Below are 115343 nucleotides of genomic sequence, written 5' to 3'. Positions count from 1 at the left end.
AGCAAAATGAATGGGTAATTCGGGGTTCTGAAAGTTGCCAACCCAGTCGGGTACGCCAAAGTGCATCAGGTCGAGAATGGGAGTGATGCCCTGCCTTTTGATTTCGGCCATAGCCAGATCAGCGAACTCCCAGTTGAACTTACCCGGCCCTTCATGAATGCTGTAGTAAGGCAGGCCATAGCGCAACACTTTCAAGCCCAGCTCTTTTACCAGGCCAATATCTTCTTTATACCGGTCATAATGCCCGCATTCCCGCAACTGATCTCGCCGAACCTTACCTTGATTAATGGTTGGGTAGGAGCATTCAATGCCCGTGGCAAACATAAAGTTGGAAGGGGACCCATCGGGAAGGCCATTACCGGTAGAGGCCGATGAGCCACCGTATTGATCGCCCTCGTACGCGCCCGTACCGAAATGTTTTTCAATGTGTTTTAAGAAATCCATACTGTTGTTATGAGCAACCTGATACATAGCCAGACAAAGGCGCTGCTCAGTTGGTCCCTTTAAGAAAGTTATCTGCTGTTCGTAAGGATAACGCCATGATTGTCAGGGCGGGGTTAACGCTAAGGGCCGATGGGAAGGTGGAATTGTCGCTGATATAGAGGTTGGGCACATCGAACGATCTGCCGAAGGGGTCAACAACGGCTTCGTCGGGTGAATGCCCCATACGGCATGTACCGATCACATGGGCCGAACGGGGGAAGGCCCACACATTTTTTGCCCCGGCCGCCGCCCAGATACCGCGCATGACCTGGTCGGCATGGGCATTCATTTTCTGTTCATTTTCGCCGTTTGAGAAATAGACTCGCGGTTTGGGCAGACCACGACTGTCTGTTTCATCCGATAATTCGAGGTAGTTATGCCTGTAGGGCAGGCAATCGCCCAGAATGTTGATGCCCGCTACGTGGTTATACTGGCTCATGGCCCGTTGCAATGCCGGTCCCCAAAGGCCAGGTCCTCTGGCCATCTGCTTCACATAGGTGACCGGCATGACGCCAATAGACTGTAGCAGATAGCCCCCCGCGAAATCAGCCGATCTGTTGGCGAAGGGCCGGTGGGTATCTTCCGAAATCAGACCGCCGGGAATGCCTTTGTAGGGGCGAACATCCTCGTCGAACTCGCCCCATATCTGCAAACCTGTATGCGCCATCAGGTTGCGGCCAACCTGCCCGCTGCTGTTGGCTAACTCATTTAGCAGCAATAGCCGGGGCGTTTCAACCGCCCCGGCGCATAGAAAGACCGCCTGGCAACGTTGCCGATACGTTTGTCCGTTCAGGCTATATACCACCGCTGTGATGCGTCCCAGGGTGTCCCGATCGAAAGCTGTTACGTAAGCGCCTGGCCTGATTTCGGCCCCGTATGTCCGGGCCAGCGCCAGGTACGTTACATCCATGCTGGCTTTGGCCCCCACGCTACACCCCGCCTGGCAGAATCCCCGGTTGGTGCAGGCATCACGCCAGCCAACACCAGGTTGATAATACCGGCCCGATAAGGCGGCGTTGGCAGCCGGTGACGTGCGAATGCCCAACGCCGCACAACCACGCTGCATAAGTTGGGCCGCGCCGTTTAAGGGTAGGGGAGGTAACGGATATGCCTGGGTACGTGCCGGCCCCCAGGGGTAATTTGCCGGACCAGAGACGCCTAGGAATTGCTCAACCTCGTTGTAGTACGGTACCAGATCGGCCTGGAAGTCAATGGGCCAATCGGCAGCTACACCGAACTCCGTCTGCATGCGCAGGTCATCGGGCTGGGCGCGGGGCGTATAGGCCGTGAAATGAAGCGTAGAGCCCCCCACACCCGTTCCCGAATTATTTGACCCAAAAGCGAGGGGATCCTGGCCTGCACTCAGTCGTTCATCGTTCCAGAAGAGAAAGTTCTGCGCCCGCTCATCGGTGGCATAATCTGTTTGAGGATTCTTTTCAGGCCCGGCTTCCAGGGCTACTACGCGTCTGCCCGCCTGGGCAAGCCGGGCGAGGAGGGGTGCGCCTCCCGCACCGGTGCCGATGATAACAGCATCAACAGCGTCATTTGTGTTGTAGGTACGTCCCCATGAAGACGTCTCAGCGCTCGATAAAGTCGGCATAGATATAGATGCACTGAAGCTCCAGCTTCGGTAGGCATTAGAACATACAATACTGGTATACTACCGAAGCTGGAGCTTCAGTGCTACTTCTTTATGGTTCTTTCGGTTCGCGTGTTTCCAGCTGATCCAGGCCAATCAGCTCCCAACCGGGCTTGTCGGCCATGCCAACGTACCCGAAAGCTTCCTGCACCAGCGGATGACTGTAATAGATCCCTACTAGCTCAGCCAGCACCTCTTCAAAAAAACGGTCAGCCGCCAGCCGTTGCCACGAGTCGCCAGGGGCAGTTCCCTGTTGAATCTGACCCAGTAACTCGTCCTGCTGCGTTGTCGTCAGCTGGTCGAACGGTTGGCCGAACAGGGTCTGGGCCGATTCGTGAAGCCCCTGAATGCCCTGCCGGTAGGCGTCGGTATCGGCAGGCATCGTATCGTATCGCCAGCCGTCGGTTTCACCTGCCGCCAGCCGTTCATCCACCGGCCCAACCAGATCGACAACGTACCCAGTCTGAGGAATGAGCCGATCGGCCATCTGCTGTAATGTTGTGGCTTCTTCGGGGCTAAAAAAACGGTACGGACCACGCTGGTAGGTAAGCCGTTCGAGTAGCACCTCTCGGGTTTTGGCACTGACGTGTTCGGTTGTCAGTAGTGCTCTAACCGTGCCGACTGGATATGGTGGAGACTGGTTCATCCTAATTTGCCACCTGTTACTTCAACCAAACTGCCTGTCATAAAGCTGCCATCGGTCGAGGCCAGCATGACATAGGCCGGGGCCAGTTCTTCTGGTTGTCCAGGCCGCGCCAGGGCAACTTCATGGCCGAAATGCTCGACCTCCGACATGGGCATCGTGCCCGGTATGTTGGGCGTCCAGACGGGACCGGGTACCACCGCATTGACCCGAATGCCCCGCTCGCCGAGTTGAATGGCCAGCGATTTGGTGAAAGCGTGAATAGCCCCTTTGGTAGCGGTGTAATCGATCAGCAACGGATTGCCTACAATGCCCACGATACTGCCCGTGTTCACGATGGCATCGCCTTCGTGGAGGTGCGGCAGGGCTGCCTGGGCCATGAAGAAGTACCCGAAAATATTGGTCTCGAAGGTGCGCCGAAGCTGCTCCTCCGTAATGTCTTCAAACTTCTCCTGTGCCATCTGGTAGGCCGCATTGTTGACCAGAATATTCAGCTTACCGTACTCATCTACGGTTTGCTGGACGGCGTCCCGGCAGGCGTTCGATTCACGCACGTCGGCCTGAATGACCAGGCAACGGCCACCTTTAGCTTCAACCATCCGCTTTGTCTCAGCGGCATCGTCGGTGTTTTCATTGTACAGAATGGCCACGTGAGCGCCCTCCATACCGAATGCCACCGCCACGGCCCGCCCAATCCCTGAGTCGGCACCGGTGATCAGCGCTACCTTTCCCGTGAGTTTACCAGCCGCTTTATAATTCGACAAATCGCTGTCGGGCTGTTGTTGCATGGCAGCCTGTTGGGCCGGATAAGGCAATTTTTCACCTTTTATTTCGTCTGATGAGGGACGAGACTCCTGCATGTGCATACCGTTAATAAAATAAGTTCAGGCAATTTATAGCGTTAAACAGGTTCAGAAGAAGCTTGGTTATAAATAGGCCTGAACGGCCTTTTATGCACTTAACATCATTTTAACGGCGGTTTGGGGGCATTTTAATGTACTACAGGGAGCTTCGTGACCGGCTCAGCTGGAGACCGAACCATATATTGACAGGGTTCATTAAATAAGTCGTATTTTTCACTCTTTCAACTATTGATGGATACTATGTATGTTTCGGATATGAAAGTCCTGGTGGTAGAAGATGAGCCCAAGCTGGCCTCGTTCGTGAAGAAAGGGTTAGAAGAGCAAAAGTGTGAAGTTGATCTGGCCTATGATGGGCAGATTGGGCGAACAATGGCCCTCAGCAACAGCTATGACGTAATTGTCCTCGATGTAAATCTGCCCAAGATAAATGGGTTCGATCTGGCCCAGACAATCCGGCATGAGCAGGTTCAGACACCTATACTGATGCTGACAGCCATGGGGTCGGTAGATGATAAGGTGGCCGGGTTTGAGGCTGGTGCCGACGATTACCTGGTGAAGCCGTTCGAGTTCCGTGAGCTGATGGCCCGGATCCGTGCGCTGCATAAGCGTGGCGCCGAAGGCGGCAGTGCGGTAAGCGTTCTGCGTGTGGCTGATCTTGAACTTGATCTGAACGAGAAGATTGCGCGCCGCGGTGGTAAACGAATCGAGCTGACTGCCAAAGAGTTTGGCTTGCTCGAGTACCTCATGCGCAACAGGGGCCGGGTGGTTTCCCGCGTCGATATTGCCGAAAAAGTATGGGATATTCATTTCGACACGGGCACGAACGTGATCGACGTGTACGTGAATTTCCTGCGGAAGAAGGTCGATAAAGAATTTCCGACCAAGCTCATTCATACCGTCATCGGCATGGGCTATATCATGAAAGAAGAGTGACGATCCGTGCCCGCCTGACACTCCTGTTCTCCCTGCTGGTTGGTTCTATTCTGTTGCTGTTTTCGGTATCTATCTATCTGCTCTATAGTCAGTATAGGGAGGTTGATTTCTATGCCCGCCTGCATGAGAAAGCCGTAACTACGGTTCGTTTGCGCGAAGATGCCGGTGACGTAGCCAGTACCGATTTGCCTTTCATGGTCGGTGAGCGCGTAACGATCTATAATCCACTGAATCAGGTTATTTTTTCGTCGGGACATGGGTTTAACCCAACACTGTCGGCCAAACAGTTTCGTCAGATTCGTGACGGGCACGAAATCCGCTTGACGCACGGTGAGATTGAGACCATTGGCATTCGGTATCTCAGCAAGACCAGGCAGGCGCTGGTCGTTATGGCCACTGCGTATGATCAGTACGGATTCAATAAACTGCGTCGGCTGCGCGAAATCCTGATTTTTGGCTGGCTGGCCTGTTTCGTGATGGTTGGTGTGGCTGGCTGGCTTTTCTCGTCCGATGCCATACGGCCTGTTTCAGAGATCATTGATCAGGTGAACGACATCTCGGCAACCAATATTCACGAACGACTGCATGTGAGCCGGAAGCGCGACGAACTGGCTGAACTGGCCCGCACGTTCAACGACATGCTGAACCGGCTGGAAGAAGCTTTTGTCACGCAGCGTAGCTTCGTTTCACACGCATCCCATGAGTTACGTACCCCGTTGGCTATCATGCGGGGTAACATAGATGTCGCCCTGCTCCAACCCCGCGATGCCCCCTATTACCAGCAAACGCTCACCGATGTGCTGGACGAAGTACAAACGATGATCGATCTGGCCAACGGATTGCTTGATCTGGCACGGGCCAGTTCAGAATCTACCGCCATTTCATTCCGGCCCACCCGGCTCGACGAACTGCTCTGGCAGGCGCGCAGCAAACTGCTGTCGAAAAATCCCGCGTATAGCATCGATATTGATTTCGATAACCTGCCCGAGCAGGATGATGACCTGACCATTCAGGGTGAAGAAGCACTGTTGCGGACTGCTTTTCAAAACCTGATGGAGAACGGCTGTAAATATTCGGCCAACGGAGGTGTGATGGTCCGTATTTCGTTTGCGCCCCAACAAATTCAGCTTGCCTTTACCGATGCTGGCTATGGCATTGCCGCCGATGCGCTGCCCCACCTGTTCGAGCCATTTTACCGGTCGCCGTCAACAACGAGTGTCGCACCGGGACATGGCATTGGGCTAGCCTTAACACACCGGATTGTGCTTCTTCACAACGGGCAGATCCAGGTACGTTCAAAGGAAGGAGAAGGCACTACCGTAACGGTCCAGTTTCCGCTACCGGTTTCCCGGCTAGCGACGGTGACTTCCTGATTGCAGAAATTTCAGTCGGCAACACCTAAAAATGGGCGCTTTTTGCTTTGGTAAGTAGGTGAATAGTGGTGATTCGGTAAATGGATAATCGAGTTTCTTAAGTAAGCGATTCATTCATAGCTGGTTATCTCCCACTCATTTTCCGAGTTACTGTTTATTGGCTGCTTCCCAACCTTTTTTGCAACATCTATGCGTCAATGTCTTACCCTGCTGAGCGTGCTTTGGCTCTCGGCTTTTCTACAATTTGCACAGGCTCAGTCAACAGACGTGCCATCGGCTCCGGGCCGTTGGTCGGCGGCTAAAGCCAATGCCTGGTATGCCAAAGAGCCTTTTCTGTTCGGTGGCAATTATAATCCGGCCAACGCCATTAATGAATTGGAGTTCTGGCAAGCCGAAACGTTCGATCCGGCTACCATCGACAAGGAACTTGGCTGGGCCGAAAAAATGGGCATCAATACCATGCGGGTATTTTTGCACGACCTGCCGTACCAGCAGGATGCCAAAGGGTTCATTAAGCGCATCGACACCTTCCTGAGCCTCTGTCAGAAGCACAAGATCCGCCCCATGCTGGTGTTATTCGATTCGTGCTGGGATCCATACCCGAAGCTTGGCAAACAGCATGATCCCGTACCAGGCATTCATAATTCGGGCTGGGTGCAGTCGCCTGGTGCCGATGCGCTAACCGACGTGTCGCAGTATCCGCGGCTGGAAGCCTATGTGAAAGGCATTATCGGGGCGTTTAGAAATGACAACCGCGTACTAATGTGGGACATGTGGAATGAGCCCGATAATACGAATGATAACAGTTACGGCGAGCGGCATACGATTAAAACAGAGCTGCCTGTAGCCCGTAAGATCGACATCATCGGCAAACTGCTGCCGCAGGTATTTCAGTGGGGGCGATCGGTGAACCCGACCCAGCCACTGTCGTCTGGTATCTGGCGCAACTTTGTCGACAACTGGACGAATGCGTCCTCCATTCCGGCCTTTAACCGAATGCAGCTGGAAAACTCGGATGTGATCACGTTTCACCAGTATAGCGATGCCCCTTCACTGGAAAAACTCATTGCCGGATTGAAAAAACTGGGGCGGCCACTCATCTGCACCGAATTTATGGCGCGGGGCGTAAACAGCAAGTTTCAGACACACCTGCCCATTGCCAAACGTGAGAAAGTCGGTATGATCTGCTGGGGTTTTGTGGCGGGCAAATCGCAAACGTTTTTGCCCTGGGACAGCTGGCAGAAACCCTACGTGAATGGCCGGGAGCCCAGCGTCTGGTTCCACGAGATCCTGCGCGGCGACGGTACGTTTTATGATCCCGCTGAAGAAACAGCTATTAAGTCAGCAATGGGTAAGAAGTAATAATTAGTCTCGTATTCACATAAAAAGCCGCTCCAGGTCATCCAGAGCGGCTTTTTTATGTGGCTATTGAGCTGAAGGGCCTATGATTTTTTGCCTTTCTTCGCGCCACCTTTCTTCGCAGGTGTTCCATCGAGGGTGTTGATCCAGGAGGCCAGTTTCAGCGCATCTTCTTTAGGTACCTGTTTCATCGGGGCCATGGCGATAAAGCCTGGCCAGTTGGCTGGTTTAGGCGTGTAGATCAACTCTACGATCTGATCGTTTGTGTAGTTGCGTTTAGCCACATCTTTGTAAGCCGGTCCAACCAGTTTCACGTCAACCCGGTGACAGGCGATACAGGTGTATTTGGTCATAAGAGCTTTCATATCGTCAGGAATATTGTCCTGCGCCTGGGCTGAGAATGATGCCGACAGTAGACCGGCGGTAGCAAGAAGGAAGCCGAACGCTTTTTTCATCGTAAGAAATTGATTGGCAATTGGGTTGACTGGATTGTATTGTAGTATTCTGGAGAGACAAAGGTAAACGCTGGCCGTTGCTGAATCAATTCAACATTGCCCTCTTACCCATGTAACAGGTATATGACCGCTTTTTACCCTAAAAGTTTAGTCAACGTCGAAAATGTTAAACGAACTTGCCCAATCGAGCCTGGGTTTTAGCTACATGACAACCTACGATTTTAGAAGTTACCACACCCGGTCGACCAATGCAGCGACCGTGGAAGAGCGGGCGGCTATCAATCAGGAATTGAAAGACTTATACAACAGCCTGCCCGAAAACGAAAAGGAGGCGTTCAACCAGCAGCTTCAGACGTTTCTGGCCCGTGAGATGGGCCGGTTGAAATCAGACTACGAATCAGTGAAGGGCGGCATGTAACAGGTGCCAGCCGGATAGTAACTGAGTGATTCCAATTGGACGCACTGATCGGTCATAAACCTATCTGCAAAAAAAGCTGGGTACGTTCACAACGTCCCAGCTTTTCAAGAATTAGTGGCTACCGGCTTAGTCTTTCAGGCTGCTCAGGTACGTTTTGTTCCCATTCTTGTTGATATAGTATTTGCCACCACGCGGGCCCGTCATGACCTGTTCGCCATTCGGGCCTTTCATCGACCGGTCAACGGGCGCTTTATAATCGGCTGGAGTGGCTTTGGTTTCGGGCTTCGAAGCTACTTTGTCCGTCTTTTTCTCCGCTTTGGCCGCTTTCTTGTCGGCTTTGGTTACAGCAGATTCCGCATCGTTCTTATCAGCCTTGTCAGCAGCCTCTTTTTTATTGTCTTTGGCGGCTTTCTTATCGGCTTTGGCGGCGGCTTTGTCAGCCTTGGCGGCTTCTTTCTCGGCGTCGGTTTTGGCAGCTTTCTTATCGGCTTTCGCCTCCTTTTTGTCTTCTTTGGCGGCTTTCTTATCGGCTTTAGCGTCAGCCTTTTCTTTCTTGGCTTTCTCTTTTTTAGGCTTCGTATCCTGGGCAGGCGCTGTAAAAGCAACGAGAACGCCGAGCAACAGGGTTAGCCATACGGCAGACTTTTTCATGAGTACAAATTGATTAAGGTGAAACTTGCTACTTGGACGGAAAAGTGGCTGAAAAGTTGCCTAAAAGCAATGGCCTAATCAAAATTTAAGGGAGTTCGCCTAAGAAAAATAACGGATCAACCAGACAGGTAGCCCGTATTAATGCTGCGCTAATACGACCGCCGGTGCATTGATCGACTTCTTCAGGACGTACTCGGCCAGCACAGGAAAATGATCGGAGAACGAAACACCCGATAAGGTCTGGCAGGCTCTGATCTGCCAGTCCTGACTAACGAACTGCTGATCGATACGTACACAATAAGGATGGCGGTTCAGGGTAAATCCCAGCCCGTGCCCTGCTTCTTCGAACGCATTTCTGAAGTTCTGACTCAGCTTTCCGTACGAATAGCCCATTGGTGTTTCGTTGAAATCCCCGCAGATAATAACTGGGTATCGACTGCCCGCCACATACGACTCTACCTCCTGTAGCTGGGTGTTCCGGTGCTGGAAGCCCTCTTTCAGCCGCTGAAACGTATCGCCTAGCTCGACAAAAAAACGACGCAGGTCGCCCGTCGCCAGTGCGTCGATGGCTTTGCTGGTTCGCACACCCATCGACCAGAGATGCACGTTAACTACCCGAATGGTATCGGCACCGTAGGCAATATCGGCGCAGAGAAAACCATTAATGTCTGGCCCCTGCGCGCGCTCCCAGAGGTGGCCATACTGCTTCAGGATCGGGAACCGGGAGAAAAGCGCCAGGCCTACCTGCCGGTCATCGCCAAAGCAGGTCAGTTTTTCGATTTTAGCGGCGTACTGCCGGTCAAGCTGCGCGTTGGGGGAATATTCCTGGAAACAGGCAATGTCGGCTTTAAGCGACAGGGCTGTGCTGGCCGACGTACCTGCCGGAAATGTTTCGCTGTTGAAACTTAACACTGTCAATGCCTGCGCCTGTGGCCTGTCTGCTGTGCCTGAACTGGTGCCAACAACCCGCTTCACGAGCAGAAAGGAGAACAGTACCCAGACCAGACCAGCCATAGCAATCGTATGCTGCTGTCTGTAAAGCAGGTAAATACAGGCGGCAATACCGCTGGGAATAGCCAGTGGCAGACTCATCATGATAAAGCCCGTGGCCCAATGCCCGATGGTTGGCGAATAACAGAAAGCGACCGTAACGAATAAATAAATGAGGGTGCTGTAAGCCATCGGAAATTGCCGATAGCGTCTGAAGAACAGCTGGATAGCCTCGATCAATACGCCCCAAAAAAAGAAGAGAAACGATACCCGCCGGTTTATGTAGGTACGGATAATGGACATGATAAAAGGCCATCAGGTGATTGGCACGCCAGGGCTGGCGGCGTTATTTGACATCGAATCGGCCATCGCCGATCCGGGTGCCTTCTGCGTACAACTCCACTCTGTAGGTGCCTGGCTTATAGGCACTGTCACGGTGGAAAAAGATAGCTACTGCTTGGTCGTCTGGCTCAAGTACTACCGTCTGGCGGGTGCTATAGCCCAGTTCATGCCCGTCGACCCATAGCGTGCCAGCGCCCGTATTATCGCCAACTACGGCACCGTTCGTGTCCAGTACGCGAACGTAAATGTCGGTGCTACGTACCTGGGCCACCGGATTTGACGGGATGATGAAAGCGATTTTTAACCGATCAATACGCGACGCTTTGTAGGGGCCACCGCGTCGTTCTTTCCCATTGGCGGCCAGTGCCGATACGTCTACATCAACAGCCTTAATGGCAGAAGCAAGCGTCACTTTCTCTTGCAGGTCGGCGTTCTTGAGCGAGTAGTCATTCACCGTTTTGGCCAGCGCCGCCCGTTCTGATTTCAAGCCTTCATTTTCAGACAGGATGGTCAGCTTTTCCTGCTCCAATGTGCGGGTGCGGTTGAGGAGCGAACCATTCTCGTCCCTGAACTTGCGGATGTCGGCCTCGTTGGCAACCAGGAAATTTTGGTAATCCCTGATTTTCAGATCGTATCGCTGCAGCGAGAAGCTGAGGTCGAATTTGAGCTTTTTCTTATCGTTCTCAAGCTGCTGTTTAATGCGCTGTAATACCGTGACGTTACCACCAAGTTGACGCACCTCAACGATCTTCTGATTCAGAATGATGGCAATGGAATCGAGTTTTTGCTGTACAGTAGCAAACTGCTCTACTTTAGTGGTCAGCTGCTTCTGAACTTCCAGCGTTTCATTGCGCGAACCCATGAACAGATAAGCCAACAGCGACACGATGCCAACCAATGCCCCAATGGTCATGTTGATGGCTCCCTGCCGGGTGTTCATTGTGTCCGTATCCATTGGCTGCTTTTTTCGTATCAGCAAAAGAACGACCGCTAACTTAACCTCGACTTAAGCTGACTTTAAAACCACCTTAAAATGATCTTGGATCGAGGGTTATGGCCTCAGTTACAGTCGGAAACCCCCGGATCTGAAATCATGCCCGGAATAGGGTGAGCGTAAAAATGGTGCCTTTGTGGTCAGACTGTACAGTGATGGTACCCTTGTGTAACTGCGTAACCTGGGCCACAACAGCCAGGCCAACCCCATGCCCCCGACTCGACCGGGCCGTTGCGTTACCCCTGAAGAACGGTTGAAAAATATGAGCCAGATCAGCCTTGGCAATGGGTGGCCCCTCATTGGAAACGGCGATCTGGATAGTGCGTGCAACGGCTCGAAAAGCAACGTTGGCCGTGTGATCGGGTGAGAACTTGCAGGCGTTATCCATGAGATTCATCAACAGCACTTGCAGGGCGGCCCGGTTGCCGGACGTAATCAGCGCCTCTTCATCGTCGGGAAAATCAGGGAACGTAAGTTGAATGGTATAGTCGTTGTGCCAGGCCTGAAGCTGCGTTTTGGCCTCCCACAGCAGTTCATCCATCCGAACGGGCACGAAGGGCATGGTATCGGTCCGAATCGACGAATTGGCCAGATCGAGCAGGGCGTTGGTCAGTTGCACCAGGCTGCGGGTGTCTTCCTGCAACGATTGCAGCGTACGCTCGTAGGCTTCCGGTTCCCGTTGCTGGATCAGTGCCACGTCGATCTGGGAATTGATTTTTGTCAGCGGGTTTTTTAATTCATGCGACACGTTGGCGATAAACATTTTCTGCGTGTTCAGCGCCTGTTCAATCCGGTCGAGCAGTTGATTGAAGGTGGTGACCAGTAAACCAATCTCGTCAGATCGATTAGGGTGCAGCACACGCCTCTCAACATTCGACGGAAAGATGGCATTGACCTGCCTGATGATACCCGACATGGGGGCCAGCGCCCGGTCGGCAAAAAACCAGCCCGAGATACCCAGTAGTAGAATGGCCGCCAGGATCATAATCGACAGGATCTTCTTCAGGTCGATCAGTGCTTCCTGCCCCACTTCATCAATACCGCTGGCGATGACCCAGTTGCTGCTATTGCCGCCGGTTAACCGAATGGCTACAAGCTGATGATCACCCTGGTTCAGGTACAGTGTCTGCAGGGTCGAGTCGAGCCGGGGAATGAACTGCTCATGAAATTTCGTGTTCGCCGGATTGGTAGCGAACAAAATCTCGTGGGTACGTTCGTTATAGACCGAAATGCTTTCGTTGAGCAGCAGCCTTCGTTCGGCCGTTTCAATGAGCCGCAACACCGTGGTGTCGGTCTGCTGTAGGTCGAAGAGGAGGGTAGTGGTGGTGATAGCGCGATCTTGCAGGCGTTTGTAGAAGCGTTTTTCGAGGTAGAGTTTGCTGAAGAAGTAAACGCCCAGCGAGAAGACCAGTAGGATCAGCGTAACCAGAATGGCAAACTGGTAGGTCAGCCGGGTACGTATGTTCATCATTACACTGTCACTTTTACGACATACCCCATGCCAATCTGTGTGTGCAGTAGTTTCGGCTCAAAATCACGGTCGATTTTTTTGCGCAGGAAGTTGATGTATACCTCGATCACGTTGGTGCCGGTGTCGAAGGTAACATCCCAGAACCGCTCGGCCAGTTCCACTTTGGAAATAACCCGTCCCTGATGGCGCAGGAAATATTCGAGCAGTTGAAACTCTTTGGCCGTCAGCGTTATTTCTTTGCCCGCCCGCACCACGCTCTTGGTGTCGGGGTTCAGTTCCAGGTCCGCGATCCTGAGCAGGTTGGCGGTGGGCGGCATGCCCTGCGTGCGCCTTGTTAAGGCCCTGACCCGCGCCATCAGCTCGCGAAATTCAAATGGTTTTACCAGGTAATCATCGGCACCGGCGTCGAGGCCAACAATCTTGTCGTCGGTAGTACCCAGGGCCGTCAGCATCAGGATGGGAGTGGTAACGTTGGCATCCCGTAGCTTTCGACATAGGTCGAGCCCGTTCATACCGGGCAGGATAATATCCGAGATGATAAGGGCATACTCGGACTGGGTAGCTAGCCGAAAGCCCATTGTGCCATCGTAGGCAACATCGACCTCCCACTGGTGCTCTTCGAGTCCTTGTCTAATGCTTTGTACGGTTTTGACCTCATCTTCGATAATCAGAATTTTCATCATAGGGCGTGTTGTGGGAACACATGACCGGGGAAAGATAGCTATAACCAGTTAAGCGGCCGTTCTGGCAGACCAAATGGGGTAAATTTCGTATCTTTACTATACAAACAGTTTGCTTATCCACCGTATGCTAACAGACCAATCGACTCTCTCAACCGTACACGAACCCACTGGTCAGGAACCCGTCGTTTACCTAAAACGGTATTATGGGTATGACCGCTTCCGGCCCATGCAGGAGGCTATTATCCGGTCGATCGTGAGCGGTCGGGATACGGTAGTGCTAATGCCGACGGGCGGAGGCAAGTCAGTCTGTTTCCAGATTCCGGCGCTCATGATGCCTGGTCTGTGTATCGTGGTGTCGCCCTTGATCGCCCTGATGAAAGACCAGGTAGAAGCCCTGCACCTGAACGGTATTGCCGCGGCTTATATCAATAGTTCGCAGGGCGTAAAAGAGATTCGGGAAGTTGAAGCCAATTGCCTGAGCGGAAAGATCAAACTGCTATACGTATCGCCTGAGAAGCTCCTGTCAGAATCCTTTTATGTGTTTCTGAACCGGATAAAGCTGTCGATGTTTGCCATCGACGAAGCGCACTGTATTTCATCCTGGGGGCACGATTTCCGGCCTGAATATACCCAGTTGAATACCTTGAGGAAGTGGTTTCCGAACGTACCCATCATTGCCCTCACTGCCACCGCCGACCGCCTCACCCGGCAGGATATTGCCGAGCGGCTCGACATGCACGACCCGGCGGTGTTCATCGCCTCGTTCAACCGCACCAACCTGAGTCTCCAGGTAATGCCCGGCACCAACCGTATCGGGCAGATCACCAAACTGCTGAGCCTGAAACCCAACACGTCGGGTATCATTTACTGCCTGAGCCGCAAAGCCTGCGAACAACTGGCAACCAAATTGATGGAGAAAGGCTACTCAGCGGCCTTCTACCACGCCGGGATGGACTCGAATGAACGCGCCCGTATTCAGGAGGCATTCCTGCGCGATGATGTGCGGATCATGTGCGCGACCATTGCCTTCGGTATGGGTATCGACAAGAGCAACGTGCGCTGGGTGATGCACTACAACATGCCCAAAAACATTGAGGGCTATTACCAGGAAATTGGCCGCGCCGGGCGTGATGGCCTGCCTTCGCAGACGGTGCTTTTCTACAGTTTTGCGGATGTGGCCACCTACACGCAGATGCTCACCGAGAACAAGCCGGCTAACCTGGAACTGCAACTGGCCAAGCTGGAACGGATGAAGCAATATGCCGAAGCCAACACCTGCCGCCGCCAGATCCTGCTGTCCTATTTCTCGGAACAACTGCCCGAACCCTGTGGTAATTGTGATGTGTGCCGGAGCCCGCGCATCACGTTCGATGCCACCACGATTGCGCAGAAAGCCCTGTCGGCCATTATCCGCCTGGGCGAACGGGTACCCATGAACACATTGATTGATGTGCTGCGCGGCTCGCGAAACTACGCCATCATCTCCCAGGGGTTCGACAAGATCAAGACGTATGGCGCCGGGGCGGATCTGAAATTCGAGGAATGGCGGAGTTACCTGCACCAGCTCATCAACATCGGCGTGATTGAGGTAGCCTACGAAAACCACTATGCGCTGCGCAAAGGGCTACTGGCCGACGATGTGCTGTTCAACGGTAAAACGATTAGCCTGGTCCGCCCCGACGACGTACCCAAACCGGTGGTGGAGAAAGCGCCCCGTACCCGGAACGAAGGGGCCGCCAGCCGCGACGAACTGTTCGAGCGGTTGCGTGTACTTCGCAAGCGTATCGCCGATGCGCAGAATGTGCCGCCCTACGTGGTCTTTACCGACTCGACGCTGGAAGATATGGCTCGCCTGCGTCCCGGCACGCCCGATGCCTTCCGGAATGTATCAGGTGTTGGCGAGCGCAAGCTGGAAATGTTCGGTACTGCTTTCCTGACCGAAATTGCTGACTTTCTTGGCACAAAGGTGGGCGAAAGCGTTTCTCAGGTACGTAGTGAAGTGCCCACCAGACCCCGCGAAACGGCCAGGCCCAAAGGATCTACGCAGCAGATGACCCTGGAGCTTTATCAGCAGGGAATGACGATTCAGCAGATAGCGCAGGCCCGGGAGCTTGGGCCATCGAGCATTGCCAATCACCTGATTCAGCTGAATCAGGGCGGTTACGACGTTGACCTTGCCAGCCTGATCACGCCCGACGAACGCCGCGAGATCGAGGCCGCCATTGCGGTTGTGGGCATCGAAGAAAACCGAACTAAACCCGTTTTCGAGCACCTTGAAGGCCGCTACGATTACGGCAAGATAAACATCACTATCGCGTTGATGGGACGGTAGGGGAGGGCATTCGTTGAGTCTACTCACTCAGTAACGCTTCGATTCTACTCTTCAAAAGTGCATCGGCAAGAAAACAGTCAATTTCCACAATGGCGGTCAGAATATCATATAGCCATATCTGCAAAATCAACAATCAAATCAACATCGCTATCTGGGCTGAATTTGTCGGTCAAAAGGTACACAGGTGCTTGACTTTGTGCAATTTACACCGTCGTGTAATAACCGATGTGTAGTTCTTAGCAGATTCATCCGTCAATTGAACAAGGATCAGGTAGTGAAACTATTCTTACACACGAATGGCCGGATTCAGTGTTGAGTTTGGTTGTACTTGAACGAAGTCGCCATCATGTCTGTCAACACGGACCTGTCAACGTCGGCTAGCTTTTTAATGTAGATACAGCTTTTGCCGGTTTTGTGTTTGCCCAGGCGTTGCAGGAAATCAGCTTTGGCCTCCGCGTCCTGGGCTAGGTAAAGCACAATGGCATTTGAACGGGGCGAAAAGCCAACAAGCGGCATATCGCCTTCGCGACCACTGTCATATCGGTAGTGGTGAGTGCCAAAGCCAACGATCGCCGACCCCCACATTTTAGCGGGCAGGCCAGTTAGGGTTTCAAGTAAATCAACCAGTTGGAAACAGTCGGCTCGTTTGGTGTCGTCGGCTACCGAGTTGATAAAATCAGTAACGCTGGCTGTTGTTTCGACCGTCTTGTTTGCCGCCATGTCAGTACACGTTATACTAAGTGATTAGTGCTTGCTCAAATAATTGCCCGACTCGATCAGCGTTTGCTGACCATCCGACTTCAGGAAAACGTACATCTGACAAGGCAGCTGTTTTTTATCCAACTGCACAGTTACATCCCGGCGGGCATACTCATCATCGGGATGGTTTTCGATGCCTTCGTATTCATCCAGCTGCTTCAGAATTGATTCATTGGTGAGGGCAAATACGTCGCCCCAAACGCGGTAAGGGCTGTCTGGTTCATAGGTAGCGCCGGGGTACCAGCCCAGATCAAACAATCGGCCAGGTACGTAACCATGGCCCACGAACCGGGCGTTTTTCCGAAGTAGCTGAGCCATCGGGTTATCGTACGTATTTCGCAGCGTGCCGTATACAAATAAATTCATGCCTAAACGTTATAATTGGGCGTAGGCGAGTGAAGATAAGTAATAGAATTGAAACCTATAGAGCCTGGTTCGTCTTATCCGTTTATGAATGCTGAAGAAACGCAAACCCGTCATAGTCAACGGTTGCCAACATTACTATCGGCCTTGCACATGCTTTATGTAGGCAGGGCATTAGCTGGTTTTGTTGCGGATGAACAATCCCCGCGCCCGCCAGTCGATCTGGCCGTTGTTGACGCGACTATTGAAGCCTTTACCGACGAGATTTGCGCTACCGAACTGCTCCACGAAGCGGCCCTGCTGGTAGGTGACGTGGCGGCGTGATTTTATACTATCAGGGTTTAAGCGTGAAGGGCTCCGCCGATCACCTGTGTGGTAAATCAGCGGAGCCCTTCACGCTTGAACCCTGATGCTACAACTTACTTTACTGCCATCGCCAGCTTAACCGCTTCGTACGCGTTTACGATACCGCCTGATTTGCTCAGTGAACTGAATGGCACCATTGACCCACCCGCACGGCCAGGTTTACGTACCATTACGTCGGGCTTGTAGGCACTTTTCATCAGAATATCTTTCACCTGAACGGCCGTCAGATTGGGGAAATACGAGCGCAGCAACGCGGCCACACCCGCTACGCAGGGAGACGCCATACTCGTTCCCGTCAAGCTCTGATACCCATTATGGGGTGTCGTGGCGTCGATGTCGGTGCCGGGGGCAAACAGGTCAACGCGTGTGCCGTAGTTCGACGACGAAGCGGGCAGGGCCGAATTTAACCGACGGGTTGAATTGCCCACTGTCATGTAGTTTTTGGCAATCGTGCCATCTTCGTATTCGGGCCGTGGGTACGTTGGCAGTGAGTCTACATTCTCACCGTTGTTGCCTGCTGCATGTACCAGCAATACGTCTTTCGATTCGGCGTATTTAATGGCCGCATCTACGGCGTCTTTATACGGCGAAAACCGTTTGCCAAAGCTCATGTTGATCACCTTGGCCCCGTTGTCGACCGCATACCGGATACCATTGGCTACGTCTTTGTCGCGTTCGTCGCCACCGCTGGGCACCACGCCGACCATCATCAGCCGAACGTTATCAGCGATGCCATCCACGCCAATGCCGTTGCCCCGTTTGGCACCGATGATACCAGCCACGTGACTGCCGTGCATCGCCAACTCTTCCGACTTGCCGATGATCAGTTTCGGGCTGCCATAATACCGCTCGTTCGGATTGTTTGGATCGTCGCCAACGGCTTTGCGGGCGTTATCGGGTGGGGTGTCGCCTCCGATGTCTGATAAGACAAGTGGCTTCAGCCGGTCATACACCTGTTTCACGCGGGTAATCAGGTTGTCGAAGCTTTCTGCCTGTGGGGCGAAGATTTCGGTCAGCAGATTTTTAGCCCCCAGTGCGGCGGTGTCGTTCCCCGTTTCAACACGGGTAATGCTTTCGCGCTCAAACGGTTTACCGGCCAGCAACGTAGCCATGGCATCCATACCACGCTTGTAAGTAGCCTCGTCCCGTACCAGCGTCCGCAGTGAAGTAGTGCGGGCATTCGACTTGGCATACTGGCCTTTTGCTTTCTGATAAATGTCGTACTGTTTCTTCTCGGTAGCCGATAGCTTGGCGGGGTCAACCTGCTCGAATTTTGACTTCCAGTCGTTGGTGATCTGCCCTACTTCGTCCAGATCGGCTTCATAGGTGGTACCATCTTTAGCCCCCATGAAATTCCAGCCGTTTACATCATCGACGTACCCGTTCTTATCGTCGTCAGCATTGTTGCCGGGCGTTTCTTTCGGGTTTTTCCAGATTATATCGCGCAGGTCTTCATGGGCAATATCAATCCCCGAATCGACCACGCCCACTACCACCGGAACCGATTTGCGGCCCTTGAGCAACTGGTAGGCTTTATCGAGACTAATGCCTGGAATAGAGTCAGTAGCGGGGTCTTTGTATGACCATTGGTTGAACTTTGCGGGTGGATTAAGCGATTGCGCCGCGCCGCAGAGAGGCAGGCCAAGGCTGGCCATCAGGGCCAGAGCTAAAGGCCCGGAGAGTGATGTGTTTTTCATTACCCTAATTAACGTTTAAATACTCGTTTATGTGCGGCTGCCAACACCTTTAAGCATCACTAAATCTAATTTACTCCTAACTTGCGCGTAATTAATCATCGCGTGTTGCTGTCCGTATGAACATCCACGAATACCAGGGTAAAGAAATATTGAAACGCTACGGCGTTCGGATTCAGGAAGGCATCGTTGCCGAGTCGCCCGAAAAAGCGGTTGAGGCCGCCAAACAGATCATGGCACAGACAAACTCGAAGTTTGTCGTCGTGAAATCGCAGATCCATGCCGGTGGGCGCGGAAAAGGCCAGATAAAAGGCGGCACACAGCGCGGCGTAGCCCTTGCCAAATCGGTTGATGACGTGCGCGAAATCGCTAAAAACCTGATCGGCAATGTATTGGTGACCATCCAGACCGGAGCTGAAGGCAAAAAAGTGAATAAAGTGCTGGTAGCACAAGACGTATACTATCCGGGCGAGAGTGAACCCAAGGAAATGTATATCGGCATTTTGCTCGACCGTACCAAAGGCTGCAACGTCATTATGGCCAGCACCGAGGGTGGTATGGACATTGAAGAAGTGGCGGAACATTCGCCCGAAAAAATCGTAAAAGAGTGGATCGATCCAGCCGTGGGCCTGCAGCCCTTCCAGGCACGTAAAGTGGCGTTTGGACTGGGCATGAATGGCGAGGCATTTAAAGAGATGGTCAAATTCGTGACCAACCTCTACAAAGCCTACGTGGACACCGACGCGTCGATGTTCGAAATTAACCCGGTACTGAAAACGTCGGACAATAAAATTATGGCGGTCGATGCGAAAGTAAACATCGACGACAACGCCCTGTACCGCCACCCCGACCTGGCCAATTACCGCGACGTAACGGAAGAAGATCCGCTCGAAGTGGAAGCCTCGGCCAACGACCTGAACTACGTAAAACTCGACGGCAACGTGGGTTGCATGGTAAACGGTGCTGGGCTGGCCATGGCTACGATGGACATCATCAAACTGTCGGGTGGTGAGCCGGCCAACTTCCTGGACGTTGGGGGTGGAGCCAACGCCAAAACGGTGGAAGCCGGTTTCCGGATCATCCTGAAAGACCCGAACGTAAAGGCCATCCTGATCAACATCTTCGGCGGTATCGTTCGTTGTGACCGGGTGGCCACAGGTGTGGTAGAGGCTTACAAAGCTATCGGTGATATTCCGGTACCGATCATCGTTCGTTTGCAAGGCACCAACGCCGCCGAAGGAGCCCGTATCATCGACGAGTCGGGGCTGAAAGTGCAGTCGGCCGTTGCCCTCTCCGAAGCCGCCGAGAAAGTGCGGCAGGTGGTGGCCGCCCTGTAACGTACCTAAAGTTCACAAAAAAGGCTCTCCTGCGAACAGGAGGGCCTTTTTTGTATAGGCGAAATTGAGCTATCCTGCTGCTGCCAGAGGCGGGTTTATCACTCATCGCCAAGTCATAATACTAATTCAAATCGGACAAGACGTATTTTTGTGCCTGGATTATGCGGCCCTCATCATTGAACCAGAAGAGCAACTTAAAGCTCGACAACGCATCGCGGGTTTTCGAGGCCGCCTGCGCTTCATCCGCTTGCTCAAAACCAACCAGGTCAAGACCCAACAAGCAGCATAGCCATGGCGGATGGGCGTTTCCACAACGGAAAACGCCCATCCGCCGGTTCAGGTTTGTCAAAACAGGGTCCGCTGGGCTTTGATAATCGGTCGGCATGAGGCACGGATACCGAACAACTGTTCGTCGGAGAAACCGTTCATTTTGCCCAGCACCGTATGGGCAGCTAAGCAGTAGGCGCAGCCATTAACTTGGGAAACGGTTATGTAAATGGCTTCGCGCAGCCGGGCGTTGAAGGCCCCTTTGGCCTGTTCCTGCTGAAAGGTCAGGTAGTTGCTCAGCGCATTATCCGAGTGGACGAATATGGCGTACAGATTGGGCACCATACCCAGCTTTTGGGTCAGTACGTCGAATAGTTGTTGGTTGGAAGCGGAGATCTGTTCCCGAATTAGCACAGTGAAGGTTGCCATGAGCTGATTGGTTTATGAGATCGATATTGACCATACAAACGTAGTGTGCCGACCAGCCGCGAAACGAAGCGTTATTGCCGGCCTTTATGACACTTTTCCCCGAACTGTGTTTTTCGGAGTAAGTGCCTTCCAGAAAACGACCTTATCTTCCCCGGCCTGGTAGAAATCGCGAATCCGGGCTTCCTCGACGTAGCCGCATCGCCGGTAAAATGCTCGCTGATACTCATACTTGGGTAACCCGGACGTTTCGACCAGCAACAGCCGTTCACCGCGTTCCCGCAGCGCCTGCTCAACGTAGCGTATCAGAGCCGCGCCGCGCCCCTGGCCCTGACGGTCGGGATGAATAGCGATTAAGTACAGGTTCCAAGTCCCTTCAGTCAGCCGCTCTGGTGCGTAATAAGCTACACCTGCCAGACCAGTATCGGTCAGCCAGCAGTCGCTACTGGCTGGGTTCGTCAAATAATCAGTCATCATATCGTCGAGCATAGCTGACGGAAACAAATCAACGGTATCAATCAGGGCTTTCAGGGCAGGTACGTCGTCTGGCGTAACAGATCGAATGATGCCGGACTTCGGGTCGCCTGTTGCCCCGGTAGTAGACGAGTTGGAATCGCTTTGCATGGTAATTTTGAACTTATTAAACGATGGTGGACTGAATTTCAGGTTGTAGCGACATCAAAATAGCGGAAACCGCAGCCCCAGCTTTGCCGTCAGGTAACTGTTTGACCCAACCGCTACCGGCGAGCTGGCGGGTACTACATACGCATTCGCTTCCCCAAAGGCAGCTACGGGTTTGGAGAATTGCCAGTTGATGCCAAACCCGCCCGAAACAAATCCATTTAGTTTTGATGCCGATTCAAGGGACAGCAACTGCGTCTGTGCATCGTACACCAACTGAGGCACCGTAATGCTATTCAGACCGACCCCGCCCGTCAGGTAGGGTTTTAGCGGGCGATCTTTACCGTACCAGATAATATAGGCCCCAAACGCATTGGCCTGATAAACGCCTTTTAACTCGCTCACGATCCGCTGTAAGGCCGGGTCAACATTGGCAACGAGTCTGGCCGTCTGCACCGGCAGCAAATTAGCATCCCAGGCACCCGCCACCGATACCCGTGAATTAATCCGGTATTCAAGGGTAAACGACGTGCCACGTCCGTTTCCCGCCACCTTGCGCAGGGCCGAAACTGGGAAAGCTAAGCTAACGCCCGTCGTCGTGAAAAAGCGGCCAGCAGACGTCTCACCAGTTGGCCTTTCAACAGGAAACGTACCCACAGCCTGGGCCTGGGCCCTACAGGCTACTACAAGGCTAACCGTCAGCAACAGCACCCATCTCAGTCCGCTCACGTTCATTGCAAAGCTGCGTTACCGAACAGCACCGAAAATGCTTTGCACCAGATCAGCACATAGCGCTGTTTAGACGGGTCGGCGGTGGGGGGGAGTTCAATGGTAAAGTTGCCGGTCTGTTCCAGCCGGGTAACTTCCAGAAAATTGCGCAGGCTGGTGGTTTCGGCGATGTAAATCCGCAAATCCGGCCCGGCATCGGTGTTGAAATCCGTGAACACCAACGTTCGTTTGCCCGCTTTTTCGTAGAGTTGTACCGCCCCGCTCACGACATGGACGTTGTTCATGAACCGCCCCTGCGCCAGCAGGGTCCGCCCGGTGCTGTCGGTGGTGGCAACGGTAGTCAGGCTGCTGACGGTGCCAGTCGCCGGGCTGGTCGTGCTGCTTATCAGCACGGTCGTAGTCGGCAGAATGGGGTCTTCGTGCGACCCGCAGCCTGCCAGCAGCGCAAGTAGCAGCAAGGAAATGAAGTTGATTTTCATCGGTCCGTTATCGGTTACCATTTTAGAAAAATACCGGCGTTATAAGCGCGCGAGAACGGTACGTTTTGCCCGGCCAATGCCCCGATGACGCTGGCAGTCAGGCCGAGTTTGTCCGGCACAAAGTCGTAAGTGGCTTTAAGACCAGCTCCCAGGAATTGCTGATTGTTCAGGTACGTACCCGAAAACTGGTAGGCTTCGGTATTGACAAACGGGCCGCTTCTGGCCGACAATCGGAAGTCCAGCGTACCGGCCAGCCACACGCGGGAATGCAGTTTATACCCGAACTCGCCGTTCAGCTTTAAAAAGTTGCTGTAATTCTGGGTCATAAAGCCGTAACCTGCTTCGGCAAAGTAATACGTGCGGCTTCCGCCGGCGCCTACTGACAGATAAGGCAGCACCGTCCAGCCCTCGAAGCCCGACCGCAGCCCCAGCCGGTCATTGTTTACGAACGTGTTGGCCAGTGCATCGACACCCACACTTAGTTTGACCTGCCCATCAAGCAAAGCCCGTTTGAGGCCTAAGCCCACATTCCCCAAACCATATAGCGAGCCGGTCGGTGTGGAGTTTGGGGAGGGATTGCCCGGCCAGCGGGTGCGCAGCCGTTTGTAAGGCAGCACTCCCCGAATCGCCCAGCCGTTGGCAACGCCGTATTCGGCATAGAGTTGCCAGGTTACGTCGCTGGCATCTCGGTAAACGGGCTGCTCAGCACCGGTGGGGCCATACACGGCGTTGTAATACAGCCCCGAATAGCCGACCTGGACAAAGCCCTTCCGAAAACCCGGCACCCAGGGGCCACCGGCCAGGGCGAACGGTGCCGCAGCCAGCCATGCAAGAGAAAGTAGTAGTACCTGACGCATCATCGGGAATTTTTTGAGTTGGCGAATCATGAAGGAGTTTTCCATTAGAACGAATAGCTGATTTCGGGGGCAAACACTACGCTGCGCGTCAGGCCATCGGGGCGTACTGCCCGCACAGCCAGCGGCACACCAGCGGTGAACCCGGCGCGCATGGTAGGGCTCAGCATCCACCAGCCTGCCAGCGTTGCGTTCAGCGTCAGGCCCTTTGAGCCGGCAATCGGTACGTTGCGCCCGTTGGGGTCCGTGTAGGTGTCCTCCGCAACGTGATAAATGCCCAGCAGACCAGCGTTCAGGGTCAACCGGGAGCCGACCGGCAGGGTGTAGGCAATCCGCGCCAGCCCATCGGCCCGCCTGACAAACTGGTTCGAGGGAGGGTAAGGCCGGGCTTCCGTCCGGCGGTCGGTAGCGGCCAGAAAGGTGTTGGCGTTGGCGCCCGTCAGTGGCTGCTGCCACCCCACCGAAACCTGCCAGCGGGTGCTACTCACCGATAGCCCACCGATTACATCGAGCGTTCCCAGACTGCTTTGGTACTGCATCGGCAGTGGCTGGTTCTGGCTTGTCAGGTTGCCCCGGTTGAGCGGTAGCTTGGCGCCAATCGTCAGCGCGGTTTTCCAGCGGCCCTGGGTTGGCCATGAATACGTACCCGACAGGAACACATCCCCCGGCCCCGTGGCCCTGCCTAAGTTTCCCTGTGCGTAGTTGCCGGTCAGTTTCGCCTGAACCGCCCAGGCCGACGACAGTTTTCGGTCGTACTGAATCCCCGGCGTAAAGACAAACACGGATTCGTCGCCAATACCCACCGGCAGCAGCAGCGTCAGCGTCTGGTCGTAGGCATCATCCGCCGAACCGTGCTGTTTTAGTGTACCGATTGTGCAAAAACCAGCATCGCTGCATCCCTGCGCACGGGCCGGAAGCTGAACCAGACTAAGCTGGATCAGGAGAAGGGAAAAGGTCAGTCGGGGTTGCATAAACGGGAGAGTGGGGGATCAGTGAGCAGCTTTGTCTTTTAGCGCGGGCCAGTTTTTATCGGCTTTCTGGATGTAGCCGGTCCGGTCTTTGTCCCAGAGCGACTTTACCTTCGTGTTGTAGTTCAAATACAGCTTACCGTCCTGAACGGTCCAGGCATCGGGTTGCGTGGGCGCTTTGTGGCCATCGGCGGTGCCGTAGGCGCAGTAGCCGCCATACTGCGGGGCATACTGTGCCGGGTTGGCCTTGAAGGCATCGCGGTTCCGGTCACTGGCAAACCGCCAGTTGGCCCCCTGCCAGGCATACGAATAGGCCGAATCGCCCAAAACGGGTTTGCCTTCGGTGAAATAAGCCACCGCGTCGTAGCCCCGAATAGCGTTGCCGTCTTTGACGAATATGGGCGACGTTTGCGCCAGGGCGGTGGTAGCGGAAACCAGCAGAACGAGCAGTGGACGAATAATCGGTTTCATTGGCGATAATTGGTTATTGATTGTGTTTGTTGACGCATTTGTTGAAGAATGGCATCGTGAATTAAGTCGGGCCGTTTCCAGGGAATGAAATGATTCAGGCCCGAAATCATCTGGACGGTAACAGGGGCATTGATGAGCATTTTTTGGGTGAACAGGGCATTGGCGGGCGGCACCAGCGGATCATCGTCGCCCTGAATCACGATCACCGGCACCCGGATCGTTGTCCACAGGGGCACCATCTGCTGGAGTTCGCCTTTCAGCGGAAGTATCTCCTGGTTGCTGACCCGCAGCTCGACGGGCAACCAGTACCGAATCGGGAACGCATCGCCGACCACCCGGTACCACTCTTTTTGTTCCAGATCGGGCGAGACCGATGGAGCCACCAGCACTAATCCGCCTACGGCGTCGGGGTAATCCATCGCCAGCCGAACCGCCAGCGGACCGCCCAGCGAATGCCCCACCACAATCGGCTTTTGCCCCGCCCGGCTTTGCCGCAGTAACGGGGCGATGGCGGCAGCCTGCGCCCGGAGCGAGCGCTCCGTTTTGCCGAGGTCCGACTTGCCGAAGCCGGGCCGGTCAACTGATACAAGCCGGGCGTGGCGGTAGAGCGATGGATCCGTAAAGAACTGGATGAACGCATCCCACGAACCCGGCGAGCCATGAATGAACAGGACCATTGGCAGCGTGTCGGCTCCCATACTGGCATAGTGCATCGTGCGTTCACCAGCCCGATACTGGCCAAATGTGGGTTTGACGGGCTGATTGGCGAAATACTGCGCCACGTTCTCATCCGACATCCGAATGGAAACGCACTTGGGCAACATCGTGGCCAATACCAGACAAAACAGGCCCAGCCGCCGCCAACGCAGCAGAGACGTACCTACAGCGCGTACCGGAGAGAGCTTAGCATTTTCCATTGGCCTACAGCAGTATATGAATCAGTTGCCACAGGCCCATGCCTACAAAGACGGCTCCGGTCAGGCGGTTCAGCCACGCGCTGCCCAGCAGCGGCAGCACCCGATGCCGCAGCCGGTCGGCGAGCCAGACGACCCCGGCCAGCCACGCGAAAGCCCCCACCGCCGTACTCACCGCAAACACCCACTGACTGCCCTGCGTGTTGGTCAAGCCCAGCAGTTGCCCCCCAATCGGGCGGCCCCCCGCCGGGGCCCGGCTCAGATACAGCCACACCGCCGACCAGAAAGGCAGCAGTTGGGGGTTGGTACCGCCCAGCACAATCCCTTTCCAGAACAGGGAGAATGCTGGGACAGAGTGTGCCTCAACCACAGGGGCAACAGCCGCCCGCAGCGCAACCGGCTGTTGCCGGAACGCAACCAGCCCGGCAACCAGCAGCACCGCAACTGGTGCATAGGTCAGCACCACCGACCACCCCGGCCCCATCGGCAGCAGCATGGCCCCGCCAGCCGCCAGCGCGCTGTAGCCGATTTCGGGCAGACTGCCCCCAGCGGCCAGCCACAGCCCGGCGCGTCGGCTCTGGGCGAGCGTTGTTTGCAACACGGCGATGTTTACCGTACCGGGGTGCAGCGACCCGACAAAGCTGATGGCAGCGACGAGCAGGAAGAGTGTGAGCATGGGTGGTAAGGAATGGTGCGTTAGTGACTGACCGCCTGATGCTGAACTGTCGAGTACGCCACGCCGAAATGGTCGGGCAACTCGACAGCCGGGAATTCGTGCCGCACCGCCACCTGAATCAAGGCCATGTGATGAACCGCGTGCTCGACGTTGTAGAGTAGTTCGCGGGCCACCGTCGAGGGAATCTGAACCGGTTCGCTACCGGCCACAGACAGATCAGCTTCTAAGCATAAAGGCTGGTTCAGGTCAATTCGGCTAATGGCGCGGTCGATGCGGCTGATGCGCCGGAGCGTTTCGTCGGTGTCGGTTTCTAATTGCAAGTCGCGCTGTCGCCGGTCGTAGTTGAGTGGAGCCGGTACGCCGTGGTCCGGCATACCGGAGCGGGCCTCCCGCTGAGCGGTGGCAACAGAGCGAATTAGTAGTTCATAAAATTCAACGATGTGCCGAATGTGTTTGCCAATGGTGTTGCCCGACAAAACGGGCAATGGACGGGCGTAATCGGCATCGGACAACTGACCAATCAGGTCGGCGAGTTGCATCAGGCTATCAGTACTGGCGGATTTGAGCGACATAACGAATGAAGGGATTGGGTTGGTGGGGTTAGCCTTTCAGCCCGGCCCGTTTTAGTAAAGGCAACGCCGTCACGACGGGCAACCACTGTTGCCACGTAAGCAGCAGAATGGCGATACAGCTTGCGGCCACGACCACCGCCAGGAAGAACAGGTAGCCCCCGTCGCCGAGGATGTCGATACCCAATACCGTCAGGTGCGAGAGGATGGCCCCGGCCATGACGCCCAGACCCAGACCGGCCCCGATCCAACTGGTGCGCGGGTACAGAATCAGTCCGGCAGCGATCAGCTCAACCACGCCCGACCCGATGCGCCCCCAGGGTTCAACGCCCAGCTTTGAGAAGATATAGACGGATTCGGCCTGTGCCCCAAACTTGAAATAGAGCGTTTGCAGCAGAATGATGGCGGCTACCAGACGAGCGGCCCACAGCAGATAAACAGGAAGCTTTTCCATAAGTCAGGGGTGGTTTAGCGGAGTGCCCGCAACGGCGGACCGGCCCAACCGGTTTAGAGTGCCGACGAAATTGTTTTAGCCCAGTTGGCATCCGCTTTTTTGTGCAGGTTCACTTCGTCTTTGTTCCACTTGGTCAGGGTGTTGTTGATGAAGCTGTGGTAAAACAAGAACAGCTTGCCGCCCGCGATTTTAAAGGTTTCGGGGTCCACCTCGACTTTCTCGCCCGTGGCCCCCATCGCGTAGGCACACCAGCCACCGTATTGCGGTTCAAATTTGTCGGGACTATCCTGGAAGGCTTTCAGGTTGGCCGCCGAGGCAAAGCGGTACGTTACGCCTTTGTGGGTGTAGGCGCTGGCGGCTGACCCTTTCAGGGCTTTATTCTGCGTGAAGTAGGCCACTGGGTCGTAGCCCTGAATGGCCAGCCCGTTTTCTACGTTGAACTGTTGTTTACGGGCCGCTGGCGTTGATTGGGCCGATGCCATGAAGCCCAGCGTGAGGGCAAGGAGCAGCACTGTGAGTGTTTTCATTGGGTTGTGAGGCCGCCGGAGCAACCGGTTTAGCTTGATTGGCCTGTCCGCTTGGGTGTGGCCGGTTGGTTACCCATTGCCAAAACCCGTTCCAACTGTGCCAGACGTGAGCAAAAGCACGGCAATCAGCCTGTAAACAGCGATTAACAGCCGTTGACCCGTTGCTTTAGCCGCGCCATGCCAACGGATTTTTTACGATATGTCGTAACACTTCGGAAATGGCGTAGCTTTAATACGTTGTGATGGTGGCTAATCATCTCCGGCCGATGGCCAAAAGACAGCATATCCGAGCGGGAAGGGAGTTTAGTTGCCCTAAACACCCTTCAGGACTGAAAATTGCAGCTTTATAGCCAGAAACACTGCGTTTGCGCAGGCCCTGACGAATGGAACCGACTTTGCCTATCTCCGAGAAAATTCTGCGCCTGTCGCACTCAACTGTCGAGCAGGCGCTCGAGCCAATTCTGCTCTTCGACCGCCACGGCCACGTTAGCCGGGCCAATCCGATGGCTGCCCGGCAATTGGGTTACGAACGGGCCGAGCTGCTGGGTATATCATTCCAGACGCTGCACCCGGCCTTCGACCCACCCGCCTACCAGCGGCTTTGGCAGCAATTGCGGCAGGACCAGACCCTCACGCTCGACATCCGGCAGGTTCGGCGCGATGGCACGCACCGGCTGACCGAAATGGGCCTCAACTTCGTCCGGCTCGACGCGCAGGATTATCTGTGTACGTTTGTGCGCGACGTTACCGAGCGGGGGCAGTTGGACGAAACCCTCCGGCGCATCTCCGAAAACACGGCCGCTGACATCGGCACCGACTTTTTTCAGTCGCTGGTGCAGCAACTGACCCGAACCCTCGACGTGCAGTACGCGATGGTGACCGAGTGTACGAACGTGGAGAAAACCCGCGTCCGAACGCTGGCCTTCGGGCAGCGCGACGTCCTGCTGGAGAACGTGGAGTATGACCTGGCCGGTACGCCCTGCGACATCGTGATGCGGGGCCGCACGTTGTACAACCCCTCCGATTTTCCACTGAACTTCACGCCCTACGGCGATCTGGAATCGTATCTGGGCGTGCCGATACAGGACAAAACGGGCGACGTAATCGGGCATCTGGCCGTGATGGATTCGCGCCCCATGACCAATCATCACCGTTACGTGGGCATTCTGCGGGTGCTGGCCGCCCGGTCGGGGGCCGAGATTGGCCGACAGGTGGCGGAGGAAAAACTGCGGCAAATTCAGCAGCATCTGGAAGAAACCGTGGAAACGCGCACCGTCGAGCTGGCCCGCGCCAAAGAAGAAGCCGAGCGGGCCAACCGCGCCAAAAGTGAGTTTCTGGCCACGATGAGCCACGAACTACGTACCCCGCTCAACGGTATTCTGGGCTATACCCAATTATTCCGGCAGGACGAGCGGCTGACCAACGGACTAAGAAAAGGTGTGGACGTGATTCATACCTGCGCGGAAGACCTGCTCACGCTCATCAATGACGTGCTGGACCTGGCTAAGATTGAAGCCCGGCGCATGGACGTACTGACCGAACCGCTGCACTTGCCCACCCTGCTACAAAACCTGACCGGCCTGATGCGGGTGCGGGCCGAACAAAAAGGACTTCATTTTGCCCTCCACCCAGCGCCCGATCTGCCCGACTGGGTGCTGGGCGACGAGCGCAAGCTCCGGCAGGTGCTGCTGAACCTGTTGGGCAACGCCGTTAAATTTACCGAAACGGGCAGCGTCGCCCTACATGTTGACCGGTTGGCTGGTGCTGACACCCTGCGGTTTGTGGTGTCCGATACCGGTACGGGCATTTCGGGCGAACAGATTGACGCTATTTTTCAGCCCTTCGGCCAGATTCGCCAGCCGGGGCAGTATATCGAAGGTACCGGCCTGGGACTGTCCATTACCGATCAGTTGGTTGGTCTTATGAACGGCCAGCTTACGGTTTGTAGCGAACCGGGCGCAGGCAGCTGGTTTCGACTCCTGGTTGGGCTGCCCCCGGCCCCCGTCATTGGATCCGTTACAGCGACAGCGGCTCAGCCGACCCCCGCCGACGTACCCGCCGAGCTTCCGCCCCCCAACCAGATGCGAAACCTGCTTCGGCTGGCCGAAATGGGCGATGTGGGCGGCATCTTGACCGGCCTGGAAACCCTGGATGCAGACAACCCGGCCTTTGCCCACTTCACGGACGAACTGCGGCAGGCGGCTGAAAATTTCGACATGGCCCGGTTAAAAAAATACCTCAAGAAACAAATCAGTACGCGATGAACCCTTCATTTGAAGCCGGTGGCGATCTGGACGGGCGCGGGCGCACGATCCTACTCGTAGACGATATGCCCAACAACATCAGCGTGCTGTTCGAGACGCTGACCCGCTTCGACTACAAAGTGCTGGTGGCCCGCGACGGCAAAAGCGCCATTGAACAGGCCCGGCTGGCCCAGCCCGATCTGATCCTGCTGGACGTGATGATGCCCGGCATGGACGGGTTTGAGACCTGCCGTCGGCTCAAACACGACCCCGCCCTGCGTACCATCCCGGTCCTGTTCATGACCGCGCTCTCGGAAACGATTGACAAGGTCAACGGCTTCAACATGGGGGCCGTGGACTACATCACCAAGCCGTTCCAGTTGCAGGAGGTCGTCTCTCGCATCAATACCCACCTCGAACTACGCCGGTTACAGCGCGAACTGGAAGCCGCCAACGCCTCGCTCGAACGGCGCGTGGCCGAACGTACTGACTCGCTGGCGAAGGCGTTGGCCGAAGTTGAGCAGTTGAAAAACCAGCTGCAGGCCGAAAACACGTACCTGCGCGACGAAATCCGGCAGACGACTAATTTCGGAGAGATCATCAGCCAGAGCAAAGCTTTCGGGCGGGTGCTGCGGCAGGTCGAGCAGGTAGCCCCCACCAGCACCACCGTGCTGATTCTGGGCGAGTCGGGGACGGGGAAGGAACTGCTGGCGCGGGCCGTGCACAACCGCAGCGGGCGCAAAAACAAGGCGCTGGTCAAGATCAACTGCGCGGCCCTGCCCGCCACGCTCATCGAAAGTGAGCTGTTCGGCCACGAGAAGGGCGCGTTTACGGGAGCCATGACCCAGAAAATCGGGCGGTTTGAACTGGCCGACGGCGGCACGATCTTCTTAGACGAGATCGGCGAGCTGCCGCTGGAACTGCAACCCAAGCTACTACGGGTGTTGCAGGAAGGCGAACTGGAGCGGGTGGGCGGCAGCAAAACCCTGAAGATCGCCGTGCGGGTGATTGCCGCCACCAACCGCGATCTGGAGAAGGAAGTGGCCGAGGGTCGTTTCCGCGAAGACCTGTATTACCGGCTGGCCGTGTTCCCGATTCTGAGCCTACCCCTGCGCGAACGCAAAGACGACATTCCGCTGCTGGTGCGGCACTTCTGCCAAAAACACGGCCCCGGCATCGGCAAGAGCATCGACCTAGTTCCTGCTGAAGTCATTGACGCGCTCACCGACTATAACTGGCCGGGCAACATCCGCGAATTGGAAAACGTGGTGCAACGGGCGCTGATCCTCTCGCCCGGCCGCAAACTCGACCTCGGCGACTGGACCCGGCGCAAACCCGCTTCGCCCAAACCCGTCGGTTTCGTCACGATGGAAGAAGCCGAACGTACCTACATTCTGAGCGTGCTGGAACATACCCGTTGGAAAGTCAGCGGCAGAAACGGAGCCGCCGAACTCTTAGACATGATTCCTACCACGCTCGATTCGCGGATGAAAAAGCTGGGCATTCAGCGACCGTAATGGTTTATGGTTTTGTAGTTCGGGCGAAATTGACAACTAGGCGGGTGGAATCGGTATTCTCCGCCCGGATGCGGCCCGTGAACTTTGTCCCAACAAATAAGTGCAAAACAATTCACGTAAACGGACCAAAGTCATGTCACAATTCACAGTTCCGACCCGCGATCAGGTATCGCCCGCCACGCAAACGGCTTTTGATGGCCTCCAAAAAATGGCGGGCTTCGTGCCCAACCTTTTCGCTACGTTCGGCCACTCCGAACATGCGTTGCCTCGGTACCTGGCTTTCCAGGGGGCTAAAACGTCGCTGTCGAACAAAGAAAAAGAAGCGGTTAATTTGATCGTCAGCGAGGTCAATGGCTGCCGGTATTGCCAGAGTGCCCACACGGCTATCGGGAAGATGAACGGCTTCTCGGACGAGGAAATCCTCGACATCCGCGCCGGCCAGAGCGCCAATCCCAAACTGAACACGCTGGTCGTGCTGGCCAAAGACATTACTGAAAACAAAGGCCGCGCAGCAGCCCAAAACGTCGCTGCTTTTTACGAAGCCGGTTATACCAAAGGCAACTTGGTCGATCTGATTTTACAGGTGAGCGACAAAATCGCGGCTAATTACCTCCACAACCTGACCGGCGTAGAAATCGACTGGCCCTTAGTCGCCGAACTCGAAGCAACGGCTGCCTGATGGCTGCGTACAGGATTCATTGATTATTCCTTATGGGTACGTACCATAAGGAATAATCAATTTTTACCATCCAAACGATGCTGGCAATTTACCACGAACCCACTACCGACGGAACCATTCGGCTCATTGAACACGAAGTCGGTTTCTACCGTCAATTTTTCGATGAAACCATCCACCCGAATGAGGTACGGACGGGTCGGCAGCAGCGGTTGCTAACCGTCGCCTGGAACACTGGGGCCGACCAGACCGTGACGATTGACGGGCTGACGTACCTGTTTCCGGCCCAGTCGGTGCTGCCCTTAGTCGTCAATCAGACGTTTCGTTTTGAGCGGGCCGATACTGTCGTCGCCTGGCAGTTCGACCGCGAGTTTTATTGCATCATCGACCACGACAAAGAAGTGTCCTGCTCCGGGTTGCTCTTCTATGGTCGTCCCGAACCCCAGTTTCTGCGCCTGTCAACCGACGATCAGGTAAAACTAACGGCCCTGCTGGTGGTGTTCAGCGACGAATTTGCTACCCGCGATACCATTCAGGGCGAGATGCTCAGGATGCTGCTCAAACGCCTGATTATCACCCTGACCCGGCTCACCAAAGCGCAGTATCGGGCAGAAACAATGACCGACTCAGGGCTGGAATTGACCCGGCAGTTTCGGATGCTGGTCGAGCAGAACTACCGCCAACAACACCAGGTGGGCTTTTATGCGGATCAGCTCAACAAATCCCCCAAAACCCTGACCAACGTATTCGCCTTACACGAGCGGGAAAGTCCGCTGCAAGTCATCCACGAACGCATTGGTCTGGAAGCCAGGCGTCTGCTGTCGTTCACCGACAAATCGGCCAAAGAAATCAGTTACGAGCTGGGTTTCGACGAAGTGTCGAATTTTAGCCGGTTTTTCAAAAAAATAGTGGGCGTGCCGCCGTCCGAATTCAAGGAGCAGCTACACCAGGGACCTAAAGCGCCGACGTCAGTTGGGACCTAAATCGATCAGTATGCACCGTCACTTTCCCGCCTATTCCATTGGTCATTTCATCAACCAGCCCGCGAATCCAACTCAATTTGAGATTACCCGCTTTGAGACAATGGCCGAACCCGACGTTGACGACCTGCACCGCCACACGTTCTACGAAATCATCTGGGTTGACGCCGGGCGTAGTCGGCAAACAATTGATTATCAGCCTTACGAATTGGCCCCCACATCTTTATTTTTTATTTCGCCGGGGCAACTGCATGAGTTTGAAGAATGGGAACCCCTGCACGGGGGCAGTATTTTGTTTACCGAAGCGTTTTTTCTGCTCAACCAGTCGAATAAAGACAAACTCTTTGAACTTAGTTTTCTGGACAATTTTTACGCCAACCCACTTTTACAACCCACGCCTGCCGACTTTCAGGACATCCGCCAGACAATTGACCTGCTCATCCGCGAACGAGAGCGGCCCGACCATACGGCAGCCATTACCCAACCGCTGCTTCAGGTACTACTGGCGCAAATTCAGCGGTGCGTTACCCGGCAGCAGAATCGTCTGCTCAACCGGCGCTACATAATTCAGTTCAAAAAGCTTAAACACCTGCTCGACGAACACTACACCGAGAACCAACCCGTTCGGTATTACGCATCGACCCTGAACGTCACTCCGCACCACCTGAATTTGATTTGCCAGGAGGTAGCCGGGAAAACCGCCAGCGATGTTATTCGGGAGCGGGGTCTGCTGGAAGCCAAACGGCTGCTGACCTTTACAGACCAGACAATAACGGAGATAGCGGCTGAACTCAACTTCATGGACCCCTCGTATTTCGCCCGTGTCTTCCGGGCAGCCACGGGCCAATCACCAGCGGCTTTCCGACAGGTTATGTCCGAATCGTACCGGGTATAGTCGGTTGCCTGCTGACAGGCAACCTGTTCCGCCGGGTACTTTTGTGTCGTCACGTTTCAACCCAATACGATGATGACACAGCAAACAACCAGATGGGTTTTTGAACCCGCACATTGCAAAATTGGCTTCGCCGTTACGCACTTCGGCATTACCGAAGCCGAAGGCCACTTTACAAAATTCGACGGCACCATCGTGGCGGAGGCCAACGATTTTTCGGACGCTCAGGTCACCCTCCACGTCGATGTGAGCAGCATTGACACGCTCGATAAACAGCGCGATGGTCACCTGCTCTCGGCTGACTTTTTCAACGCTGAAAAGCATCCGGCAACCGTGAGAATCAGTTGTCAGATTGAGTTATTAAAACAGGCATAAGGCAGAACATGAACAAAATCTGGTTTATCACAGGCATCTCCAGCGGGCTGGGCAAAGCCCTCGCCGAAGCCGTTATGCAGCACGGCGACCACGTAATCGGCACGTTTCGTACTGAGCAGCAGGTAGCAGCCTTTAACAGACAAGAGGTGCCAAATGGCCTGGCGGTTCAATTGGACATTACCCAGCCCGACCAGATTCAACAGGCCGTACAGCTGGTACAGGAGCGTTACGGTCGGATTGACGTACTGGTCAATAATGCAGGCTACGGGTTTGCCGGGGCCGTTGAGGAAGCGTCGGCGACCGAAGTGAGAGCTGTCTTCGAGAGTAATTTCTTCGGCACACTGGCACTGACCCAGGCCTTTTTACCGCTTTTCAGGCAGCAGAAAAGCGGTTATATCGTTCAGATTTCTTCGCAGGCCGGGGTGAAAGCTACCCCCGGCTTTGGCATCTACAACGCCAGTAAATTTGCTCTTGAAGGTGTCAGCGAAGCCTTAGCCGCCGAGATAGCCCCGTTAGGCATTCGCCTGACGCTTGTGGAGCCGGGGCCGTTCCGCACTAACTTTGCGGGGCCGTCTTTCGGTCAGGCGCAACTGCACATAGCCGATTACAATGCCACTGCCGGGGTTTTTCGTCAGCGAATGCAGCAGGTAAACGGGAGTCAGGAAGGCGACCCGGTCAAAGCGGCTGAGGCTATCTGGCAACTCGCGCAACAGGATAATCCTCCACTACGGATGCCGCTGGGCAAGATTGCGCTGGCGTCTATCACCGCCAAAATAGACAGCCTGCGGCAGGATGTTGAAGCGGGCCGGACAGTGGCAGAAGGGGTTGTTTTTGGTTGATGACCGCTCATGCGCTGATCTACATTTGTTCGACAGCCTGTTCAAAATCTACGAATAGACGGAAATCTACGATATTTCGTAAAGTAATTGATCGGAAAAAGAAATCTTAAGGCTCATAACTATCTAACTATGAGATAGTTATGAGCTTTTTTTGCTTGGTACAGGCTTTGTCAACCTATTTCTATAGCCAACTGACCAAGCCATGTGTACTGCCACATACCTGCCCCGCCCGCACGGGGGATTTCTCTTCACCCACAGCCGCGACGAGAAAACCGTCCGGCCAGCTGCGCTCCTGCCCAGAACGTACCTGCGCAACGGTCAGGAGATCGTTTATCCGAAAGACCCGCAGGGGGGCGGCACCTGGATAGCCAGCAGTAGCTATACAACGGTTTGCCTGCTCAACGGTGCGTTCACGGCGCACCAGCCCCAACTGCCCTATGGCAGCGGTCCCGGCGGGGAACCGCAACCGCGCCATAGCCGGGGCTTAGTGCCGCTCCACGTATTCGATTACGACACACCCGACAATTTTCTACGTCAGTACGATCCCTCGGGGCTGGAGCCGTTTACCCTGCTGATTACTCAGATGGCCGGATCGCCGGCCGGCCGCCTGACCGAACTTCGCTGGAATGGCAAACGCCTGTTTATTAACGATAAAGACCCAGACCGCCCCCACATCTGGTCGTCGGCAACACTCTATACGCCCGATGTGATCGAGCAACGCGAAGGCTGGTTTCGGGATTGGCTTCATCACCAGCTGCAGCCATCCGTTGAAGCCACCCGGGCTTTCCATACCTACGCAGGCGATGACGATGCTGAAAACGCCATACGTATGAACCGCCCAAATGGTCTGATGACGCTTAGCCTGACCAGCGTGGTACATCAAGACGAAGCCGTCGAACTGCTCTACGACGATTTTATGAGCGGGCAATCCCACCAACTTACCCTAACCCGGTCCGATTATGCAACCGCTTAGTTTGCCCGATGCCCCGGCCTGTAGCCTAAAACCGACAGCGGTTTTCTCCACGCTGAAGCTCTGGCTTCGCCGTCAACTTACGACTGTCCCGTTCCTAATCCGGTTACGGTCGTGGGAATATTGGCCATTCGGGGTGGTTTACGTACCCGTGTTTGTCTACTGGCTCTGGCTGTCGCTGAAGGCGCGGTCACTGTTTTTCTTTTCGGCTAGCAACCCCTCCATCGAAACGGGTGGCCTGCTGGGTGAGTCGAAAAGTGCCATTCTGGACCGCATCGGCGCTGCCTACAAGCCCAAAACGCTGCGGGTGCCGTTGCCCACTCACACCGACCACCTGTTCGCGGAGCTGGCTCGGCTGAACTTCCGCTACCCGCTCATTGCTAAGCCAGACGTGGGCGAACGCGGCTGGCGCGTCGAGAAGATCGACCACTGGGACCAATTGGTTCACTACGCCCAAAGCAGCCCCGGCGATTTTCTGATTCAGGCGTATGTAGACGAACCCCTCGAATTGGGCGTGTTCTATTACCGGATGCCGGGGCAGACCCAGGGCGTGGTGTCGTCGGTGGTGCAGAAGGCGTTCCTGAGCATCCGGGGCAATGGCCGCGATTGCATCGAGGTACTCATTCGGCAGAACGAGCGAGCCGTGCTGCAATGGTCCGCCCTGTGCCACCAATACGGCTCCCGCTTTCATGAGATTCCCGCACCAGGCGAAGTTATCACCCTCGTACCGATTGGTAATCACAGCCGGGGAACGATGTTTTTAGACGCCAACCACCTGATTACCCCCGAACTCACCCGCGTTTTCGACCGCATCAGTGCCGATATCGACGGGTTCTACTTCGGGCGTTACGATCTGCGCTGCCGGTCGGTGGCTGACCTGTACGCCGGTCGGCATATAGCTATCCTGGAGTTGAACGGGGCTGGGGCCGAACCGGCTCACATCTACCAGCCGGGCTTTTCGCTCTGGCGGGCCTGGGGCGTTCTGCTGCACCACTGGTGGGTACTGTACGCCATCAGCCGCGAAAACCACCGGCGGGGTGTCCCCTACATGACCGGGCGCGAAGCCCTTCGTTTCTGGCAACAAACCCAAACCACAAAACGCGCATGAACGCCCTCCTCGCTCCCGAAACCACCGATTTAAACGGTCTGACCGTCCTGCTCACGGCTGGCCCCACGCAGGAAGCCATTGATCCGGTTCGCTACATCAGTAACCATTCGACGGGCAAAATGGGGTACGCCATCGCCGATGTGCTGGCCGAATGGGGAGCCACGGTTACGCTCGTTAGCGGACCTACGACCCTTAAGGCTGGTCATCCCGCCGTCCGGGTCGTGCCGGTGGTGTCGGCGGCTCAGATGCACGCAGCCTGCCAAGCCTATTTTCCAACCGCTACGCTGACGATTCTGGCTGCCGCCGTGGCTGACTATACGCCCAAAGTAGTGGCCGACCGGAAGTTGAAGAAGAAGGCCGAGTTCAGCATTGAACTGGTCAGGACCGTGGACATTGCGGCCCGGCTGGGCCATCAGAAGCGGCCCGATCAGTTTCTGGTGGGCTTCGCGCTTGAAACTGACAACGAGCAAGCCAACGCAGAGGCCAAGTTAGTCAGCAAAAATTTAGACCTGATTGTGCTGAACTCTCTCCGTCATGCTGGAGCCGGGTTTGGGCACGACACCAACCAGGTCTCCCTCCTCGACCGCGTCGGCACCGTTCGGGAGTTGCCCTTGAACACCAAACGAGCCATCGCCGAAAGCCTTGTCCGCCATATTGCAGGGTCGCTGGTGGCTTAGGTTGTGTAATCCATACGGAATCCTAACTGATAGTCGAAGCCATGATAAGTTCTGAAGGCAACCCCCTCGTTATTTTCCCGAAGTAGGTAAGGTGAAGAGCTTGACAAACTGATATATAGGCTGGCTCTGTGTAGACATTAGGAGCTTGCAAAATACTACTCGACCCGTTTTTTGGCCTTCAGTATTTGCTGGGCGATGCTTTTTGGACGAGCTATAACCGTTGCTATATCGTTGTAGTAGTTAAGGGAAACAAAGGTAAGTTACTGATTGAGGGGTTAATTACAACTTCTGGAGTGTCTCAACTATACGCTTTTACGAGTATAACGCTATGGTACAGATAAGAGTCCAGGCCACTTAAGGCTCTGTTAATCAGCATGATATTTTCTTAAACAAAACAAGGAGATACTTAAGTAGTGCCATAATTGAAGAGAATGCAAACCGCTTACAAACTTACCGTCTGCTTCCCCGGCTTGAGCGGCTGGGTACGTCCCTGCCAGCGGAGTGTACCGGGAATACCAGCGGGTAGGGTTACTTCCCCTTTGAGTGTATTACCGGGGCCTCGCTCGAACTTAACGGCAATGGTACCGGCTGGGTGGGGCATACTTCCTTCAACACGTGGCAACGTACCCAGATACGGAAGGATACTCACCGAGCGAAATCCCGGTTCGGCGGGGTTGATACCACATACGGTGGATAAAAACTCGTAGACGGGTGAGGCGCTCCAGGCGTGACAGTCCGAGCGGGTGGGTTCGGGTTGTTCGGCGAAGGTGGTCAGGCCGTTGGCGATCATGGTGTGCCAGGGCTTTAGCTGAGGAATGAATTCGTCGCCCATGCCCGTCTTTTTTAGCGCCTGAAACAGATAGAATTTGAAATAATACGTGGCCGGCCGCAGGCTATCGGCCTGGGTTGGGCGCAGAATGGTTGCCAGCACGGTACGTTGCTGAGCCGCAGGAATGGCATTGGTCAGAATGGCCAGAATATTGGCGTGCTGACTAAACTGTTTTTTCTCGGGTGTATCGGCCAGCAACCCACGGGCGGGCACCCAACAACGTTCCATCACCGCTTTGTTGGTGCGTCGCGCCAGTTCGCGGTAATACTCTGCTTTCTGATTCTGGCCGTAATGCGCAAAGAGATCAGCGGCTTTCAGGTACGTATAGGCCTGTTGCAGGGTGAGCACGCTCGACCCGCCCTGCCCGCCGTCGGGTACACCACCAATGTTATACGCTGGATTCCAGGGCCACGACCAGTCGACAAAATTCCACCAGCTAAGCGGTCCGTTCAGGCCTGTGGTGCGGTCAAGGCGGGATTCGTGCCAGTTCAGGACGCGTTCGATCCCGTCGAGGCGGGCGCTGACGAAGGCATCGTCGCGGCGGTGCATCCAGTAGTCGTGCACCATGCAGACCCAGAACAGCGAGAAAGTTGGGATAACCTGCTGATCGGCTGATGGATAGCGGCTTTGGGTGAGCCCTTCGGGGAGCCGACTATTGTCATACTCGAGAATGGCCTTCCGCATGAGCCGGTCGTCGCCAGTCACATAGAGCGAGATAAGCGACTGAATCCGGGTATCGCCAACATATTGCAGTTGTTCGTAGTAGGGGCAATCGAAATAGGTTTCGCCCGCACAGAGCTGGGCTGTTCGCCAGCCTACGTCCCACACCCGCACGAGGCTACTGTCGGCCGCATTGAATCGGGCCTTCTGGTCGAACGGATAGGCCGAATAGTCGCCTCGTAACCGGTTGATGGTCAGTGGCTCGTCGGCCGTCTGAATGGTCAGTTGCAGATACCGGTATGTGCGGAACCAGAGGGGCCGGAAGGTGCGCTGCTGCCCGCCATCGGCAATGAACTGATCGTCGAACCCTTTTATTTGCTTGCCCTCTATCTCGTTCCGGTTCCCTTTTTGATCTTTAGCATCGACCAGGCTTTCGGCATAGGTCAGGGTCATCGACGCAGCTTGGCCGGCCGAGACAGTCAACTCCGGGTAGGCGTTTGTCAGGGTTGCCTGATCGAACAGAATCGTGGCTTTGGTCTTCGCAGGAACCACAAACGTTGTTTTCCCGGTCAAAAAATCGGGTGGTACATTCACGCCGTCGGCCCGCCGAACGGCGGCCAGATTAACGGGTATACTGGTCATCTGGGGGATCGTTCGGGGTACTAAGCCCCAGTTTCCGTCAGAACCCAGGCCACGTGCCTTGGCCGAAAACCAGGCCTGTCTGGCAGCGGGCCAGGTGGTATCGTTGAAATTGGCTTGTTCCCACCCCCAGGGATACAGACTGGCATCGACCTGGTCGCCATCGCCCACGACGATGTAGGTACGTAGCTTGGCGATATCGTTTTTCACGGGGGCGTAGGCCGGGTTCTGAAACACCTTCCAGCTGCCATTGGTGTTCACGATCTTCTCCGCATCACCGTCGCCCTGCATCACAAACCCAAGTTGGTAGCTCATCTGAGATACCGGTGCCGACTCACCTAAATGCCAGACCTGCGCCGCCAGTATGTTGTTGCCGGCCTGTAGAAACGGAGCCAGATCAAGAGTTTCGTAATTCCAGTGCTGCGGATCGCTCCGGGCCGGTCCCAGCGCTACCGCTTTACCATTGACAAACAGGCGGTAACGATTGTCGGCCGAGACGTGCACAATGAACGTACCTGGCTTTTGAGACAGGTTGATCGTTTTTCGAAAGTGATAAACGCCATACTGCCGGGCCGACGCGGTGGGGTGAATGAGCCATTTAGCGTCCCAGGTTGTGGTTTGCCATTTCGACACCGGCGCGGCGGGTTGTGGAGGCTGGTAAACGGGTTGCGCCTGAACAAAAAAAGAGCTAGTAACCAGCAGGGGTAGGAGTAGACGGTGCATAGGCCAAAGTTAATTTAAAGTCACGATCCTTCGGCGTCATGCATGGTCATTCGCTACGCTGGCATGGGTTGTTCTGCCCTAAATGACAGCGTAGCGAATGATAAAGGTTTAGCTTTTGAGCAGGCCTGCCGGCACACTTAACTCGCCCGTTTGCGGATCGATCAGGCCGTTGCGTTCATCTTCGATATTGGTAGCCTGGGTATACACATCGCCGCCAATGGAGCGAGCACGCAATTCCTGTTTAAACTGCCGGATTCGTTCCGTTCGGTCTTCTGCATCCTGAGGGCCACCATAGTTGGCGAAGCCAAAACCACCCCATTCACTGACAATAAGCGGCACCTGCTTTCGATAAAAAAACGGGTCGCCGACAACGAGTGGGAAAGCAGCCACACCATTGAGGTCTCCCTGCACCAGCCGGTCGAGTACGTTGCGCCAGTGATTCAGGTCGGGCGTATAGAGATGGGCTGTCAGTAGGTCAGATTTCAGGCGCCCTTCCTGCGAGATGTGGTGCCAACCGTCGTTATCAACCACTATGAACTGCGGATGATTGATTTGCATGTAGTGATAGGTATCGATGATGTACTGGCGCGTGTCGGTATTGTTGGCGATGTCTTCGGCACCCCAGTCTTCGTTGTATAAGCTCCAGATAATCACCGACGGATGGGTTTCAATCAGGGCCAGCATGCGGTCGAGTTCGGCGCGGTGATTTTCCCGGCTGCGCTGATTGGAGCGGTGTGGGCTGGGCACCTCTACCCATAATAGTAGGCCCAGTTCGTCAGCCAGGTTATAAATACGCGGGTCAATGCCGGCAATGTGTACGCGAACCAGGTTACAGCCCAATGCCTGCATGGCGTAGAAATGGCGCTGCATCTCTTCATACGTTGCCCGGCCGGGTTGATACAGGATACCGTCCAGGTACGTTGACTTCCCATTCAGGTACACGCAGCAGCCGCGAGCCTCTGCTTTTCGAAGGCCAAAGTGTGCTTCAATCTGGGCGATGTTTCCTTTCTCGTCGATGAGTTGCGCCTTTAATCGATAGAGGTGTGGATCGTCTGGCGACCAAAGTCGGGCCTCGGGCAACTCAACGACGACACGCTGATTTTTTTGTCCGAAATCGAGGTGTAACGGAAAATCACTGGTAGCCAGCGTGCCTGCTTCAGGGTTTGACTGGTCGTCGATCTGCAGGCGAATCACGTAGTTGCCGGGGTCGTGGATGCGTGTGGTCAGGTTGAACCGTACCAGGTTATCTTCGATCACGCTGACTACGCCCACCCGTGACCGAAGCCGGTTTCGTTCGACGGTTTCGATCCAGACACTACGGACGGGGCCGGTGTAGGTCTGGTACCAGATGCCCCCCCGTTTATACACGAGCGATTCCTGTTTTCCCCGTGGGATATCCGCATCCATGGTATCGGCAATGCGCACCGTAAGGCGATTGGTGGGCTGAAGCAGCTTTTCGCCCAGTTCATACGAGAACGACGTGTATTCGCCGTAGTGAATCGATTCACCCTCGATGGTCTGCAACTGCTTGCCGTTCAGCCAAACCTGCGTTTCGTAGCCACAGGCACCGAACGTCAGCTGGTACATAGGTTGCGGACGATCGTTGCTGGTCGCATCGCGTTCGGGTAAGTCAAATTCACGTTCGTACCAAACCACCACTTTATCCTGCCAGCCGGGGCCATCGTTGAGCTGGTGGGCCTGAGCAATATGATCTTCCACCGACCCAGGCCAATGGGCCGTGTAGGCGTAATCGTGGCCCAATTGCCAGTGCTGCGCCAGCCCTTCATCGGCAATATCGTGCGTGAATCGCCAGTCACCATCGAGCAGCAGATACGTGTTCGATCGTAGCACGGCGCGTGGGAGCGGATTGATGGGCGCAGGCGCATCAGTCGGCGTAGTCAGGCTTTCTGTGGCGTTGAAATTGCGGAAGGTCGGTTGCATACTGGAGTCGTAGTTGATACGTACCCAACCCGCGCTGACCCAGGGGGTTCACCAAAACTGATTTACCGTACCGTTCATAAACCTGTAGAGCCTGAAGGGAGCCCCTGCCGGTTTAGCTGCGTTCATTTCATTTCACGCAGGCAAAAACCATACATAACGGCGAAGAGGACGCTGAAAAAGACGCTGAACGACGTACCCAGACTGGCTAGCCCCACATAATAGAGCGGCAGCACGAACCCCAGCAAGGCCCCTGCGATATAGACGTAGAAGCCAATCCGCCGCAGCCTGAACATCAGGAAAGCGCCAAAGAGCGTAACCAGCGAATACACAAATTGCCCAATGCTCAACTGCCGCACTACACGCGGGTCTTCGGGCATTGGATTGTCGCTATTGGCCCCGCTGTCTTCGTAAAAATTACGCGGGTCGCGGCGATCCGCGTTGGCCTCACCGGCTGGTTTATGACCTGTAAATGGCGTTTCGGCTACCCGTTCAGGGTTAGCGAGCGCAACGCCACTTTCAATAAGGCCCCAACTGCAACTGAGAAATGAGAAAATACAAAGGATGGTCAAAAATTGAGAACGCATGAGTCGGAGTATCAAGTTTCAGGTTTCTGGTATCAAATGACTGGTTGGCGAAGCTACTTGAAACCAGAAACCTGAAACTCGACACTTTATTTAGTTGTGAACTTACAGTTGCCGGGCTAGTTTTACCCCGTAAAGGGGTACAAAAAAACCATATTTCAACCAGAATCATGACACTTCAGGAACTAACCGACAACATTCGTACCCGCGTAACGCACGCCGATAGCCTGGACGCCAGCGCTAAACTCGTTACCGACCTGGGCGTTGTCTTCATTGATGCCAAACAATCGCCTGCCGTGGTGACAAACGACGATCAGCCGGCCGACACTGAACTACACGTAAAAGTAGCCGATCTGGAACGCATGGCTTCCGGCGACCTGAACCCGATGATGGCTTTTATGACCGGAAAACTGAAAGTCAAAGGCGACATGGGCGTGGCCATGAAGATGGGCCAGGTGATGGGGTAGAGTGAAAGAGTGAATGGCGAAAGAGCGGGGGATAGGGTGGAAAAGTTAACAAATCAGTAATTTGACGGGTCAATCGCTCTTTCACTCTTTCGCCATTCACTCTTTCGCCATATGACTTCTCGCCGAACCTTTATTAAATCGAGTGCGCTGGCCGCTGCTGGAAGCGTGGCGTTTACCATTGTGCCCCGGCATGTAGTAGGGCGCGGGTACGTTGCGCCATCCGACAAATTAAATATAGCGGCGGTGGGCTGTGGCGGTAAGGCAGATGTGAACATACGACTGGCCCACAATGGGGGGAGCGACAATATTGTAGCCCTCTGCGACGTAGACGACCGGCAGGCCGTTAAGTACCGGGCCCAATTTCCGAAAGCCCCTTATTTCCACGATTACCGCGAGATGCTGGCAAAAGTCGGCTCGTCTATCGATGCAGTCATCGTGTCGACACCGGATCATATGCATGCGCCAATTGCCATGGCGGCCATGAATCTTGGTAAGCATGTCTACGTTGAAAAACCGCTGACCCACGATATCTACGAAGCCCGGTTGCTGACCGAAGCGGCTCGCCGAAATAAGGTGGTGACGCAGATGGGCAATCAGGGGAGCAGCGGCGATTCGACCCGATACGTTGAGGCGATTATTCAGGCCAACCTCATTGGTCATGTACACACCGTGTACTGCTGGACCAACCGGCCCGTTTGGCCCCAGGGTGTGCAGTCGCCAAAAGACAGAAAAGAATCGCAGCCCATACCTGCCGAAGTTGACTGGAATAAGTGGCTGGGCACGGCTCCTTACCGCGATTATCACGCGGCCTACATGCCCTTTCGCTGGCGGGGCTACTGGGATTTTGGCACCGGCGCACTGGGCGACATGGGCTGCCACTTTATGGATGTGCCCTTCCGCGCCCTGAAGCTCAAGTACCCCACTTCCGTTGAATGCAGTGTAGGCTCGGTCTATGCCGATTTCTTTCAGGAAGCGTACTTTGATGATGTCTGCCCGCCATCGTCGAGCATTCATATGACGTTCCCCTCCGAGGATAAAAAGGTGCCGGAGATCAAGCTGTCGTGGTTCGATGGCGGTATTCGGCCACCATTGCCGGAAGGAGTTTCCTACGACCAGGTCTTTTTTAATCAGGATGGAGGCATGCTGTTCATCGGTTCGAAAGGCATGCTGGCGGCCGGGATTTTCGGGGATGATTACAAACTACTACCCATCGAAAAATTTAAAGGACGTACCCTGCCTGCACCCATTCGCCCACTGGTCGACGGAAAAACCGAAGGCCATCAACAGCAGTGGGTAAAAGCCTGCAAGCAGGGATACGGAGCTTACACATCGTCGTCGTTTGATCAGGCCGGACCGCTCACCGAAACGGTGCTGATGGGTAACCTGGCTACCCGCAGCTACCTTGCCCGTGAGAACGGTCAGTTCCCTGGGCGTAAAAGATTGCTTTGGGATGGCGACGCCATGAAAATTACCAACTTCGATTACGCCAATCAGTTTGTGAAACGTGCGTATGCCAACGGCTATTCGCTGTAAGCGCGTGGCTTATTTGCAGGCGTCTTTGGCTTGTGTGTAGCTAGCCTGAATGTCGCTGCGCTGTTGCGCGGTGTATAAGGAAGTACAGGCAATGACCGCATCGGCATAGGCCTTGTACGCGTCTACGTACGCATTACACTTCGTTTTATTCGTTGGATCTGACGAGAAGGCGCTGGCGGCAGCGGTGAATTTGTCACCAAGAGCCGAAGCGTTATCGCAGCCACCGGGTGTTACGGTGTCGCTGCTTTTTTTGCAGCCTACCAGCAGGGTAATGGCTGTGGCAAGCGAAAATGAAAGTGTGCGGATTTTCATACAGAGTTATGTTTAGTTCGATTATGCAGTCAAAAGTCGTTACCACTTTTGTAGGGCTGGGTACGTTGTTGAGGCAACGGATGATCGGCTGACCAAACGGTAGGCATCTCTATGGGTATGCACTACATTTTGAGTAGGTTTGTAGGATCAAGCCAACATGATGCGCGCTTTATTCGTAACCTGTACCCTCTACATCGTCTCTTTTTGCCTTGCTATTGCTCAGGTGCCCGTCCGCTACACCGTTAGCGGGTACGTACACGAATTGGGAAGCCGCGAAGCGTTATTAGGTGCTACTATCCGGCTGAATAACAGGCCCGTAGGTACGCAGACCAACACGTTTGGTTTTTATTCGCTCACACTGCCCGAGGCCGATTCGGTAACGCTGGTGTTTTCGCTGATCGGTTATCAGCCGCAGCGCCGGACGCTGGCGCTGCACCAGAACCAGGTAATCGGTGTCGACTTGGCCCCCGGTGAACTACTGAACGAAGTGGTCGTGAGTGAGAAACGGCAGGAGAATCGGGTAAGCGACAGTCCGCAGATGAGTCAGATCGACTTGCCTATTGCACAGATCAGAAAGATACCGGCGCTATTGGGCGAGAAAGACGTGCTGAAAGTGCTGCAACTGATGCCCGGCGTGCAGAAAGGGTCCGAAGGCCAAAGCGGCCTCTATGTGCGGGGTGGCGGGCCCGACCAGAACCTGATCGTACTCGACGATGCGGTGGTGTACAATGCCAGCCACCTGTTTGGGTTCTTCTCGGTCTTCAACGGCGATGCACTCAAGAGTGTGGAGCTGACCAAGGGTGGTTTCCCGGCTCGGTTTGGGGGGCGGCTCTCGTCGGTGCTCGACCTGACCATGAAAGATGGCGCCCGCGACAAGCTACACGGTGAAATAGGCATTGGTTTGATTGCCAGCCGGATCATGCTGGAAGGGCCACTGACCAAAAATAAAAAGACAGGTCAGCCTTCTGGTTCATTCGTGATCTCGGGTCGGCGAACGTACCTGGACGTGATCTCTGCGCCAATCGTGAAAGCGCAAACCAACGGCGAAACGTCGGCGGGTTACTATTTCTACGATCTCAATGCCAAAGCAAACTACGACTTGGGTCCCCGCGACCGGGTTTATCTGAGCGGCTATTTCGGGCGCGATAAGTTTTATGCCAACGACAACACCGATAACACAGGCATCGGCATGGGTTGGGGTAACGCTACGGGTACGTTACGCTGGAATCACCAGTTCAACCAAAAATTGTTTGCCAATACATCGCTGATATTCAGTGACTACCAGTTTGTGATCAATGCCAATCAGCTGATTGATTCACAAAACCGGTTTGTGCTGGATTACACATCAGGTATTCGTGATTTTTCATTGAAGCACGACCTCGATTTTTATCCGGCCCCCAATCATGCGCTGCGCTTTGGGATGCAGGTAACGGCGCACCGGTTTACACCGTCGGCCATTGTGCTACAGAATAACAGCTTATCCAGCCTTCGCCGCGAAGTTGACCGGATTGATGTGCTCGAATCTGGTCTGTATGCCGAAGATACGTGGCGACCTACAGACCATTGGCGGCTAAATGGCGGCCTGCGCATCAGCGCGTTCACAGGCAATGGTCTTGGGTACGTTCGGCCCGAGCCTCGCCTCTCGGTGGCCTATATCATTAAACCTGATTTATCGGTAAAGGCATCCTACGCCTTAATGAATCAGTATGTTCACCTGCTAAGCAATACAGGCATTGGCCTGCCAACCGACTTGTGGGTGCCCACCACAGATCGGGTACGTCCGCAACAGTCGCAACAGTGGGCCGCTGGCTTAGCTAAAGACTTCCCGAAACATGGACTAGCGTTGACCATCGAAGGCTACTATAAGCGGATGGACAATATTATCAATTACAAAGAAGGCGCCAGCTTTCTGCTGGTCGATGATCCTACATCGGCTAAACGGGTACGCTGGGAAGACAACGTCACGGCGGGACGCGGCTGGAGCTATGGGGCCGAGTTGCTGTTACACAAAAAGGAAGGCCGGTTCAGCGGCTGGGTTGGTTACACGCTTTCCTGGACACAATGGCAGTTCAGCGAGTTGAATGGTGGTCGGCCTTTCTTCCCCCGCTACGACCGTCGCCACGACATATCGGTTGTGGGAATGTATGATCTTAGTCCCCGCATTACACTCTCGGCCACCTGGGTATATGGTACTGGCCAGGCGCTGACGGTGCCCAACGCCCGCTACCGTTCGTTTGGCCTGAGTAATGGTATCGATTATGTGAAAGATGCCAGTGGGGCTGTTACCGGTGTTAGCCCCCTGGTGTTCAATGGTGGAACGGGAGTGCGCGATTATGGGCAGGATAAAAATGCGTTTCGTGCCGAGCCCTATCACCGGCTCGACGTAGGCGTTCAGTTTCATCGTAAACGGAAGACGCACGAAAGCACCTGGGAGTTTAGCGCCTACAACGCGTACAACCGTCGTAATCCGTTCTTCTACAATATCGAGAGCAAACGCCAGGCCGTTGGGCAGCCCGATATTACCGTTTTATACAAGTATTCGGTGTTCCCGATCGTACCGGCATTTAGTTATTCCTATAAGTTTTAACCCTGGTGCCCGCGCAAGCCAGCATGAAAAGACTACTTTATATATCAATTTTTCTTGTGCTTACTGCCTGTGGTAGCCTACGCAACGAGGTGAGTCCATCCCTGTTGTCAACTGAAGGCGAGAAGTTGGTCGTGAACAGCTATATATCGCCTCAGGATACACTATTGTCGGTGAAAGTGTCGCGCTCGAAGCCAGTACTGGGCGAACAAACGGATGCGCTGCCATACAATGTGGCCAACGCGATCGTCTCCTTGACTGACGGAGACAGGGTAGTTGTGCTTCGGTATCTGTCTGACAAACAGTGGTATGAGGCACGGGCGAACCTGTTACCAATCGTTGCCGGACGAACGTACACGTTGACCGTCAGCACACCCGACGGCAAACAGGTAACGGCCAGGGCTACTGTGCCTAAGCCCGTGCCCATCAATCAGGGCATTCTGGACTCGACTGTTGTTACCGTTGGGAATCGGCTACAGAAAATTTATTCGGTACGTTTCGATTGGCAGGATCCGCGCGACGAACCTAATTTCTATGAATACGCCGCTTATTTTAGGTGGGGTTACAATAATGATCCATACGGACAAGTGAATCAGCAGAGTAACAGCCTGCGGTTGCTATCGTTTTCCCGTGAGAACAGAACTGGTAACCTGCTAACCGATGACCGCCAGGATGGTGCGCTGTTGACTTCACTGGCTGCTGAAGTCGGGTTAGTGGAAGTGAATGTAATGGCAACCAATGCGGCGGAAGCGTTGAAAAAATTAACGATGGGGACAATATTGCCTAACCCTCAGGTGATTCTACGACTGCTGAGTACCGAAGAATTGTACTACCGCTACACAGACGCCATTATTCGCCAGCGCGAAAATCGCAGCAATCCCTTTGCCGAACCTGTGCTGATCCCCACCAACATACAGGGTGGATTAGGCTGCTTTGCCGCCTATAACCGCACCGAGAAAGTTTTTCTGATGCGCTGAACGTCAGCCACAAATCCTTTGATCGCGATGGTGAAGGCGAAAAAGGAGTAAACACAGAGACGCCGAGCGTATAGAGAGGGGAAAATTCCAACTCTACGCGCTCGGCGTCTCTGTGTTTACTCCTTTAGTTTAGGCTACCGGCGAGCTGTTGATCACTTCGGTTTGCTTGCGGATCGACTCCATGTGAATGATCTTGTAGATCTCTTCAACGAGCTCGGGATACAGGTTCAGCTTGGCGCCCAACTGCTTGCGTGACTCCAGAATCTCTTTCCAACGGTCGGGCTGGAACATCGATACGTTGTTGTCGCGCTTGTATTCGGCCAGCTTCTCCACCAGCGACATACGAGCGGCCAGGTGTTCAACCAGCTGACGGTCAACGCTGTCGATCTTCACGCGGATCTGCTCCATAGCACTCTGGAACTCCCGATCGCTCGACTCGAGCTGACGGATATGCAGGTGCTCCAGCATGTCGCCGAAGGCGGCAGGGGTAAGCTGTTGAGCAGCATCACTCCACGCTTTGTCAGGGTCGATATGCGATTCAACGATCAGACCGTCATAGTTCAGGTCCATCGCCATCTGAGCCAGTTCGTTCAGGTACGCCCGCTTGCCAGCCATGTGGCTCGGGTCGCCAATGATCGGCAACTGAGGGAACATGGTGCGCAGTTCGATCGCCATCTGCCACATCGGAATGTTGCGGTATTTGCTGGCTTCGCCCGTAGAGAACCCACGGTGAATAGCCCCCAGCTTGGTGATACCGGCACCGGCAATCCGCTCGAAGGCACCAACCCAAAGAGCCAGGTCCGGGTTAACCGGATTTTTTACCAGCACAGGTACGTCAACACCTTTCAGGGCATCGGCAATTTCCTGCACATTGAAGGGGTTAACCGTCGTACGGGCACCTACCCAAAGAATATCGACGCCATATTTCAGGGCCAGCTCAATGTGCTGTGGGGTAGCTACTTCAACGGCAAAAGGCAAGCCGGTTTCGGCTTTGGCCCGCTGAATCCAGGCCAGGGCTGGTTCGCCCATCCCTTCAAAGCTACCTGGCCGGGTCCGGGGTTTCCAAACACCGGCGCGAATGGCGTGAACCTGGCCCAGCGCAGCTAACTGGCGAGCGGTTTCAACAAGTTGTTCTTCTGTTTCTGCACTGCAAGGCCCTGCTATAATGAGGGGTTTGCCGTCGGTCTGTATCCACGAATCGAGCGGCTCTACGGCTAAATCTGGTTTCATGAGGTTACGTGTACGCTAGTTGTAAAGTTGACTATTCCGCTTGTAAAATTTCCGGGTACAAATTTATAGTATATTTGCAGGAGCAAAAGCCCTAAATGGGGCTGATTCTCACCCAAGTCTTGTACGATTATTAGTCTGTTGAAAAAGTAGAGGATAGCTTGAAAAACCTTTTTTGGCCAAAAATACGTTTATCTTTAGGCCGTTAATGTCAAGCTACTGAACGACCGTATGGCGAACGCACCGGAAACGGCGCATTGACTATGTCGAACCGAAGTAATCTAATCACATCCCCCGTCCAACCGGCTGTAACTACAAAACTGACTGTAGCTCAACCGGTATCTTTTGAGGACACATCGATTGCCTTCTCTTCCCAGTCGAATTTCAAACTTCGAAAAACGTACTGGCTTTTTGCGTTGATGAACCAAGGTTGGCTCGTAAAAGTAGGGACTTTTTTTATAAAACTGGCCCTGAAACTACAGCTCCCCATTAAAAAGCTCATCAAAAAGACCATTTTTGAGCAGTTCTGCGGGGGGGAATGCATCCGCGATTGCGAGAAGACCATCCTCAATCTGCACACCGCTCAGGTCGGCACGATCCTCGATTATTCCATCGAAGGGGAAGCAAACGAAAAGTGCTTTGATAGCACTGTACTGGAGATTCTGCGCACGATCGAACGGGCCAGCGAATCAGCTGATATTCCGTTCTCTGTATTCAAAGTCACCGGACTGGCTGAAACGGAACTACTCGAAGCCGTTCAACGCGGCGATGAACTGACTGAATCGGAACAGACTGCCTTCGAACGGGTACGTGAACGGGTAGACACACTCTGTCGCCGGGCATATGACCGAAAAGTGCGGATCTTTATTGATGCCGAAGAAAGCTGGATTCAGGATACCATCGACAAACTGGCCTACGAGATGATGGACCGCTACAACCACGAGCGGTGTGTGGTCTATAATACGTACCAGATGTACCGTTGGGAAATGTACGATCAGCTGGTGAAAGCAACGGAGCTTGCGCGCGAAAAAGGCTACTACCTCGGTGCCAAGCTGGTGCGGGGAGCCTATCTGGAAAAAGAACGCATCCGGTCTCACGAAGATGAATACCAGGATCCAATCCAGGCGACGAAGGAGGATACCGATCGTGATTTCAACCGGGCCATTGATTTCTGCCTCTCAAACCGCGACGAAGTGTCGATCTGTCTGGGCACGCACAATGAGTACAGTTGCCAGTACACCATTGCCCAGATGAAACGCATGGGTATTGCGCCCAACGATCCGCACATCTACTTCGCGCAGTTGCTGGGCATGAGTGACAATATTTCCTATAATCTGGCTAACTCGGGCTTTAACGTAGCCAAGTACGTGCCCTATGGGCCGGTAGAAGCCGTAATGCCTTACCTGTTCCGTCGGGCAGAAGAGAATAAATCAATTGCTGGTCAGAGTAGCCGCGAGTTTACCCTCGTCAGAAGCGAACTGGAACGCCGCAAAGGCTGCAACAAATAAAAGGAGAAAGGAGGAGGGAGGAATGGAAGAAAGGGGCTTTGCTATATCTATTTTGAACAGCGCAGCAATCCTTTCTTCCATTCCTCCCTCCTCCTTTCTCCTTATTTCCTTATGATTCAGAAGAACCCGATCCGTTTTTTTTTGCTGGCGTTATTGCTGATAGGTATTGATCAGGCGTCGAAACTCTGGATCCTGCAGTATATGCAGGAACATCTGTACATGCCGATCCATGTCGTTGGCGACTGGTTCAAATTTCAATATGTGCTAAACCCCGGTATGGCGTTTGGCATGGAACTGAATCACCAGTACGGAAAGCTGGTTCTCAGCGTTTTTCGCCTGTTTGCCATGGTCGGCATTGGCTGGTATCTGGTGTATCTGGCCAGAAACGGCGCGCCAAATGGATTGCTTTACGCCATGGCGCTTATTCTGGCGGGTGCTATCGGGAACGTGATCGATAGTACATTCTACGGCGTCTATCTCCATAACGCGCCCTATGGTGCACCAACGCCCTGGTTTCACGGCCAGGTGATCGACTTTATTTTCTTCGATTTATGGGAAGGCATTTTGCCTCGCTGGATTCCGATCTGGGGGGGCAGTTACTTTTCCATGCCGATCTTCAACTTTGCCGATTCGTGCATATTTGTTGGCGTTTGCCTTATTCTGTTTTTCCAGCGTCGTTTTTATCAGCAGCAAGCCGAGCGGGAAGGGCTGCTCCCTGATGATCCAGACGCGACTAACGCGGCAGTAGTGCCTATGCCGGAAACTGCTGAAGAACTGGACGAAATGACTCCCGTTGATGAAGTGGCTACTGTGGAATCGACCTTACCCACTGAGGGTAATCCAGAAACGCCTGGTGAGTCAGAGGGGCCATCCGATAAACCCATTTCGCTGGTCGACGCGCCTTTGAGAGAAAAAGAAGCATAACAGTTTCGAGCTATACCAACGCCAAAGAGGGTCATTACCGCATGGTAATGACCCTCTTTGGCGTTGGTATAGCTCGAAACTGGCTCAAAGACAACGTACCTGGCGTGAGAAAAGGCTAGTTGGCTTATTGCTTTCACTAACCACTCTTTTATGACCAACTACCTACTTCAGTACGGTCAGCTTTACCGACGAGTCAGTGCCGATGCGGATCGTGTTTTTTTGAAAATCGGCTTCGGTGGCCGTGCTGATGTTCACAAATGTCTGTGGATTGCGGTCGACGAGCGGAAACCACGACGATTGCACCTGCACCATCAGGCGGTGGCCTTTTTTGAAGGTGTGCAGCGCATCATTGAGCGTGAACGAAACAGGCGTTGATTGGCCTGGTACAAAGGCTTCCGGCTTTTCCATTGAATTCCGGAACTTGCCCCGCATTACATCGCCGCGCACCAGTCGCTGATAGCCTCCCAGCGTTATGTTTTTCGGATTCGGACGAGGGGCACTCGCTGTGTCGGGCAACACGTCGATGAGTTTAACGATGAAATCCGCGTCGGTGCCGGTCATGGCTACGCGAAGATCGATGGTAATTGGGCCGGCCAGGGTAAGGTCGTTTTGTAGCGGCTCTGTCTGAAAGACCACTACATCGGGGCGGCGGGCCGCAAATCGCTGATCGTCGATCATGTAGGCATTATTACGCCGTGCCCAGGTACCATCTGTATAGGGCACCGGTTTTGCCGGATCGCTCGTGTATGCTGTAGGTACGTTGCTGCCAGTCGAAGCGTTGGCCAGTTGATTGTCCGCAGCCAGAAAGAACGTCTGTTCTGTCGTTGATGTTGGGGGCCAACTGGCAAACGATTGCCATTGATTGCTGCCCGTATTGAACACGCGGGCTTCGGTTGGTACGTAGCGGCCTTTATCTTTCAGATGGTACAGGAAAAAGGGTGTTTCCACCGAGTCGCGGTAAGCCTGAGCGGTATTGCTGCCGAATTGGAAATCGCCGAAGGCAGACCAGTCGCGGCGGGCCCAGGCTCCGTGTGTCCACGGCCCCATCACGAGCTGGTTCTGATTGTTGGCGTTCTTTTCCAGCGTCTTGTACGTGTTCAAAGCGCCAAACAGATCTTCGGCGTCATACCAGCCACCTACCACCAACGTTGCCGGTGGCGTGGCTCCCGGACGTACCTGAGCCAGTGCCGGACGAATGTTGCGGCTTTGCCAGTAGGCATCGTAGGTTTCGTGGGCCAGGTACTCGTTCCAGATTTTGCCCTTATTGTTAAAGTAAGCCGGGCCGTTGGCATTTTTCAGCGGGCCTAGGTTCAAAAAAAACTGGTACGCGTCGGTGGTCTTATACGTAAACACGGGCGGGTAGTCCTGAATTGGGCCGGTGCGGGGTGCATCGAAGTAATTCATGAATGAGAAATTGTCGAGCAGGAAAAACGCACCGTTATGGCGGGCATCATCGCCCATGAACTCGTCGGTAACCGGTGCCTGTGGCGATACCGCTTTAATGGCGGGGTGGGCGTTGGGCAGGGCAGCCGATGCGTAGAAGCCGGGGTAGGAAATGCCCATGATGCCTACGCGCCCATTGTTGTTAGGTACGTTCTTGAGGAGCCATTCTACGGTGTCGTAGGTATCTGTGCTTTCATCGATGGGCCCCACGGCTTGCAGGTTTTTTAGCCACTTCGAGGTTTTTACGGTCGTATCTTCCCGTGTGCCGGTGTAAATGCTGTATCGCGCGTGTTTTTTGCCAAGCTCCTTTTTAGACCCGTTCAGGCCATTCACAGCGGGCGTCATCTCCTCAAACTGGCCTTCGCTCATGTACCGCCCGCGCACGTCCTGGTTTACGAAAATAAATTTCTCCCGTGAGAGTTCAATTGATGGGCCGGGTCCCTGCTTCGGGTAGTTCGTTTCACCGTATGGCCCGGCTGAGTAGGGGGTACGTTCCAGCAGAAACGGGTAGCGCGGTCCGGCGTTCCGGTTCGAGGGCGACGCATCCTTTGGGATATAAATGACCGTATAAAGTTTGGTGCCGTCGCGCATCGGGATCTGTCGGTCGATCTTCGTGTAGTGCGTGCGGACAAAGGCCGTATCGGTTGGCGTTTGCGCAAAAATTGATTCGGTAAGCAGGCAGGAGACCAGGCCAATTAACAAGCGATTAGGCATATGTTGAGCAGGTGATAGTGTGAACAAAACTACGATGAAAAAAGAGGAAGTAATTCCTGGAAACAGTACTGTTAAATCGTGAAAATGTACAATAGACTGTAAGTTTTGAATTAAAAATCAGCTGCACTACTGGAGTGAATCCAATTTTTTCGTTAGTTGGTAAATCGAACCATTCCAAACCACTTGATACCCCCACCATATACCTTACTCATAGACCTGCACTACCTGCCTTGCCTCGATGTTATGCGTGGAATGGCCCTTGCCGATAAGGTGCTGATTGAGGCGCACGAAAACTACCAGAAGCAAAGTTACCGTAACCGTTGTTACGTACTGACCAGCAATAAAATCGACTGTTTGACAGTGCCCGTTAGTCATAGCTCACGTCGACAACTGATCAGGGAAGTACGAATCGATTACGGCCAAAACTGGATCGACCGACATACGCGCTGCCTTAAATCGGCTTACGCTAAATCGCCGTATTTTGAGTATCTGATGCCGGAATTAGAGGAGATTTTCCACCAGCATCATCCCTTTTTATTCGATTTAAACTGGTCATTGCTGACATTCTGTCGGAAGTGGCTTCGACTGAGTACCCCGGTTAACCTGACAGAATGGTACGAAAAGACGCCACCAACCGGCGTATTTGACGCCCGTTCGGCTATTGAGCCAGGTCAGTTTGTCGAAATTGGACTGTTTGGTCCAATATCGGACTACCACCAAAACTTTGGTGCTGAATTTGTACCAAACCTGAGTGTATTGGATTTGCTGTTTGCCGGCGAAACAATGAATGAAAAGCGTTAGCGCGTAAATCGTCTTTCATGCCTTACTCCCGGCGAACAAACCCAAAATAAAATACGTTATTTCAGTAAGACGCTAATACGATTAGGAACCCCAAGCGAATGGAAGCAAAATTCTCAAACCGCGTAAAAGAAGTCATCTCCCTCAGCCGGGAAGAGGCTTTGCGGCTCGGTCACGATTACATCGGCACCGAACACTTGCTGCTGGGCATGATTCGCGAGGGCGAAGGCGTAGCGGTGGGGCTGCTCAAAAAACTGTCGATCTCACTCGACGAACTGCGCATCACCATCGAACAAGCCACGAAAGGAACCGCAACCAACAACGTTAAAAATCTGGCCAATATCCCCCTGACCCGTCAGTCGGAGAAAACCCTGAAGATTACGTACTTAGAAGCGAAGATTTTCAAGAGCCCGCTGATCGGCACAGAACATTTGTTACTGTCGATTCTGCGCGACGAAGACAACGTTGCCACGCAGATTCTGCACAAATTCAACGTCAACTACGAAGTTATCAAGGAGATGCTGGAATATCAATCAACCGGAACTCAGCCCAATATGGCGCATGATACCGACGACGATGATGATGCCTCACGCGGCATGTTCGGCGGCAGTGGTAGCGGCACCGGGCAGGGTAAAGACAAAGGTTCAGAAAAGTCGCGTACGCCTGTACTCGATAACTTTGGCCGGGATTTAACCAAACTCGCCGAGGTGGGTAAGCTCGACCCGATTGTTGGTCGTGAGAAAGAAATTGAACGCGTGGCCCAGATTCTGAGCCGCCGTAAGAAGAATAACCCGATCCTGATCGGTGAGCCTGGTGTTGGTAAAACAGCCATCGCCGAAGGTCTTGCGTTGCGGATCGTTCAGAAAAAGGTATCGCGGGTGCTGTTCGGCAAGCGTGTCGTTACGCTCGATCTGGCCTCGCTGGTGGCTGGTACCAAGTACCGTGGTCAGTTCGAAGAGCGGATGAAGGCCGTCATGAACGAGCTGGAAAAATCGCCCGAAGTGATCCTGTTCATCGATGAGTTGCACACGATCGTGGGTGCGGGGGGCGCCTCAGGCTCACTCGATGCCTCGAACATGTTCAAGCCAGCCCTGGCTCGCGGCGACATTCAATGCATCGGGGCCACCACACTCGACGAGTACCGGCAGTACATCGAAAAAGATGGCGCCCTGGCCCGTCGTTTCCAGATGGTCATGGTCGATGCCACGTCGATTGACGAAACCATCGAGATCCTGAATAATATCAAGGATAAGTACGAAGATCACCACCACGTGAACTATACGCCAGAGGCGATCGAAGCGTCGGTAAAACTGTCGGAGCGTTATATCTCTGACCGCTTCCTGCCCGACAAAGCCATCGACGTACTGGATGAGGTGGGTGCTCGTGTACACATCAGTAACATCACTGTTCCCGAAGATATTCTGAAGCTCGAAGAGTCGATCGAGAATATCAAAAAGGAGAAGAACCAGGTGGTGAAGAGCCAGAAGTACGAGGAGGCCGCTCAACTCCGTGATAAAGAGAAGCGCCTGATCGATCAGCTGGACCGTGCCAAACAGGCCTGGGAAGAAGATACCAAGAAGCGCCGGTATACGGTAACCGAAGAGAATGTGGCCGAAGTAGTGGCCATGATGACCGGTATCCCCGTAACGAGCGTGTCCAACGACGAGGGTAAGAAACTCGTCAGGATGGGCGACGAACTGAAAGGCAAAGTGATCGGGCAGCAGTCGGCCATCGACAAGCTCGTGAAAGCCATTCAACGTACCCGCGTTGGACTGAAGGATCCCAAGAAACCAATCGGTTCGTTTATTTTCCTGGGCCCGACGGGTGTAGGGAAGACCGAACTGGCGAAGGTGCTGGCAACGTACTTGTTCGACAAAGACGATGCGCTGGTTCGTATCGACATGTCGGAGTATATGGAGAAATTCAGCGTATCGCGGCTGGTTGGTGCCCCTCCGGGCTACGTAGGGTACGAGGAAGGTGGTCAGCTGACCGAAAAGATTCGTCGGAAGCCGTACTCGGTCGTATTGCTTGACGAGATCGAGAAAGCCCACCCGGATGTGTTCAACATCCTGTTGCAGGTGCTCGACGATGGTATCCTGACCGATGGTTTGGGTCGCCGTGTTGACTTCCGGAATACGATCATCATCATGACCTCAAACATCGGGGTACGTGACCTGAAAGATTTTGGAGCCGGTATTGGGTTCGCCTCGAAGCGTAGCGCAGAGAATCAGGACGAATTGATGAAATCGACTATTCAGTCGGCCCTTCGGAAAGCGTTCTCGCCTGAGTTCCTGAACCGCCTTGATGATGTGATCGTGTTCAATTCACTGCAACGTGAAGACATTCACCACATCATTGACCTGATGCTTGGCAAGCTGCTGGGCCGCGTGCTGAACCTGGGTTATAATGTTGAACTCACCGAGAAGGCGAAAGACTTCCTGGCCGAGAAAGGCTACGACCCGCAGTATGGCGCCCGTCCGTTGAGCCGTGCCATCCAGCGCTATCTGGAAGATCCCGTGGCAGAAGAAATTCTGAAAGGTGAGCTGAAAGAAGGCGACGTGATTCTGGCCGACTACAGTGGCGAGGGTGAATTGCTGACTATTTCAGTGAAAAAGCCTGAAGCCGTAACGGAATAATCGGCTTCCCGTTTCATAAACAAAACCCCGGATGGTGTATCACTGTCCGGGGTTTTTCGTTGTTGAAATACGCTGTTTATTTACCCAACGAATTGAACTATGAGAAACTCGGTACGAATTGCCTTGCCGTTGTTGGTGGTAAGTCAGGTCATGTTCAGCCCATCTGCACGGGCACAGACCGAGAAAGGTGTGGGCTGGCTATCAGGTAATGTTGGGTGGCAAACGGGGCGTACCGACCTTTTTCAGAATAGTGATAAGTTGTCTACGCTCACCATCTCGCTGACACAAGGTACATTTCTACAAGATAATGTACTGATAGGCGCCGACTTACGGCTGACGCGCATACAAGATATAACCCGGCAAGGATTCAACTTCGACGCTGTGAGCGATTCCCGGCAAACTACCTTTGGCGCTACACCGTTTATTCGTCGCTTCTGGGGGAAGGAGGCGCTTCATGGGTACGTTGGTGGTGGGCTGGCTGTATCCTACGGCCGTAATCGGCTGCTGACAACCAATACGCAACAAAGCATATCGGAACAGGAATCAACGCAATGGCGGCTAACCCCGGAGTTTCAGGCGGGAGTACTCTATGCCATCAATACCCGGTGGGGATTAGAATTGAGTGCCAGATCGGCCCTTTTTCCAGTGGCATTTTCCAACCTGAATCTAGGTCTGGTAGTATTGACCGACGTGAAGAAGAAACGGTCGGTAGTGACCTCGAGGCAGACACCCGCTCAACTCCTGACCGGCAATTGGGTAGTTGGAGGGACGTTTGAACTGGGCACAAATACACAGGAACTCATTTCTGGCGGCGATAAGTTGACTACGGTACAGCGACAGATAACCAGGCAAGTGGTGGTGAGCCCATCGATTGGCTACATACCCGGTAAACGCTGGGTGGTTGGCATAGCGATACCGATCAGGCAACAGGAATTGACGAATGAATTTAATCGCTCATCGACGGATTCACAGAAAGGAATTGTATTGACCAAGTCGATTGGCATAGAGCCATTTGCCAAGAAATACCTGTCGAAAACCCAATTCGGGCCCTTCGTAGCGGGTCGTGTTGGCTGGCGTGATGAGCAAGTCTCCGGCGATGGTGCCTTGCAATCACGAGCAGCAGCGTATAGCTGGCGAATCAGTGGCGGACTGGCCTACCTGCTGGGTACGCGCTTTATCGTTGAAGGCGAACTGGGTGGCGTAGGCCACGACTGGAGCAACGACCAACAAACAGGCGACGCCCGTACTAATACCGAGATAAGTCTGTCATTACGCCCGTCGCTGACGATGACCTACGTCTTTTTGTGACTTATACTAGAATTAACATACATTGATTCGTAGTTTGTTAGATAACGAGTAAGTTTAGTTGCATTAAATCGCAACTAAACTTACTCGTTATGAAAAAGCTTTTTACACTCACGCTATTAGGCGCACTGACCTTACCGGCCTTTGCGCAAACGCAGAAAGGACAGACTATCACGTCGGGAACTGTTGGCCTATCGATAGATAATACTAAGACAGCTGGCCAGGACCCGACCAGATCTGTACTGTATACGAACAAGTACACGTTTACAGAACTGCGCCTTAACAGAGGTAAATTCATTCGTGATAATTGGCTCCTAGGAGCAAGTCTGGCTGGAAGATATGATTGGAATGGCCAGGAAAATAGCCTGAATACGCCATCCTCCTTTCGCACTGCAACGAACGAAACTATCAACTCATCAGCAGGTGTATATATTCGTCGGTACTGGCCGGTAGTAGAGCGCCTGAGCGTCTATGTCGGTGGAGGATTGGCAACCGATCGGTCCGAACAGCTAAGCAGTAGCTTAATGAATGGTCAGCCATCATTAAATAGGAGTAGGACTATTTCTTGGGAGATTGCGCCTACTTTCCAGGTGGGTGGTCTGTATGCGTTGACCGAACGAATTGGCGTTGAGGCGTCGATTACAGGCAATGGATTTCCTGTGGGCGTTGGGACTGCCAATTTTGGCGTTGCTATATTGGGAGGTAGAAGCCGTTCGGGGCCAACTCTCGCTGCTGATAACTTTGTTACAGCGCAAACGAACCAAGGCCGCTGGCTGCTCGGAACTTCAGCAAGTATAAATGGAACAAGTAATACGGTCGACCCAACTGGCAATCAGGCAGACCGGGCCCTACAGGCAAGAGTTGAAGCTAGCCTGTCAGCAGGAAGGTTTGTGAAAGATAACCTGCTTGTAGGCATTGGTGTTGATTTAAGCGTTTATCGAAACAGCTCAACATACAACACGGCTAGTGCAACAACTTACTTACTTACGTTTAGCCCGTTTGTTCGTTCTTATCTGGGCACGTCCAGATTGCGTCCGTATGTAGAACTGGGTGGCCATTATGGGTACGAGAATGTGGTATCCAATGAATTTCTCCGGTATGCGGGATTATCAGCTAGTACTGGCCTGGCCTGTATGGTGGGGAATAGATTTATAGTACAGACTGAGTTGATTTCGGTAAATGGGACTTATCAATGGCTGCCTTTTCTTCCTGATGTGACGAGCAATACACTTAGGTTGGGTGTTAGGGCAACTACGCTCTCGAATATCTCTGTGGCCTATTCGCTATAGCTACTTCATTACTTGGGTGCACTCGGCTACTTTATCGGTGTTTATGATGTCGATGCCGAGTTTATAGAGTTTCTTCCAGGCGTCGGGGGTGTCGGGGGCGTTCCAGAAGCGGATGGGGCAACCCGTGTCGTGTGCGCGTTTGATGATGCGCTTCAGCTTCGCCTTGTCGTCGTCAGGTACGTCGCCGGTGCCGTCCCAGCGGGCATATGACCGGAAATTATCGGAGATCAGCGCCACGCGTTTGGCTGTTTCGTCGTCATAGAGTTCACTGGGCCTCCCGTCGAAGAACAGGTACGTTGGCTGATCCAAATAAAATTCGGGGCGGGGGCGATTGCCGGTGATGACGATCCGAACGGCCATCGGCGAAACTGACCGGCTGAACGCAGCCAGGTTGTTTTCGAGCAATGGCAACAGTTTAGGCAACACATCGTCCACTTTATCTTTTACGTCGAGAACCAGCGAAGGCGCGTATTTCCGGTCGGTGCTGATGCGCCCCTGATTCTTTTCGAAAAGCGCAATAATTGGTTTTATGTACAGGCTTTCCAAGGTGCGGGTAGCTGTATCGGCTTCCTTCGGCAGATGGGCAACCACCAACTGTCCGTTGCGCAAATAAATATCGGCTTCAATAAAATCGGCCCGGGCTTCAATCGCCTTCGTCAATGGTCGCGGCTTTTCGTAGTCATTATGCGCAAAAACCTTTTGGGCGTTAGCGAATGATGAAAGAACGAAAGCGAAAACGAGCAACAGAATCAGAAGGCGCATAGGGGCGGAGAGAAAGAAATAAGTAGTGTCAAGTGGCGCTGCTAAAAGTAAGCATTATTAAGTCGGCAGCGCTACTTGACACCTGAAACATGAAGCTTGAAACGAACGACCTTACACCAGCTTCCAGCCCTCGCGGTAGTCGCGTGAGACAAACTGATTGGCTTCGTCGAAATTGGTGATTTTCATGTTTTTGCCATCCCAGGTCAATTGCTTGCGGCCGGGGTACGTAAAGCTTTTACCGTCGGCCTTAGGCACCCGGAGTGTGTAGCTGCGAATAGCCAGGTTACCCATCAGCACTGACTCGGTCAGCGGACCGGCAAAGTCGAACGACGAGGTGAGTGCTTTATGCTCTTTGCTATTGAATCCCGCTTTACAGGCCTCTGTCCAGAACACCTGATGGCCATTTTCGGCGAGCGATACCGTACCTGCGGTGCCTGCTTTTGGTTTAGGAGCCGCTTCCCGCTTATCACCGCTTTTGGTGTATAGTTTCGGATTGTCGCCGTACATACCGCAGGCAATCATGCCTTTATCGCCAATCAGGAACACGCCGTTCTCCCCGTTTTCAGGGAAAGGTTCACCGGCTGGCAGCATCTCTGGCCGGAACGGACGGAGACCACCATCGAGCCAGACCATCTTCACCGCCGACTTGTTCTTGCTCGACTGGGGGAATTGCAGCTCGACGTGCGATGAGGGTGGGCAGCCTTCCGGAATGTATTCAGGAGTCCAGTCTTTCAGGAATACCGAACCAATGCTGCTTTCTACCTGTGTGGGGTAACCCAGGCCCAGCACCCGGAAGGGCACGTCCATGATGTGGCAGCCGATATCACCCAGGGCGCCGGCACCGAAGTTCCACCAGCCCCGCCACTTGAAGGGGTGGTAGGCAGGCGTGTAGCCTACCTTCTGCGCTGGCCCGAGCCAGAGATCCCAGTCAAGATCAACGGGGGTTTCAGACGCTGCCTGCGGTACCGGAATGCCCTGTGGCCACACGGGGCGGTTGGTCCAGAGATAAACCGTATGCACGTTGCCAACCAGCCCTTGATCAAACCAGTCGACCATTTCCTTCTGCTGCGGGTTCGACGAGCCCTGGTTGCCCATCTGCGTGACGACCTTATATTTCCGGGCGGCTTCGGTCAGCATCCGGGCTTCATGGATGTTGTGGGTCAGGGGCTTCTGCACATATACGTGCTTTCCGCGCTGCATGGCAGCCATGGCTACCACGGCGTGCGTATGGTCGGCGGTCGATACCGTTACGGCGTCGATGGTTTTGCCTTCCTTATCGAGCATTTCACGAAAATCCTTGTACCGCCTGGCGTTTGGAAACTTGGTGAAATTCTCTTTCACCCGTTGCAGGCCCCAGTCTACGTCGCAGAGGGCCACCACGTTGTTGACTCCGTTATTGTATGAATTGTTGAGGTCGCTGGCTCCCTTGCCGCCGAAGCCTACGCTGGCAATGTTGAGTTTATCGGAAGGAGCAATGAAGCCTTTCCCCAGTACGTGGCGGGGTACAATGAAGAACGAACCAGCGGCTAAAGCGCCGGTTTGTAAAAACTTCCGGCGCGACGCGTCGTTAGGTTGGTTAGTCTGACTCATGAATCCGTGTTGTTGAGATCAAATTGTGAACACACTAAATAAAGACAGCGACCCGGTTACCTTACCTGATTGAATCGGTAAAATAGCGCCCTGTTTCCCGGCTACCAGCAAACAGGGCCTGATTCAGGTACGTTACCAATACCTGAATCAGGCTGGGGGAGTCTATTTTTTGTTATGCTTCTACTCTACTTTTGCTTTCACGACATACTTTACCGAAGCCGCGTACATGAATTCAGTAACCAAGCCCAAAAACACGGACACCCTTGACCGGAAAAATGCCGAAGCGCTACTAGGCGGAGGCCAGAAACGGATCGACGCCCAGCACGCCAAAGGAAAACTGACCGCCCGCGAACGCATTGCACTTCTGGTGGATGAAGGGTCTTTTGAAGAGATTGGGAAGTTCGTGATGCACCGGACCAAAGACTTTGGTTTAGATAAAGAATATTACCTGGGCGACGGGGTAGTAACGGGTTACGGGACGGTCAGCGGTCGGCTGGTTTATGTCTTTGCACAGGATTTCACGGTTTTTGGCGGGGCGCTTTCTGAAACCCATGCCGAGAAGATCTGCAAGCTGATGGACCTGGCCATGCAAAATGGGGCACCGGTCATCGGGCTTAATGACTCAGGCGGGGCCCGGATTCAGGAAGGGGTGCTGTCGCTGGCCGGTTACGCCGATATCTTCTACCGAAACACGCGCGCTTCGGGTGTCATTCCGCAGTTGTCGGCCATTATGGGCCCCTGTGCGGGTGGTGCCGTGTACAGCCCGGCCATCACCGATTTTATTTTCATGGTTGAAAACACGAGCTATATGTTCGTGACGGGCCCCAACGTGGTGAAAACCGTGACCCACGAAGAGGTAACGGCCGAGGAACTGGGTGGCGCCAGCACACACAGCACCAAATCGGGCGTGACGCACTTTTCGAGCGCTACTGAACTGGCCTGTATTCAGGGCCTGAAGCAGCTCCTGAGCTATATTCCACAGAACTGCGAAGACCAGCCGCCCAGGCTGGCGTACGAAGCGCCGGAAAGCGAAAGTCGGCCGGAGCTGAACACGATCATTCCCGACAATCCGAACCAGCCGTACGACATGCGCGAAGTAATTGATGCGCTGGTAGATGCCGATTCGTTCATGGAGGTGCACAAGAACTTCGCCGAAAATATTGTGGTCGGTTTTGCCCGTATTGGCGGCCGCAGTATTGGTGTGGTTGGTAACCAGCCGGCCGTGCTGGCGGGTGTACTGGATATTCAGGCGAGCACCAAAGCCGCCCGATTCGTCCGCTTCTGCGACTGTTTCAACGTACCTATCCTTGTGCTGGAAGACGTACCTGGCTTTTTGCCCGGCACCGATCAGGAATGGAACGGCATCATTACCAACGGCGCCAAACTATTATATGCCTTCTGCGAAGCCACCGTGCCACGCGTAACCGTCATTACGCGTAAAGCGTATGGGGGCGCTTATGATGTGATGAACTCGAAGCATATCGGTGCTGACCTGAACTACGCCTGGCCATCAGCAGAGATTGCCGTGATGGGCGCCAGTGGGGCAGCCGAGATTATTTTCAAACGCGATATTGCTGAAGCCGCTGACCCACAGGCCAAACTCCAGGAGAAGGTACAGGAATACACGGAAAAGTTTGCCAATCCATACCGGGCCGCGCACCGGGGCTACATCGACGAGGTGATCTACCCCGAAGAAACCCGGCAGAAGATGATGCGGGCGTTTCAGATGCTGGAAAACAAAGTGGCAACGCTCCCTCGAAAAAAACACGGAAATATTCCGCTGTAAGGAGTTTGCTGTTTTCAGTGTACTGTCTTCTATTACGTGGTTAAACCAACATCAGGTAGGTTAGCAGCGCAGCAGAAGACAGTACACTGAAAACAGTAAACTCCCTTCCAGAGTCATATCTTTTTGACGGTCAAAATCGTTCATTAGTAAAACGACTACCCATATATATGAGATCGAGTTATACTGGCTGGCTACTGGCCATGTTGCTGGGTATTGGCCTGTTACTGCCCAATGTGGTACAGGCCACCCATGTGCGGGCTGGTGAGATTACCACAAAGCGCATACCGAGTGCTACCGGCATAACGTATGAAATCACCCTCACGGCCTATTATGATATTATAGGGGGAGCGGGAGCAGCACAGGCCGCAGATAATGCGCTCTTCTGCTTTGGCGATGGTACCAGCCGTGATGTTCCGCGTGTGCTTCCGATCCGGCTGCTGAACAGAGGCACATCGATCAACATTTATCGGGTGGTGTATACGTACCCAGGGCCTGGCGTTTATTCGATTTCTGCCCGTGTCGTGAACCGGAATGATGGAACTCGGAATATTCAGAATGGTGCGTCGCAGAACGTAAGTTTTTTCGTGACAACCACTATTTCGGCCAATGCCGCCCTGGGCTTTAACACAAATCCAATCCTGCTCAACCCACCCGTCGATTCGGCCCGCATTGGCCAGAAATATTGCCACAATCCTGCGGCCTACGACCCCGACGGCGATAGCCTCTCATACCGTATTTCCATTCCACAGTATTCAGGAGATGGGGCCCCCTGTCGCTCGTTTGCTGTACCACAATATCAGCTGCCCAGCGATGTGATTGCGCCGGGCCGCACCGAGGCGGGTACGTCTCCTGCCTCCTTCTCGGTCAACGCCAAAACGGGGGATGTGTGCTGGGATGCGCCTATGGAGGCGGGCCAGTACAACTACGCCTTCATCATCCAGGAGTGGCGCAACGGGGTGCTGATCGGGGAGATCACCCGCGATGTGCAGGTGATCGTCATCGACGCCACCAACAAACGCCCCCTGATCGACCCCATCGCTGATATCTGTGCCGAGGCAGGCACGCTGGTCACCCAGACCATCCGGGTGGTGGACCCCGACGGCAACCGGGTCATCGTGTTGGGCTACGGCGGCCCCTTCAACCGCTCGCCCGACAATGTGGTCTACAGCCCCTCGATCATCCCCCCCGCCTATGCCAGTCTGACACCCGCCAGTGGGACGGCCCAGGCCTCGCCCGCTACCAGCGTGTTTACCTGGCAGACCAACTGCACCCAGCTGCGGCAGGAGCCCTATCAGATCACCATCAAGGCCAACGACGTACCCACCAACCGGTCGGTGTCGCTGGCCAGCTTTGCCAGCTTCGGGGTGCGGCTGATCGGCCCCCGGCCCCAGAACCTGACGGCCCGCGGGGTGGCGGCGGGCAACGCCTCGGGGCGGGCCATCCAGCTCAGCTGGAGCCCTTACAGTTGTAGCCCCGTGGGAGGGGCTGACCAGGCGCTTGCCCAGATGCAGATCTACCGCAAGGAGGGCTGCGATAATCGCCAGCCACAACCCTGTACGACGGGTATTCTGTCGGGCTACACCCGTGTTGGGCTGGTGCCGCTAACCACGTCGACTTTTACCGATACGACGGGCTTACGGCGAGGGGTTTCCTACAGCTACCGCATCGTGGCCCAGTACCCCCTGCCCGTGGGTGGGGAGAGCGTGGTCTCAACCGAGGTGTGTCTGGCCCTGCCCCTGCTGGCGCCGGTGCTCACCAACGTGACCGTCGATAGCACCGGTCCGGCCACCGGCCCAGGGCGGGGCGTGATCACCGTGCGCTGGACAAGGCCCCTGGGCCTCAACCCCGCCGATGGGGGTGGCCCCTTCCAGTACCGGCTCTTCCGCTCGCCGGGTCTGACGGGCACCACCTTCACCCAGATCACGGCCATCAGCACGGCCCTGCAACCCATCGCTGATACTGTGTTCGTAGACCGGGGCTTGGACACCCAGACCCAGGGGTACACCTACCGGCTGGAGTTCTACATCACCAACGCGGCGGGGCAGCTGGTGCGCCAGGATGCCACCGACCCGGCCAGCAGCGTGCGGCTGACGACGCTGGCCGTGCCTAACCGCATCAACCTGAGCTGGGCGGCCAACACCCCCTGGAGCAACGACAACCAGACTCACCGGGTGTACCGCTCACGACGTGGACCCGCTGGCCCCTTCAACATCATTGCGGAGGTCAGGGTACAAACTGCTCCTTATACCTTCGTGGATACGGGAGGTGACACCTATGCCCAGGACGGGCTGACCAGCGGCGCACTCTCGCCTGATAGCAGCTACTGTTACCGGATAGAAGCGGTGGGGCAATACGCTGATCTGACAATTCGGCCGAAGACCAGCCCGAACGGCCTGTTGATCAACTTCAGCCAGATCCAGTGCGCCAGCCCCTCGGACACCACCAGGCCCTGCCCGCCCAGCCTGAGCCTGGACCAACTCAACTGCGCAGCCCTGGCCCCGGATGCCTTCTGCACCCAGAGCAGCTTTACCAACACGCTCAACTGGCAGTACCCCACCAGCCTGGGGGGCCGCCCCTGCGATGCCCGCATCGCCTCCTACAACATCTACTATGCCCGCTACGAGGGCGACAGTTTGCAGAAGATTGCCTCGGTGGCTACACCCACCACCAGCTTCCAGCACCAGAGCCTGAGCACGGTGGCGGGGTGCTATTACGTGACGGCGGTCAACACCAAGGGTACCGAGAGTGCGCCCAGCAACCGGGTCTGCAAGGAGATCTGCCCCTATTTTGCGGTGCCTAACCTGTTCACCCCCAACGGGGACGGGAAGAACGACGTGTTCCAGCCGTTGAACTGTCCACGGTTTGTGGAGTCGGTGGTGTTTGTGGTCTACAACCGGTGGGGGGCCAGGGTGTATGAGTCGGTGGGGCCGGTGGTTTCCTGGCCGGGCACCACCCAGAGCGGGAGTCCGCTGCCGGGTGGGGTGTACTACTACGAGGCCACGGTACGCTTTGGGGGGCTGAGCCGGGAGGGCGTCCAGCAGCAGACCAAAGGCTACGTGCAACTCGTTAGGGATGGAGTGTCAATGAAGTAAGTAGCTGCTAACAAGCGAATAGACAGAAAAGGGCAACCCACGACGGGTTGCCTTTTCTGTCTATTCCCAAAGCCGGATCAGTAGGCCTCCTCTTCCAGGGCGTACAATAAATAACCGTCTTGTCGATTCATTTTTTACCAGTGCTAGCTATATAGGTTTTATCCCCAAACTCGTTGACTCACAAAAGACACTCACGATTATGAGAGCGAGTTATACGGGCTGGTTACTGGGATTGTTGCTGGGTACGTGCCTGCTCATACCCCATGTAGTAGAGGCTTCCCATGTGCGGGCTGGTGAAATCACAACCCGTCGTGTTGCCGGATCAGGGGCGGGTATATCCTACGAAATAACCTTGACCGCTTACTACGATATTGCAAACGGCCGCATAGCTGCCGAACAGGCCACCTATGCGACGTTTTGTTTTGGCGATGGCACCAGTTTCAATGTAGATCGCATTTCTATTCGGCCGTTGGGCAGGGGGACAACGGTGAACATTTATCGAACCATCTATACCTATTCCGGGCCGGGCGTTTATTCGATTACTGCTCAGATTGTCAATCGAAATCAGGGAACGCGTAATATCAGGAACGGTGTAAATACGGATGGAATCAATTTTCTCGTCACGACGACAATCTCAGCCAACGCGGCATTGGGGTTCAACAGCAACCCGGTCCTGCTCAATCCACCCGTCGATTCGGCCCGCATTGGCCAGAAATATTGCCACAACCCTGCTGCTTATGATCCAGATGGCGATAGCCTCTCATACCGGATCGCTATTCCGCAAAATACGCCTCAGGATGTTCCTTGCCGAGCGCTGCCTGTACCACAATATCAGCTGCCCAGCGATGTGATTGCGCCGGGCCGCACCGAGGCGGGTACGTCTCCTGCCTCCTTCTCGGTCAACGCCAAAACGGGGGATGTGTGCTGGGATGCGCCTATGGAGGCGGGCCAGTACAACTACGCCTTCATCATCCAGGAGTGGCGCAACGGGGTGCTGATCGGGGAGATCACCCGCGATGTGCAGGTGATCGTCATCGACGCCACCAACAAACGCCCCCTGATCGACCCCATCGCTGATATCTGTGCCGAGGCAGGCACGCTGGTCACCCAGACCATCCGGGTGGTGGACCCCGACGGCAACCGGGTCATCGTGTTGGGCTACGGCGGTCCCTTCAACCGCTCACCCGACAACGTGGTCTACAGCCCCTCGATCATCCCCCCCGCCTATGCCAGTCTGACACCCGCCAGCGGGACGGCCCAGGCCTCGCCCGCTACCAGCGTGTTTACCTGGCAGACCAACTGCACCCAGCTGCGGCAGGAGCCCTATCAGATCACCATCAAGGCCAACGACGTACCCACCAACCGGTCGGTGTCGCTGGCCAGCTTTGCCAGCTTCGGGGTGCGGCTGATCGGCCCGCGCCCCCAGAACCTGACGGCCCGCGGGGTGGCGGCGGGCAACGCCTCGGGGCGGGCCATCCAGCTCAGCTGGAGCCCTTACAGTTGTAGTCCGGTAGGTGGCACCGATCAGGACCCTGCTCAGATGATCATCTACCGCAAAGAGGGTTGTGACAACCGCCAGCCTCCGCCCTGTACCACAGGGATTCTGCCTCTGCCCGGCTACACCCGCATTGGAGAGGTTCCTTTGACCAGTACAATTTTTACTGACACGAGCGGTCTACGGCGAGGGGTTTCCTACAGCTACCGCATCGTGGCCCAGTACCCCCTGCCCGTGGGTGGGGAGAGCGTGGTCTCAACCGAGGTGTGCCTGGCCCTGCCCCTGCTGGCGCCGGTGCTCACCAATGTGACCGTCGATAGCACCGGTCCGGCCACCGGCCCAGGGCGGGGCGTGATCACCGTGCGCTGGACAAGGCCCCTGGGCCTCAACCCCGCCGATGGGGGTGGCCCCTTCCAGTACCGGCTCTTCCGCTCGCCGGGTCTGACGGGCACCACCTTCACCCAGATCACGGCCATCAGCACGGCCCTGCAACCCATCGCTGATACTGTGTTCGTGGACCGGGGCTTGGATACTCAAGGTCAGGCATATACCTACCGGCTGGAGTTCTACATCACCAACGCGGCGGGGCAGCTGGTGCGCCAGGATGCCACCGACCCGGCCAGCAGCGTGCGGCTGACGACGCTGGCGGCGCCTAACCGCATCAACCTGAGCTGGGTGGCCAACACCCCCTGGAGCAACGACAACCAGACTCACCGGGTGTACCGCTCACGACGTGGACCCGCTGGCCCCTTCAACATCATTGCGGAGGTCAGGGTACAAACTGCTCCTTATACCTTTGTAGATACGGGCACCGACACCTATGCCCAGGACGGGCTGACCAGCGGCGCACTCTCCCCCGACAGCAGCTACTGTTACCGGATAGAAGAGGTGGGGCAGTATGCAGACCCCCAGCTTTTCAGGAAGACGGGCCTGCTCACCAACTTCTCTCAGATCCAGTGCGCCAGCCCCAGTGATACCACTCGTCCCTGCCCGCCCAACCTGAGTTTGGACCAACTCAACTGCGCAGCCCTGGCCCCGGATGCCTTCTGCACCCAGAGCAGCTTTACCAACACGCTCAACTGGCAGTACCCCACCAGCCTGGGGGGCCGCCCCTGCGATGCCCGCATCGCCTCCTACAACATCTACTATGCCCGCTACGAGGGCGACAGTTTGCAGAAGATTGCCTCGGTGGCTACACCCACCACCAGCTTCCAGCACCAGAGCCTGAGCACGGTGGCGGGGTGCTATTACGTGACGGCGGTCAACACCAAGGGGACCGAGAGTGCGCCCAGCAACCGGGTCTGCAAGGAGATCTGCCCCTATTTTGCGGTGCCTAACCTGTTCACCCCCAACGGGGACGGGAAGAACGACGTGTTCCAGCCGTTGAACTGTCCACGGTTTGTGGAGTCGGTGGTGTTTGTGGTCTACAACCGGTGGGGGGCCAGGGTGTATGAGTCGGTGGGGCCGGTGGTTTCCTGGCCGGGCACCACCCAGAGCGGGAGTCCGCTGCCGGGTGGGGTGTACTACTACGAGGCCACGGTACGCTTTGGGGGGCTGAGTCGGGAGGGCAGCCAGCAGCAGACCAAAGGCTACGTGCAACTCGTTAGGGATAGCAGTACCATTACGCTGAAGTGATCAATAATGGAGATGTTAGCTCCATTATCGGTGCAATCGTCTTGATTTCTAGCTGTATTGCTTCGCTAGCCGAAGGGCCTACCTCGCGAAGCAACACATTATAGCCGGAATACATCTGTTCAATCCGGTAACTCGTCAATACTATTGGGCTCTACTTTGGGCTGCGCGTTCATCTTGTGCCGATACTGGCTAGACGTTTCGTAGGCCAGCTGACGCGCCCGCATAATGCTGCCCAACGGCCGGTGGTCTGGCAAACAGTGAAACGGATTGAACGTCAACACATCATCAGCATACACCCGTCGGGCGGGGCTGTACGCATTTTGGGCTGGAATAACGATCTTGCCAATCGGCCGATAGGGGCTCTGTTCCTGCGGCCATTCAACGGAGCCATCTTCTACGGGCATCGTTTCCAAATCAGTGCATAGTTGCGCCTGCAATTCGTATGCTGCCTCGTCATGCACGAAGAAATCAACGACCAGATCGCGCAGGGCAGAGTCATTCGACGAATCAATCTCTTTGCCCGTCAATGCTTTCACGTTGGCAGAGAGCGGCGTGGCGGATAGTTTGGCAATGTAGTCGCCGTAGCGGATCGCGGCCATGGTAAAAAAGGTTTCGCCCAGTATATGCGTGTTAGCCTTGCCAACGCCCAGATCATTCGGCTCCAGGTTCAGGCCAACGACATCCAGCGCTTTCTTGACGCCCGTCATAAGCTGCGACTGTACTTTCTGGATCTCTTCAGGTAAGCCCGCCTGTTTCTCCAGCTTCAGCTGTTGTTCCAGGTACGTTTCCACGGTGCCCGTTGGAATGACCGGATGATTGACCAGCAGAAAATCCTGCGTTACAGCGTCGGCTTCTTCGGGCAGGTATTTTAGGCCGTCTACGCCAATGACCTTAATGGCAAATCCCCGAAAGGTAAGTTGGCCATCGGGCATGATGGCACCCGGCGCAGTTGACAGCCGGATAATGACTGGGTACGTGCTGGGCGTTTTAAAAAGGCCTTGGGCCAGTTCCTCGGGCAGGTTTTCGTAAATCTGTAACTCGGCCCGAAGGATGCCGTGGCTTTTGGCATGGGCATCGCGAATTGCGTGACGGTGCTTCTCGAACATCAGGCGGTTCACGCGGGCCATCGACTCAACGACCTGGCGGGTCTGCTCGTCTTCGTCTGGCTGTTTAACTTCTACGTTATCCGAATAGCGGACGTACGTTCGTTGGTTCGTTGACATGAAGAATAGGAGATGTAAGCGGTTAAGGATAACGTACCTGGATGAGTACGTAGTGACTACTGATCGCTGGGTGCCTGCTGTTTTTTTATGCCTTCGGCCAATAGGCTGTCTGGAATGATGTTGCTCATGGCCGTCTGGAATTTGTTCTTGGCGCCAGAAACTACCTTGTCATCGCCAGCCATTAAGGCGCCATACCCGTCTTTGGCGACATCGGCCGGGTTAGCCAGGCTACCTTCCTTCACTACTTTAGAGTCTTCCATTTGCGCCTTATGGAAGAAGTCGGTGTCGGTAGGGCCGGGTTGTAGAGCGGTGATCGTAATATCGGTGTCTTTTGCTTCGGCGCGTATAGCTTCTGTAAATGACAACACGAACGCTTTTGTGGCGTGATACACCGCTTGCCAGGGGCCGGGTAATTCACTGGCGGTCGACGCTACATTCAGGATTTTTCCCTTGTTGCGGGCGGTCATTTCTTTCAGGAAGAATTTAGTAAGCCCTACGTAAGCTCCAATATTGAGCTGAATAATGTCCAGCTCCCGTTCAAGGTCGGTGTCGACAAAAAGGCCATACTGCCCCTGACCGGCATTGTTCACCAAGACATCTACCTGGATGCCGCTGGCCTTTATCTCATTATATACCGCTGTGGGTGCATCCCGCTGGCTCAGGTCCCTGGCAATCGTTACCACGTTGATACCGTACTGCTGCGTGAGGTCAGCGGCTGTTCGATCAAGCCCTTCCTGGTTGCTGGCAACGATGATCAGATTGTACTTGTCGTTGGCAAATAACTTGGCCAGTTCATGGCCAATGCCGCTGGTTGCTCCCGTAATCAGAGCGTACGGTTGCTGGTTGGTTGTCATAGCTTTTGTGCTGTTTGGGTCAACGGAAGAAGTAACAGCCAACGCGAAGCAATGTTCTATAGTAGTTAGGTAGAAGTAGTATGATATGAAGGCGGACGCTACAGACCGCGCAACTAAAAAAGGCGACCACAGCGGCCGCCTTTTTTGATAAACAGCTAGTTAGCTGCGTGGTGCTATTTCAGATTTAATTCATCAATGACCCGTTGTACTTTGGCTTTCAGGGCCGCGTAGGTGTCGTCGAAGGCCTCTTTGCTAGGCAGCGGCTCATTCACGCTGACGTAGAATTTGATCTTCGGCTCCGTACCCGACGGGCGGGCTGATACCTTCGTGCCATCGGCGGTAAAGATCTGCAATACATTCGACGACTCGATACCCAACGTACCTGACTCGATCTGCGTGGTTTGGCCCGACGCCATGTCCAGACGAGTCAGCGCATCGTAGTCATCGACCCGAACAACGGGTGACCCGGCAATCTCTTTGGGCGGATTAGCCCGGAAATCAGCCATCATCTGCTGAATTTCTTCGGCGCCCGCCTTGCCTTTTTTGGTCAGCGAAACCAGCGCTTCGTAGTAGAAACCCGTTTGCTGATACATTTCCATCAACAGGTCGAACAGGCTCAGGCCCTTGTCTTTGGCATCGGCGGTCAGTTCGGCGATCATCGTGCAGGAAGCGATGGCGTCTTTGTCGCGCACGAAATCGCCGATGAGGTAACCGTAGCTCTCTTCGCCGCCGCCAATAAACTGCTGCTTTCCTTCCAGCTCGCGAATGACCTGCGCAATGTATTTGAAACCCGTCAGCGTGTTGTAGCAGGTGACGCCATACTGTTCGCACAGCTTGTCGATCAGGTCGGTTGTCACGATGGTTTTGGCCACGAATTCCTTGCCGGTCAGTTTGCCCGCGTCTTTCCAGGCCCGCAGCAGGTAGAAAATGATCAGGCTGGCCATCTGGTTACCGTTCAGCAACTCAAACTCGCCGTGGTGATTCCGTGCGCCGGCACCCACACGGTCAGCGTCGGGGTCGGTGGCAATGATCAGATCGGCGTTCTGCGCTTGTGCCTGGTCGAGGGCCATCTGCATGGCTGCCCGCTCTTCCGGGTTTGGTGATTTGACCGTGGGGAAATTACCATCGGGCTTGGCCTGGGCTTCCACTACGCTCACGTTGGTAAAGCCCAGCGCCTCCAAGGCGCGGGGTACCAGCGTAATACCCGTACCATGAATGGGTGTGTACACGATGTTCAGATCGGCTTGACGGGCGATGACATCAGGGTTTACGGCGTTCGATTTCACCCGCTCGATATACGGCGCATCAATTTCTTCGTCTATGAGTTGGATCTTCGAGTCAACACCGTCGAATTTGATGGCATCGACGCTCGCAATGGCGCTCACTTCGTCAACGATATTCTTGTCGTGCGGCGAAACCACCTGCGACCCGTCGTTCCAGTACACCTTATATCCATTGTACTCTGGCGGGTTGTGCGATGCCGTAACGACTACGCCGCCCTGACAACCCAGTTGCCGAATGGCGAACGACAGTTCGGGCGTTGGGCGCAGGGCCGAGAACAGGTACACCTTGATGTTATTGGCCGAGAAAATATCGGCGGCAATCCGGGCAAACTCGGGACTCATCCGGCGACTGTCGTGGGCGATAGCCACGCTGATATCCTGCCCGGCAAACGATTTGTTCAGGTAATTGGCAAAGCCCTGTGTCGCCGCGCCGACCGTGTAGCGGTTCATCCGGTTCGATCCCACGCCGATCACCCCACGCAGGCCACCCGTTCCGAATTCAAGGCTACGGTAAAAAGAATCGGTCAGTTCGGTTGTGTTGCCGCTGTCGAGCAGTTGTTGAATGCTGGCTTTGGTGTCGGCGTCGTAGGCACCGTTGAGCCAGGTATCAACGTTCTGTTGCGTCGTGGCATCAAGTTGTTGCGTAGTCATATACGTCTGAAAAGGGAAAGACTGGTTTTTATGCGGACGAAGTTACACGATGGGCCTATGTACTGCAATGCATTGGATAACGTACCTGAATTTAGGCTATGCGATTTTGATAAACAGTAAATAATTATTGTTTATCAATAAAAATCTACTGTTGTTTGTAAACTACCTGAAGCTCTATACGGGATAGGGTACTAGACAACTGAAATTGGAAAACGAGTTAACCATCTGATCATCATGCCCATAATTGTAAACGTCGATGTAATGATGGCGCGGCGGAAGATGTCGCTGACCGAGCTGGCTGAAAAGGTCGATCTAACCCTGGCAAACCTATCTATTCTGAAAACGGGAAAGGCTAAAGCCATTCGGTTCAGCACGCTCGAAGCGCTCTGCCAGGCCCTGGATTGTCAACCCGGTGATCTGCTCGAATACGTACCTGAACCGGCTGATGATCAAGTGACTCAGCCCGCGCGCTAAACCGCTTGATTGCCCCGATTTTTTGCCTCTTCAGACAGCATGTGTTTCGGGTCGCGGATCATCGTTTTGATGAATGCAGCCCGTCGGAAGCGCAATGCCGACCAATCATCGTTGACGGCCACCATGCGCACGGGTTCAAAACCGGCTTTGCCCAGTGAAGCCCAGCCGGTATCGCGGTTGAACTCGCAGCGGTACTTTTTCGACGACTGCTTCGGATACACCATCCAAACCACAGCATCGCCCTCGGTATGCGTTGCGATCCAGTCTGCGAGCTGGTCGACCTGCGCTAGTTGCTGCACGAAACCCATCACAAAGTCGGCTTTCGCCAACGATTCTGGTTGCTGTGCAACGTTCAGGCGCTCAGCAAAGGCTGCGGTCAACGCCGCCAATTCCGTAGGTACGTTCACCAGCAGCGCCTGCTGCTGATTGGTGAGGTTCAGTTTTTTGAGTAGCGCATCCATTGAATGGTAAACAGGGGTTGGGTCTGTGTTGCCAGTATGCTTTGTGCTGTGGTGCATTGCTTCCAATGCACCACAGCACAAAGCATACTGGCAAAAAACTACACGTAACGCTCGGTAATGTGGCGTGCCCGTTCCTGGGTTTCGATTAGGAGCGGGTGGCGCGGGGTAGTCAAGGCTTCTTCCAGATCAGCCAGGGTATCTTTAAAGAGAAAGTAAACCGGCACCTCGTAGGTCTCCATTTTCGACTTCAGATACACCAGTTCCGGGCGGGTTTCGGCCAGCGCGGCGGCGGCATTGTATTCGGCTCTGCCCCGATTCCACTCCTCGTCCGACGGGCCAAAGTGAATGACTTGTACGGGCAGATTCGCCGTTTTGCGGGTGGCCAGTTTCGCATCCAGGTCTAGAAGCATCTGCTTCAGGCGGTGCGTATCTTTCCCCGTCCGAATCCGTTCCCGCAACGACTGCCGGATCAGGTACGTCAGCGAATCGCTCAGGTTCATGCCGATCTCCGCCATCTGCTTAAAGATCAGCGAGGTTGGCGACATGCCCGGAATGGTATTGGGGTCGTGGAAGAGTACACGCTGAGGTTCGCCCGGTCCGTCGCCACGGTTGGGCCCTTCCGGCGTCAGGAAACCGTCGATGCGCGAGTAGACGTTGATGCCCAACTTCGTGAACAACTGCTCGATACCGACCTGAATGGCCCGGTTATTCTCTAAACTCGTGCCAACGGGAATCCGCTTTTTCGCAACGCTGGTGAGGTATTTGGTCTCGTAATCAAAGGCATCTGCATTGTAAATCTCGGTAGGAGGGAGCGCCACCGCCAGGCCATCATCATCCTGAATAACGCCGCACGAAAATTCCTGTCCGCTGATAAATTCTTCAAAGAGAAGCTCGTCTTCGGCATTCACCGAAGCCAGCGTGAAAATCCGGTCGGCCTCTTCGTCGGCTTCATCATCCAGTTTCTCGATCAGGTCGGCGGGGTGCATGGCGTACTCCCCCGTATTTTCAATGATCAGCGGATAGCCAATGGCCGAACTGAGCGTCGCCGTTTTCTGCGCGTACTCGTGCTTGGCCTGCTCATCCATATCGGCCCAGTCGGCCAGGTTGAGCGTGGTGGTGAAGAAACACTGACTAACCGCCCGTTGGAACGTACCCAGATCATTCTCGCGCACAATGGCCACGCCAATCGAGGAACCCTGATGCGGGGCTTTCACTACAATGGGCAACCCCAGATGAGTGATCAGCGATTCGAAGAAAGCACCCTGATCGGCCTGTTTCCAGGCGTCGCGAGTCACGGTTGCCGTTTTCTTCTGCTGCCCATTCACCAGCGCTATCAGGTTGTTTTGCAGGATCTTGTTGATGCCAAGCCCCGAGCCCAGAATGCCCGGACCGGTATACGGCATCTTGTGCCATTCGAGCAGGCCCTGGATAGCCCCATCTTCGCAGTCGGGACCGTGCATGGCCAGAAAAGCCATGTCGAAATAGTCTTCAAACCAGTCGGGCTCAACCTGCTCGCCGGGAATGACGTCTTCCTCTTCCAGCGATTCGTCGTACACCGAAAAACCATCCTGCTCCGGCAACGCGGCCCGAATAGACGCATTGTCCAGAAAGTCCGGTTCAACGATATAAAATCGGCCCCAACCGCTGACAAATACCAGCACGGGGTCGAACAGGGCTTTATTCAGGTTAGCCAGGGCGGTGCGTCCGCCAGCAAATGACACGTCGCGCTCCCGCGAAGGGCCACCAAAGAAAATTCCGATACGCATTTTAACAGTTTTCAGTGTACTGTTTACAGCTTTCAGTTGTGCTGCCTGGTGAGACGTTTGCTGAGAAGCAACGCAACAGCAAACAGCAAACGGAAAACTGTAAACTATAATAATAGGCCCGCCAGGGTGGCAGACATGTAGCTGGCTAAGGTGCCGCAGATCAGTGCTTTGAAGCCGAGTTTAGCCAGGTCTTTCCGGCGGCTTGGCGCCAGTTCACCGATGCCGCCAATCTGAATGGCGATGGAGGAGAAATTGGCGAATCCGCAGAGGGCGAAGCTGGTGATGGCAATCGTTTTAGGGTCGAGCGTTGGTTTGAGTTTTACCAGCTCAATGTAGGCCACAAATTCGTTGACCACCATTTTGGTACCCATCAGCGCACCTGCCGCTTCAACGTCTTTACCCGGTACACCCATGGCCCAGGCAAACACCGAGAAGAGTTTACCGAGCAGATAATTCAGGCTAAGGATCGGGAACCCGGCCAGGCTGCCCGCTTTGCCCAGTAGCATATCGATGAGTGAAATCAAGGCGATAAAACCGATCAGCATGGCCACAACGTTCAGCCCTACTTTCAGGCCTTCACTGGCCCCGCTGGCGATGGCATCGACGAGGTTAGCGTGAATTTTCTTGATCTCGATCTTGACAACACCCTGGGTACTGGACGCTTCCGTTTCCGGAAAGACGATTTTTGAGATGACCAGTGCCCCCGGTGCCGCCATGATACTGGCCGCCAGCAGGTAAGGAGCCGGCACACCCAACGAGATATACACGGCAAGAACGCCACCGGCAATACAGGCGAAACTACCCGCCATCGATGCCAGCAGCTCCGAATTGGTCATAGTAGACAGATACGGTTTGATCATGATCTGCGCCTCGACCTGCCCGACGAACGTACTGGCCACGTTTGACAGTGCTTCGGCGCCACTAACGCCCATCAGCCATTTCATCACCCGCGCCATCAGGGCTACGATGCGTTGCATGATGCCGAGGTGGTAGAAGATGTTCACCAGCACCGCTACGAAGATGATGGTAGGAATAACTTTGAAGAAGAAAATGAAGTCGTTGCCACTCCCAAACGCACGAGACAGTACGTCCCGGTTTACCAAAGAGCCAAATACGAAGGCCGCTCCCTTATCAGCGTTCTCCAGCGTTTTGTTAACCAGAAAGCCGAGGTAATTAAAGACATTCTGCCCAACGTCGGTTTTCAGGACAAAGACGGCGAGGCTAAACTGGAGGGCCAGCCCTACACCTACAGTTCGATAATTAATGGCTTTGCGGTTGTTCGACATCGCGAAGGCGATGCCCAAGATCAGGACAATCCCGAGTAATCCGGTGAAACGCTCCATGCGGTCAGGTACGGTGCAGAAAAATGGTTCTTATTGATGTTAGCGGACGAAGGTACGAAAAAACGCCCCTTTCCAGCCCGCCAGCTATTACCTTCGTAGCAGGAAACGGCAGTTGCCCGTAGGTCCTTTTTCGATTACTCTATGCAAACCAACGACATCACCCCCGAAGATATAGAAGACCTAACGCTAGCTGTGCTTTACCTGACCGCCTGGCGGCAGGAAGTAAGCGACGAAAACGGGTATCCACAAGGGAAAGCACTCATCAACTGGAAAGGCCATAGCTTCGACTCGCTCGATGCGCTGGCGGCCAAACACTATACTGACGGCAACCGCCGGAACAAATCAGTGCAGATTACGGAAGAGGGAGAAGCCAAAGCGCAGGAAATCCTGAAACGCCTGCTCGGTAAAGAGTTTACCGTTACCGCTGAGCGGATTGTCTAGGGCTAATCCAGGTACGTTGTCTGTGTAACGCCGAAACTCCAGCTTCGGCGTTACACAGACAACGTACCTGCACGGGCTACAGCTGGCTGAGATCCAGCGTAAAACCGGGTAGGATACCTTCGCCGGATAGTGGACGAGTTGTTTCATACTCGTCCACCTCTTGATTTGGACGGCGGCATAAATAGGCCGTGTTCGTAGCCGGTGCTAAAAGCCAGCCCATTTAACAACCGTTGGCCAGCCAATCCTCCATTTTCTGTTGAGCGTCTACGGAAGAACTCATCATCGTTGATCCGTAGGTCTTCCGGGAAATGGACACGTACCGTTTTCCTGGAGGGAATTAAGTTGGTTTTCGTCAAATCGTGGCAATGCTGCGTTCAGTGCCTTCGGCTAAGTCGGCCGGTACGTCGACAGGTGGCTCTATGGTATCGTCGAAAAGATGGGCCAACATCACGTCGGCTTCACTTACGTCGAAAAAGGCCATCTGCATATCGAATGGCTCAACGCCTTCGGCTGGTTCGCACTTCTTGTAGGTGCCGTCTTCCTGCAACTCATAGGCGTTTACCGTGTCGCGCAGGTTGTAATCCAGGATCAGAATAGCCTGTTGTCGGACCCGAACATCGGCCAGATAAAACAGCGACTCAATACGGCGGTCGAACGAGCGAACCATCACGTCGGCGCTACCCCCATAAATTTTAGGTTCGCCTGCATTGTGAAAATAAAATAAGCGCGTATGTTCCAGGTAGTTGCCAACAATAGACCGAACGGTGATGTTCTCGCTCAACCCGTTCCGGCCTGGCCGAAGGCAGCAGATTCCCCGCACGATCAACCGAATCGGCACACCTGCCTGCGAGGCCGCATACAGCTCATCAATGATTGTTTTATCTTCCAATGAGTTGATCTTGATACAGATTCCGCTGGTAAGGCCGCGGCGGGCCAGGTCTGCTTCGGCCCGGATCAGATCGATCAACTGATTACGCATGTCGCGCGGAGCTGTCAGCAGATACTGATAACCGCTCGGCAGTGAGTGGCCGGTTATCACGTTGAAAAACTCCGAGATATCGCTGGTATACGTTTCATTGGTCGTGAGCAGGCCGATATCGGTATACATCCGGGCCGTGTCTTCATTATAGTTTCCGCTCGACAAGTGGGCGTATCGAACCACCCGGCTGCCTTCATTCCGCACAACCAGCAATAGCTTTGTGTGCGTTTTGAACCGGCTGATCCCGTAGATGACAAAACAGCCCGCTTTTTGCAGACGCTGTGCTTCCCGAATGTTGTTTTCTTCGTCGAATCGGGCTTTCACTTCAAACAGCACCGACACGTGTTTGCCATTTTCGGCGGCTTTTAACAGGGCTTCCGTAATGCGCGACCGTTTGGCAAGTCGATACACCGTCAGTTTAATGGCCAGCACATTCGGGTCTTCGGCGGCTTGCTCCAGCAGTTGAAGCACCGGCTCGAAGTTGTTATACGGGTGATGCAGCAGAATGTCGCGTTCCCGGATAGCCTCGAAAATATCGCCGATCTTATCGCGTTCCAGTCCAACGGGTGGAACGGGTGGTAGTGGAGCAGGCATATCGTTTTTGAACTCCGGGTGCCGGATAATCTGCCAGAGGCTGGTAAAGTCGATGAGCGAAGTGGCTTCAAACAGGTTCGTATCATCAATTTCCCAGCGCTTTTTCAACAGGCTGATCATCCAGGCCGAGGCGGGTGATTCAATCTGACCAGCCTCGATTTCAACGCGGACTACGCGACCCAACCGGCGGTTTTTGATCTTCTGCTTGATCTCATCCAGAAAGTCAGCCTCAACATCGTCATTCTCTTCCAGCGTAAAATCGCCGTTTCGCGAAATACGGAACATATTGACCGACGATATCTCGACGTTGCGATACAGCTTGTTCAGATGCCGACGAACAATTTCTTCAATAGGCAGGAATACGATGACGTCATCACGCTCAAACGTCATGAAGCGGGGCAGGTTAGCCGGGATCTGCACAAACGATAATCGGTGATTGTCGCTGTCATCATCGGGCGTCAGATCACGAAAATCACCGGCGGGGGTATACGTGACCACACCAAAGATCAACACCTTCGCCAGGAGCACCGGGAACGTATGCGTATAGTCATAAAGCATCGGCGTCAACGTAGGAAAGATCGTCCGGTCAAAATAACTGGCTGCCTGCGTTTGTTCTTCTTCGCTGAGGTCATCGTACTTGGCCAGTGTCAGCCCGTTTTCTACGAACAGCGGCAACAGCTGCTCTGTAAAAACCGACTGCTGATCCTGGTTGAACTGCTGCATGGCCCGGAAAAGGGCTTTTTTAAAGGGGCCTTCGCGTAAGCCTGAGTAGTCGATACGCTCTTTATGATAGTCCAGGTAGTTGTATAGGCTACCCACCCGAATACTAAAAAACTCGTCGGCGTTTGAATCGGTGATGGCCAGAAATTTCAGGCGTTCCATCAGCGTCCGGTCCGGGTTACGAGCCTGATCGAGTACCCGTTCGTTGAACTTTAGCCAGCTAAGATCGCGACTGATGTAATCGCTTTGCTCGATGAGCGTACTGACACGCTCTGCCGATTTGGCCGCGCTGACAGGCGTACCCGAATCGGCAGGGGTCGGGCGATTGGTTAGGCGAGACACGAACTGACCAATTAAGTTACGGCCGCGTTGAGGTTGATCGGAGTTACGCATAAGTCAATGGTATAGGACGTCAAAGCAAAAATAGGACACAGAAGCAACGTATAAATAGAGCAATTACGTCGCCTGCTTACTGTTACCTTTTTATTATGTAACAAAAAACCGGGCCTTTCGACCCGGTTTTTTTGCTAAACGTCTACTTTGGCGTATTTCGCATTTCGTTCGATAAAGTCGCGGCGGGGTGGTACCTCATCGCCCATCAGCATCGAGAAAACGTGGTCGGCATCGGCGGCCGATTCAATCGTTACCTGCTTCAGGCTTCGCTGCGTTGGGTCCATGGTGGTCTCCCAGAGCTGTTCGGCGTTCATCTCGCCCAATCCTTTATATCGCTGAATGTTTACGGCCTCTTCGCGCCCGCTACCAGCCAGTTCGCGTACGGCCGCTTCGCGTTGCGCTTCTGTCCAGCAATAGCGTTGCTCTTTACCTTTCTTCACCAGGTAGAACGGCGGCTGGGCAATGTAGAGGTAGCCGTTTTCGATCAGGGCGCGCATATTGCGGAAGAACAAGGTCAGCAGCAGCGTACGGATGTGGCTACCATCAACGTCGGCATCGGTCATAATAATAATTTTATGATACCGAAGCTTTTCGAGGTTCATCTCGGTTTCGCCCGTCTCTTTGTTCTTCTCCAGACGTACCCCCAGAGCCGTCCAGATGTTCTTGATCTCCTCGTTCTCGTAGATCTTGTGCTCCATAGCCTTCTCTACGTTCAGAATTTTACCCCGAAGCGGCAGAATGGCCTGATAAGCGCGGTTACGACCCTGTTTGGCCGATCCCCCCGCCGAGTCACCTTCCACCAGATACAGCTCGCAAACGCGAGGGTCGGTGTCTGAACAGTCGGCCAGTTTGCCGGGTAACCCCATACCGCCCATGAAATCTTTCCGGTCGGTCATGATACGCGAGTACGCCAGATCAGCGGCAATCCGGGCCTGCGCCGAGATCAGCACTTTCCTGACAATGGCCTGCGCGATCTTGGGGTTCTCTTCGAGCCACATTTCCAGCGTTTCGCCCACCGCCTGACTAACGGCACTCACGACATCCTGGTTGCCCAGTTTTCCTTTGGTCTGGCCTTCAAACTGGGGTTCCTGTACTTTTACCGAGATCACGGCGGTCAGCCCTTTACGGAAGTCGCCGCCTTCGAATTTGACCTTCGTCGCATTTTTAGGGATCAGCCCTGGATTTTTCTCCAGATAGCGGCCAAACACCCGCGTAATGGCCGAGCGGAACCCCTGCACGTGGGTACCGCCTTCATGGGTGTTGATGTTGTTCACGTACGACTGCACGTTCTCGCCTGCTTCCATATTATAAAGCATAGCTACCTGTACGGGCGTCGTGTATTTCTCGTTCTCGATGTAGATCGGCGACATGTTGTCGAGTGATTGCCGCGACTCATCGAGGTATTTTACGAACTCGCTTAAGCCACCCTCCGAGTGAAACTCAGCTTTAAACAGCGGGTTTCCAGCCTCATCCAGTTCACGCAGGTCGGTCAGTTCAATGCGGATACCTTTGTTCAGATAGGCCAACTCGCGCAGCCGACCCGCAACGGTATCAAACCGGTACACCGTTGTTTCGGTGAAGATGCTCTCGTCGGGCTTAAAATGAACGGTCGTTCCGGTATCAGTAGCTGTGCCGATCTCGCGAACCTCGTACTGCGGCTTACCAATGCTGTATTCCTGGTCGTAGGCTTTGCCATCCCGGTGTACTTCTACACGCAGCATGGTTGAGAGGGCATTTACGCAGGATACCCCTACGCCGTGCAAACCTCCCGATACTTTGTAGGTGTCTTTATCGAATTTGCCACCGGCGTGCAACACCGTCATAACTACTTCCAGTGAGTTACGACCCGTTTGCTTATTGAAGCCGACCGGAATACCCCGGCCATTGTCTCTGACGGTGATGGAATTATCTTGATTGATGGTGACCTGAATGGTGTCACAGTAGCCAGCCATGGCTTCATCAATGGAGTTGTCAACAACCTCCCAAATCAGGTGGTGCAGGCCTTTAACGCCCACGTCGCCGATATACATGGCCGGGCGTTTTCGAACGGCCTCAAGGCCTTCGAGTACCTGAATGTTATCGGATCCATATTGGCCATTGGGGTTGGCTACTTCTTCCTCCATTTCGGTGTCAACAGCGTCGTTTGTCATGCGGTATTTGAATGTGTTTTGAGCGAAAAGCGGGTCCCGGTAAAGCCGAAAACGGGCATTTTGCCTGCCTCTATATAGCTTGTAAAAATACAAAAAATGTCGCTCATTTCCCAGCGAAATATCAAGCTATATCCTCCTAAAGTGAAGTTTTTCATGAACTGCAACCCGTTCGTTTGTTAGCCGTGAAATAAAGGTCATAATTAGCCTGTTTCTGCCCATGATGTGAGTAGCTCTTTTTGCAAAAATCAGGGACAGACATCCGCAGCACCCAGCAGGCGACGTACCTGAATGAATCTCAGCACATGCCCTTGGTCGGCCTTATCGAAAAAAAACAGACACCAACTGCGGGGAAGAGACTGGATGCCCACTTTTTGCCCGACAAAGGAAGCGTGTCTGGCCGGCCTCACCAACTACAAGAGATAAGGACAACTTAGCCGGGCCACACGCAAGCATCACCATGTACATTCAAACGATGAACAAATCGTTTAGGATTATTTTCAGGCAGTTATGAATAAATGGGGGACCCTGCTGGCAGTGAGCGAATTAAATGAGAAAACGAAGTATAGTAGTAGGTTATATACAAAATATTGAACTAAAGAAAGAATATACGGTAGTAACTACCTATAAATTAGCATTTTAAATTTTATGAAATATAATTTTGCGTCAAAACCAAACATACATTATATGCCTACTGCTAAGCAATTTCTCAAAAGTAAGCCTGTTGCCAAAGTAACGTTTGAACTTCCCGCCGAAGCCGTTAACGGGGCGAAAGTGGTATCGCTCGTTGGTGATTTTAACGATTGGGATGTAACTGCTCAGCCTCTTAAGAAGCAGAAAGACGGTTCGTTCAAAGCCACGGTTGAATTGCCAGTTGGCACCGAATACCAGTACCGCTTCATCATTGATGGGGAAACATGGGCCAATGACTGGGCGGCCGACAAATACGTAGCCAGTCCGGTGTCAGCCGAAGATAATTCGGTTGTTGTATTGTAAGAAAACGGGAGTAAACACAGCGACACGGAGTACGGCGAGTCGTTTCTTTACGGTAAAGAAACGACTCGCCGTACTCCGTGTCGCTGTGTTTACTCCCGTTTATACCGTGAAGCTATCTGACTCTACATAGGCTCTGATCAGCGCCATTTCACCGTCTTTTCCGGGGAGCGAATTGCCATGTTCCATGCCGAAAATAAACGAGCGGTTGCTGGCTTTGGCCTTGTCGTAAATGTGCTTGAAAATATTCTTGTAATTAATCTCACCCGTGGTTGGTTCTTTGCGACCAGGATTATCACCGATCTGGAAATAACCGATCTCATCCCACGCCCAGTCAATGTGCGGAATAATATGCCCTTCGTTCCGCTGCATGTGATAAATGTCGAACAGGATTTTGCAGGAAGGACTGTTTACGGCCCGGCAAAGCGCATACGTCTGGTCGGAGGTACGCATAAACAGGTCGGGGTTATCGCTTAGAGGTTCCAGCACCATCGTGATGCCGTGTGGCGCCAGCGCATCGGCCCCCCGGCGCAGCACATCGATCACATGACCGGTTTGAATGCCCATGGGTAGATTACGCTCGAAATAGCCAGGCACGACTGTCGCTAATTTCCCGCCGCACCGTTTCGACGTCTCAATGGCTTTATTGGCCGTTGCCATGAAGTTATCGACGAATTCCTTTTTCCCGGTGGTGAACGACACTTTCCAGTTATTGCCGGTCTCGAAAACGTAAACGCCCATTTTCAGGCCCAGCCGGGCCATTTCGGCGCCCATTTTCTCCTGCAAGGCTGGGTCGCGGCCCATCATGCCGTTGTCCTCTATGGCTGTAAAACCCTGATCGGCCATGAACTTTAGCTGGTCGATGGGATCTTTGCCTGCGCTGTTTTCAAACATGCCGATATGCGGTGCATAGTCGAGCTTGAACTTGTTCTTACCGGCACCTGGTAACCCTGTTACATCGGGATAAACTGTAGCTGAGCCTGTGTATATAGCCGCTTGTGCCGCCGATGCGCCTGCGACGGCGAGGCCAGACGCGCCCAGGGCTGTTTTTAAGAAATCACGACGTTGGGTCATGTGTAAGTTAATTAAGGATTTAACGGGTTATTTTTTCTTCAGCGTGCTCAGATATTCCACCAGGTCAACCAGCTCGGTGGTACTCATCGCCTCCTGAAGCCCGGAAGGCATCATGGACGAGTCCAGCTTCTTCATGGAGGCTACGTCGGCCGTTTTGTAGTTCTGAACCAGCCCACCGGGAAACTTCATTTGCAGGTCGGTCTCGGTTTTGCTCGAGATAATGCCGGTCATGGTGCTGCCATCTTTGAACTTCACCTCGTAGCCTTCAAAGCCAAAGCTGATACCCGCGTCGGGGTAAATGATAGCCAGGTATTGCCCGTCTTTGCCCAGCTTCGAGCCGATTTCCGACAGTTTAGGCCCAAAATCCATGCCTTCGCCATTGACTTGGTGGCAAACCGAACAGTTGGTTTTATACACCGCCAGTCCGCGCGACGCATCGCCATTCATGGCCAGCAGTTCATTGACACCAGGCAGTTTTTTGGCGGCTGTTGCTGACGTACCTGACTGATTGCCATCGAGGTATTTAGCGGCTTCGGTCCGAATCATTTTGCGCCAGGCGGTTGATACGCCCTGATAGGCAGCGGCTTTTAGGTCGCCGGTCAGTTTGCCGGATCTGAGCAGCACGATCACCTGGTCTTCCCCATCCTGACTGCCGCCTAACGCCCGGGCAGCTTCGCGGCGCAGGGGCATGGCGCGCTTCTCATCCAACGCCACGCGCTGAAGTATATCCAGTGATTCGGTACTTCCTACGCGCCGTAACGACGAAACCATGTTGGTGGCGGCATCCGCATTCGAGCCGTTGATGGTTTCCCAGACCAACTCTGATCCGTTTTGCTTTACTAGTTGCTTCGCAGCTTCACGGCCAATATTATCGTTCGGCTTAAGAAGAGCCAGTTGGCGCAGACGGGCATTTTCTGAAACGGGTCCGTAGCGCTGTACCAGTTCCATGTACTCGGCGGTGCCGTACGTTTGATCGAGCAGGTTTTGGAGCGCCCTGGACGCAGAAGCACTGCTCGTAACGAAGGTCGGGTCCAGGTGGCGAAGGGCCAGTTTGGTCACGTCGGGACTATTCTGTTCCTGAATGAGTTGCAAGAGCGCCGTCGATTTTTCGACTTTACCGGGGTTAAAATCGAACGCCCGGAAATAACGAAGCCGGTTGGCTAATGGCATGTCTTTTTCGCCAGCCAGTTTAGCCAGTAAAGGCACCGAAGCCGCTGTGCGGGACCGCCACACCACATCACGCCCGCCAGCATTGGCAAGCGGGTCGTTATTGACCTGCTGTATATAAGCAGCGTAGTAGGTGTCCCACTGATTGTCGGCACCAATGCCCAGGGCTTCGAGGTACCAGCGGTCTTTCCCATCATGCTGAGCGGCCAGTTGTGCCCAAAGGGCTGGCGCTTCTGGCGACGTATTGCGACGTAGCGCAATGGCGCATTCCCGACGTACCTGTGCGCTCGGGTCATTGACCAGTTGCTTAACGTACCCGATTACGTCCATTTTCTGTTCGCGGGCGGTACGCAGGGCTGTAATGCGCAGGTCGGCGTTCTCGTCTTTCAGGGCCGTTTCCACGTATTTCTGGCCTTTCGGCAACTGGCTCAATAGCCACAGTGCACGGGCTTTCATGCGAGGGTTTGCTGCCGATCTGTACAACTTCGCCAGCGACTTTTCGGCTTTTGTACCCAGGTTGTGCAGCGCCGTCCACCCCATGTACCGAATCGACATGTTGGGGCTTTGCAGGGCCGTGATAGCGCCGTCAATCGTTGACACGTCTGTTTTTGGCACCGACCAGGCCGAGTTGGGCGGAGCCAGCCGGAAGATCCGGCCGCGGTTCTGGTCACCTGCCTGGTGGCCGCCCACGCCGGGGTCGTACCAGTCGGCGATCATCAGCGAGCCATCGGGTGCTACGCAAACATCAGACGGGCGGAACCACTGGTCGCGCACGCCTTCAACGAGATTGGCAATCGTAGCTTTATAGCCCGCTCCGTCTTTCTCGACCGGATAGGCACGAACCACGTTGGGGCCCGCGTCGCAGTGAATGACCTGATTCTGGAACGTACCTGGCAGCAGCGACCCTTCGTACACGATAATGCCCGTGGGCGAACCGGCGCCTGTTTGCAATAAATTAGGCACAACACCAGGGTCATTCAAATGCCAGTGGCGATAGGGGATTTCCTTTTCAAGGTTGGTCCGGTTGGCACTCCAGCCCGCGCCGGTCAGTTCATCGGTGTAGCCGTAATTGCCGTACTCCATCACATAGTTAATGCGCACGCTCTTGTTGCCATCATCGTCGTTGTCTGATTGCCAGAGCGTTCCGTAGGAGTCGACCGCCACTTCAAAGTTGTTACGGAAATTCTGGCCAAGCACTTCCATTTCCGAACCGTCGGGATTGCAGCGAAACACCATACCCTGGCGGTAGCTCTGTTTGTCGATGGCTTTGCCGGTATTTCGGTCGAAAATAGCTTTACCGTTTTTGTCTTTGATCTGCTGGCCTTCATTGCCAAAATTGAAGTACCATTTCCCGTCGGGGCCAAACACAAAGGCGTGCATACCGTGGTCGTGCTGATCGCCGCTAAGGCCCGTAAACAGGATCTCTTTTTTGTCGGCTTTGTCGTCGCCGTTCTCGTCGGTAAAGACCCAGACATTGGGGCTGTCCGACACGATGACCTTATTGCCCTGCACCCAGATACCCAGCGGTGACTGCAGTTCAGGTCCTTGGTAAAAGACCTTACTCACGTCGGCCACACCGTCGCCATTCTGATCGTCCAGAATAACAACGCGGTCACCAGCGGCATCGGTCGGGTTGCCGTTGATAGCCGGGCGGTAGTTGTACGCTTCACACACCCACACACGGCCCCGCGCATCCACGTCGATGTTGGTCGGGTTTTTCAGCATGGGCTCGGCGGCAAACAGGGTAGCCTGCAAACCGGACGTGACGTTCAGGCTGGCCACCGCGTTTTTGGGGTCATGCTTATCGTCGTCGGGAAGGGTCGCAAAAAAGCGGTTTAGAAATGGGATCGAGGCCCGATGCAGGTCATTGCCTGAATAAGCACCCAGAAAAAGAGCTCCCGAAAGAATGGTGGCAGCACCAGCCAACCGTAGCGTTCGTGCCTTATATGATCGAGTCATCGCTAAGAGAGACAGTAGTATATCAGGTGAAAGCGAAGCCAGCACCAATTATAACAACTAAGCTACAAAAAAGCGGGGAGGTAAACCGGGTTTGGCTCCATTGACCCGCTCTATCTGCGCACCTGGAACGTACCTGAAATGATAACAGGGGGTGAAGCAGACACGAAAAGACACCATATGGCTCGCCTGGTGAGGGGCCAAATGGTGTCCTAAATCGGCACATGCTCGCGCCAGCAGAAGCAAGCAATATGGCTATTTCGTTGCCTTACTCGCTGCGTTTTTCTTCCGGGTTTCAGCGGCTTTTTTGGCAGAGGCTGACCGGTCTGCGGCCGTGCTGGATGCTGAAGCAGCACCGCCCTTTTTACCACCAGTTTCGTAAGACTCTTTATTCTCGGCATGACCACGACCCGAGCCACTTTTTTTGCCGCCCCCCGATATTTTATTCACCGTTGCCCAAGCTCGGCTCTCGGCTTCTTCTTCGGGAATACCCCGCTTTTCGTAGCCTTCTTCAATGTGTTCCGCCTGGCGAACTTGCTTGTCCGTATAGGCCGATTTATCTCCTCGTGGCATTGTTGTAGTTGGTTTAGTTGATTGTATATTTTTGCCGGTAGAACTAATAGATTTTACAAATGTTTTGCCCGCCGTCAGTTGTGTAGTAAGTAGTCTGCGTAAGATTATACCGCGAAAAGGCTAGATAATAACAAGCTATTACGAAACACGGATGGGCTGGTTGTTAACGGCGTCGATCCAGCATTTATCTTTAGAATACCGCTTCTCAGGTACGTTCAACAACTCTTTCTTCATCATACCACCGCCTATGCGCAACCGTATACGTTTCTTCGTCCCTCTTCTCGCCTGCTGGGTCAGTAGCTACCCAACGGTGTACGCTCAATCGGGTGGTCCGGCCCCTAAATACGCCTTTGCTGAACCAACCCTTTCGCCCGACGGCAACGAAATCGCCTTTGTTTCGGGCGGCGACATCTGGACCGTTCCTGCCGCTGGTGGCGAGGCCCGTCTGCTGGTCGCTCACGCCGATAACGAATCAAGGCCGCTGTATTCACCCGATGGAAAATACCTCGCCTTTGCCTCGACCCGCTCGGGCAACGGCGACATTTACCTGCTCACGCTCGAAACGGGCGACCTGCGCCGACTGACGCACGACGACGCAGCCGAGAGCCTGACGGCCTGGGCGAAAGATGGGAAAATGGTGTATTTCCAGTCGACCAGCCGGGATATTTCGAGCATGAACGACATCTACCGGGTGTCCGTTTCGGGCGGCACACCGATGCCCGTCACGGCCGACCGATACGCCAGTGAATTCTTTGGAACCCCGTCGCCCGACGGGTCTACGCTGGCTTTTTCGGCGCGGGGTATTTCGGCCGCGCAGTGGTGGCGTAAAGGCAGTAGCCACCTCGATCAGACCGAGCTATGGACGTGCAGGATCGGGACGAAAAAGGGCGATAAACCAAGCTATGAACGGCTCACTGAAGGCGGTGCCAAAGAGTTATGGCCGCTCTGGAGCACTGATGGCCAGACGATCTATTTCATGTCGGACCGGAATGGCAGCCAGAACCTCTGGGCGAAGCCCATGAAAGGCGCGGCGACGATGCTGACTTCGTTCAAAGACGGTCGGGTACTTTGGCCATCGATGGGCAACACTGGTAAGACGATCGTTTTTGAGCGCGATTTCCAGATCTGGAGCTATGACCTCGCCACGAAGAAAGCCACGCCGGTAGCCATTCGGCTGCGCGGTGCGGCGGCTGGCTCATCCGTCGACCATCAGAAGCTGACCAACCAGTTTCGTGATCTGGCCGTTTCGCCCGACGGGAAAAAGGTGGCGTTTACGGCGCATGGCGAAGTGTTTGCGGCCTCAGCCAAAGAGGGGGGCGACGCCGTTCGGGTAAGTAATAGCCCGGCGGTGGAGTCGCAGGTAGCCTGGATGCCCAACAGCCGAAGTCTGATCTATGCCAGCACGCGCCACGGCATGGCCAACCTATTCCAATACGATTTCTCGACCAATGCCGAAACCCGCCTGACCGATTCGCCACTTGATGATAGTTCACCCGTGGTATCGCCCGATGGGCAGTCGGTGGCGTTTATGCGCAACGGGCAGGAATTACGCATCATGGACATGGGCACCAAAAAAGACCGGGTCCTGTACAAAGGCTATCTGGGTCGGGCACCCTTCGCTGGTTCAGGTACGTTAACCTTCTCGCCCGATGGCAAATGGCTGGCCTTCGTTGCCTACGGAACCAAGACATTCCGCAATGTGTGGGTGGTGCCTGTGGCGGGTGGTGAAGCCAGGCCCGTCAGTTTTCTAGCCAACACCTTTGGCGGTAACGTGAATTGGAGCCCCGACGGGAAATACATTCTGTTTGGCACGAACCAGCGCACCGAAACGGCCCAGATTGCCCGCGTTGATCTGGTGCCGAAGCTGCCCAAATTCCGCGAAGATCAGTTCCGTGATCTGTTCAATGAAGAGGTACCCCGAAACGTGCGAACCACTACGCCAACCAGTACCTCAGCTGCCCCGCAAGGCCGTGCCCCGCTCGATACAACCGCAAAATCGAAGGGCGCAGGGAAAGAAACAACCACCGTTGTGTTCGATGGTATCCGCCAGCGTTTAAGCCTGTTGCCGGTCGGCATCGAAGTCGATCAGCAGTCGATCAGTAAGGATGGGAAAACCCTTTTGCTGCTTGCCAGTGTGGCTGGTCGGCAAAATCTGTACACCTACTCGCTCGATGAAACCAGCAGCGAGCGGCCAGTGGCCCGCCAGTTGACCACCACGCCAGGGCAGAAGAGCAATGCCCAGTTTACCGCCGATGGCAAAGATGTGTACTACCTGGAACAGGGCCGTATTCAGACGATATCGCTGACATCGCGGGAGCCTAAACCCCTGGCCGTTACGGCCGAACTGGACGTTGATTTTGCAACCGAAAAACTACAGGTGTTTCAGCAGGCCTGGGATGTGCAGAATAAAGGTTTCTACGATCCTGCGTTTCACGGGGCCGACTGGAATGAGGTGAAAGCCACTTATGAACCCTACGCTGCCGGCGCCAGAACGCCCGATGAACTGCGCCGCCTGCTGAGCCTGATGGTCGGTGAACTGAACGCGTCGCACTCAGGCGTATCGGGTCCGCAAGGGGCTGCCGATATTACGACCGGGCGACTGGGCCTGCGTTTCGACCGGATCACTTACGAAAATACGGGTAAACTGCTGGTGACGGAAGTAGTCAATCTAGGCCCCGCGTTCCTGGCCGCCACCATCAAACCCGGCGATTATATACTGGCTGTCGATGGCACGACCATTGATGCCAGCACGAACCTGGACCAACTCCTGAGCAATAAAATTAACCGCCGGACAACGCTGGCCGTAGCTGCATCGCCCACCGCTACGCCTAAAGACGTGAGCGTACTGCCTGTGAATCTGGCTACCGAGAAAGGACTACTCTACAAACAATGGGTACAGCAGCAACGCGATTTCGTCGATAAAGCCAGTAACGGTCGACTTGGGTACGTGCATATGTTCGATATGTCGGCTGAATCGCTGAACCAGTTATACATTGATCTGGACGCCGACAATCACGCTCGGGAGGGTGTGGTCGTGGACGTGCGCAATAACAACGGTGGTTTCGTGAATCCCTACGCCATTGATGTGTTTGCCCGGAAAGGCTACCTGACCATGACCTCACGCGGATTACCTGCCGCACCGGCCCGCTCGCAACTGGGGCAGCGCGCGCTCGAAACGCCAACGATTCTGGTCACGAACCAGCATTCGTTGTCCGATGCCGAAGATTTCACGGAAGGCTATCGGACCCTGAAACTGGGCAAAGTGGTAGGCGAGCCAACCGCCGGCTGGATCATCTTCACATCGGCGGCGCAACTCATCGATGGCTCGTCGATCCGGTTGCCGTTCTCGAAGATCACCGACAATACGGGCAAAGACATGGAGTTGGCTCCCCGCCCTGTCGACGTACCTGTGTCGCGGCCCATTGGCGAGAGCTATACCGATCAGAACCTACAGCTGAACACGGCGGTAAAAGAATTGGTGAAACAACTCGACGACGCTAAGTCAGGCAAGGTGATGAGTGGCAAGTAAGCAGTTTTTGGGTGTTGCTTTTTGCAGTATGCTGCGGGGCCTCCAGCCAAAGCAATACATATACCAACCAGAAACGCCCCGGAACGTAGTTGTTCCGGGGCGTTTCTGGTGCTGGCAGAAGCTTAACATGGATTGGCCCAATCACCCCCTCTCTTTGTCGTTTCTACCCTGTTCCGATTGGCAGCATCCGCGTTACATTTGCTCACTACAAACAGGTAAACAACATGCAAAAGATCACGACGTTCCTGACGTTCAACAACCAGGCCGAGGCCGCAGCGACACTGTACACGGCTGTCTTCAAGAATTCATCGATTAACCACGTAAGCCGATACGGAGACGCTGGACCCGGCGAACCGGGCAGTGCCATGTCTGTTGTTTTCCAGCTCGACGGCCAGCCTTTTTACGCGTTGAATGGTGGTCCGAGTTTCAGTTTCACCACTGGCATTTCGCTATTTATTACCTGCGAAACGCAGGAAGAAATCGACCACTTTTGGGAAAAGCTCTCCGAAGGGGGCGAAAAAGGGCAGTGTGGCTGGCTGAAAGACAAATTCGGGGTGTCGTGGCAGGTGGTGCCCTCCACGCTAGGCAGCTTGCTCGGGCATAAAGATCCGGCCAAAGCCAAACGAGCCATGGCCGCCATGATGAACATGACCAAGCTCGATATTGCCGCATTGGAACAGGCGTAGTTTTAGCCTGGTTGCTTCGTGCTGCCCTGCGCCTGTCGCGATGACGAACCGGCCAGATCGAAGGGCTACAGTGCAGAGCAATTACGCTAAAATTTCACTTCCTGCGTCAGGTACGTTGCCTGGTCGTCGCCGTTGATCTTTACCGTGGCCATGCGCGGCTTTTTGGTCCAGTCGATGGTGATCAGGCCGTAGTTTAGCTTGGTCACCATCTCACCAACGCGGTATTTGTTGGCTTCTGCGTGCGGTTGCGACACGTGCGTCAGGCCGCTACTGGTGATATCGAAAACAGCATAGCTGAGGCCGGGAATGGTTACTTTCGATACTTCGGCCATGTGCCGGTCGCCGCTGATAAAGAGGGCGCCTTTGGGCTTCGTTTTGGCCAGCAAATCCAGAAGCCGCTGGCGGGCGGTGGGGAAATTGGCCCATTTCTCGTAGACGTGCTCTTCGGGCAGCACCTGAACACCCGAGCCAATCACGTGTACATCAGCGTCGGAGTTGGTCAGTTCTTTTTCCAGCCAACGCCACTGTGCTTCACCCAGCATATCGCCCGAGGGATCAGGTACGTTGTTTTTCCCGTCCTTCTTCAGCGGGTCCCGGAAATAGCGGGCATCGAGCAGAATCACCTTTACACGTTGGCCTTTGGGGCCGTAGGTATGCGCCGAATAGGTCCCTTTTTGTTTACGCAGGGCACTGTTAGTCGGTACGTCCAGAAAATCGAGCATGACCTGCTGGCTTTCCTTGCGTTTCGGGTATTCCTTGCCACCATCATTCACGCCATAGTCGTGATCGTCCCAGACGCCGATGATCTGCGTCGACTGGCGAAGCTGCTGATAAACCGGATTCGATTTCTGGCGATCATAGTTGGCCCGCAATGTATCCATGCTCTCCGAGTCACCATAAATAGTATCGCCAAGCCACACCCACACGTCGGGTTTCTGGGCAATAATATCGTCCCAGAGCGGTTGCGGGCGTTTCTGATCGCTGCACGAGCCGAAAGCAATGGTGGTGATGGGTGGTTGGGTAGTTGTCGGCTGCTGTGTTCGGCAGCCTGTGAACAGGGCACAGCCCAGCAGGCAGAGGGTAATGCGAAGCTTCATAAACGTAGGTTGTATCAGCGGTAAAAGTAGGCGTGGCAACCTGTTTCTACACCGGCATCACAATTTGTTAATGGATCACGGAATAAGTTCGATGACCGGTTCACCGATCGATCCAGACAAAACTATATTCTGTCGTGTGTGGTATTTGGCAAAGAAACTATAGCCCTAAATCGCTAAGGTATAGGTGAAGGGTTAGCCAGTACGGCGAATTGATTATCTTCGGGCTACTTCCCCAACTTTATCATAGTTCATGACAAACAAACTACTTCTCACCGGACTGCTCGTTGGCGGTTCGTTACTCGCTTATGGCCAGGACGAAAAAGTCGACATGGCGACAATGGATAAAATCCGTCAGGAAGGGCTGCAAAAGTCGCAGGTGATGGAAACCGCTTTCTACCTGACCGACGTGAACGGCCCCCGCATTCAGGGACCGGGCTACGTCAATGCCGCCAATTATGCCAAAGGGAAACTGGCGGGCTATGGTTTGCAGAATGCCCGGCTCGAATCGTGGGGTGACTGGGGCAAGGGCTGGAACGTAGAGCGTTGCTACTTTGCCATGACGGCACCTTATTATAAGTCGATGATTGCCGTTCCGCGTGCCTGGAGTGGTAGCACAAACAAACTCCAAACGGCTGACATCCTGTTCATTACCGACACCGATACGATGGCCCTGGAAAATTACCGGGGTAAGCTGAAGAACAAGATTATCCTGATGGACCAGTCGTACAAGGTATCGCCTTCGTTTAAAGCCGATGCCGACCGGTTTACCGATGAGGAATTGCAAAAAATGGCGAGCGCCGAAGCCCCACGGGGTGGCGGAGGGCAACGCGGAGCCGGTGGCGATTCGACCATGCGCCGGATGATGCAGACCATGCGTACCCGTAACGTTTTCAACCAGAAGATGCGGAAAATGGCCAAAACGGAAGGGGCCGTTGGTATTTTGAACAGTACCCAAACCAGCAAAGACGGTACACTTTTCGTGAGTGGCGACTATGCCAACGCGGCCCTGGGTGCCGTGCCCGACGACCTGGCCGATCTGTCGATCTCGGCGGAAGATTACATGATGCTGTGCCGGTTGATGAAAGCCAACGTACCGGTGAAACTGGAGGTAGACGTGAAGACCAAGTTCTTCGCCGACGACATCAAAGGGTACAATGTACTGGCCGAAATTCCGGGTACTGATCCAAAATTGAAAGATGAAGTGGTGATGCTGGGCGCTCACCTCGATTCGTGGCATGCCGCCACGGGTGCTACCGATAACGCCGCAGGAAGCTCGGTGATGATGGAAGCTGTTCGGATCCTGAAAGCGATTGGTGCCAAACCCCGCCGCACCATTCGCATTGCCCTGTGGAGCGGCGAAGAGCAGGGGCTGTTCGGATCACGAAACTACGTGACCAATCACCTGGTCGATGCCAAGACCAGCAAACTGACGAAAGACGGTGAGAATATTTCGGCTTACTTCAACGTCGACAACGGAACGGGTAAGATTCGGGGTATCTACTTGCAGGGCAACGTGGCTGCCGGTCCGATTTTCACGCAGTGGCTGAAACCGTTCAATGATCTGGGCGCAACGACCATAACGGCTCAAAACACGGGTGGCACCGACCACCAGTCGTTCGACCGGGTGGGTATTCCGGGTTTCCAGTTCATTCAGGACCGGATCGAGTACAACACACGTACCCACCACACCAACATGGATACCTACGATCACCTGCAACCCGACGACCTGAAACAGGCGGCTACGGTGGTGGCTGGCTTCGTTTATAACGCCGCCATGCGCGACCAGAAAATACCTGCGAAAGAACCTGTAGCCCCAACCGCTCAAATTCCTGCGCGGTAGCGATCAGCGAGTGCGAATTGGTAATGCCCCTGCTGAACGTGATCTCGTTTAAGCAGGGGCATTAATTTTTGTGAGGCGTTGTATCTGCATGGCTTCGCGTGGTAGGCTCATTAATCAAACTAAGAACTAGTCCATGACGCAACGAAAGCCGGTGTGGGAGAGGCCGGTATCGGGGCTGGATTTCATGCGGGCGGCTGAGCGGTAACTGCTGCAATACGAATCGTTGCAGAGGAATGAACCGCCGCGTTGCACCCGCTTGGGTACGGTCGGTTCGTCGGGGTCGAAGCTTTGCAGGGGGCCGGTTGGATTCTTAACAACGCCAGCCCTGGCCTGGGTCTCGTAATAATCGGGGCGGTAGAAATCGCTGCACCATTCCCACACGTTTCCGGCCATATCGTAGAGGCCATAGCCGTTGGGGGCGAACGACTTAACGGGGGCCGTCCAATTGAAGCCGTCGCGCTTTGTATTCTTATGCGGGAAGCTGCCCTGCCAGCTGTTGGCTTTAGGTTTTCCAGCATCAACGGGCTCGTTTCCCCAGGGATAGATGGCCTGTTTCAGGCCACCGCGTGCGGCCCATTCCCATTCGGCCTCGGTTGGTAGTCGTTTGCCCGCCCATTTGGCATAGGCCTGCGCATCATCCCAGGATACCTGCACAACGGGGTAGTTGTCTTTGCCGACAATAGAGCTGCCCGGCCCTTCTGGATGCCGCCAGTCGGCCCCGGCTACCCATTTCCACCATTGGCTGTAGTCGCTGAGCGAAACGGTGTGGTCGGGCATTGTGAACACGAGCGAGCTGGCCACCAGCAGGTTATCGGCGGGTTTGGGCGTGTCGGGCGGTAGTTGCTTACGCATCTCCTCCCAATCGGGTTTTCGTTCGGCGGTGGTCACATACCCTGTCGCTTTCACAAACCGGGCAAATTCCGCGTTGGTCACCTCAGCGGCATCCATCCAGAAGCCATCGAGGCAAACGCTGTGTTTCGGGAACTCGTCGGGCCGCGCCTGCTCATTATCAGCACCCATCTGGAACGTACCTGCGGGAATAGCGACCATGCCCTTGTACCCGGCAGACTGACCGGCTACGACCGTCTGTGCCGACGTTCCCGACGCAACGCGCGCGGGTCGGCTGGCGTGACAACTCGTACTGGCGGTGTCGGCCTTTGTTGAGCCGGAAGAAACCGCTGGAGCACTTGCTTTCGAGTTGTCTGACTTGTTTTGCTGACAAGCTGCAAGCCACAGCAGCACGGCTAAGCCAAGGCTTGCCCGACTAACTGGGCGAATGAACATACGTACCTGCATGAACTGGTTTACGGAAGCATCGACAGACAAAGATACCCGAATCTGGTCTCCTTCTTTACCCGCTTCGGTGCTGGTTACTAGGGCGTGGCTGGAGCCAGGCGAAAGCAATTTTTTCATCGCTCACACTAGTTTAGGCAAAAACGGGCCGTACTGTAATGATTTTGCCGCTTTACCGCTTATGCCGTGCAGCTCCGGCGTTACCTTGCAAAGCTGCACGGCGCAACGTTATGAAGACGATTCAACAGGCAATACGCATAGCTACAACCTTTGTACTGGGTACGTTCTCCACTGGCTGTGCTGCCCTTCACCCAACAGCCGTACCTGCCGATAGTAGCCGAAACCGGGTGAACGTGACTGTGATGACCAACGTACCCATCCGGGATGTAGCTGAGTTGAGGCAGTTCCTGACATCGCCGCAAACCAATAAACGGGCGGTGCTATCGGGGATGTACAACGTTGGAGCCAGTGGCTTACAACGTACCGGCGCCTGGAACAACGTACTGGTAACGGCTCCTAAAGGGGCAACGATCCTGACATCGGGGAGCACGGCCTTGCTGTTTCAGGGCAGTCAGCCTATGAACCGCGTGAAGCTCGAGAACCTGACGTTTCGTTCCACATCGACCGGCGGGGGGTACCCGATGCTGTTTTCCAATGATCTGGTCTCGTTTCACGGCTGGGAGATTGCCCGCTGCACCTTTATCGGAACGGGCGTTGGCAACTACAATGCGTTCGGCATCATCCAGTACAGCACCGTGAGTAAATCCGGGGGCGCATCGACCGATCTGTTTATTCACGACTGCTCATTTCTCAACATTCCCCGGATGGGCATGGAAATTCTGTCGCAGGGGTACGATAAAGTCCGGTTGTCCAATCTGATCATTGTTCGGAATCGCTTCGAGAATAAAGCGGTGAACAGCGGCGAAAAGTACCGGATGGCAACCAGCCTGTCGGGCCTGATCACGAACGTATACCATGCCCGCAATCGATCTGTCAACGCCAAAGACATTGCCTATGAGTTTGTCAACGTCAGGGACGCACTGGCCGATTCTAACACAGCCGTTGCCACGCTTGAAACGGCCGTGGGCTATTCCATTACCGATGATGGCCATAACGCAACAGAGCGAATCACCGTCAGGGACGGCAATGTCAACATGACCAGTCGCCCGTTTCAAGTGTACGGGGCCAGGGATATTCATTTTATCGGCGGAACGTACCTGGGCCATCGGGGCGTTGACATCAACTGCCAAAACAGCACGTTTGACGGCTTATCGGTCACGGTGCATTCCACGACCGTCGAAAGTAGCTGGCAATTCAGCGCTGCCTGTTCGGGGAATACGCTGGCCAACTCCGTCATCAGCTCGTTTGGGGCCGTGAAGGCAGGTTATCATCCGGCGTTTGAGTCGGTGGTACTGCGCTCAGGTACGTCCAACAACAGGATAAGCCGTGTAACCACCCGCCTGGGTAAAAAAGCAGGCGGCATGCATTACACCGATGGCTCCGTTCAGAATCAGGGCGAGGCGACCAACACAGTTCAGCACATAGTCGTGCAGCTTGAATAGGTGTTGGTGGGGAAGGCGTATCTTCGGCGACTAAACCTGGCTACTGGTTGTCAGGGTAAAGTTTTTGTCCTGAAAATCAAGAGTTTAAATCGAATCGATAAAATAATTTTTATCTTTCGGTGGCAACCCATTCTACGTCACTACCGACCCCTTTAATCGCTATGAACACTCGTTTCTTCGCTGTTGCGCTACTGGCCTGCTCGTTACTGTTTGTTTGCACGTTCAATGCCTGTAAACCAAAATCAGGTTCATCCGATACGCTTGACACAACTCAGGCTGGTGGGCAGGGCAACGTAGTAGAATCGTCAACGGCTGTGTCTGCCATCTATCTGGATTCGCTGGTCATATCCGTATCGGCTGTAGCCGCGGCAATCGATACGACGAAGAAGCAGACCATCGTTTTCAACTACTTTGTTGGCGACACGGCTGTAACGATGCATGGCTGGGTGTTATTAAAACGGAGTGCCGGCTCGGGGAATGCAGCAAAAGACACAGGGGTCTTCAACCCAACTCCTGATCTGGTCTTACAGCCAATTGGCAAAACAGCCGTTGCCATTGGCCCCAGAACGTACCTGAGCAACCAGGTGATGCTAGGCAGGGATTTAAGGAAACTGATAAAAGCACTCGCTACACGGAAAGGCTACCTGCATTTCAAGCCTGTGAAAGATGCCACCGGACGAATTAGCTACGCCATCAACTTCAAAAAAACCACTAGTAGAGGAGAGATGTACGATGTCTTGGTCAGTGGGTTTACCACAAATCCATCACCACCTCACCAGGCATTTGATTAAGGGAGTTTACCGACTCCTCACGGAGCATAACACGCCGTATGGCCGCTAGTCGAAACAGGTTGCTCAGGCGCGATCAGACGTGAACCGGTAATTTTACGCCGAATTCGGACCCTTCGCCAGGCTGCGATTCGACCGTCAGATAGCCGTCGTGCTCCTTGGTGACAATATCGTAACTCAGCGAAAGGCCCAACCCGGTACCCTGGCCAGCGGGTTTGGTCGTAAAAAAAGGCTGGAATATTTTGGTCTTTGCTGCTTCCGGGATGCCCATGCCGTTGTCACGTACCTGAATCAGCACACTATCCGTGTCCTGACGGGTCGTAACCAGCACGGTGGGTTGGTAGGTGTCGGGCGCTTTCTTTTGTTTTTCCCGAACAGCGTAAAAGGCATTGTTGAACAGATTGAGAAATACCCGACCCATATCCTGCGAAACGATGTTTACCGCGCCAATAGTCGGGTCAAGGTCGGTTACGAGTGTGCAATTGAATGATTTGTCTTTAGCCCTTATACCCTGGTAGGCCAGCCGTAAATATTCGTCAGCCAGTGCGTTTACGTCAGTGGGCTGCCGTTCGCCAGTGCTGGTGCGGCTGTGTTCAAGCATACTGCGCACAATATTGCTGGCCCGTTCGCCATGCTGGGTGATTTTCTGGAGGTTTTCGGCGAGTTCGGCGGTCAGGGCCAGTGAAGCGGCGTTGTTGTTGGCGCTGATTTCTTCTTTCAGTTCATCGAGCAACTCAGTACTGATCTCCGAGAAGTTGTTGACGAAGTTGAGCGGATTCTGAATTTCGTGGGCAATGCCGGCCGTCAGCTCACCGAGCGATGCCATTTTCTCCCGCTGGATCAGGTGCATCTGTGTGGCTTTCAGTTCTTTAAGCGATCGTTGCAGGGCTTCTTTTTGCTGACTTAACTCGGTCGTGCGCTCGCTCACCCGCTGTTCGAGCAGGCTATTCTGTTCCAGCAGCGATTGCTGTTGCTGGTCGTTCAGTAACTGCAACTCTTTATGGTATTGAAGCTTTTTGCGCTGGGAAGTGATAAACGAGATCAGAAAACCAGCAAACAGCAACACCATGGCCGAGATGCCAATGATCACCCTATATTCAATGGTCAGATTGAACAGGAACATAAATAGCTTTGGTTATGAACAGACAAAGAGTGATATAGGCCAGGTTATGAACGCCCCACATGTTTTCGGCCAGCATCGGATTTTCCTGAATCATGGGTACGTAAAAAAGAAAAATAAAGAAGCTTATTACCACGTAGATACTAAGGCCTGTTACGACCCAGAATTCCTGGCTGTCCTGTATGCTGTCAACATCATTGCGTAGTTCAGCTAAATAATAAAGCAGACAATAGATTAATAAAAAATAAGCTTCAATGGTAAATAAATTACCGCTGATATGGGTTTGATCGAAATAGTTCTCTGAAAAAAAATAATTGACCAGTACAGATAAAAGATAAATGGCAGGTAAGACGCGCCTGAAGCGTACGAACGTGACTGGTGCTATTGCGTTGAAAAAATAAACAAAGCAGACAAACCGAAAGAGCGAGTGAATATTATACAGCAGCAGATTTGTTTGGAGCCAGCCTGGAAGATACCGTTTGAAATCACCAATAATGTCGCTGGCCAGATTGAGTGCCAGCGCCCCGCAGAGATACACCAGAATTGACTTGAAAACCACGGGCTGGTTGCGCCGCTGCTGATAAGCCATCAGTGGAATCAACGGCGCCCATACTTCCGACCAATTGAGAATAAGCTGGAGCATTCCTGTGTCTGGTGGATAGCTGAAAGCCTGCTACTGGTTAAGTTACTTAACCAGTCACGCAGGTTGAAAAAACAAGTTGCCAATCGTATAAAGATGCTGGTGAAATTACTCACTTAGCTGACAAGGCTGTGATAATCAAGACTATATTTTAATCGGCCAGCTAAATTTATACCTTTTGAAAGCTATTTTACTGGCTTACACCGTCCTGTCCTGCCTGTATGAAATCGCTCATTTGTGGCTGCGCTGTTAAATTGTCCGCTGCTGCATCTAGCTAGCTGCCTGCTGTAGCCCTGTACAAACGGTCACGTCAAAACCAGGTAAATTCGACCAGGTGGTAAGTCCGGCCAATGTAACAGCTACCGCAACGCAGGTTCCAACTATAGCCCTACATAAACAGCTGCTGGCCCCCGCCTCGGAATTTTGCTTGCTGTATAGCCAGGCGGGCGGGTACGTATCGTTTCAGCGGGGTTTTCAGGACCTGCTGCGCCGAACCGTTGGAACTACTGCCCGTTTGAAAGCCATCGAGATCAGCCATGCCGGCAAGGGGTAGTGTGGGCGTTACCTTACCTGTTATCCGATTTTTTGTCCTTCACAACAAAGACGCTGAGTCGACATTACAGCTCCTTCGTGTAGCTTTACGCAACACTCAGCCACTATGATCCGATTCATACAATTCACCGTTATTGGGGTGCTGTTCTTGCTGACAGGCACTTCTATGGCCCAAGCCCGGATTGACAGCCTGTTTCCGGTACGTGGGTTTTGTATTGCGGCACCCCAGCCCAAACAGCTCGATACGTTTATTAAATTCATCGACGAAGAACTGGCGCCCCGGCAGGTAAATACGCTGATTCTGCGGGTCGATTACAACTACCAGTTCGATTCGCACCCCGAGCTGCGCGATAGTGTGGCCCTCTCGAAGCGGGAGGTGAAGCGGCTGGTAAAAACCTGTCAGAAGCATCACATCCGCCTTATTCCCCAGATCAATTTGCTGGGGCATCAGTCGTGGGCCAGCAACGTTTCCAACCTGCTGAGCGTGTATCCCCAGTTCGACGAAACACCGCAGGTGCAGATGCCCGCAACGTATGTTTGGCCCAACGCAGATGGCCTGTATTGCAAAAGCTATTGCCCGCTTCATCCTGAGGTGCATGGCGTAGTCTTTGCATTGATGGATGAAATCTGCGATGTGTTTGAAGCCGACGCTTTCCACGCCGGTATGGACGAAGTCTTTTACATCGGCCACGATAAATGTCCCCGCTGCTCGGGACGTGACAAAGCCGATCTGTTTGCGGGCGAAGTGAATGAGATTCGGAATCACCTGGCGCAGAAGAACCGCAAACTATGGATCTGGAGTGATCGGCTCATCGACGGAAAAACAACCGGCATTGGTATGTGGGAGGGTAGTTTCAACAACACGTACCGGGCCATTGATCTGATTGCCAGGGACGTCATGATTTGCGACTGGCACTACGAACGCCCTGACCAAACGGCTGTTTATTTTGCGACAAAGGGGCTGAGCGTTATTACCTGCCCCTGGCGGAAGCCGAATTTTGCCGTCACCCAAACGCAGGACATGCTCAAGTTCAGAAACTCGGTAACGCCCGTCATGAAAGAACGTTTCCAGGGCATGATGCAAACCGTCTGGTCGGGTGCCGGCCCCTTCCTGGATGAGTATTATGGGGTGAAAGCAGACAGTGCCTCTGGCGGCGATACTGCGACCAACTGCTTCAAAGCGCTCTTTGGTGAACTGAAAAAGTTGAGTGAAACAAACTGACCTCAGCTTATGATACCGTACTTTGGTTGATACGCACCTGAACAGGGAGAAAATACCTTTCTTACCCAAATGTGGCTGGATAAGTAACCCGAAACGAATGGAGCCGACCAGATGGCTCTGCAAAAAATGCGTCGTACAGGAACCGCGATTATCTTGATTCTACTGTGTGTCGGGAGTCTGTTCGCCCAGAGCGGGCTGATCCCCGAACCAGTAAGCTACACCCCGGCACCCGGCCGTTTTCGGCTGACCGATCAGGTTGGTTTATCGCCGGGTACCGGGGTGTCTGCCCAGGCTGTGGCGCTGGCTCAGGCGCAGTTCAAGGCTGTTACCGGCTTAGCGCTGGGTGTGAAAAAAAGCGCATCGGTCATTGCGCTACGTGTTGATAGTCACCATGTTACGCAGGCAGAGGGCTACCGGCTGCTCATTCGGCCGCAGGGTGTCAGCCTGACGGGGCACGATGAAGCCGGGCTTTTCTACGGTCTTCAGTCGCTTGTTCAACTGGCAGCGCAGTCAACATCAGGTACGTTATCGGCCTGCTCCATCACTGATTACCCCCGTTTTCCGTACCGGGGCATGCATCTGGATGTGAGTCGCCACCTGTTTCCGGTTGCCTTCATCAAAAAATACATCGACCTGCTGGCGCTGTACAAAGTCAACACCTTTCATTGGCACCTGACCGACGATCAGGGCTGGCGGATCGAGATCAAACGGTACCCGGCGTTGCAACGCGTGGCGGCCTACCGGTCTGAAACGATGATTGGCCACAAGAAAGAGTTGCCGCATCGGTTCGACGGAAAACGCTACGGCGGTTACTACACCCAGACCGAAATCCGCGCTATTGTCCGGTACGCTACCCAGCGGCATGTGACGGTTATTCCGGAAATTGACATGCCGGGCCACGCGCTGGCCGCGCTGGGCGCTTATCCGCAACTGGGTTGCCTGAAACCCGACGGATCGCCCGGCGGTCCGTATCAGACGGCTACGTTCTGGGGTATTTTCGATGATGTTTTCTGCGCGGGTAATGAAGAGACCTTCACGTTTCTGGAACAGGTGCTCGATGAGGTGATCGCGCTGTTCCCCTCAACCTACATTCATATTGGCGGTGACGAATGCCCCAAGACACGCTGGAAAACCTGTGCCCGTTGTCAGGCGCGCATCAACGCCGAGCACCTGGCCGACGAACACGAACTGCAACGGTATTTTATTCGCCGTATTGACCGGTACCTGACCGGAAAGGACCGTCAGATTATTGGTTGGGATGAGATTCTGGAAGGGGGCGATAAACCCTCGTTACACATGACGCCGGGAGCGGCGGTCATGAGCTGGCAAGGTATAAAGGGCGGTATTGAAGCCATGCGCCAGAAACACAAAGCCATTATGACCCCCGAGGCCTACGTGTATTTCGATTACTACCAGTCGCTTTATCCCGAGGAGCCACTCACGGCGGCGGGCTACACGCCACTGAGCAAGACCTACCGCTACGAGCCCCTACCCGCCGACCTAACGGCCGACGAAGCAACGTACCTGATTGGGGTGCAGGGCAATGCCTGGAGCGAGTATATGGACAGCCCGGAAAAGGCCGAATACATGATTTTCCCCAGGGTACTGGCCGTGGCCGAAATGGCCTGGACCCCGGCCTCAAAACGCAATTACCCGGATTTCCTGCGTCGGCTACGCCTGCACGAACCGATCCTGAAGCGCCTGAATGTGCACTACGCCAACCGCTTCGATGAGCTCACCGATACGGTAAGCGTTGACCCCGACGGGCGGGTGAACCTGACCTTATCGACTACGTTGCCGGGTGCGGTGATTCGGTTTACGACGAATGGACAGCCGCCAACAGCCCAGAGCCCCATTTATAACGAGCCGCTGGTCATTACCCAAAGCAGCACAGTGAAGGCCGGTGTTTTTGCCGGGAATCAGCAGCAGGGCCGCGTCTTTCAACGGGCATTTACCATCAGCAAAGCCACTGGCAAGCCGGTTACGTTTAACACAGTCCCTAAAGGAGCCTACCGACCCGCGAGTTCGCTGGTGGCCGTTAATGGGGTAGCCGGTACCAGCCGCTATAACACCGGCGAGTGGATTGGCTTTCAGGGCAGCGATGCCGACGTGATCATCGATTTGCAGACAATCCAGTCTGTTTCATCCATTGGCACGCAGTTACTCAATTACCACTGGCAGCGTATGTGGGCGCCAACCGTACTCCGCTTTGCCGTATCGGAAGACGGAAAAACGTACCGCAATGTGTATGAGCAAACCCAGTTTCCGGTTAACGGCATCAACCCGGTCGATGCTCGATTTGACCCCATCAGGGCGCGCTATGTCCGCATTCAGGCCGTGAATAAAGGCGTGATTCCGGCGGGGGAATATGGCGCCGGCGGTAATGCATGGCTGTTACTCGACGAATTTCGGATCGATTGATACGTACCTGCACGCTGGGCTTACGGCGGGGTAAACGTATGAAACAGACCATGCGTGCTTAGGAAGGCAGGGCCAACGTTATGGCGATAGTCCTGTTGTCTGGTTGGGCAACAATTACAGTATGCTACCTATAAACCATACCTTTTGGTTGTGGTCAATGATGGAATCAATTGTATCTGTTGTTGGCCTGATCGATGTTTTACTTTTCACCCGTTTCATTTAACGTTAAGTACCACGTGCAAACTGCTGTTCTAACGGCCGACGATGCCTTCGCTCAAACTGGCCTTTCTCTTCCGCCCGCCCCTAAACCACTGGGCGTCTATAAACCATGCCTGATCGATGGCAACTACCTCTATGTGTCTGGGCATGGCCCGGTTCAGGACGACAAAAGCCTGCTCATTGGCCGGATCGGGGCCGACATGGATATGGAACAGGGCAAACTGGCCGCCCGTCAGGTGGGTCTGACGATCCTGGCCACGATCAAAGAAAACCTGGGTAGCCTCAACCGGGTAAAACGGGTGATCAAGGTGTTGGGTATGGTGAACTGTACGGCCGATTTCGAGCGGCACCCGTACATCATCAACGGATGCAGCGAACTGTTTGCCGGCGTGTGGGGGCCAGATAATGGCATCGGTGTTCGGTCGGCGGTTGGCTTTGGCTCCTTACCCGATAATATTCCGGTCGAGATCGAAGCCCTGTTCGAGCTAGCCTGATGACCGCGCAAACACCCTGGTACCAGATCGGCGACGTGGCCAGGCTCGATAGTCCGGCGTTGGTGGTCTTCCCCGATCGGGTTCGTCAGAACGTCGATCGGTTGGTTGCCGCCATTGATGACGTGAGCCGGTTGCGGCCGCACGTGAAAACGCATAAGACGCGCGAAGCCACCCAGCTAATGCTGACGGCAGGTATCCACAAGTTCAAGTGCGCCACCATTGCCGAAGCCGAGATGCTGGCGATGGTGGGTGCGCGTGATGTACTGCTTGCCTATCAGCCCGTCGGGGCCAAACAGCGGCGGTTGCTCGAATTAATAGAGGCCTACCCGGAGACGCAGTTTGCCTGCCTTGTCGATAACCTGACTACGGCCCAGCAACTCGCCGACCTGGCCGTTGGGGCCGGGCTGGTGGTACCGGTTTACGTCGACCTCAACGTGGGCATGAACCGCACAGGTACGTTCCCCGACAACGCGGTTCTAAGTCTGTACGAAGCGCTGAGTAAGTTGCCGGGCATAAAACCGGTGGGGCTACATGCCTATGACGGGCACATACGCCATCCTGATCTGGCCGAGCGTACCCTTGCCTGCGAGGCCGCCTTTGCCCCCGTGCAGCAACTGGCCGACACGCTGACCGCAGCGGGTTTTCCCAAACCCGTTATTGTGGCGGGTGGTAGCCCCACGTTTCCGATCCATGCGCGTCGGGCAGCCGTGGAGTGTAGCCCAGGTACGTTCATTTACTGGGATTATGGCTACGGGACTACGTTGGCTGAGCAACCGTTTCTGCACGCGGCGCTGGTTGTCACCCGGGTTGTTTCCCTGCCCGACAACACGAAGCTATGCCTTGATCTGGGCCATAAATCGATTGCGGCCGAGTCGGAACTGGGCCAGCGGGTCAGGTTCCTGAATGCACCCGAATTAAAACCCGTTGGCCAAAGCGAGGAGCATCTGGTTGTTGAGGCCGGCGCGGGTCATTCGTATAAAGTGGGCGATGTGCTATACGGCTTGCCCAATCATATCTGTCCGACCTGCGCCTTATATGAACGGGCCGTAACCATCGAAAACGGGCTGGTAGCCGGCGAGTGGCGGACCATTGCGCGCGACCGATTTATTCACCATTAACTGCCGGCCGGAGGGGCGTAGATACCAACCCGGTTATTGTCTATGTTTACAATTGATGCGCACCTCGACCTGAGCATGAACGCGCTGGAATGGAACCGCGATCTGCGCCAGCCAGTCAGTCACCTTCGGGAGCGGGAGAAGGGCATGACCGACAAGCCCGACCGGGGTAAAGCCACCGTATCGTTACCCGACCTGCGCCGGGGAAACATTGGGTTGGTCGTTGCCACGCAGATTGGGCGTTATGTAGCCCCCGACAACCCGCTGCCGGGCTGGCACTCGCCAGAACAAGCCTGGGCACAGACGCAGGGGCAGCGCATCTGGTATCAGGTGATGGAAGAAGCGGGCGAAATGGTGCAGATCCGTGACCTGGCCAGCCTCGAGAACCACCTGACCCACTGGAATGACGGATTACCCAACGACCACAAACCCGTCGGGTATATTCTCAGTCTGGAAGGCGCCGATTCGATCATAACGCCTGCCTTTGTTGAACGGGCGTTTCACGATGGCCTCCGGGCGATTGGCCCCGCTCACTATGGTCCCGGCCGTTATGCGCAGGGTACCGACGCCACCGGCTTTATGGGCGCGGCTGGTCACGAACTGCTGCGTGAAATGGAGCGGTTCAACATCATTCTGGATGCCACCCACCTCTGCGACGATAGTTTCTGGGAAGCGCTCGACCAGTTCAACGGGCCGGTCTGGGCCAGCCACAACAACTGCCGGGCGCTGGTGAACCACAACCGACAATACAGTGATGAGCAGATCAAGGCCCTCATTGCCCGCGATGCCGTGATTGGTGGCGCCCTGGACGCCTGGATGATGGTGCCAGGCTGGGTACGTGGTCAGTCGACACCAGGAGGGACAAATTGTAACCTGGCTGTGATGATCGACCACCTCGACCATATCTGCCAGTTGGCCGGTAATGCACGGCATGTAGGCATCGGCTCTGATCTGGACGGAGCCTTCGGGAAAGAACAGTGCCCGTATGACCTGGAAACGATTGCCGATCTCCAGAAAATCCCCGATCTACTCCGGCAGCGCGGCTACACGGAAGCCGATGTATCGGGCATTATGCACGGCAACTGGCTGCGGTTTCTGCGTAAGGCCTGGGCATGAACCTGTAGTCGGTGCCCGTACACTTTACTGATTGAATTTTTCACTGTATGGCTGACGCCTAGTCGAAGGGCTAGGCGTCAGCCATACAGTGGAGATTCGCCATGGCTTACTTTTTTACAGTATCGTTATGACCACCATTTACCGCCAGGTAATTAGCTGGACGTGTGCCTGAATCCCGCGCAGGTTAGATCGGCCGTAGGTCCGAACACGACGATCACGTATGCCAAAGGATGCAGTATTCGCGACACATCATCGAGTGGTATTGCTGAGGCTGTGAATGGTGCCCGTAAGGCTGAGTTGGTGGTGCTGGTGTTGGGTGGTTCCAGCGCCCGCGACTTTAAAACCGACTACCAGACAACCGGAGCGGCCACCGTTAAGGCGGCAACGGTGTCGGTCAGCGACATGGAGAGCGGCGAGGGCTTCGACCGCTCGACCCTCGATCTGATGGGCCGGCAGCAGCAACTCCTGGAAGTGGTCGTGGAAACCGGTAGGCCCGTTGTACTGGTGCTCATCAAAGGCCGGCCTCTCCATTTGAACTGGGCTGCCGCCCACGTGCCGCCAGGCTGACGGCCTGGTATCCGGGCCAGGAGGGCGGCTACGCCATTGCCGATGTGTTGACTGGGTCGTATAATCCGGCGGGGTGGTTACTGATACCATGGGTAGCCGGAAAAGGAACCTTCACCGCACGCATCGGCTCATCGTCTGATGACGTCCGGCTTCCGACAGCGTTTGTCCTGCCCACTACGATCAGGGTCAGTGACTGAGGAGGACTACCTGTTGTTATATCAGCCCAACTGCTTCGGAAATGTAGGTCAGGTCATACTGGCGCAGCTTGAGGAGTGATAGCCTGTCGAAGCTAGTCGGCCAGTTTCGACAGGATAAACGATACCATGAAGCCGATTACAGTTAAAAGGCCGGCAAATTCGTGGGTTTCGTTAAAGGCTTCCGGTACCATCGTGTCCACAAGCATGGCCAGAATGGCCCCGGCAGCAATGGCGGTAGTGGCTGCTATGACTACGCCCGAATAGTCCTGGAATAGACTGTACCCAATTAGGGCGGCAATGCCGGAAACAAGGGCGATCGCTGACCAGATACCCATAACGTACCCAACCGAACGCCCCGCTTTTTTCATGCCTGCTGCGCTGGATAATCCCTCTGGTATATTGGAGAGAAATACCGCAATGACCGCCACCAGGCTAGCTCCTTTGCCACTTAGCAGGCTGAGCCCGATGACAATAGACTCGGGGATGCCATCCAGCAAGGCACCCACCGCAATAGCCATTCCACTGCCGGGCTGGTCAGCTTCCGACTGCTGATGGTCACCCGATCGTTTGCGGTGTTTGGCTCCCTGATGCGAGAGGTAATAGTTGGCAACAGAATAGACCAGCGCGCCACCGATAAAACCAGTTGCCGTTGCCGTAAATCCGCCTGTGCGATAGGCTTCGTCCATCAATTCAAACGAAAGCGCCGAGAACAGCACACCGCTGCCAAAGGCCATGACGCCAGCAATGAGCCGTTGAGGAACCTGGATAAAATAACCAATGGCAGCGCCTACTAATAGGGCACCACCTGCCAACAAACCCCAAAGGCCTGCTTGCGCCCAGACTGGTATCATGGGTTATTGGGTTAGTGTTGTATGCATAAGGAGTTGAACACGCCTGTGCCGCTTTTGTTAGAACGCTCAGTTCGACTGATAAAAAGTAGGGAGCCTGATCGGCGCTAACTAGGCTACGGCGCCAGACGCAATGCCTGAATGCGTTTGTGTGTTAAATTTCTGTTAAATATAGTACGTTGATTATCAGTGCGCTGTGTTATAGAATGCGTATTAACCTACTCGACAAAAATGTTAGTTTTGACCCTTATAGATGTCTATTTCGTAATAAGCAGGTAACGTTCAGGTAATGTAGACGGGCTCTCTTTGCAGTCGCAAAATTGTACACCCAACTGCATGAAAAAACACGTACGTTCTCTCGTCTTTCTGCTTCTCTTCACCAACTTGATTTTATTTCAGTCGAAGGCTCAGACTACACAATCGTCTATTGCCGGCATCATTACCGACGCGCAGAAGGCACCGCTACCCGGCGCTACCATTCAGGTACGTAATGAGTCAACCGGATTTACCACGGGTACTGTCACCAACGTGCAGGGCGAATACCTGCTGAAGGAGTTACCCCTGGGTGGCCCTTACACCGTTCGCGTTACGTTTGTCGGGTATGGCGATCAGATCCGGTCGGGCTACATGGTAAACCAGGGCGACGCCATCCGCATTAGCCTGTCTATGCAGGAAACGGGGCAGGACCTGGAGGTGGTGTCGGTGGTCGCTTCCGGGCTGAAAAACAAGACCGACAACTTCGGTGCGGCGACGGCGATCAACGCCAAAACGCTTGTAACACTGCCCGTTAACGGCCGGAATTTTACGTCGCTGGTCAATCTCTCGCCCCTGAGCGCCAGCAACGGCAACCTGTCGGGACAGTTAGGCTCATCGACTAACTTCACCATCGACGGCATGACCGCCAAAAACCCAACGTCGGCGGGGTCAACCACCAGCCGTAGTGGCGCTCCCTACTCAATTTCTATTGAAGCCGTGCGCGAATTCAAGGTCATCACCAATCAGTACGACGTAGTCTACGGCCGGGCTGGGGGCGGTATCGTGAGTGCCGTAACGAAAGCCGGCACCAACAAACTGACAGGCAGCATCTTCAATTACACCCGCGCCAACTGGCTGTCGAGCAAGTACGACATTCGGGGTAATCTGCGTAACGTACCCTTCTCGACCAACCAGTTTGGTTTCTCGCTCGGCGGACCCATCATCAAAGACAAGCTGCATTACTTCGTGGTCTGGGATCACCAGCAGGATTCCCGTCCGCTGATTATTGCCGACGTGCAGACGGCCCTGGATGAAAGCCGCTTCAACGTTACCCGCAGCACACTCGACCGCTTTGTGGATATTGCCCGTACCAAATATGGCGTGGCGAATACGCAGCAGTATGGCACGTTTCCCAGAAACCGGGGCACCGATGCCGGTTTCGCCCGCATCGACTGGCAGATTAACCGCAACAACCTGCTGACCATCCGCGACAACTATACCAATGACCGCAACAAGCAGGGCCTGGCCGACAACACGGCCATTAACCTCTACGAGTCGTATGGGAACGACTATAACGTGGATAACAGCCTGCTGGCGACCCTGCGCACGACGATCACGCCGAAGATCACCAATGAGCTGAAGTTCCAGCACCTGTTCACCTACCAGAAAAGTAGCCCCGGCGATCAACTTCCCGAAGCCAACATTCCCCGTAACATCGTAGAGAACGTAGTGTCGACGGTAGACGGGCGCACGCTGTCGACCAATATTCAGATGGGTGGCCACCGGTTTGCGCAGGAAGGATTCACCAACAACGTGCTGCAACTGGTCGATAACCTCTATTACAACACCGATAAAGTACAGTATACCTTCGGCCTGGACCTGATGTACACACACGCCAAGTCGCTGTATGGGAGCGAGGTGAACGGTCGTTTCCACTACACGGTCGACGGGACAGCCTCGGCACTCGACAAGTTCAGCGCCCTGCAACCCTACCGCTATTACCGCGAGGTGCCGCTGGTGGCCGACCCCACCGTTGTGGGCAATACGATCAACGCGGGCCTTTATGGGCAGTTGACAACCCATCTGGCGACGGGCCTGGAGCTGACCGCCGGCCTGCGCTTCGACTACGCGCATTACCCGAAGGCGCAGTTTAATCAGGTCGTGTTTGACGATCTGGGGTTACGGACTGATAATGCGATCAAATCGTTCATCGCACAGCCGCGTTTGCAGATCAACTGGGACGTGAATGGGCAGCACCGTGATTTCATCCGTTTCGGAGCCGGCGTATTTGCGTCAGACATCAATAACTACATGGTGATCAATAACCTGACATTCGACGGCAAGCATTACGCGACGGTCGATGTGCGGGGAGCCAACGTACCTACGCCCGATTTCGCCGCGTACCGCAGCAACTACGCCAGCATTCCCACGCTGGCCGCTTCCCAGGTGCCCACCATCAACATGACGGGGCCAGACGCGAAAGTGCCGGTACTCTATAAAGCCAACCTGTCGTACTCGCGCTTCCTGACGGACAAGCTCAAAGTGGGTATATCGGGCTATATGTCGCTGGGTCGGAACAACTATATGTATGTAGACCGCAACATGGTGGCCGATCCTTTCTTCCGGCTGGCCAACGAAGATAACCGGGGTGTTTATGTACCGTTGGCGTCGATGCCGTCTAATGGGGCTGGCGACTGGCAGCAGGGGCGTATCAGCCAGCGGCTGGGCCGTGTGCTGGAGCTGAACAGCGAAGGGCGTGTAAACCAGTTTGCTGTGGTAGCCGACGCCACCTGGCAGTACTTCCGTGACGGTGAGATCACCGCCAGCTACACCTGGAACGACACCCGCGATAATGTGTCGTATAACGGCAACGTAGCCAACACGGCCACGCTGTCGCTGCCCGTGAAAGATGATCCGCGTAACCTGAGTACGATGACATACTCCGACAACCAGTTCCGGAATAAGGTGGTGTTCTACGGTACATTGCCATCAGTATGGGGCGTCACGCTGGGGGTACGTTATACAGGCATCGGTGGTACGCGCTACTCCTTGCTGTCGGGCGCCAACACCAACGCCGATTTCGTGGCGACCAATGACCTGGCCTTCGTCTTCGATCGAAACGGCGAAGGCGTACCGGCCA

General features: G+C 54.5%; 94 protein-coding genes and 2 pseudogenes (2 of these 96 only partly in view). 46 read left to right on the top strand and 50 right to left on the bottom strand.

Annotation, left to right across the window (positions count from 1 at the left end):
* The 4 genes from ACAW75_RS11725 to ACAW75_RS11710 all read right to left on the bottom strand — a co-directional run.
* A protein-coding gene (locus ACAW75_RS11725; RefSeq protein WP_370728902.1) for a family 1 glycosylhydrolase crosses the window boundary here: on the bottom strand, positions 1 to 444 show its start. 888 nt of this gene lie to the left of the window's left edge; only the first 444 of its 1332 coding nucleotides appear in the window; the start codon lies at positions 442 to 444; its stop codon lies off the left edge, out of view.
* Between the two features lie 46 nt (positions 445 to 490).
* The gene (locus ACAW75_RS11720; protein ID WP_370728901.1) at positions 491 to 2083 is read right to left on the bottom strand and encodes a GMC family oxidoreductase; all 1593 of its coding nucleotides are present in this window, start codon (positions 2081 to 2083) and stop codon (positions 491 to 493) included.
* A gap of 91 nt (positions 2084 to 2174) precedes the next feature.
* Positions 2175 to 2768 carry a gluconate 2-dehydrogenase subunit 3 family protein gene (locus tag ACAW75_RS11715; RefSeq protein ID WP_370728900.1) on the bottom strand — a complete coding sequence of 198 codons (594 nt, stop codon included), beginning with the start codon at positions 2766 to 2768 and terminating at the stop codon, positions 2175 to 2177.
* Positions 2765 to 3631 (bottom strand): SDR family oxidoreductase, encoded by an 867-nt coding sequence (locus ACAW75_RS11710; protein ID WP_370728899.1) that lies wholly within the window; start codon positions 3629 to 3631, stop codon positions 2765 to 2767. The genes ACAW75_RS11715 and ACAW75_RS11710 overlap by 4 nt, the downstream gene beginning before the upstream one ends.
* A gap of 252 nt (positions 3632 to 3883) precedes the next feature.
* Between ACAW75_RS11710 and ACAW75_RS11705 the strand changes: the two genes are divergently transcribed.
* The 3 genes from ACAW75_RS11705 to ACAW75_RS11695 all read left to right on the top strand — a co-directional run bounded on the left by ACAW75_RS11705 (position 3884) and on the right by ACAW75_RS11695 (position 7296).
* A complete protein-coding gene (locus ACAW75_RS11705) occupies positions 3884 to 4561 on the top strand; it encodes a response regulator (protein ID WP_370728968.1) in 678 nt (225 codons plus the stop codon).
* Complete coding sequence (locus ACAW75_RS11700; protein ID WP_370728898.1) at positions 4558 to 5934, top strand: sensor histidine kinase; 1377 nt, start codon at positions 4558 to 4560, stop codon at positions 5932 to 5934. Before ACAW75_RS11705 ends, ACAW75_RS11700 begins: the two co-directional genes overlap by 4 nt.
* Before the next feature lie 189 nt (positions 5935 to 6123).
* Positions 6124 to 7296: a cellulase family glycosylhydrolase gene (locus ACAW75_RS11695; RefSeq protein ID WP_370728897.1), complete on the top strand. Its 1173-nt coding sequence runs from the start codon at positions 6124 to 6126 to the stop codon at positions 7294 to 7296.
* An 80-nt stretch (positions 7297 to 7376) separates the two neighbouring features.
* Here ACAW75_RS11695 and ACAW75_RS11690 read toward each other — a convergent pair whose 3' ends face one another.
* Complete coding sequence (locus ACAW75_RS11690; protein ID WP_370728896.1) at positions 7377 to 7748, bottom strand: c-type cytochrome; 372 nt, start codon at positions 7746 to 7748, stop codon at positions 7377 to 7379.
* Positions 7749 to 7953: 205 nt separating this feature from the next.
* On the opposite strand from ACAW75_RS11690, the gene ACAW75_RS11685 reads away from it, so the two are divergent.
* Entirely contained in the window at positions 7954 to 8166 is a 213-nt protein-coding gene (locus ACAW75_RS11685) for a hypothetical protein (RefSeq protein WP_370728967.1), read from the top strand.
* A 126-nt stretch (positions 8167 to 8292) separates the two neighbouring features.
* Here ACAW75_RS11685 and ACAW75_RS11680 read toward each other — a convergent pair whose 3' ends face one another.
* From ACAW75_RS11680 to ACAW75_RS11660, 5 genes are all read right to left on the bottom strand, one after another.
* Entirely contained in the window at positions 8293 to 8817 is a 525-nt protein-coding gene (locus tag ACAW75_RS11680; protein WP_370728895.1) for a hypothetical protein, read from the bottom strand.
* Positions 8818 to 8955: 138 nt separating this feature from the next.
* Positions 8956 to 10110 carry an endonuclease/exonuclease/phosphatase family protein gene (locus ACAW75_RS11675; RefSeq protein WP_370728894.1) on the bottom strand — a complete coding sequence of 385 codons (1155 nt, stop codon included), beginning with the start codon at positions 10108 to 10110 and terminating at the stop codon, positions 8956 to 8958.
* A 43-nt stretch (positions 10111 to 10153) separates the two neighbouring features.
* Positions 10154 to 11104 (bottom strand): DUF8428 domain-containing protein, encoded by a 951-nt coding sequence (locus tag ACAW75_RS11670; protein ID WP_370728893.1) that lies wholly within the window; start codon positions 11102 to 11104, stop codon positions 10154 to 10156.
* Between the two features lie 136 nt (positions 11105 to 11240).
* Entirely contained in the window at positions 11241 to 12614 is a 1374-nt protein-coding gene (locus tag ACAW75_RS11665; protein WP_370728892.1) for a sensor histidine kinase, read from the bottom strand.
* Positions 12614 to 13294, bottom strand: a complete 681-nt coding sequence (locus ACAW75_RS11660) for a response regulator (RefSeq protein WP_370728966.1) — start codon at positions 13292 to 13294, stop codon at positions 12614 to 12616. Before ACAW75_RS11660 ends, ACAW75_RS11665 begins: the two co-directional genes overlap by 1 nt.
* Positions 13295 to 13421: 127 nt before the next feature.
* On the opposite strand from ACAW75_RS11660, the gene recQ reads away from it, so the two are divergent.
* Positions 13422 to 15629 carry a DNA helicase RecQ gene (gene recQ / locus ACAW75_RS11655; RefSeq protein WP_370728891.1) on the top strand — a complete coding sequence of 736 codons (2208 nt, stop codon included), beginning with the start codon at positions 13422 to 13424 and terminating at the stop codon, positions 15627 to 15629.
* Between the two features lie 306 nt (positions 15630 to 15935).
* Here recQ and ACAW75_RS11650 read toward each other — a convergent pair whose 3' ends face one another.
* Together ACAW75_RS11650 and ACAW75_RS11645 are read right to left on the bottom strand one after the other, a co-directional pair.
* The gene (locus ACAW75_RS11650) at positions 15936 to 16349 is read right to left on the bottom strand and encodes a DUF1801 domain-containing protein (RefSeq protein ID WP_370728890.1); all 414 of its coding nucleotides are present in this window, start codon (positions 16347 to 16349) and stop codon (positions 15936 to 15938) included.
* A 24-nt stretch (positions 16350 to 16373) separates the two neighbouring features.
* Complete coding sequence (locus ACAW75_RS11645; protein WP_370728889.1) at positions 16374 to 16754, bottom strand: gamma-glutamylcyclotransferase family protein; 381 nt, start codon at positions 16752 to 16754, stop codon at positions 16374 to 16376.
* 84 nt (positions 16755 to 16838) lie between these two features.
* Here ACAW75_RS11645 and ACAW75_RS11640 point away from each other — a divergent pair, with 84 nt between their 5' ends.
* Positions 16839 to 17075, top strand: a complete 237-nt coding sequence (locus tag ACAW75_RS11640) for a hypothetical protein (protein ID WP_370728888.1) — start codon at positions 16839 to 16841, stop codon at positions 17073 to 17075.
* Between the two features lie 95 nt (positions 17076 to 17170).
* On the opposite strand, the gene ACAW75_RS11635 is transcribed toward ACAW75_RS11640, so the two are convergent.
* Positions 17171 to 18814, bottom strand: coding sequence for a S8 family serine peptidase (locus ACAW75_RS11635; RefSeq protein WP_370728887.1), 1644 nt, complete (start codon positions 18812 to 18814; stop codon positions 17171 to 17173).
* 116 nt (positions 18815 to 18930) lie between these two features.
* On the opposite strand from ACAW75_RS11635, the gene sucC reads away from it, so the two are divergent.
* Positions 18931 to 20148 (top strand): ADP-forming succinate--CoA ligase subunit beta, encoded by a 1218-nt coding sequence (gene sucC / locus ACAW75_RS11630; RefSeq protein ID WP_370728886.1) that lies wholly within the window; start codon positions 18931 to 18933, stop codon positions 20146 to 20148.
* Between the two features lie 345 nt (positions 20149 to 20493).
* Here sucC and ACAW75_RS11625 read toward each other — a convergent pair whose 3' ends face one another.
* From ACAW75_RS11625 to ACAW75_RS11570, 12 genes are all read right to left on the bottom strand, one after another.
* Entirely contained in the window at positions 20494 to 20844 is a 351-nt protein-coding gene (locus ACAW75_RS11625; RefSeq protein WP_370728885.1) for a carboxymuconolactone decarboxylase family protein, read from the bottom strand.
* Positions 20845 to 20928: 84 nt separating this feature from the next.
* Positions 20929 to 21465, bottom strand: a complete 537-nt coding sequence (locus ACAW75_RS11620) for a GNAT family N-acetyltransferase (protein ID WP_370728884.1) — start codon at positions 21463 to 21465, stop codon at positions 20929 to 20931.
* A gap of 54 nt (positions 21466 to 21519) precedes the next feature.
* Entirely contained in the window at positions 21520 to 22197 is a 678-nt protein-coding gene (locus ACAW75_RS11615) for a hypothetical protein (RefSeq protein ID WP_370728883.1), read from the bottom strand.
* Positions 22194 to 22670, bottom strand: a complete 477-nt coding sequence (locus ACAW75_RS11610) for a DM13 domain-containing protein (RefSeq protein WP_370728882.1) — start codon at positions 22668 to 22670, stop codon at positions 22194 to 22196. Before ACAW75_RS11610 ends, ACAW75_RS11615 begins: the two co-directional genes overlap by 4 nt.
* Positions 22671 to 22684: 14 nt before the next feature.
* Positions 22685 to 23557: a hypothetical protein gene (locus tag ACAW75_RS11605; RefSeq protein ID WP_370728881.1), complete on the bottom strand. Its 873-nt coding sequence runs from the start codon at positions 23555 to 23557 to the stop codon at positions 22685 to 22687.
* 14 nt (positions 23558 to 23571) lie between these two features.
* Complete coding sequence (locus ACAW75_RS11600) at positions 23572 to 24495, bottom strand: hypothetical protein (protein ID WP_370728880.1); 924 nt, start codon at positions 24493 to 24495, stop codon at positions 23572 to 23574.
* A gap of 18 nt (positions 24496 to 24513) precedes the next feature.
* On the bottom strand, positions 24514 to 24963 hold the full coding sequence (locus tag ACAW75_RS11595; RefSeq protein WP_370728879.1) for a YHS domain-containing (seleno)protein: 450 nt from the start codon (positions 24961 to 24963) through the stop codon (positions 24514 to 24516).
* Positions 24960 to 25880 (bottom strand): alpha/beta fold hydrolase, encoded by a 921-nt coding sequence (locus ACAW75_RS11590; protein WP_370728877.1) that lies wholly within the window; start codon positions 25878 to 25880, stop codon positions 24960 to 24962. The genes ACAW75_RS11595 and ACAW75_RS11590 overlap by 4 nt, the downstream gene beginning before the upstream one ends.
* Before the next feature lie 4 nt (positions 25881 to 25884).
* Positions 25885 to 26553 (bottom strand): LysE family translocator, encoded by a 669-nt coding sequence (locus ACAW75_RS11585; protein WP_370728876.1) that lies wholly within the window; start codon positions 26551 to 26553, stop codon positions 25885 to 25887.
* Between the two features lie 20 nt (positions 26554 to 26573).
* The gene (locus ACAW75_RS11580; protein WP_370728875.1) at positions 26574 to 27125 is read right to left on the bottom strand and encodes a DinB family protein; all 552 of its coding nucleotides are present in this window, start codon (positions 27123 to 27125) and stop codon (positions 26574 to 26576) included.
* Positions 27126 to 27153: 28 nt separating this feature from the next.
* Positions 27154 to 27576, bottom strand: coding sequence for a DoxX family protein (locus ACAW75_RS11575; protein ID WP_370728874.1), 423 nt, complete (start codon positions 27574 to 27576; stop codon positions 27154 to 27156).
* Between the two features lie 53 nt (positions 27577 to 27629).
* On the bottom strand, positions 27630 to 28103 hold the full coding sequence (locus ACAW75_RS11570) for a YHS domain-containing (seleno)protein (RefSeq protein WP_370728873.1): 474 nt from the start codon (positions 28101 to 28103) through the stop codon (positions 27630 to 27632).
* Positions 28104 to 28486: 383 nt separating this feature from the next.
* Between ACAW75_RS11570 and ACAW75_RS11565 the strand changes: the two genes are divergently transcribed.
* The 10 genes from ACAW75_RS11565 (at position 28487) to ACAW75_RS11520 (ending at position 38380) form a co-directional block, all read left to right on the top strand.
* Positions 28487 to 30367, top strand: a complete 1881-nt coding sequence (locus tag ACAW75_RS11565; RefSeq protein WP_370728872.1) for an ATP-binding protein — start codon at positions 28487 to 28489, stop codon at positions 30365 to 30367.
* A complete protein-coding gene (locus tag ACAW75_RS11560) occupies positions 30364 to 31863 on the top strand; it encodes a sigma-54-dependent transcriptional regulator (RefSeq protein ID WP_370728871.1) in 1500 nt (499 codons plus the stop codon). Before ACAW75_RS11565 ends, ACAW75_RS11560 begins: the two co-directional genes overlap by 4 nt.
* 133 nt (positions 31864 to 31996) lie before the next feature.
* A complete protein-coding gene (locus ACAW75_RS11555) occupies positions 31997 to 32542 on the top strand; it encodes a carboxymuconolactone decarboxylase family protein (protein WP_370728870.1) in 546 nt (181 codons plus the stop codon).
* A 77-nt stretch (positions 32543 to 32619) separates the two neighbouring features.
* Complete coding sequence (locus ACAW75_RS11550) at positions 32620 to 33522, top strand: helix-turn-helix domain-containing protein (RefSeq protein ID WP_370728869.1); 903 nt, start codon at positions 32620 to 32622, stop codon at positions 33520 to 33522.
* A 10-nt stretch (positions 33523 to 33532) separates the two neighbouring features.
* The gene (locus ACAW75_RS11545; protein ID WP_370728868.1) at positions 33533 to 34414 is read left to right on the top strand and encodes a helix-turn-helix domain-containing protein; all 882 of its coding nucleotides are present in this window, start codon (positions 33533 to 33535) and stop codon (positions 34412 to 34414) included.
* A 69-nt stretch (positions 34415 to 34483) separates the two neighbouring features.
* Entirely contained in the window at positions 34484 to 34786 is a 303-nt protein-coding gene (locus ACAW75_RS11540) for a YceI family protein (protein WP_370728867.1), read from the top strand.
* An 8-nt stretch (positions 34787 to 34794) separates the two neighbouring features.
* The gene (locus tag ACAW75_RS11535) at positions 34795 to 35625 is read left to right on the top strand and encodes an oxidoreductase (protein ID WP_370728866.1); all 831 of its coding nucleotides are present in this window, start codon (positions 34795 to 34797) and stop codon (positions 35623 to 35625) included.
* Between the two features lie 202 nt (positions 35626 to 35827).
* A complete protein-coding gene (locus ACAW75_RS11530) occupies positions 35828 to 36598 on the top strand; it encodes an NRDE family protein (protein WP_370728865.1) in 771 nt (256 codons plus the stop codon).
* Entirely contained in the window at positions 36585 to 37703 is a 1119-nt protein-coding gene (locus tag ACAW75_RS11525; RefSeq protein ID WP_370728864.1) for an ATP-grasp domain-containing protein, read from the top strand. Before ACAW75_RS11530 ends, ACAW75_RS11525 begins: the two co-directional genes overlap by 14 nt.
* Entirely contained in the window at positions 37700 to 38380 is a 681-nt protein-coding gene (locus ACAW75_RS11520) for a phosphopantothenoylcysteine decarboxylase domain-containing protein (protein ID WP_370728863.1), read from the top strand. The genes ACAW75_RS11525 and ACAW75_RS11520 overlap by 4 nt, the downstream gene beginning before the upstream one ends.
* A gap of 442 nt (positions 38381 to 38822) precedes the next feature.
* Here ACAW75_RS11520 and ACAW75_RS11515 read toward each other — a convergent pair whose 3' ends face one another.
* The 3 genes from ACAW75_RS11515 to ACAW75_RS11505 all read right to left on the bottom strand — a co-directional run bounded on the left by ACAW75_RS11515 (position 38823) and on the right by ACAW75_RS11505 (position 43756).
* Positions 38823 to 41231, bottom strand: coding sequence for an alpha-L-rhamnosidase-related protein (locus ACAW75_RS11515; protein WP_370728862.1), 2409 nt, complete (start codon positions 41229 to 41231; stop codon positions 38823 to 38825).
* Between the two features lie 108 nt (positions 41232 to 41339).
* Positions 41340 to 43172 (bottom strand): glycoside hydrolase family 2 protein, encoded by a 1833-nt coding sequence (locus tag ACAW75_RS11510; RefSeq protein ID WP_370728861.1) that lies wholly within the window; start codon positions 43170 to 43172, stop codon positions 41340 to 41342.
* 122 nt (positions 43173 to 43294) lie between these two features.
* On the bottom strand, positions 43295 to 43756 hold the full coding sequence (locus ACAW75_RS11505) for a hypothetical protein (protein ID WP_370728860.1): 462 nt from the start codon (positions 43754 to 43756) through the stop codon (positions 43295 to 43297).
* Between the two features lie 167 nt (positions 43757 to 43923).
* Here ACAW75_RS11505 and ACAW75_RS11500 point away from each other — a divergent pair, with 167 nt between their 5' ends.
* Both ACAW75_RS11500 and ACAW75_RS11495 read left to right on the top strand, forming a co-directional pair.
* Entirely contained in the window at positions 43924 to 44220 is a 297-nt protein-coding gene (locus ACAW75_RS11500) for an SCP2 sterol-binding domain-containing protein (protein WP_370728859.1), read from the top strand.
* 111 nt (positions 44221 to 44331) lie between these two features.
* The gene (locus ACAW75_RS11495; protein ID WP_370728858.1) at positions 44332 to 45753 is read left to right on the top strand and encodes a Gfo/Idh/MocA family oxidoreductase; all 1422 of its coding nucleotides are present in this window, start codon (positions 44332 to 44334) and stop codon (positions 45751 to 45753) included.
* A gap of 9 nt (positions 45754 to 45762) precedes the next feature.
* Here the strand turns inward: ACAW75_RS11495 and ACAW75_RS11490 are convergent, their stop codons facing one another.
* Complete coding sequence (locus tag ACAW75_RS11490) at positions 45763 to 46065, bottom strand: hypothetical protein (protein WP_370728857.1); 303 nt, start codon at positions 46063 to 46065, stop codon at positions 45763 to 45765.
* Positions 46066 to 46225: 160 nt separating this feature from the next.
* Here ACAW75_RS11490 and ACAW75_RS11485 point away from each other — a divergent pair, with 160 nt between their 5' ends.
* On the top strand, positions 46226 to 48652 hold the full coding sequence (locus tag ACAW75_RS11485; RefSeq protein ID WP_370728965.1) for a TonB-dependent receptor: 2427 nt from the start codon (positions 46226 to 46228) through the stop codon (positions 48650 to 48652).
* Positions 48653 to 48708: 56 nt separating this feature from the next.
* Positions 48709 to 49626 (top strand): DUF4249 domain-containing protein, encoded by a 918-nt coding sequence (locus ACAW75_RS11480; protein ID WP_370728856.1) that lies wholly within the window; start codon positions 48709 to 48711, stop codon positions 49624 to 49626.
* A 129-nt stretch (positions 49627 to 49755) separates the two neighbouring features.
* Here ACAW75_RS11480 and ACAW75_RS11475 read toward each other — a convergent pair whose 3' ends face one another.
* Positions 49756 to 50856: a chorismate mutase gene (locus tag ACAW75_RS11475; protein WP_370728855.1), complete on the bottom strand. Its 1101-nt coding sequence runs from the start codon at positions 50854 to 50856 to the stop codon at positions 49756 to 49758.
* A 260-nt stretch (positions 50857 to 51116) separates the two neighbouring features.
* Here ACAW75_RS11475 and ACAW75_RS11470 point away from each other — a divergent pair, with 260 nt between their 5' ends.
* Positions 51117 to 52361, top strand: coding sequence for a proline dehydrogenase family protein (locus tag ACAW75_RS11470; RefSeq protein ID WP_370728854.1), 1245 nt, complete (start codon positions 51117 to 51119; stop codon positions 52359 to 52361).
* A gap of 111 nt (positions 52362 to 52472) precedes the next feature.
* Entirely contained in the window at positions 52473 to 53285 is an 813-nt protein-coding gene (locus ACAW75_RS11465) for a lipoprotein signal peptidase (protein ID WP_370728853.1), read from the top strand.
* A 162-nt stretch (positions 53286 to 53447) separates the two neighbouring features.
* On the opposite strand, the gene ACAW75_RS11460 is transcribed toward ACAW75_RS11465, so the two are convergent.
* Entirely contained in the window at positions 53448 to 55442 is a 1995-nt protein-coding gene (locus ACAW75_RS11460; RefSeq protein WP_370728852.1) for a CocE/NonD family hydrolase, read from the bottom strand.
* 183 nt (positions 55443 to 55625) lie between these two features.
* Here ACAW75_RS11460 and ACAW75_RS11455 point away from each other — a divergent pair, with 183 nt between their 5' ends.
* From ACAW75_RS11455 to ACAW75_RS11440, 4 genes are all read left to right on the top strand, one after another.
* A complete protein-coding gene (locus tag ACAW75_RS11455; RefSeq protein WP_370728851.1) occupies positions 55626 to 56243 on the top strand; it encodes a WbqC family protein in 618 nt (205 codons plus the stop codon).
* Positions 56244 to 56341: 98 nt separating this feature from the next.
* A complete protein-coding gene (locus ACAW75_RS11450) occupies positions 56342 to 58876 on the top strand; it encodes an ATP-dependent Clp protease ATP-binding subunit (protein ID WP_370728850.1) in 2535 nt (844 codons plus the stop codon).
* A 99-nt stretch (positions 58877 to 58975) separates the two neighbouring features.
* The gene (locus tag ACAW75_RS11445; RefSeq protein ID WP_370728849.1) at positions 58976 to 60184 is read left to right on the top strand and encodes a hypothetical protein; all 1209 of its coding nucleotides are present in this window, start codon (positions 58976 to 58978) and stop codon (positions 60182 to 60184) included.
* 89 nt (positions 60185 to 60273) lie between these two features.
* Positions 60274 to 61470 carry an outer membrane beta-barrel protein gene (locus ACAW75_RS11440; protein WP_370728848.1) on the top strand — a complete coding sequence of 399 codons (1197 nt, stop codon included), beginning with the start codon at positions 60274 to 60276 and terminating at the stop codon, positions 61468 to 61470.
* Here ACAW75_RS11440 and ACAW75_RS11435 read toward each other — a convergent pair whose 3' ends face one another.
* Together ACAW75_RS11435 and ACAW75_RS11430 are read right to left on the bottom strand one after the other, a co-directional pair.
* The gene (locus ACAW75_RS11435; protein WP_370728847.1) at positions 61471 to 62232 is read right to left on the bottom strand and encodes a PI-PLC domain-containing protein; all 762 of its coding nucleotides are present in this window, start codon (positions 62230 to 62232) and stop codon (positions 61471 to 61473) included.
* A gap of 111 nt (positions 62233 to 62343) precedes the next feature.
* Positions 62344 to 63822 (bottom strand): Gfo/Idh/MocA family protein, encoded by a 1479-nt coding sequence (locus tag ACAW75_RS11430; RefSeq protein ID WP_370728846.1) that lies wholly within the window; start codon positions 63820 to 63822, stop codon positions 62344 to 62346.
* Positions 63823 to 64048: 226 nt separating this feature from the next.
* Here ACAW75_RS11430 and ACAW75_RS11425 point away from each other — a divergent pair, with 226 nt between their 5' ends.
* From ACAW75_RS11425 to ACAW75_RS11415, 3 genes are all read left to right on the top strand, one after another.
* The gene (locus ACAW75_RS11425; RefSeq protein ID WP_370728845.1) at positions 64049 to 65608 is read left to right on the top strand and encodes an acyl-CoA carboxylase subunit beta; all 1560 of its coding nucleotides are present in this window, start codon (positions 64049 to 64051) and stop codon (positions 65606 to 65608) included.
* Between the two features lie 167 nt (positions 65609 to 65775).
* The gene (locus ACAW75_RS11420; protein WP_370728844.1) at positions 65776 to 68700 is read left to right on the top strand and encodes a T9SS type B sorting domain-containing protein; all 2925 of its coding nucleotides are present in this window, start codon (positions 65776 to 65778) and stop codon (positions 68698 to 68700) included.
* 199 nt (positions 68701 to 68899) lie between these two features.
* Positions 68900 to 71830 (top strand): T9SS type B sorting domain-containing protein, encoded by a 2931-nt coding sequence (locus ACAW75_RS11415; RefSeq protein ID WP_370728843.1) that lies wholly within the window; start codon positions 68900 to 68902, stop codon positions 71828 to 71830.
* Between the two features lie 119 nt (positions 71831 to 71949).
* On the opposite strand, the gene ACAW75_RS11410 is transcribed toward ACAW75_RS11415, so the two are convergent.
* The 3 genes from ACAW75_RS11410 to ACAW75_RS11400 form a co-directional block, all read right to left on the bottom strand.
* Positions 71950 to 73053, bottom strand: coding sequence for a catalase family protein (locus ACAW75_RS11410; RefSeq protein ID WP_370728842.1), 1104 nt, complete (start codon positions 73051 to 73053; stop codon positions 71950 to 71952).
* A gap of 56 nt (positions 73054 to 73109) precedes the next feature.
* On the bottom strand, positions 73110 to 73907 hold the full coding sequence (locus ACAW75_RS11405; protein WP_370728841.1) for an SDR family NAD(P)-dependent oxidoreductase: 798 nt from the start codon (positions 73905 to 73907) through the stop codon (positions 73110 to 73112).
* Between the two features lie 173 nt (positions 73908 to 74080).
* Entirely contained in the window at positions 74081 to 75841 is a 1761-nt protein-coding gene (locus ACAW75_RS11400; protein WP_370728840.1) for a phospho-sugar mutase, read from the bottom strand.
* 234 nt (positions 75842 to 76075) lie between these two features.
* On the opposite strand from ACAW75_RS11400, the gene ACAW75_RS11395 reads away from it, so the two are divergent.
* On the top strand, positions 76076 to 76315 hold the full coding sequence (locus tag ACAW75_RS11395; protein WP_370728839.1) for a helix-turn-helix domain-containing protein: 240 nt from the start codon (positions 76076 to 76078) through the stop codon (positions 76313 to 76315).
* Here ACAW75_RS11395 and ACAW75_RS11390 read toward each other — a convergent pair.
* The 3 genes from ACAW75_RS11390 to ACAW75_RS11380 form a co-directional block, all read right to left on the bottom strand.
* The gene (locus ACAW75_RS11390; RefSeq protein WP_370728838.1) at positions 76312 to 76776 is read right to left on the bottom strand and encodes a hypothetical protein; all 465 of its coding nucleotides are present in this window, start codon (positions 76774 to 76776) and stop codon (positions 76312 to 76314) included. The genes ACAW75_RS11395 and ACAW75_RS11390 overlap by 4 nt on opposite strands.
* A 98-nt stretch (positions 76777 to 76874) precedes the next feature.
* On the bottom strand, positions 76875 to 78542 hold the full coding sequence (locus tag ACAW75_RS11385) for a D-alanine--D-alanine ligase family protein (protein WP_370728837.1): 1668 nt from the start codon (positions 78540 to 78542) through the stop codon (positions 76875 to 76877).
* Between the two features lie 104 nt (positions 78543 to 78646).
* Entirely contained in the window at positions 78647 to 79885 is a 1239-nt protein-coding gene (locus tag ACAW75_RS11380; protein WP_370728836.1) for a NupC/NupG family nucleoside CNT transporter, read from the bottom strand.
* Positions 79886 to 80026: 141 nt separating this feature from the next.
* Between ACAW75_RS11380 and ACAW75_RS11375 the strand changes: the two genes are divergently transcribed.
* Positions 80027 to 80326, top strand: a complete 300-nt coding sequence (locus tag ACAW75_RS11375) for a DUF6429 family protein (RefSeq protein WP_370728835.1) — start codon at positions 80027 to 80029, stop codon at positions 80324 to 80326.
* Positions 80327 to 80678: 352 nt separating this feature from the next.
* On the opposite strand, the gene ppk1 is transcribed toward ACAW75_RS11375, so the two are convergent.
* Both ppk1 and gyrB read right to left on the bottom strand, forming a co-directional pair.
* Positions 80679 to 83012 (bottom strand): polyphosphate kinase 1, encoded by a 2334-nt coding sequence (ppk1, locus tag ACAW75_RS11370; protein ID WP_370728834.1) that lies wholly within the window; start codon positions 83010 to 83012, stop codon positions 80679 to 80681.
* Between the two features lie 134 nt (positions 83013 to 83146).
* On the bottom strand, positions 83147 to 85135 hold the full coding sequence (gene gyrB / locus ACAW75_RS11365) for a DNA topoisomerase (ATP-hydrolyzing) subunit B (protein ID WP_370728964.1): 1989 nt from the start codon (positions 85133 to 85135) through the stop codon (positions 83147 to 83149).
* Positions 85136 to 85846: 711 nt separating this feature from the next.
* Here gyrB and ACAW75_RS11360 point away from each other — a divergent pair.
* Positions 85847 to 86155, top strand: a complete 309-nt coding sequence (locus ACAW75_RS11360) for an isoamylase early set domain-containing protein (RefSeq protein WP_370728833.1) — start codon at positions 85847 to 85849, stop codon at positions 86153 to 86155.
* Between the two features lie 99 nt (positions 86156 to 86254).
* Here the strand turns inward: ACAW75_RS11360 and ACAW75_RS11355 are convergent, their stop codons facing one another.
* From ACAW75_RS11355 to ACAW75_RS11345, 3 genes are all read right to left on the bottom strand, one after another.
* Positions 86255 to 87226 carry a hydroxypyruvate isomerase family protein gene (locus tag ACAW75_RS11355; protein WP_370728832.1) on the bottom strand — a complete coding sequence of 324 codons (972 nt, stop codon included), beginning with the start codon at positions 87224 to 87226 and terminating at the stop codon, positions 86255 to 86257.
* A gap of 27 nt (positions 87227 to 87253) precedes the next feature.
* Complete coding sequence (locus ACAW75_RS11350; protein ID WP_370728831.1) at positions 87254 to 90352, bottom strand: PVC-type heme-binding CxxCH protein; 3099 nt, start codon at positions 90350 to 90352, stop codon at positions 87254 to 87256.
* Positions 90353 to 90604: 252 nt separating this feature from the next.
* Positions 90605 to 90922 (bottom strand): plasmid stabilization protein, encoded by a 318-nt coding sequence (locus ACAW75_RS11345; protein WP_370728830.1) that lies wholly within the window; start codon positions 90920 to 90922, stop codon positions 90605 to 90607.
* Between the two features lie 247 nt (positions 90923 to 91169).
* Between ACAW75_RS11345 and ACAW75_RS11340 the strand changes: the two genes are divergently transcribed.
* Positions 91170 to 94451 carry a S41 family peptidase gene (locus ACAW75_RS11340; RefSeq protein ID WP_370728829.1) on the top strand — a complete coding sequence of 1094 codons (3282 nt, stop codon included), beginning with the start codon at positions 91170 to 91172 and terminating at the stop codon, positions 94449 to 94451.
* Positions 94452 to 94675: 224 nt separating this feature from the next.
* Entirely contained in the window at positions 94676 to 95137 is a 462-nt protein-coding gene (locus ACAW75_RS11335; RefSeq protein ID WP_370728828.1) for a VOC family protein, read from the top strand.
* 86 nt (positions 95138 to 95223) lie between these two features.
* Here ACAW75_RS11335 and ACAW75_RS11330 read toward each other — a convergent pair whose 3' ends face one another.
* On the bottom strand, positions 95224 to 96234 hold the full coding sequence (locus ACAW75_RS11330; protein WP_370728827.1) for an alkaline phosphatase D family protein: 1011 nt from the start codon (positions 96232 to 96234) through the stop codon (positions 95224 to 95226).
* Positions 96235 to 96484: 250 nt separating this feature from the next.
* On the opposite strand from ACAW75_RS11330, the gene ACAW75_RS11325 reads away from it, so the two are divergent.
* Positions 96485 to 98074 (top strand): M28 family metallopeptidase, encoded by a 1590-nt coding sequence (locus tag ACAW75_RS11325; protein WP_370728826.1) that lies wholly within the window; start codon positions 96485 to 96487, stop codon positions 98072 to 98074.
* Between the two features lie 126 nt (positions 98075 to 98200).
* Here the strand turns inward: ACAW75_RS11325 and ACAW75_RS11320 are convergent, their stop codons facing one another.
* Positions 98201 to 99487: a formylglycine-generating enzyme family protein gene (locus tag ACAW75_RS11320; RefSeq protein ID WP_370728825.1), complete on the bottom strand. Its 1287-nt coding sequence runs from the start codon at positions 99485 to 99487 to the stop codon at positions 98201 to 98203.
* A gap of 110 nt (positions 99488 to 99597) precedes the next feature.
* On the opposite strand from ACAW75_RS11320, the gene ACAW75_RS11315 reads away from it, so the two are divergent.
* Both ACAW75_RS11315 and ACAW75_RS11310 read left to right on the top strand, forming a co-directional pair.
* Positions 99598 to 100929: a hypothetical protein gene (locus ACAW75_RS11315; RefSeq protein ID WP_370728824.1), complete on the top strand. Its 1332-nt coding sequence runs from the start codon at positions 99598 to 99600 to the stop codon at positions 100927 to 100929.
* Between the two features lie 161 nt (positions 100930 to 101090).
* On the top strand, positions 101091 to 101720 hold the full coding sequence (locus ACAW75_RS11310; RefSeq protein ID WP_370728823.1) for a hypothetical protein: 630 nt from the start codon (positions 101091 to 101093) through the stop codon (positions 101718 to 101720).
* A gap of 73 nt (positions 101721 to 101793) precedes the next feature.
* Here ACAW75_RS11310 and ACAW75_RS11305 read toward each other — a convergent pair whose 3' ends face one another.
* From ACAW75_RS11305 to ACAW75_RS11295, 3 genes are all read right to left on the bottom strand, one after another.
* The gene (locus ACAW75_RS11305) at positions 101794 to 102840 is read right to left on the bottom strand and encodes a sensor histidine kinase (protein WP_370728821.1); all 1047 of its coding nucleotides are present in this window, start codon (positions 102838 to 102840) and stop codon (positions 101794 to 101796) included.
* Positions 102815 to 103480, bottom strand: coding sequence for a hypothetical protein (locus ACAW75_RS11300; protein ID WP_370728820.1), 666 nt, complete (start codon positions 103478 to 103480; stop codon positions 102815 to 102817). Before ACAW75_RS11300 ends, ACAW75_RS11305 begins: the two co-directional genes overlap by 26 nt.
* 385 nt (positions 103481 to 103865) lie before the next feature.
* Entirely contained in the window at positions 103866 to 104015 is a 150-nt protein-coding gene (locus tag ACAW75_RS11295; protein ID WP_370728819.1) for a hypothetical protein, read from the bottom strand.
* Positions 104016 to 104135: 120 nt separating this feature from the next.
* Here ACAW75_RS11295 and ACAW75_RS11290 point away from each other — a divergent pair, with 120 nt between their 5' ends.
* The 7 genes and pseudogenes from ACAW75_RS11290 (at position 104136) to ACAW75_RS11260 (ending at position 111380) form a co-directional block, all read left to right on the top strand.
* Entirely contained in the window at positions 104136 to 105251 is a 1116-nt protein-coding gene (locus ACAW75_RS11290; RefSeq protein ID WP_370728818.1) for a family 20 glycosylhydrolase, read from the top strand.
* Between the two features lie 153 nt (positions 105252 to 105404).
* Entirely contained in the window at positions 105405 to 107672 is a 2268-nt protein-coding gene (locus tag ACAW75_RS11285) for a glycoside hydrolase family 20 protein (RefSeq protein ID WP_370728817.1), read from the top strand.
* Between the two features lie 100 nt (positions 107673 to 107772).
* A pseudogene (locus ACAW75_RS11280) lies at positions 107773 to 107895 on the top strand (hypothetical protein); the annotation flags it as partial.
* 13 nt (positions 107896 to 107908) lie between these two features.
* Entirely contained in the window at positions 107909 to 108385 is a 477-nt protein-coding gene (locus ACAW75_RS11275) for a RidA family protein (protein ID WP_370728816.1), read from the top strand.
* Positions 108385 to 109503 carry a D-TA family PLP-dependent enzyme gene (locus tag ACAW75_RS11270; protein WP_370728815.1) on the top strand — a complete coding sequence of 373 codons (1119 nt, stop codon included), beginning with the start codon at positions 108385 to 108387 and terminating at the stop codon, positions 109501 to 109503. Before ACAW75_RS11275 ends, ACAW75_RS11270 begins: the two co-directional genes overlap by 1 nt.
* A 42-nt stretch (positions 109504 to 109545) precedes the next feature.
* Complete coding sequence (locus ACAW75_RS11265) at positions 109546 to 110616, top strand: dipeptidase (RefSeq protein WP_370728814.1); 1071 nt, start codon at positions 109546 to 109548, stop codon at positions 110614 to 110616.
* Positions 110617 to 110778: 162 nt separating this feature from the next.
* Positions 110779 to 111380, top strand: a pseudogene (locus ACAW75_RS11260) (glycoside hydrolase family 3 protein).
* 92 nt (positions 111381 to 111472) lie between these two features.
* On the opposite strand, the gene ACAW75_RS11255 reads toward ACAW75_RS11260, so the two are convergent.
* Entirely contained in the window at positions 111473 to 112231 is a 759-nt protein-coding gene (locus tag ACAW75_RS11255; RefSeq protein WP_370728813.1) for a ZIP family metal transporter, read from the bottom strand.
* A 333-nt stretch (positions 112232 to 112564) separates the two neighbouring features.
* Here ACAW75_RS11255 and ACAW75_RS11250 point away from each other — a divergent pair, with 333 nt between their 5' ends.
* A protein-coding gene (locus tag ACAW75_RS11250) for a TonB-dependent receptor (RefSeq protein ID WP_370728812.1) crosses the window boundary here: on the top strand, positions 112565 to 115343 show its 5' portion. The gene runs 419 nt beyond the window's last position; only the first 2779 of its 3198 coding nucleotides appear in the window; the start codon lies at positions 112565 to 112567; its stop codon lies beyond the right edge, outside the window.

The sequence above is a fragment of the Fibrella arboris genome (genome assembly GCF_041321095.1).
GTDB classification, from domain to species: Bacteria; Bacteroidota; Bacteroidia; order Cytophagales; family Spirosomataceae; genus Fibrella; species Fibrella arboris.
This window is presented reverse-complemented; position numbering and strand designations above follow the sequence as displayed.

What these genes read in the sequence shown, in the direction of transcription:
- ACAW75_RS11720 (WP_370728901.1), bottom strand. Translation starts at nt 2,083, where the DNA reads ATGCCGACTTTATCGAGCGCTGAGACGTCTTCATGGGGACGTACCTAC.
- ACAW75_RS11715 (WP_370728900.1), bottom strand. Translation starts at nt 2,768, where the DNA reads ATGAACCAGTCTCCACCATATCCAGTCGGCACGGTTAGAGCACTACTG.
- ACAW75_RS11710 (WP_370728899.1), bottom strand. Translation starts at nt 3,631, where the DNA reads ATGCACATGCAGGAGTCTCGTCCCTCATCAGACGAAATAAAAGGTGAA.
- ACAW75_RS11705 (WP_370728968.1), top strand. Translation starts at nt 3,884, where the DNA reads ATGAAAGTCCTGGTGGTAGAAGATGAGCCCAAGCTGGCCTCGTTCGTG.
- ACAW75_RS11695 (WP_370728897.1), top strand. Translation starts at nt 6,124, where the DNA reads ATGCGTCAATGTCTTACCCTGCTGAGCGTGCTTTGGCTCTCGGCTTTT.
- ACAW75_RS11690 (WP_370728896.1), bottom strand. Translation starts at nt 7,748, where the DNA reads ATGAAAAAAGCGTTCGGCTTCCTTCTTGCTACCGCCGGTCTACTGTCG.
- ACAW75_RS11685 (WP_370728967.1), top strand. Translation starts at nt 7,954, where the DNA reads ATGACAACCTACGATTTTAGAAGTTACCACACCCGGTCGACCAATGCA.
- ACAW75_RS11680 (WP_370728895.1), bottom strand. Translation starts at nt 8,817, where the DNA reads ATGAAAAAGTCTGCCGTATGGCTAACCCTGTTGCTCGGCGTTCTCGTT.
- ACAW75_RS11675 (WP_370728894.1), bottom strand. Translation starts at nt 10,110, where the DNA reads ATGTCCATTATCCGTACCTACATAAACCGGCGGGTATCGTTTCTCTTC.
- ACAW75_RS11670 (WP_370728893.1), bottom strand. Translation starts at nt 11,104, where the DNA reads ATGGATACGGACACAATGAACACCCGGCAGGGAGCCATCAACATGACC.
- ACAW75_RS11665 (WP_370728892.1), bottom strand. Translation starts at nt 12,614, where the DNA reads ATGATGAACATACGTACCCGGCTGACCTACCAGTTTGCCATTCTGGTT.
- ACAW75_RS11660 (WP_370728966.1), bottom strand. Translation starts at nt 13,294, where the DNA reads ATGAAAATTCTGATTATCGAAGATGAGGTCAAAACCGTACAAAGCATT.
- recQ (WP_370728891.1), top strand. Translation starts at nt 13,422, where the DNA reads ATGCTAACAGACCAATCGACTCTCTCAACCGTACACGAACCCACTGGT.
- ACAW75_RS11650 (WP_370728890.1), bottom strand. Translation starts at nt 16,349, where the DNA reads ATGGCGGCAAACAAGACGGTCGAAACAACAGCCAGCGTTACTGATTTT.
- ACAW75_RS11645 (WP_370728889.1), bottom strand. Translation starts at nt 16,754, where the DNA reads ATGAATTTATTTGTATACGGCACGCTGCGAAATACGTACGATAACCCG.
- ACAW75_RS11640 (WP_370728888.1), top strand. Translation starts at nt 16,839, where the DNA reads ATGAATGCTGAAGAAACGCAAACCCGTCATAGTCAACGGTTGCCAACA.
- ACAW75_RS11635 (WP_370728887.1), bottom strand. Translation starts at nt 18,814, where the DNA reads ATGAAAAACACATCACTCTCCGGGCCTTTAGCTCTGGCCCTGATGGCC.
- sucC (WP_370728886.1), top strand. Translation starts at nt 18,931, where the DNA reads ATGAACATCCACGAATACCAGGGTAAAGAAATATTGAAACGCTACGGC.
- ACAW75_RS11625 (WP_370728885.1), bottom strand. Translation starts at nt 20,844, where the DNA reads ATGGCAACCTTCACTGTGCTAATTCGGGAACAGATCTCCGCTTCCAAC.
- ACAW75_RS11620 (WP_370728884.1), bottom strand. Translation starts at nt 21,465, where the DNA reads ATGCAAAGCGATTCCAACTCGTCTACTACCGGGGCAACAGGCGACCCG.
- ACAW75_RS11615 (WP_370728883.1), bottom strand. Translation starts at nt 22,197, where the DNA reads ATGAACGTGAGCGGACTGAGATGGGTGCTGTTGCTGACGGTTAGCCTT.
- ACAW75_RS11610 (WP_370728882.1), bottom strand. Translation starts at nt 22,670, where the DNA reads ATGAAAATCAACTTCATTTCCTTGCTGCTACTTGCGCTGCTGGCAGGC.
- ACAW75_RS11605 (WP_370728881.1), bottom strand. Translation starts at nt 23,557, where the DNA reads ATGATTCGCCAACTCAAAAAATTCCCGATGATGCGTCAGGTACTACTA.
- ACAW75_RS11600 (WP_370728880.1), bottom strand. Translation starts at nt 24,495, where the DNA reads ATGCAACCCCGACTGACCTTTTCCCTTCTCCTGATCCAGCTTAGTCTG.
- ACAW75_RS11595 (WP_370728879.1), bottom strand. Translation starts at nt 24,963, where the DNA reads ATGAAACCGATTATTCGTCCACTGCTCGTTCTGCTGGTTTCCGCTACC.
- ACAW75_RS11590 (WP_370728877.1), bottom strand. Translation starts at nt 25,880, where the DNA reads ATGGAAAATGCTAAGCTCTCTCCGGTACGCGCTGTAGGTACGTCTCTG.
- ACAW75_RS11585 (WP_370728876.1), bottom strand. Translation starts at nt 26,553, where the DNA reads ATGCTCACACTCTTCCTGCTCGTCGCTGCCATCAGCTTTGTCGGGTCG.
- ACAW75_RS11580 (WP_370728875.1), bottom strand. Translation starts at nt 27,125, where the DNA reads ATGTCGCTCAAATCCGCCAGTACTGATAGCCTGATGCAACTCGCCGAC.
- ACAW75_RS11575 (WP_370728874.1), bottom strand. Translation starts at nt 27,576, where the DNA reads ATGGAAAAGCTTCCTGTTTATCTGCTGTGGGCCGCTCGTCTGGTAGCC.
- ACAW75_RS11570 (WP_370728873.1), bottom strand. Translation starts at nt 28,103, where the DNA reads ATGAAAACACTCACAGTGCTGCTCCTTGCCCTCACGCTGGGCTTCATG.
- ACAW75_RS11565 (WP_370728872.1), top strand. Translation starts at nt 28,487, where the DNA reads ATGGAACCGACTTTGCCTATCTCCGAGAAAATTCTGCGCCTGTCGCAC.
- ACAW75_RS11560 (WP_370728871.1), top strand. Translation starts at nt 30,364, where the DNA reads ATGAACCCTTCATTTGAAGCCGGTGGCGATCTGGACGGGCGCGGGCGC.
- ACAW75_RS11555 (WP_370728870.1), top strand. Translation starts at nt 31,997, where the DNA reads ATGTCACAATTCACAGTTCCGACCCGCGATCAGGTATCGCCCGCCACG.
- ACAW75_RS11550 (WP_370728869.1), top strand. Translation starts at nt 32,620, where the DNA reads ATGCTGGCAATTTACCACGAACCCACTACCGACGGAACCATTCGGCTC.
- ACAW75_RS11545 (WP_370728868.1), top strand. Translation starts at nt 33,533, where the DNA reads ATGCACCGTCACTTTCCCGCCTATTCCATTGGTCATTTCATCAACCAG.
- ACAW75_RS11540 (WP_370728867.1), top strand. Translation starts at nt 34,484, where the DNA reads ATGATGACACAGCAAACAACCAGATGGGTTTTTGAACCCGCACATTGC.
- ACAW75_RS11535 (WP_370728866.1), top strand. Translation starts at nt 34,795, where the DNA reads ATGAACAAAATCTGGTTTATCACAGGCATCTCCAGCGGGCTGGGCAAA.
- ACAW75_RS11530 (WP_370728865.1), top strand. Translation starts at nt 35,828, where the DNA reads ATGTGTACTGCCACATACCTGCCCCGCCCGCACGGGGGATTTCTCTTC.
- ACAW75_RS11525 (WP_370728864.1), top strand. Translation starts at nt 36,585, where the DNA reads ATGCAACCGCTTAGTTTGCCCGATGCCCCGGCCTGTAGCCTAAAACCG.
- ACAW75_RS11520 (WP_370728863.1), top strand. Translation starts at nt 37,700, where the DNA reads ATGAACGCCCTCCTCGCTCCCGAAACCACCGATTTAAACGGTCTGACC.
- ACAW75_RS11515 (WP_370728862.1), bottom strand. Translation starts at nt 41,231, where the DNA reads ATGCACCGTCTACTCCTACCCCTGCTGGTTACTAGCTCTTTTTTTGTT.
- ACAW75_RS11510 (WP_370728861.1), bottom strand. Translation starts at nt 43,172, where the DNA reads ATGCAACCGACCTTCCGCAATTTCAACGCCACAGAAAGCCTGACTACG.
- ACAW75_RS11505 (WP_370728860.1), bottom strand. Translation starts at nt 43,756, where the DNA reads ATGCGTTCTCAATTTTTGACCATCCTTTGTATTTTCTCATTTCTCAGT.
- ACAW75_RS11500 (WP_370728859.1), top strand. Translation starts at nt 43,924, where the DNA reads ATGACACTTCAGGAACTAACCGACAACATTCGTACCCGCGTAACGCAC.
- ACAW75_RS11495 (WP_370728858.1), top strand. Translation starts at nt 44,332, where the DNA reads ATGACTTCTCGCCGAACCTTTATTAAATCGAGTGCGCTGGCCGCTGCT.
- ACAW75_RS11490 (WP_370728857.1), bottom strand. Translation starts at nt 46,065, where the DNA reads ATGAAAATCCGCACACTTTCATTTTCGCTTGCCACAGCCATTACCCTG.
- ACAW75_RS11485 (WP_370728965.1), top strand. Translation starts at nt 46,226, where the DNA reads ATGCGCGCTTTATTCGTAACCTGTACCCTCTACATCGTCTCTTTTTGC.
- ACAW75_RS11475 (WP_370728855.1), bottom strand. Translation starts at nt 50,856, where the DNA reads ATGAAACCAGATTTAGCCGTAGAGCCGCTCGATTCGTGGATACAGACC.
- ACAW75_RS11470 (WP_370728854.1), top strand. Translation starts at nt 51,117, where the DNA reads ATGTCGAACCGAAGTAATCTAATCACATCCCCCGTCCAACCGGCTGTA.
- ACAW75_RS11465 (WP_370728853.1), top strand. Translation starts at nt 52,473, where the DNA reads ATGATTCAGAAGAACCCGATCCGTTTTTTTTTGCTGGCGTTATTGCTG.
- ACAW75_RS11460 (WP_370728852.1), bottom strand. Translation starts at nt 55,442, where the DNA reads ATGCCTAATCGCTTGTTAATTGGCCTGGTCTCCTGCCTGCTTACCGAA.
- ACAW75_RS11450 (WP_370728850.1), top strand. Translation starts at nt 56,342, where the DNA reads ATGGAAGCAAAATTCTCAAACCGCGTAAAAGAAGTCATCTCCCTCAGC.
- ACAW75_RS11445 (WP_370728849.1), top strand. Translation starts at nt 58,976, where the DNA reads ATGAGAAACTCGGTACGAATTGCCTTGCCGTTGTTGGTGGTAAGTCAG.
- ACAW75_RS11440 (WP_370728848.1), top strand. Translation starts at nt 60,274, where the DNA reads ATGAAAAAGCTTTTTACACTCACGCTATTAGGCGCACTGACCTTACCG.
- ACAW75_RS11435 (WP_370728847.1), bottom strand. Translation starts at nt 62,232, where the DNA reads ATGCGCCTTCTGATTCTGTTGCTCGTTTTCGCTTTCGTTCTTTCATCA.
- ACAW75_RS11430 (WP_370728846.1), bottom strand. Translation starts at nt 63,822, where the DNA reads ATGAGTCAGACTAACCAACCTAACGACGCGTCGCGCCGGAAGTTTTTA.
- ACAW75_RS11425 (WP_370728845.1), top strand. Translation starts at nt 64,049, where the DNA reads ATGAATTCAGTAACCAAGCCCAAAAACACGGACACCCTTGACCGGAAA.
- ACAW75_RS11420 (WP_370728844.1), top strand. Translation starts at nt 65,776, where the DNA reads ATGAGATCGAGTTATACTGGCTGGCTACTGGCCATGTTGCTGGGTATT.
- ACAW75_RS11415 (WP_370728843.1), top strand. Translation starts at nt 68,900, where the DNA reads ATGAGAGCGAGTTATACGGGCTGGTTACTGGGATTGTTGCTGGGTACG.
- ACAW75_RS11410 (WP_370728842.1), bottom strand. Translation starts at nt 73,053, where the DNA reads ATGTCAACGAACCAACGAACGTACGTCCGCTATTCGGATAACGTAGAA.
- ACAW75_RS11405 (WP_370728841.1), bottom strand. Translation starts at nt 73,907, where the DNA reads ATGACAACCAACCAGCAACCGTACGCTCTGATTACGGGAGCAACCAGC.
- ACAW75_RS11400 (WP_370728840.1), bottom strand. Translation starts at nt 75,841, where the DNA reads ATGACTACGCAACAACTTGATGCCACGACGCAACAGAACGTTGATACC.
- ACAW75_RS11395 (WP_370728839.1), top strand. Translation starts at nt 76,076, where the DNA reads ATGCCCATAATTGTAAACGTCGATGTAATGATGGCGCGGCGGAAGATG.
- ACAW75_RS11390 (WP_370728838.1), bottom strand. Translation starts at nt 76,776, where the DNA reads ATGGATGCGCTACTCAAAAAACTGAACCTCACCAATCAGCAGCAGGCG.
- ACAW75_RS11385 (WP_370728837.1), bottom strand. Translation starts at nt 78,542, where the DNA reads ATGCGTATCGGAATTTTCTTTGGTGGCCCTTCGCGGGAGCGCGACGTG.
- ACAW75_RS11380 (WP_370728836.1), bottom strand. Translation starts at nt 79,885, where the DNA reads ATGGAGCGTTTCACCGGATTACTCGGGATTGTCCTGATCTTGGGCATC.
- ACAW75_RS11375 (WP_370728835.1), top strand. Translation starts at nt 80,027, where the DNA reads ATGCAAACCAACGACATCACCCCCGAAGATATAGAAGACCTAACGCTA.
- ppk1 (WP_370728834.1), bottom strand. Translation starts at nt 83,012, where the DNA reads ATGCGTAACTCCGATCAACCTCAACGCGGCCGTAACTTAATTGGTCAG.
- gyrB (WP_370728964.1), bottom strand. Translation starts at nt 85,135, where the DNA reads ATGGAGGAAGAAGTAGCCAACCCCAATGGCCAATATGGATCCGATAAC.
- ACAW75_RS11360 (WP_370728833.1), top strand. Translation starts at nt 85,847, where the DNA reads ATGCCTACTGCTAAGCAATTTCTCAAAAGTAAGCCTGTTGCCAAAGTA.
- ACAW75_RS11355 (WP_370728832.1), bottom strand. Translation starts at nt 87,226, where the DNA reads ATGACCCAACGTCGTGATTTCTTAAAAACAGCCCTGGGCGCGTCTGGC.
- ACAW75_RS11350 (WP_370728831.1), bottom strand. Translation starts at nt 90,352, where the DNA reads ATGACTCGATCATATAAGGCACGAACGCTACGGTTGGCTGGTGCTGCC.
- ACAW75_RS11345 (WP_370728830.1), bottom strand. Translation starts at nt 90,922, where the DNA reads ATGCCACGAGGAGATAAATCGGCCTATACGGACAAGCAAGTTCGCCAG.
- ACAW75_RS11340 (WP_370728829.1), top strand. Translation starts at nt 91,170, where the DNA reads ATGCGCAACCGTATACGTTTCTTCGTCCCTCTTCTCGCCTGCTGGGTC.
- ACAW75_RS11335 (WP_370728828.1), top strand. Translation starts at nt 94,676, where the DNA reads ATGCAAAAGATCACGACGTTCCTGACGTTCAACAACCAGGCCGAGGCC.
- ACAW75_RS11330 (WP_370728827.1), bottom strand. Translation starts at nt 96,234, where the DNA reads ATGAAGCTTCGCATTACCCTCTGCCTGCTGGGCTGTGCCCTGTTCACA.
- ACAW75_RS11325 (WP_370728826.1), top strand. Translation starts at nt 96,485, where the DNA reads ATGACAAACAAACTACTTCTCACCGGACTGCTCGTTGGCGGTTCGTTA.
- ACAW75_RS11320 (WP_370728825.1), bottom strand. Translation starts at nt 99,487, where the DNA reads ATGAAAAAATTGCTTTCGCCTGGCTCCAGCCACGCCCTAGTAACCAGC.
- ACAW75_RS11315 (WP_370728824.1), top strand. Translation starts at nt 99,598, where the DNA reads ATGAAGACGATTCAACAGGCAATACGCATAGCTACAACCTTTGTACTG.
- ACAW75_RS11310 (WP_370728823.1), top strand. Translation starts at nt 101,091, where the DNA reads ATGAACACTCGTTTCTTCGCTGTTGCGCTACTGGCCTGCTCGTTACTG.
- ACAW75_RS11305 (WP_370728821.1), bottom strand. Translation starts at nt 102,840, where the DNA reads ATGTTCCTGTTCAATCTGACCATTGAATATAGGGTGATCATTGGCATC.
- ACAW75_RS11300 (WP_370728820.1), bottom strand. Translation starts at nt 103,480, where the DNA reads ATGCTCCAGCTTATTCTCAATTGGTCGGAAGTATGGGCGCCGTTGATT.
- ACAW75_RS11295 (WP_370728819.1), bottom strand. Translation starts at nt 104,015, where the DNA reads ATGGCTGATCTCGATGGCTTTCAAACGGGCAGTAGTTCCAACGGTTCG.
- ACAW75_RS11290 (WP_370728818.1), top strand. Translation starts at nt 104,136, where the DNA reads ATGATCCGATTCATACAATTCACCGTTATTGGGGTGCTGTTCTTGCTG.
- ACAW75_RS11270 (WP_370728815.1), top strand. Translation starts at nt 108,385, where the DNA reads ATGACCGCGCAAACACCCTGGTACCAGATCGGCGACGTGGCCAGGCTC.
- ACAW75_RS11265 (WP_370728814.1), top strand. Translation starts at nt 109,546, where the DNA reads ATGTTTACAATTGATGCGCACCTCGACCTGAGCATGAACGCGCTGGAA.
- ACAW75_RS11255 (WP_370728813.1), bottom strand. Translation starts at nt 112,231, where the DNA reads ATGATACCAGTCTGGGCGCAAGCAGGCCTTTGGGGTTTGTTGGCAGGT.